The following is a 105680-nucleotide window of genomic DNA, read 5'->3' on the forward strand; positions in this document are numbered from 1 at the left end:
CTGCCGCCCGTCCCAAGCCCGTGGTCAGGCGGGCTTGGTGAACGCGAGGACCACGTTGTGACCGCCGAAACCGAAGGAGTTCGAGATGGCCGCGGTGACCCTGATGCGCTGCTGGGTTCCCGTGACGATTTCCACCTTCACCTCGGGATCCTTGTCGTCGAGGTTCCTGGTCGCGGGAATCACGTCGGTGAAGACGCTCAGGACCGTGAAGATGGCCTCGATCGCGCCGGCCCCGCCTATGAGATGGCCGGTGATCGACTTGGTCGCCGTCACAAGAGCATGCGGACCGAGCGATTCCAGCAATGCCGCCGCCTCGATACGGTCACCGACGGGCGTACCGGGAGCGTGGGCGTTGACGTGAACGATGTCCTGCGGGCCGAGACCGCCGGAGCGCAAGGCCTCGCGGATCGCACTGATCTGACCGTCCGCTGACGGAGATGTCATGGTGTGCGCGTCGGAGCTCATCCCTGTACCGGCGAGCGTGGCATACATCCGCGCGCCACGAGCTTTCGCGAACTGGGTCCGCTCCAGCACGACGGCGCCGCCGCCCTCGGACATGACGAAGCCGTCACGGGCACTGTCGAACGGCCGCGATGCGTTCTGAGGGTCCTCATGACGGCCGGACAGGGCTCCCATGCGGGCGAAAGCCGCCATGGACAGCCGGCCGATGCATGCCTCGGTGCCGCCGGCGACAACGACATCGGCCCGCCCGTCACGCAGTAAGGCGAGCCCCATGGCTATTGCCTCCGCTCCGGAGGCGCAGGCGCTGGTCGGCGCGTGGGCGCCGGCCCGGGCGCCGAGAGCCAGACTGACTGCGGCGGCCGAACCGTTGGGCATCAGCATCGTCACCGCGAACGGCGACACGCGGCCCGGCCCCTTGGCCAACGACAGGTCGTGCTGGTCGACCAGTGTCCCTCCGCCGCCGAGACCGGTGCCGATCACCACGGCCAGCCGCTCCGGCGCCACCTCGGGCGCGCCGGCGTCGGTCCATGCCTGCCGGGCGGCCACCATCGCGATCTGCTGGCAGCGGTCCATCCGTCGGGCCTCGACCCGGTCCAGTACCTCGGTCGGTTCCTGACTCAGCCGGCCTGCCAGTCGTACGGGCAGATCGCGAGACCACGGTTCGTCGAGCACGGTGATCGGGGATTCGCCGGCGAGCAGCGCCTTCCAGGTGGAGTGGACGTTGCCGCCCAGCGGCGTGGTCATTCCCAAACCGGTGACCACCACGCCGGTCGTACCCAGGACCTCCCCGTCCGGGTGACCGGGGAGTTCGGGGAGATCGGGGAGTTCGGGGAGCTTCGGATAACCCAAGAAGTAGTCGTCAGATGCGTCGTAGGACATCGAGGTTCCCTTTCTGAAGCCTTCTGGGGAATGTTCTCCCTTGGATACGGGCCATTCGTCGTCCACTGGCCGTCGTCATGACGGTATCCAGTACGAGGCACTTTCCGTAACGGCCGACGGACCGAACCGTGACGGCGACCGGAGGATGGCTTTCATCCGTCTTCCGGCCTACTCGAAGCTCGCCTCCGGTAGGGGGATGGGCCCATCCCGCGGCGGATACCCGATATTTCTCTGCCGACCTAGCATCTCTTCGAGTGGAACCACCAAGACGCACACGTACAGCAATGGCTGGATACGTGATCAAGTCCCGACGGGTCAGCGGGGAAATGGCAGGGGCAATGCCAATGGCCGAGTCGAACAGGAGGACCACGATGTCAGAGGATGCCGTCACAGAATCCCGACCGGAGCCGACGACCTTGGTCGAGCTCTGCAGGTATCGCGCGTCCAGGGAGCCGGATCGACGGATGTTCGCCTTCCTGGAGAACGGCCTCGAAGAGTCCGACTCGCTCACCCTCGCCCAACTGGACACCCGGGCAAGGGCAATCGCGGCGCATCTGAGCAGGCAAGCCCCGCAGGGCGCCCGCGCCGTGCTGAGTTACCCGCCAGGCCTGGACTTCGTGTCCGCCTTCTTCGGCTGCCTGTATGCCGGCCTGATCGCGGTGCCGGCTCCTCCGGTGCTGCGCGTCGGTGTCGACGACCGGTATACGCGCTTCCGGTCAATCGTCGACAGCTGCCAACCGGATGTGCTGCTGTCGAACGGGTCAAGGCTGAACCGTGTCGACGCGTTACTGAAGGACATCTCCACACCACGCCGGCCGACGTCTGTGGCGACCGACGAGATCAGTGAGACGGACGCGTACGGCTGGAATGCCCCCGACATCGGCGAGGACACGATCGCGTACCTGCAGTACACCTCGGGCACGACCGGTCCGCCCCGGGGTGTGGAGCTCACCCATGGCAACGTTCTGCACAACCTCTCGTTGATCTTGGCCAACGGTACCCGCGCCACGGACGACTTCGACCGGCTGCCGCCTGTTGTGTCCTGGCTGCCCGTGTTCCACGACATGGGACTGATCACCGGGGTCCTGCAGCCGATCTACGTCGGGTACGACGCCGTACTGATGCCGCCCTCGGCGTTCACCCAGCATCCGGTCAACTGGCTCCGCGCGATGTCGGACCGCGGGGCGGGCATCAGTTCAGCACCCGGTTTCGGGTACGAGTTGTGCCTGCGGCGCGTCTCCGAGGAGCAGTTGCGTTCCCTCGATCTCAGCGCCTGGCGGATCGCGGTGGTCGGCGACGAGCCGGTGCGTGCAGAGATGATTGACCAGTTCAGTGCCATGCTCGCCCCGTTCGGGTTCCGCCGCGAGGCGTTCTTCCCGAGTTACGGCATCGCCGAGTCCACTGTCATGCTCAGCGGCGGGCCGGTGGAGCCCGAACCGGTGATCCGCCGGTTCGACGCGGTGGCGCTGGCGAAAGGCAAGGTGCAGCGAGCCGGTCGCGAGGACGAGGTGCGCCGGCTGGTCGGCCTGGGCCAGGTGCACCCGTCCATGACCATCGCGGTGGTGGATCCGGCCACCGGCGATCCCTGCGCCCCGGACGAGACAGGGGAGATCCTGGCGTCCGGACCGAGTATCGGTGCCGCGTACTGGAACGCCCCGAAGGAGACAGCGCGTACGTTCAACGCCACCGTGCGCGGCCACGAGGGCCGCCGGTTCCTGCGCACCGGCAGCCTGGGCTTCCTGGACGGCGGTCAGCTCTTCGTCACCTGCCGTGTGGACGACCTCATCGTCGTGGAGGGCATGCAGCACTACCCGTACGACATCGAGGCGACCGCGGCAGCAAGCCATCCCGCCATACGGGAGGGCTGCTGCTGCGCCTTCACCGCCGAGGACGGCGGACGCACACGCCTCGTCGTCCTGGCTGAGATCAACAGCCGGTACCGCGTCATGACCGGCCCCGTCCCGGACACTCCGCCAGGTGCCCGCGCGACCCACGCGGCGGATGAGGTCGAAGAAGCCGTCCGGGAGGCCGTCTTCGCCGGGCACGGCCTCCGGGCCGACGACGTCCTCCTGGTCAAGGCCGGTGCGCTGCCGTTCACCACCAGCGGCAAGTTGCAGCGCGCACAGTGCCGGTCCAGGTACCGGGCGCGGGCATTCGCGACAGTCTGAACCTCGCTCCATGCAGGGGCGCGCGAACTGTCCGCCGCCTTCTTCCTCTTCCTCCGTTTGGAGTGGTCATATGCGAACCAATCCCGAGCACGGTGTTCGACTGCCCGAGGCGGTGGCCGGCGAGCACGGCGCACTGCCGACGCTGATCGACCTGTGCCGCACTCGTGCGGCAGCCGAGCCCGACCGGAAGAACTTTGTGTTCCTGGGCGACGGTGTCGAGGAATCAGAATCACTGACCCTGGCCGAACTCGACCGCCGGGCGCGGGCGGTCGCCGTGACGCTGCGACAGCAGGTTCCTGCCGCGCGCGCACGCGTGCTGCTGAGTTACCCGCCGGGACTGGACTTCCACGTCGCCTTCCTGGGCTGCATCTACGCCGGTCTGATCCCGGTGCCGGTGGCTCCGCTCGACGGGACGCGGAGCAATGCCAAATGGACTCGGGTGGAGTCGATTGCCGCGAGTTCCGAGCCCTCGCTGTTCCTGTCGACCGGCCCCGTGCTTGCCGCCGCGGAGCACGTCCTCACCGACACCGGCGGGCTCGCCCGGCTCAACCGGGTGGCGACCGACGAGGTACGCCTGGACCTGGCCCAGGAGTGGACCCCACCGGTGGCCGCCGCTGAGATGGTCGCCTATCTGCAGTACTCCTCGGGCTCGACCGGTGTGCCGAAAGGCGTCGCGATCACTCACGGCAATGTGCTGAACAACCTGTCGTTGATATACGACAATACGCGTCGGTCTGCCGACGACGCCGGGCTGCCCCGACCGTCGGCGGTGTCGTGGCTGCCGCCGCACCACAACATGGGCCTCATCTGCAATGTCCTCGACCCCCTCTTCTCCGGCCGGGATGTCACCCTGCTGCCGACGATGACTTTCGTGCAGCGTCCGCTCACGTGGCTGCGGGCCATCTCCCGGCTCGGACGCGCGGACAGCTGCGCACCGAACTTCGCCTACGACCTGTGCGTCCGCCGGGTGACGGACGCTCAGCGCCGGGAACTCGACCTCAGTCGCTGGGAGATGGCGCTGGTCGGAGGCGAGCCCGTCCGCTCCGACACGCTCGACCGCTTCAGCGCGGCATTCGCGGAGGCCGGCTTCCGGCGCGAGGCGCTGTCCCCCGCGTACGGCCTCGCCGAGGCGACAGTGATGGTCACGGCCGTACCGGTCGGCCAGGCCCCGGAAGTCCTGCGGCTGGACTCCGAGTCGCTCGCCGCCGGAAAGGTGCGCCCAGCCGCGTCGGCACAGGACAGCCGTGAGCTGGTCGGCTGCGGCCCGATCCATCCGTTGAGCACGGCTATCGCCGTCGACGTGGAGACAGGCAAGCCCTGCGGGGAGGACGAGGTGGGTGAGATCTTCGTGTCCGGCCCGAGCGTCGCAACGGGGTATCTGAACGCTCCCAAGGAGACTGCCGAGACCTTCATGGGATCCATTCCCGACCAGCCGGGGGAGCGGTTTCTCCGTACTGGTGACCTCGGATTCGTGCAGAACGGGGAGCTGTTCATCACCGGCCGGGCAAAGGATGTCATCATCATCGCCGGTGCCAACCACTACCCGCAGGACATCGAGGCCACCGTTGAGGCCAGCCACCCGGCAGTCCGCGAGTTCGGTACCTGCGCGGTGTCGGTCGACGACGGCGCACACGAACGGCTCATCGTGCTCGCCGAGACGACGATGGCAGCCGGAGGCGAGACCGGTGATCAAGTGACCGCCCAGGAGATCAAGCAGGAGATCAGGCGCGCGGTCCATGCCGGACACCGCATCCAGGTACACGATGTCGTCCTCCTCAAGCCGGGGACGCTGCCGCTCACGACGACCGGCAAGCTGCAACGGCGCGACAGCCGGGACCGGTACCTCGGGGGTTCCTTCGAGGCGGCCCTCATCGAATGACGGTGCGTCCTCTGCGCATCCGGTGCCCTGGCGGGCCTTGCCCGGCCAGGGCACCGTGCAGGTACGCCGACGCAGGAACCCGGCGCCGGGTAACCGGTGCCGGTCGGCACTCTGCTCTCAGGCCGCAGGCCCGTCCCTTCCTCCTTCAGCATGTGGTGATCGACATGCACCGGCGGTGTCGGTGTGTCTTGCAACGGCTAAACGCAGTGAGGTGAATCGGCGCTGCTGGTCATTCATGAGCCCCGTAAGCGGTAGCAGTCTCGGCAAGCCGTCGGCCGTGGGTTCGAGTCCCACCCACCCCACTAGTAATGCGCCCTGACCTGCGGAAACGCGTCTTCGGCGGCTCTGAGTCACAACTCGAGCCCAACGGAGAGAATCCGCTGCTCACGTGTGCTGCTTGAGGTGTCGCGGTGGGTGCCTGGGTGCTCCTGAAGAGGCTCTGAACTGCGGCGATGCGGAACAAGCTCGGCTGCCGGAAGTTACGCGGTGAAGCCGAAAAGCAAGATTCAGTGGACGCTCAGTGGACACAAGGAAATGGAACGGGTCGCAGGAGGTCGGGCGACCTGACCGGAGGCGCCGCCGGGCGCCCGCCCCGTCGTACAACGTCGTCGGCTGTCGCCTGGTCTGGGTGATCCGCCACGGTGGACGTGGGCAGTTCGTGGCAGCGGGTCGCGTGCGTCGTGGCCGGTGGCCGTGACCCGGTCGGTGAGGCCGGACTTTCTTGCCGCGGCGCTGAGTTCGAGGACGGTGCGGGCGCCGGAGGGCCTGCCAGTGGGCGCGTTGGGTGTCGGCGACTGTCTCTTCGTCAGGTCGCGGTTGTTCGCGCATGATTGCCTCGTCGGCCCCTGCGCGTGGTGAGCGTCACTTCCTGCCGAGGTGCGCGGTAACGATGTCGTCGGCCCGGGTGGCGTCGGGGCCGTACTTGTCCTTGTTCTCCTCGGTGACGGTCATCTCCACGGCGCCCAACATGTCGTTGTCGTCCACCATTCCGGGCCTGCCGGAGTCGCCCGAGTGGTCCATGCCCGGCATCGAGGTTCTTGACCTGGGGTGACGAGGCTTGCTCTTGGGTGTCGTAGGCGTCGGTGCTCGCGGAAGCCGACCCACCAGATCCCAGCGAGCGCCCACGGGGCTTTACTGCTTGAGGCCGATCACCCGTACCGGCTGCCCCGTCGTCCGGGCGATGGTGTCGAAGTCGCGGTCGTAGTGGAGCAGGGTGAGTCCTGCCTCTTCGGCGGTGGCGGCGACGAGGAGGTCGACCGGGCCGGCGCTGCGGTGTTCGCCTTTCGCGGTGAGCTGCTCCTGGATCACGCGGGAGCGGCGGTAGATGCCGTCGGGCATCGGACACCACACGTAGTGGGCGTCGAGTGCCGCCTTCAGCCGTGCGCGGTCCCCGGCCGAGCGGGCGGAGTAGAGGACCTCGAGTTCCGTGATGTCGCAGATCGCGACGAGTCCACCGGTGATCCGATCCTCCCACTCGGTCGTGTTCTGGCCGAGCAGGACGCGGGCGAGGGCGGAGGTGTCGATGAGGTAGTCGGCGACTGTCACGGCCGGTACTGGCTCTTGTCCAGGAGGATGTCGATGTCCAGGGCGCGGTCACCCCGTACGCTCATCAGGGCGCCCGCACCCTTGTTGCTCGGTGCGCGCCGTCAGGAACGTCTGATCCACTCCTCGGGCGAAGAGGCGGAGCCGTTTTCACTTCATCTTTCACGCAGCGGAGGGTCGAGACGTCGCTCTCGGGTACGAGGAACGGGCGGCTTCCGGCCGTCCGCCGGACCATGTTGAGGGCTATGCTGCTGTACGGACGTCCCAGACCCCGGCGGCTTGTCGTTGCTCGATACAGATGGCTGCGGGGAGCGGAGCTTTCGTCCGTCACCCGGCGCATCCCTGGAGGGAACTGGGTGGGTCCGCTGTCCTGTCGCACAGGCTGCCGGGCCGGCCGTTGCTCCGTCTCCGTCGAACGTACGCCCCTGTCAGGAGCGCGCCTGGAGGCCCGGGAATGCCGGCGTCACCGCGTGCGCTGCCGGATGGTCTTCTGAACCGAGGCGTCATGCCCTTCCCACAGCTCACCATCTACCGCCGTGATCGACGGAACGGGGCGCTGATCACCCTGGCCGGTGAGATCGACCTGGAATCGGCCCCGCTGGTCCGCACGGCACTGGCGCGGTGCCTGAGCGACGGCATTCGCACCGTCGATGTCGACCTCACCCCCGTCACCTTCTGCGACGGCAGCGGCCTCAACGCCTTCCTGTACGCCGCGCAGAAGGCCGCCGAGGCCGGTGGGACCCTGCGACTGCACCACCCGCCACCGACCCTGGGCCGGATACTCGACCTCACCGGCTCCGGGTTCCTGCTCCTCGGCCCTCCGCCCGGGCATCTGGCACCTCCTCTCGGGGATGTCGCAGCCCCGACCACCCAAGCCCCGCCACATCGGCTCGTTCCGCTGGACTCCGTCCTCTCGGGTGATGCGCGGTGACGGCCCGGTCGGAGCGGGGGCAGCAACGAGAGCCCCGTGGCAGTGAGTCGGCCACCATGGACGCGGTCCTGTTGCGTCGGGTGAACCGCTGGCAGGCGCAGGCCGTGAGCGGGGAGCTCGCGGATCTGTACGTGGACTCCCGCGAGACGTCTCCCCGTGAGCCGTACCGCCCTCCCGGCCGCCAGGACTTTCTGAACCGTCTCACCACCGAGATCCGTCGGCCGAGGTTCGCCATGGTGATCGCGGAGACGGACGGCCTGGTGGGATGCGCTTTCGGATTTCCGGTGCGCGGCGACGGCTTCTGGTGGCTCGGGTACGACGGGGCGCTGCCGCGCGGCAGCGAGCAACTCACCGAGCCGGGCGGAGTCTTCGCGATCACCGACATCCTGGTCCGCCCGCACCCGCAGGACCAGGACGTGGCTCGCCGGTTGCAGGAGCGGCTGCTGACCGACCACCAGGCGTCACTCGGCGCCACCTTGGTGCACCGGGCCGATCACCTCGTCCTCGCTGCGCTCCGTTCCTGGGGATGGCTGGACGTGAGAGAGATCTGGAGGCCGATCAGCGCCACGCTGCTCCGGGTGCTGGTCCTTCCGGTCGGGGAGCGAACCGCAGCGCGGCTGGAGGGACTTGCGCACGATGCCTGGACACGGCTGCCCGGATGAGGTCCGACAGCCGCGCGGCCCGCATGCAGGTGCTGGTGGCCGAGCAGGCGGCCCGGCGCGGTGTTCGGGTCAGCGTGGTGGACGTGTGCACCGCGGCCGTGGCCGCGTTGCCGGTCGGCGGGGCCGGGCTGTCGGCGATGCCCAAGGCCGCGCCGAGCCATCCGCTGTGCAGCACCGACGACATCAGCGAGCAACTGGAAGAGCTCCAGCTCACGCTGGGTGAGGGACCGTCTGTGGACGCCTTCCTGCACGGCTCGGCTGTCCTGACACCCGATCTGCTCATCCGTGACCTGCAGGACCGTTGGATGGTGTTCGCGGATGCGGCCCCTGGAGGCCGGGGCACGCGCGGTGATCGCGCTCCCTCTGCAGATGGGGGCGATCAGCCCGGGAGTCCTGGACCTGTACGCCGACGTGCCGACCGTACTGGACGCCGAGGAACTGGCCGACGCGCTGGCCTTCGCCGATCTCGCGACGCTGTTCCTGCTCGATGCGCGGATCGAGGAGGCGGGCGCGCCGGCCGGCGGACCGTCGCCGGACCGCGGCTTCGAGGACCTGGGCGGATACCGGGCGGAGATCGACCAGGCAACCGGCATGCTCACCGTCCAGCTCGGCGTCGGCATCGACGAGGCCTTCGTCCGGCTGCGCGCCTACGCCTTCCTCCAGGGACGCCGGCTCGCCGACGTGGCCGCCGACGTGGTGGCCCGCCGGCTCCGCTTCTCCCCGGACACGGAACCCAGACGGACCGACGAGGAGCCCTGATGTACGGGTGCCATCCGACGAACGTGCCGCACTTCCCGCCCCTTCCCGGCGGGAATAGTCTCCATCGAGGGTGACACGATGAATCAGCAGCTCCTGGCCAAGACCTTCGTCGAGCTGGCGGACAACCTGGTCGCCGACTTCGACCTCATCGATTTCCTGCGCCTGCTCACTGACCGCTGCGTAGGGCTGCTCGGCGCGAGTGCCGCCGGGGTGCTGCTCGCGGACCGCGACGGCGAACTCCGCGTGATGGCCGCCTCTGACGAACAGGTACGGCTGCTGGAACTCTTCCAGCTCCTGAACGACGAGGGCCCCTGCCTGGAGTGCTTCCGCACCGACACCCCCGTGGTCGTCCCCGACCTGACCCGGGAGATCGACCGCTGGCCGCGCTTCGTCACGGCGGCCCACCGCAGCGGCTTCGGGGCGGTCCAGGCGCTGCCCATGCGCCTGCGGGAGGAGACCGTGGGCGCCCTGAACCTCTTCCGCGCCGCCCCCGGCCCCTTCGACCCGCTCGCCACGCACATCGCCCAGGCCCTGGCCGACATCGCCACCATCAGCCTCCTGCAACAACGCACCGCTCAGCGCAGCAGCGTCCTCAACGAGCAGTTGCAGACCGCGCTGAACAGCCGCGTACTGATCGAACAGGCCAAGGGCAAACTCGCCGAACGCCAGGGCATCGACATGGAGCAGGCGTTCACCGCGCTGCGTGGTTACGCCCGCGCGCACAACCGGCGCCTGTCCGACCTGGCCCGCGCCTTCATCGACGACTCCGAACCCCTCCCCGGTCTGGGATCCTGACCCACTCCGCGCCGCACGCGGCCGGTGCACCCGGGTTCGCGGTCCGTACGGCCGCCGCCGCACTGCGGCGGCGGCCGTACGTGGCGCGAGGATGGGAGGCCCCCCTCCACCGTGTCCTCGCGCGCTGTCCTCCGTGGCGGCGGGACTTGGTGGGAACACCCCGTCGGAAATGCCTGGAGGACGGAGGCTGGAGCCGCGCACTGCGGCGATGCGGCTCCGGCCGGGCCTGGTCCGACTCGGGGGCTGGGAGCCTGGATGGGGAGACATGCTGGTAACTGACACGGTCGCAGCCCCGTCTTCCCTGCGTGGAGCCTAGAGCAGATAGCGGCAAAGCGGAACAGGGCCGTTCGCAGGCGCCGCCCGTGCCCCCGGGACGTCGTCAGGCGGTCCTCCTCGGAACACGGGGGTCGGCCATCACCTGGTCGTGCGGGCGTACGGGGAAGGCGACGCGAGCGACGACACCCGGTCGGCACACTCACCGTCCAGCTGCCTGGGCCACAGTGGCCCCGTGCCCCCAACGGGCCCCGGCGCGGCGCCGATCCGGGGCTATGCTGGCGTACAGACGTCCCGGACCCAGGCGCCGCACCGCCCATCGGCCACGATGGCACTCCCGTACATCTCCCGGCCTTCTGAACCGAGGCGCCCCATGAGCAGCCCGCGGCACCCGCACGACCCCGAAGGCTCAGAGCCTCCCGTCCTGGACACGGTGCGGCTGCGCCGGCTGAACCGCTGGCAGGCCGAGGGCCTGCGGGAGGACCTGGCGGATCTGTACGTGGAGTCGTCCGTCACCCCGCCCGGCGAGGAGTTCCGCGGCCGGCAGGAGTTCCTGCGCCGGCTGGAGCACGATGTACAACTGCCGGGATTCGACATGCTGGTCGCCGAGGCAGTGGGCTTGACCGGCTGTGTCTCAGGGATCCCAGTGCCGCGCGACGGCTCCTGGTGGGAGGGGTTCGACGGGCCGATGCCGCAGAACCTGGAGCAACTGACCGCGTCCGGGCATGTCTTCGCGATTCTCGAAACCGTCGTCCATCCGCACCGGCACGCCCACGGGCTCGCCCGCCGGCTCCAGGAGCGGCTGCTCGCCGACCACCAGTCCTCGCTCGGTGTCACCTTGGTGGATCGGTCCGCCCGCTCGGCCTGTGCCGCCTTCAGGGACTGGGGCTGGCAGGAGGCGGGGCAGATACACCGCCCACCTGGCCCAACGGCTTTGAGCGTACTGGTTCTTCCTCTTGGCGAGCGCACGGAGGACCATCCGGACGGCCTCGCCCACAACGACCGGACCCAACGGCCCGAATAGCCGCCCGGGGATCGGATGCGGAAGGTGTCGGTGCAGACCGAGGTGCTCGGCATCCCGCCGCAGGGGTCCATCACCGCCGACAACGTGACGCTCACCGTCGACGCGGTCGTCTACTTCCGGGTCATCGACCCGGTCAAGGCCCTGGTGAACGTGCGGGACTACCGTGGCGCCGTCTCCCAGATCGCCCGGACCTCGCTGCGCGCGGTCATCGGCAGGGCGGATCTGGACACGCTCCTGTCGGACCGCGACCACATCAACGCGGAGCTCAAGAAGGTGATGGACGCGCCCACCGAGGAACCCTGGGGACTTCGCATCGAGCGGGTGGAGATCAAAGACATCGCCCTTCCGGAGTCGATGATGCGCTCCATGTCCAAGCAGGCCGGGGCCGAACGCGAGCGCCGTGCCCGGGTCATCGCCGCCGACGGTGAGTTCCAGGCGTCCCAGCGGCTGAGTGACGCCGCGGCGACCATGGCCGACACTCCGGGCGCGCTCCAACTGCGTCTGCTGCAGACCGTGGTGGACGTCTCGGCGGAGAAGAACAGCACGCTGGTCATGCCGTTCCCGGTGGAGATGCTCCGCTTCTTCGAGCACCAGAGCAGGGAAACCGACGGCGAGTTCGCGCGCCGGAGCGGCCCGCGTCCCGCGCTCCCCGAACCGGCCACCCCTGCCCTGCCCACCGCGCCCGCCTTCCCTCTGAGTGGAGAACGCGTCGGCTCCGACGGTGACCGGATCGGCAGTCGCGCGGCAGTGGCGCGGGACCGGCGGGACAACTGGCCGACACACGCGGACTCCGACTCCGACGCGTCACATGCCCACGGCTGATCCCCGCCCGCTCTCCCGGGTAGCAGGCGGGTGAGCGCGAAGCTCCATGGCGGCGAGTCGTCCACCGGTCATCCGTGTGTCAAGGCCGCTGTCCGGAGCCCTGGAGCGGGCGCTCGCGCGGCAAGGCACAGGCAGCCGCTGGAGAGGTGGACCTGCGTGCCGCGGTGACGAGCAGCCCCAGGCGCTGGGTGTCGCAGGAGGTGACGCCCGACAGGTCGAGGGGCAACTGCACTCCGGGACTGTGACAGGCGCCCAGAAGACCTCGCGCAGTCCGGAACGGTGGCGCGAGTGAGACGGAAGAGTGTGACGAGCCATGCGCGGCCCGATCCACCCTCGTCCGAGTGGACGGTGAACAGATGGTGCGACAGCCCGAGAGCCGGTTCGCCGTGTCGTTGACCCAGGACACCGTGCTGTTGGCGGTGTTGGCGGTGTTGGCGGTGTTGGCGGTGTTGGCGTCGAGCAGGTGGAGGACGATCCACAGGATCAGGATCAGTCGTCCGTGGCTGGCGAGTGGTGGAGCCAGGCCGGCGTTTGAGTTCCACTACGTGGGCTGCACGACGAGGGCATCCGACGGCCGTCCGGGACGAAGTCGTCGGAGAGTTGAGCGCACAGCTTCCGGTGCCGTCCGCTGGGCGCGTGCGCCGTCATCTCCGGTCCGCCGTGTGGAGGCGCCTCAGTGCTCGGCACAGCTCCCGCTGTATCGGTTCCGGGAGCGTCCGTTCCTTCGTCGTGGCGACCAGAGCCTCAGCCACGTCACGGAGCTTGATGTTGCAGTGCTGCGACACGTCCCCGAGCAGGTCCCAGGCCCGGTCGCTGGGACAGGGTGCCAGGGCCATCACCATGCCGCGCGCCTGGTCGATCACCGCACGGCTGGCCGCTGCCCGCCCCAACTGCTCGTTCGTGGCGCGTAGTTCGAGGACCTCGGCCAGCAAAGCCGCGTCCCCCGCTGGAGGCACAGTTCTCAGCGGTCGCTGTTCTTCATGGGGCGTGGTCACCTGGTGCATGGTGCGTACCTCACAGGGCAGTCATCCTGTCCGTAGGTGGTCAGCGGCGCGCCAGTTGCCGTTCGCCGGCCGCACCGGGCTGGTAGGGCAGTCCGTAGTGTTTGAAGATCGCTTCCTCCTGTTCGGCGGGCAGGACGTCGTCGGTACCGATCGAAGGGGCCTGCTTCACCAGCGTTCTGACATAGCCGACCTTGAGATAGTCGGGTCCGGCGATCGCGTCCTCGAGGGGGACGAAGACCAGGCGGTGCCGGGTGGGCAGGCCGGTCCGTACCGTGGCCATGGCCGGCTCGTCGGTGGTGGTGTCCACATAGACGGCCTCCAGGACGCCGATCTTGTGCGACTCGGTGTCGAGCACATCGCGGTTGCGCCATTCTCGGACATCGGCTGCGTGAATCATGGCCTCTCCCTACCTGGGCGACTGGCCTGAGGCGCGAGTCGCACCCCTGGTTTTCTGCGTGAAATCGCCGCAGCGTACGTCACATTGCCCGCTGCATGTGCTCCGGGAGCGGCTTGCCTTCCCAGGCAGCGACCAGGGCCGCGGCCACCTCCGGAAGTCCGGCGTCGCACTGCCGTGAGACATCCACCAGAAGCATCCTGGCCCGCCCCGCGGCGGCAGAGGGTCAGGACCATCAGCATGCCGCGGTCCTGGTCGATGACCGCGCGCCCGGCCAGCGCCCGCCGCAACTGATCGTTCTCGGCGCGCAGTGCGACGACGTCCTCTCCCACGGGTGCGTTCCCCCACGTGGCCTCGGCCCGCAGTACCCACCACTCCTGTTGGATCACGGTCGTGCGTTGCAGGGCATGAACTCCTTGGCGATCGCGGCGTGTCCGGCCTGGCGTGAGCCGTCCCGGAAGCCATGGCTGCCGGTCCACTTCACGGTCACCTGTGGTGTTCGTGGTCTCGACGGTCCTCGCGCCGCCAGCGCGCCCGGTTCTCGCGGCTGTAGCGACGGTCCCGGCGCTCGCGGTAGTCCCGGTAGTCCCCGAGGTCGGAAGCGCCGCTACGGCTCCGGCCTCCGCCACGATCACGGCCGTAGCGGGTGGCGCCGTAGACCAGTACCGCCGCGGCCACCCACCAGATGGGCTGGAGGAAGCCGAAGCCGAACAAGACCGCGATGAGGATGAGGAGCAGGACGAACACGGCGGGCCTCCCCGGGAGCGGGACACAGCTTCGATACCGGGGACTGGGGCCTCACCCCACAGCGTAGTCCTGCCCAGAGTTTGCGGATACCGCGCGACGTCAGCGCGTCCTGCCTGCCCGGCATGGATGGCTGCTTGACACCTGTCGGGGAACTGCTGCGAGGGCTAGCGTGCGCCATGCCGCCCCTGCCCCCGGCAGCATCGCACCGCCAGCGCGCTCCCCAGGGGGCGCACTGCGCATCGGTGCCGGAACCTGCCGCGTCACGAGCGAGGCCGTTCCCGCGCGCGCCCATCATCACGATCCCGACGCACCCCGACGCACCCCGAGCGGGCGTCGATCTGCTGCCTGCCGCGTCGCACGTCCCACACCAGGCGGTACACATGTATGCGCTGATCATTCCCGCTTCGACCCCCTTCGTCCTGCTCGCCACCGTGCTGGGCCTGTCCTGGTGGGAGGACCACATCCTGCCGACACCACCGGCCGGGCCGGTCGAAGCCCTTGCCGAGGCTCCGTTCACCCCGGTGGCCCCAGTGCAGCTCCCAGAACCCGTCAGTGTCGACGCTGCGTTGACAAGGGAGGATGCCGGGCGTTGACTGGCAACACGGCGTAGGGCTATGCCACTCCGGACCATTCGGGCGCAGCATTCCACCTTCCCGCTTCGCCCGGACCCCGCGGAACCAGGAAATCCCCGCGATCTGGAGGCCCGGCAATGATCTGGATTCTTCTCCTTCTGCTGATCCTGGTGGTCTTCGGGTTCGGCTTCACGATGCAGATCCTGTGGTGGGTCGCGGCCGTTCTGCTGGTCGTCTGGATCGTCGGCTTCGCCAAGCGCGGGCGCAGCGGTGGCCGCCGCCGCTACAGCCGAGGTCGCAGGTAATCCGCACCACGCCCGATCTCACCCCGCGGGAACGACGGCCTGTACGGCGATCACGCGGGAGCCCTTCTTGTCGACATGCAGAGGACCGTCATGAGCGTCGGACAGACGATCAAGCACAAAACACAGGAATTCAAGGGCCGGATCACCGCACGCATCGGCCGTACCACCCGCAATCGGCGACTGCAGCGCGAAGGCAGGACCGACCGGGTGTCCGGGAGCCTGAAGCAGGCCGGAGACAAGGTCAAGGACGCCTTCAGGCATTGACCAGCGAGCCCCTGGGTGGAGCCCGGTTCGCGTGCGCCACCCGGCAGGCCACCGCGGAATTGGTCCGACGGGATCACCGGATGAGCGGCGTGGCGGCCAGCGTGACTTGTGACGACTGACGGCCAGTCGACCCGGCCGTCACACTCCTTGACGAACAGCTACAGACCGCACTGAGCAGCCGCGTACTGATCGAACGAACCAAGGGGGCAGCACTCGTGAGCTGACGGCAACCGCGGCAGGAACCGGGGAACCCCTGCTGTCCGCTTGTGGGTTGGTCCGCTGTGAGTCGGCGGGCAAGGCCGAGCGGCAATGGTGGAATCCCGGTGGAGTACTAGCACGCCCTGTTCGGAGCATCTGCGGGCTACGCTGTGATCAGGTGGCTGTCCCGCGAAAAGGTCGCTCGGCTGCACCCTCGGGCGAAGAGGGTGGAAACCCTTTCGCCGGTAAGGAAGTCCGCTGCGCATGAGTTCAAGCCCCATACGGCGACCTGCACGGATCTTCCCGAGGCGAGCTGGAAAGGTCCGCGTGTGGACTCCCAGTGGACACGTAGTGGACGGAAGGGCCGGGAAGGATCAGGAAGGCCAGGGCGAGGCGCGGCCACGTCTAGCCTTCTGAGCTGCGAAAACGTGAAAATCAAGGAAGGGTCAGGGGCTGATCGGAAGATCACGAAAGGACTCATAATCCGTCGGCCGTGGGTTCGAGTCCCACCCGCCCCACCAGTAACGTTCCCTGACCTGCGAAAACGTCTCTTCAGTGGCCCTGAGTAACGGGTCGGGCCCAACGGGGGAGAATCCGCTGCTCGCGAGCGGTGTTCGGGGTGTTGCAGCAGGTGTGCATCTGCCCCTTCCAGGATTCTGACCTGCAGTAATGCAAAACCGCTCGCCTGCTGGAGGTTACGCAGCGGAGTCGAGAAGCAAGATGCAGGGGCCCTACAGGGGCCCGGAGGGTGTAGCCCGGGTCCCTCAGGGGCCTGGTCCTGTCTGATGGGTCGTGTGCCTCTTCCGTCACCGGACCGGTATCCCGTGGCGGGATCTCCCGGCGCGGTTCGGAAAGCGGCAGACGAGGCGTTGGACCGTTCCTGGATTCAGGTAGGTCAGGAGCGGCCAAGGGATCCGTCAGATCTGGCCCGAAGCCGGATCAGGCGACCCCATTCTCCGTGGCATCAACAGGTGCCGCCAACCAGGGCATCCGCCCTCAAGGAACAGACGATCATCCGTCTGAACCAGCGGCACCTCTTCTACCAGGAGATGTACGAGCCCCTGCAACTGCTGTCGAAGGAGGGCGGCGCGAGCACCGCCACCAACGCTTCCACGACGGCTCGCCGAGCGATCGAAGCGATCACCCTGCTCCTGGTGGCGTACGCGAAGGCAGAGTCGATGCACGAGACGCCGGTCGACCAGTACAAGGAGCTGCGGAAGTGGTGGGGCAGCTTCACTGAGCAGTACCTGACGAAGATCAAGGACGTCCTCTGAGGTTAGCTGATCCCCTGTGGAGAACGTGAGGGGCTGGCGGCGACACGTATGTGTCGCCGCCAGCCCCTTGTCCGCGCTTAGTGGTCGGCTCCGGAAGTGTTTCGGGGGTTGACCGAGGTATGGGCGGGCTGTCCCCCCAGCAGGCAGGCCCTCCCGTCTGGCGGCTCTGTGATCATGTGTCAGGGGAAAGGGATGGTCGGACTGATGATCGTTCTGATAGCTTCCCGTTGGCCGTGATCCAGTCCAAGGAGGTGAGACCCATGACCGCAGTACTCGTATGGGTGCTCCCTCTTGCCACCGCGGTCGGGCGATCTGCGTAAGTGTCGCCGGGAGCGCCTCGAAACCCAGGCACTCCCGAAAGGCAACATGCCATGAACACTCTGCACTTCACCGCCGAAGCGACCGCCGGCGGCATCGTCGAGCGCGACTTCACCGTCAACGGGATCCCCGGTGTCCTCTGGTCCCCCGAATCCGGTGCGGACCGTGCGCCCCTGGTCCTGATGGGCCACGGCGGCGGCAACCACAAGAAGCACCCTGCGATGGCAGGCCGCGCCCGATTGCTCGTGAACGGTTGCGGCTTCCACGTCGCGGTCATCGATGCGCCCGGTCACGGTGACCGGCCGCGCAGGGAGCATGACGAGGCGGAGATCGCCGCGCTGTTCGCGGCGCGGGCAGCCGGCGAACCGGAAGGCCCGATCGTCGTCCGCTACAACGACCACCTGGCGAAGCTCGCCGTGCCCGAGTACCGGGCGCTCCTGGACACCCTTCAAGAGCTCCCAGCGATCGGCATCGACGGCCCGGTCGGATTCTGGGGCATCAACATGGGTACCGCGATCGGCGTGCCGTTCGTGGCGGCCGAACCAAGGATCACGGCTGCGGTCTTCGGCCAGCACTGGCCCGATCTCCTGGCCGAGAAGGCGAAGCAGATCACCGTCCCGATCGAGTTCGACCTGCAGTGGGACGACGAGCACATCTCTCGTGAGGAAGGCCTCGCGCTCTTCGACGCCTTCGCCTCGAAGGAGAAGTCCCTGCACGTGAACTCGGGCAAGCACAAGGAACTGCCCCGGTTCGAGGCCGACAGCGCGGTCCGGTTCTTCGCCCGGCACCTCGGCAGTGCGGTCACCTCGTCGGCCTGACGCGCATGGTTGCGGTGTCCGGCCGGACAGCCGGCCGGACACCGCAACCGGATCAGGTTGAAGATGACCGCGCTGATCACGACTCCGTCCATGCTGTGTCGCGGCGCTCGGGGGACGGGGCTGATGCCGCGTGCGGCCGCCCCCCTCGCAGCGTGGCGCAGGTCACATCGGTCCCACGTCACGAACGGAAGGGCAGCTTGCGTCTGGTGGTCGTCCGCACGGCGGGAACGACCCACACGAAAGAGGCAGCAGAGCGATGAACGCGACAACGCAGCAGCACGAGGTCCTGGTCCTGGGCGCCGGTTACGCCGGGCTCTCGGCCGCGATCCAGCTCGCGGCCCGCACCAGGAAGCGCGGTGACCTGGGGGTGACGCTGGTCAACCCCTACGACACCTTCACCGAGCGGCTCCGGCTGCACATGACCGCCACCGGCCAGGAGACGGCCGAGATGAACATCCCGGAGCTGCTGGAGGGCACCGGCGCCGCCTTCGTCCGTGGCTGGGTCACCGCCGTGGACGCCGAGGCGAAGACCGTTCGGATCGACGACGACCGGGTCCTGCGCTACGACACCCTGGTCTACGGCCTGGGCAGCATCGCGGACACCGTCGCCGTCCCCGGCGTGGAAGACCACGCCTACACCCTCAACGGCCCGCAGGACGCCGCTCTCCTCGCCGACCGGCTGACCCGGCTCGACGGCGGGACCGTCGTGGTCGGCGGCAGCGGTCTCACCGGCGTCGAGGCCGCCGCGGAGATCGCCGAACGGCACCCGGAGCTCCAGGTGGTGCTGCTGGGCCGGGGGGAGCCGGGCGCGAGCATGCACCCGAAGGCCAGGGCCTACCTGGACGCGGCGCTCGCCCGGCTCGGCGTGCGGGTGCGCAGCGGCGTCGAGGTGGTCAAGGTGCTGCCGGACAGCGTCGAGCTCGCGGACGGTTCCAGCATCCCGGCGGCCGCGGTGCTGTGGACCAGCGGCACGCGTGTCTCACCGTTGGCTGCCGCGGCGGGTCTGACCGTCGACGAGCGCGGCCGTGTGGTGACCGACGGTGCGCTGCGCTCGGTCTCCCACCCGGACGTCTACGCGGTGGGCGACGCGGCGGCGATCCGTCAGGGCTACGGCGTGATGCACGGGACCTGCCAGGGCGGTATGCCCACCGGCGTGCACGCGGCCCTCTCGATCCTGCGGGTCCTGGCCGGCAAGGAGCCCAAGCCCTTCCGTTTCGGCTACTACCACACACCTGTCAGCCTGGGCCGCAGCGACGCCGTCGTGCAGTTCACCCACCCCGACGACAGCCCGCGCCGGATCGTGCTGACCGGCAAGCGGGCCGCGAAGTACAAGGAGACGGTCACCGCCGCGCCGTGGCCGACCTTCGCCCGCATGAAGAAGATGCCCGTCTCGGGCGCCCTCTGGCCGCACGGCGGCCGCTACACCCGGATCCGGAGCGCCAAGTGACCCAGCCGCAGTATGCCGGCCCCGACCAGTTCGCCTTCCAGCAGTACCGCACCCTGCTCTTCTCCGTCGCCTACCGCATCCTCGGCTCCGCCGCCGACGCCGAGGAGGTGGTCCAGGACGCTTGGCTCAAGTGGTCGGCGGCCGATCGTTCCCAGGTCGCCGACCCCAAGGCCTACCTGACCCGGATCATCTCCAACCTGGCGATGGAGCGGCTTCGGTCGACCCGCCACCAGCGCGAGACCTACGTCGGACCATGGCTCCCCGAGCCGATCCTCACGGGCCCGGACACCGCCGACGGCGTCGCCACGGCGGACTCGGTCTCCATGGCCCTGCTCGTTGTCCTGGAGACGCTGAGCCCCCTGGAACGCGCGGTCTTCGTACTGAAGGAGGTCTTCGCCTTCAGCTATGCGGAGATCGCGGAGGCGGTGGAACGTTCGGAGCCGGCGGTCCGGCAGGCCGCGCACCGCGCCCGCGAGCACGTCCAGGCCCGCCGGCCCCGTTTCACCGCGGACCGCGCCCGCCAACGCGACGTCACCGAGCGGTTCTTCGCGGCTGCGACGGGCGGCGACATCAACACCCTCATGGAACTGCTCTCCCCGGACGTGACGCTGTGGACCGATGGCGGCGGCAAGGTCCGCCAGGCCCTCAAGCCGGTCGTCGGCCTGGACACCGTGGCCGGTTGGTTCGCCGCGCTTGGCACCGCGACCTACCAGGGCATCGAGCCCGGGCAGATGCGGGCAGAGCTCACCTGGATCAACGGCGGCCCGGGCATGGTCTTCCGCGGTCCGGACCGCGTGATCGCCACGATGACCTTCGACTTCGACCCGGAAGGCCGCATCTCGGCCATCCACAACGTGGCCAACCCGGACAAGCTCCACGCCGTCGCTGACGGCACTCGACACGAACTCCCCTGAAGCAGAACCTCGTTGTGGACCCCATCCGAATCCTTGGCCCGAACGTGAGGACTGCTGTGAGCGACCCGATCATTGTCGTAGGTGCGGGCCCCGTGGGGCTGACCGCCGCGTTGGAACTGGCCAGGCGCGGGTGCCGGTGCGGATCGTGGACCGGTTGGCCGAGCCGACCACGGAGTCGCGCGCCATCATCGTGCACGCCCGCAGCCTGGAGATGTTCGAGCGGCTGGGGTTGGTGGACCAGGTGATCCGGGCCGGGGTCCGGACCACTGCGATGGAGATGCACTCGGACGGCGACGTGGTGGCCAGGATCCCCCTCGACCTGGTGGACAGCCCGTTCCCGTACTCGGTGACCATCGCGCAGACCGAGACCGAGCGCATCCTCACCGAGGCGCTCGCCGAGTACGGCGTCACCGTCGAGCGCGGGGTGACCCTCGCCGGCCTGACGCAGGACGAGCACGGTGTCCGGGTGGTGCTGGAGCACGCCGACGGGAGCCACGAGACCGCCGAAACCGGCTGGTTGGTGGGCGCCGACGGCGGGCACAGCCGGACACGTCAGCTGGTCGGCAGCGCACTGGCCGGGAAGTTCAAGGGCGAGAAGTTCCTGATGGGCGACGTGAACGCCGACCACGATCTCGACGGGCACAGCATGTACACCTTCTTCTCGGCGCACGACGGCCCGCTGCTGGTCTTTCCCATGGAGGGCGATCGGCTGCGGCTGATCGCGAGCATATCCGCGGGCGAGCAACGCACCGCCACCCAGGAGTGGCTGCAGCAGGTGGTGGACGAGCGCGCCGAGCGCCCGATCCGGATCCGCGGTTCGCACTGGCTCACCGTCTTCGAGGTGCACCACGCACAGGTGCCCGAGTACCGGGTCGGCCGGGTCCTGCTGGCCGGTGACGCGGCGCACGTGCACAGCCCCGCCGGCGGCCAGGGCATGAACACCGGCATCCAGGACGCCCACAACCTCGCCTGGAAGCTCGCCCTGGTCACTACCGGTCAGGCCGGCCCGGCCATGCTGGACAGCTACCACGCGGAGCGCCACCCGGTCGGCGCCCAGGTGATCCGGTTCGCCAGCACGCTCACCCGGGTCGGCACCCTCGCCAACCCGGTCGCGCAGAAGCTGCGCAACACGGGGATGCACCTGCTCACCGGCCTCGCCCCGGTCCGCCAGGCGCTGGCCGACCGCACCGAGGAGACCGCGGTCGCGTACCGGAAGAGCCCGATCGTGGTCCAGGGCCGGGGCAGCGGCGACCTGCACGCCGGCGACTTCCTCCCCGCAGCCGGCCCGGAGCTGCGCGCAGCACTCGCTGAAGCACACGAGCACGTGCTGCTCACCGTCATCGTCAACGGCCCCGCACCGACACCGGCGGACGGCGTGACGGCACGTCAGCTGCTGGTCGGTGGGACCGCAAAGGCCCCCATCGGCTACGACGCCGTGTTCCAGGACCCCGACGGCCTGGCGGCCGCCCGCTACGGCCTGGCGAACGGCGGTCGGATCATGGTCCGCCCGGACGGCTACGTCGCCGCGATCGCCCCGCTGGACGAGGACGCGCCCCTGCACAGGTACCAAGCGTTGCTGCAGGCATAGCATCACTACCGGGGCGGGCGCTCCGATCGCCCGGGCCACGCAGGACCGAGCACTTTCCCTGAGCTGAACCGACACGCGAAGCACCAGCCCACATGGCGATCTCCTCGGTGCCTGTCTGTGTGTACATGCGGCGAGACAGACACCGAGGGGCGCGACGGGACGCTTACCCCATCTCGGCATACGCACAGCCGCCGACCGACACCGAGAATCCTCCATCGCCCTGGCAGCCTGATCAACCCCCGAAGGACTTCCAGCGTCGACCACTTAAGCCACAGCGAGCGAAAACGGAGTCGCTGATACTCCTCAGATCGCGCCGCCCGTGGAGAAAGCGTGTATGTCGTGGACGGCGGCCGTGACCCGGTCGGCGAGGCCGGACTTTCTTGCCACGGCGCCGAGTTGGCCGAGTGTGGTGATGCTGAAGTCGGTGACGTGCACGGTGAATCCGTTACCGGCGAAGAACAGCGCGTGCCAGCTGTGTCCGGCACCGAGTTCGAGGACTGTGTGGGCGTCGGCGGCGCGGAAGGTGTTCGCTGCGTACCACGCCGCTCCCGAGGGGGCTCTGCTACTTGAGATCGATCGCGCGTACCGGCTGCCCCGTCGTCCGGGCGATGGTGTCGAAGTCACGGTCGTAGTGGAGCAGGGTGAGTCCTGCCTCTTCGGCGGTGGCGGCGACGAGGAGGTCGACCGGGCCGGCGCTGCGGTGTTCGCCTTTCGCGGTGAGCTGCTCCTGGATCACGCGGGAGCGGCGGTAGATGCCGTCGGGCATCGGACACCACACGTAGTGGGCGTCGAGTGCCGCCTTCAGCCGTGCGCGGTCCCCGGCCGAGCGGGCGGAGTAGAGGACCTCGAGTTCCGTGATGTCGCAGATCGCGACGAGTCCACCGGTGATCCGATCCTCCCACTCGGTCGTGTTCTGGCCGAGCAGGACGCGGGCGAGGGCGGAGGTGTCGATGAGGTAGTCGGCGACTGTCACGGCCGGTACTGGCTCTTGTCCAGGAGGATGTCGATGTCCAGGGCGCCTTCGGCCACCAACTGCCGGGCGTCTTCGAGTGCGCGCAGGCGCCGGTAGCGGGCGGTGATCTCGCGCAGGGCGGTGTTGATCGTGTCTCGCTTGGTGGTGGTGCCGAGTTCCTTGGCGGCGGCTTCCAGTGCCTCGTCGTCCAGGTCGATGACAGTGCGGCTCAAGATGACCTCCTCATGCACACGGTGGCGTATATCAATATACATGATCGATTGTATATCGCCCGCCGCCGTGACTCCTGGGTGGTCTGCGCCGATCTGGGTGGGGTGTGCGGCGTCGGGCCCGGACGAGGTCGGCTGGCTCCAGCCTGGTACGTGTGTGCACCGCCTCGCCGAGTTGCGGAAGCGGCAGCACACCACGCAGGTTCAGGTCGCCGAAGCCATGGGCGTCACCCAGGCTCGCGTCTCCCGTATCGAGAAGGGGCAACTGGAGCGCAGCGAGGTCGACACCCTCGCTGCCTATGTCAAGGCACTCGGCGGCAAGTTGAAGATCGTCGCTGACTTCGGTGATGAGACCTACGTCCTCGGCTGACCCGATCGGCAAGCTGCGACACGGGTTCATGGACAGTCCGGTGGGCAAGCTCGCCTCTTGACGTCAGGGGCAGATGCTCCGCCCCCGGGCCAGGGGTGGAGTACCGGCGCACCGGTAAGGCACTCCGCTGCGCTCAAGATCACCCCGGCCTGCCCCTCGCGGCGTTGACCGGCGCCTTCGTGAATGGGGCGATGCCGCAGCCCTCTCACCGCCTGCTCAGGGCGCCCGGCGTAGGGGCCTTCCAGGGGTCCGAACGGGGTCCAGGGGTCCGCAAGGGGCCGGAAGGGCCCGGAAGGGCCCGGAAGAATCAGGAGAGGTGCGGGGCTCGGACGTGCAACAACGTGGTCCTGACCTGCGAAAACGGGAAGCGTCAGGCGGGATCGGGAAGATCACGGACGATCCTCAAAGGACTCATAATCCGTCGGCCGTGGGTTCGAGTCCCACCCGCCCCACCGCTCGCTGCGCGAGCAGAAGCATTTCTTCCTGCGGAGGCGTAGGGATGGGGCCGTCGCGCCAGCGTGGCGGCTCCGCTTCACTCCCTCAGACCAAGATCCAGGGACCCGTTCAGGGGCCTGCGTCGAGTCCGAAATGCCGGATTGTCTGGTCACCTCACAGGGCTCGCTGCCGGGCCGGCGTCACCGTGCTGCGACCGTCGGGCGTGCAGTCTGCAGAGTCGGCCGGGGAGCGGTCGCCGCCGGAGTCGACGGCTTCCCGCTCTCGGGGGCAACCGCCCGGGACTGACGCGCACTTCGCTATCCATCTGCGGGCGTCCCTCGGCCGGTGATCTGTCGGGGCACCTCGGCATCGTCCCGCCGTCGCCGGGGTCCCGCTTGCGGACCATGTAGCGCAAACAGTCTCGCGAATATAACGCTGCCGGTGTATGCTGCTCATGTCATAAATTGCGCTCAGAGGGCGGGCGTGTGACTTGGAAGATCGTCGTGGTCGAACCGGCGCTCTCGTGGCTTCACGCGCTGCGTCGCACCGACCGTGACACGCTCGTCCAGGTCAGCCAAGCCATCACTGCTCTCGCAGAAGAGGGGCCGGCACTCGGTCGGCCGCTGGTGGACACGATCAAGGGTTCCGTGCTGCCCAACCTCAAGGAGCTGCGTCCCGGGTCCGCCGGGGCCACTGAAGTGCGGTTGCTCTTTGTATTCGATCCTGGTCGTCAGGCCGTGATCCTGGTCGGTGGTGACAAGGCAGGGAACTGGTCAGGCTGGTATCGCGTTGCCGTGCCCCAGGCGGAACAGGCGTACGCGGAACACCTGAAGCGAATGGAAGGGGAGAACGGGTGATGACTGACCATCTGAGGGACCCGCAGGCCGTCTCCTGGGATGATCTGGCCGAAGATTTCGCCTTCACCGACGCCGAGAAGGAGCAGATCGCGCAGGGAGCCCAGGCGATGATCACCGCTTCTCGGGCGCACCGTCTCGCGGAGTTGCGTAAGCGACAGCACACCACGCAGGTGCAGGTGGCGAAGGCGATGGGCGTCAGCCAGGCTCGGGTTTCCCGTATCGAGAAGGGGCAGTTGGAACGTAGCGAGGTCGATACGCTCGCTGCGTACGTCAAGGCTCTCGGCGGCAAACTCAAGATCGTCGCTGACTTCGGTGACGAAACCTACGTCCTCGGCTGACCCAGCCGCAGGCGGCGCCACACCGCCGCCGACGCGTCGGCGTTCCCGCAGGCGGGCGGACAGGAAGCGAAGGGCAGAGCTGGACACGTCGACGCCGGACGGGTAGACAAGCATACGAAGCCTCTGGTGGAGCGGGTTCTCTTGGTCGAAAACCCGTCTACCAGGGGCTTTCCTCGTCCGTCAGGCCAACTGTCCAGCTTCATCGGCAGGTTGGAAAAGGCTCAGTGCAGACAGTGCATGGGCAGTGCTGCTCTGCAGAAACCGGGGGAACCAGCGGACCAAGCGGTACAGGGCATGATCGAAGTCTTGCCGCCTGTTCGACGTCAGCACCATGACGGCCCCTGTCCCCAGATGCGTGGCCTCAGTGGACCGCTCCTCATAGCCCATGGCGGCGACATAGAGGTCTCCCACAAGATCAGTCAGAACCGTGACCAACTGAGGTAGGCCTTCGGCGAGCCATGGCAGGTCGTTATAGGCACGCTCCTCCATTTGCTCAGGCTCAAGAGCACGGCGCAATAGAATCTCGGTGGCGGCCGGGTCACTGGCCAGCATGGCGATAACAGCGCGGATCGCAACGACCGAGTGGAGCGAGGGCGGGAGCGTCCACACGTACTCAAGCAGGCGTCGCGCAGCGACACCGCAGTTCTCCAAGTCCGTGGCAGACAGCGCGTCCGAGCGTCCAGCAAGTTCGTCGACGAGGACACCGAACGCCGGCTGACTGGCGGCGGGGGTGCGCGACAGGCGCTCTGCCACAGCGGACCACATCTGGGTGTCGACATGGTCGGTCTGCTTCGCTGTGGTAATTGCTGCGATGGCAATCCCCAAGAGCCTCCGCGATTCTTCTCCGAAGTCGCTTGTTCCGAGTCGGGAGATCAGCGGCGCGAGATCTTCCGCCTGCTTACAACAAGGCACGACAACCTCGGCGACAGCCGTGGATAGGTTGCGTGGCAACCCGGGCGCCATGAGGGCGAGTGCAGCGTCAAAGAAGCGTTCCAGCCCCGCAGCCCAAAGCCTTTCCAGATGCATGTCGATGCTCGGTCGCGCGAATAGCGCAGCGTCAGGGTCGGCCTGCAAGCGATCGACCAGTGCCTCGTCGGATGAGCCGAACAGAGAGACAGCCACCGCGTAATCGAACAGAACATGGTGAGCAAACTCCACGGGCCCTGTCTCCGGGCCCACTGGGAGACCGGGGCGACGCCTCAGAACGGCTCGTGACAACAAGGTATCCAGGACCGAAGCGGCGGCCGTATCGCTACCTACGATGGCCTGGGTGCTGAGCGCAAGACGGCGTACCTCGACCGCCACCTCACAGAAACGCGTCAGCACCGCCACGCGTGACAGACCGCCTGCCCCATCGCCAACTCTGTGCGGCCAATGGCGATAGAGGAGGTCCAGACGACGTCCCACTCGCCCGAGCTCCGTCACGCTCACGCCTTCCAGCAAGAGTTCGGCGGCAAGGCGGAGGCGGAAGGGATTACGCAACAGCGTCGCCACGTCTAATGCCGACTGCGCGAGTAGAGGACTTCCAGTTCGGTGATGTCGCGGAGGGCGACGAGTCCCGCGCTGATCCTGTCGTCCCAGACGGCGCGGCGTTTCCCGGGCAGGCGGCATGGAGCCAGCCAGCTACACCGGACCGTACGCGCTTGCGCCGCACCGTATCCGCAACCCTCCGGCAGGACTACGCTGTGGAGCAAGGCCCCAGTCCCCGGCATCGACGCAGTTTCCCACATCCCGGGGGCCCACCGTGTCCGTCCTGCTTTTCATCCTCATCATGGTCATCTTCGGCCTCGGCTTCCTCAGCCCCATCTGGTGGGTGGCCGCCGCGGTGTTGGTCTTCGGCGCCATCCGCTACGGACGCGATGGTGGCGCGGGCCGTGGCGGCAGATCCGATGTCGGGGAGTACCGGGACTACCGGGAGCGCCGGGATCGTGAGGACCGCTGGGATCGTCGCTACAGCCGTCAGAACCGAGCGCGCTGGAGGCGCGAGGACCGACGGGACCGCGAACACCGCAGGTGAGACGTGAAGAGCCCGGTAGCCAGAGGATCCGGGACGGCTTGGCCAGGCCCGGCATGCCGAGATCTCAGGCGGCTGCAGAGCGCCTTGCGGCGTGCACGGCGGCGGCTTCATGCGGAAGTCCGGGGTGCCGCCCACCACCGGCAGAAGAGCCATCAAGGAGGAGAAGTTCATGATTCATGCAGCCGATGTACGAGAGTGGCGCGACCGTGATGTCGTCGACACCGAGTCGCACAAGATCGGTGTGCTGGAAGCGGTCTATGTGGACACCACCACCGACGAGCCGGCCATGGCCACGGTACGGACCGGCCTGCCCACTCGGCGCCGGCTGCTCTTCGTCCCCCTCGAGGAAGCGGTCGCAGGGCCGGACTACATCAAGCTCGGCTATGTCAAAAAGCTGGTGAAGCTGGCGCCTTCGATCGGCACCGACGACGTGCTGCCCGCCGAGCAGGAAGAAGCGATCTTCAAGCACTACGGACTGGCCTACCACCCCGGTGCGGCCGGCGAACGCCAACTGGCGCGCCGCTGACCACCATGGACAGGATGACCGCCCTGTGAGGCACCCGTCAGGCACCAGGTGACCACGCCCCCTGAAGCCGCAGCCGCCAACGGCGGCTGCGGCTTCAGCGAGGGATGCGGCTTTGTCGGCCGAAGCCGTCGAACTGCGGCTCCAGACCTGAGCAGTTGGGGCAGGCGACGGCGAGCCGTATGGTGATCGACCAGGTTCGCAGCATGGTGATGGCCCTGGCGCCGTGTTCCAGCGAGAGGGCCTGGGACCTGTTAATGGGCGTGTCGCCCAGACCCGAACTCCGGTGGCATGGAGCCTGGATTCGACCAGGCAGTCCGTCGTCCGGGTGGTCATTGAGGCATGGCGGCGGCGGGTGGTGGCCCGACCTTGCCAGGGCGTGGGTCAGGGCCCCAGACCGGCGAGGGGTTCGGAGTCGTTGATGAAGGCGCGAGCCACATCGGCCAGGCGCCGGTTGTGAGCGCGGGCGTCCTGCGAAGAGGCCATGCGGCTCCACCCTCGGGCGAAGAGGGCGGGGCCCTTTTCATTGGTAAGGCACTCCGCTGCGCTCTATTTCGGCAGGCCCCTCACATACGGCGGTGACCAGCGCCCTCGCTTGCGGGACAGAGCCCAGAGACCTCATCGAGTCTTCAGAGGACCGGCTCAGGGACCTTCCAGGTGCCCGAAAGGGCCCCAGGGGCCCGCAAGGTGCCGGAAGGACCCGAACGAATCAGGAAGGGCAAGGGGCTCCGCCGTACAGAAGCAACGCCCTGACCTGCGAAGATAGGAAGCTCAGGGCAGGAACAGGAAGATCACGGACGATCCTCAAAGGACTCATAATCCGTCGGCCGTGGGTTCGAGTCCCACCCGCCCCACCTGTGCAGGTCTCTGACCTGCGGAAACGTTCATTTTTGGTGTCGGGGCGTCAACTGTCGCTCAACGGACCGAATCCGCTGCTCGTGGCTTCGGAGCGCGGTGAGGTTCTTGCTACCCCGCCGGGCACCGGGCAGGCATTGTGCTGACCTGCGGTAATGCTGATGATCAGGGGTTCGGGCCGACGAGCCGACAGCAGCTGCTCGGCTTCGTTTCGTGATCCTGGGGACGTGCCGGGGACACAGGGTTTCGGCGAGGTCTGCGGAGCACTGCCCGCGGGCTCCCTGTCCGGCCGGCCGAGAGGCTTCCGTGCGGGACTGCTGACCGGGTTCGACCTCGCCTTGGAGGAGCCCGATCGCATCGGCACCGGGGAGTGAGGGGCTGGTGCGGCGCAGGCGCAGGGCGGTAGAGCTGGAGCATGGAGGTGCGGTCGGCCTGGTTGGCTTCGGCGGTGTACGACTTCCAGTCCGCGGGCTGGGGAAGCCAGGGGGTGGCCCTGGGCGTGCTGAAGCCGAAGGGCGGGGTGTCCCCGGTCAGGGGAGGGCGGACGCGGCAGCCGTCGCGGCCTCTGGGCGCTGCAGTAGAGACCATCCACCCCGATCTGCGAGCCGTCAGGTCAGTTGCCGGCCTTCTTGTCGAACCATCCGAGCGACTGGGCGACGAACGCGCCGAAGAAGAGGATGCCGGGAGGAACGATCCTGAACCAGACGGCATCGGCTTTCATGGCCGCGAGCAGGGCGATGGCGCCGATGGCCAGCGCCAGGAGCACGAGCATGCCCAGAAGGACACGAATCTTGGAAACCAACGGAGGACTCTCCAATGTTCAGCTGGGCTCTAGTGACTAGACAGCGCGCTTCTCCTGCACGTCGGCCTCCTTCCTCGGCAGGAAGGTGTGTTCGAGTAGGCCGAAGTTTTCACGGGAAGCCAGTCCGGCGACTTCAGGGGGGGGAACCCGGCACGCTCATGCAGGGGCCTCGGTTTCGTATCGGAGCGGCCTCGTCAAGGCTGCTTCAGCCGGTCGCGTGTTCAATCGGTCGTGTGCTCGATGAGCCGAGCGAGCAGACGGGCGCGAGGAACCATCCGCGCAACCTCGACGTACTCGCTGTCGGCGTGCGCGCCTGCGCCCACGGCACCCAGGCCGTCCAGCGTCGGACAGCCCACCGCCGCGGTGTAGTTGCCGTCCGAGGCGCCGCCGACGGCGATCCCCCGCAGCGGTTCCTGGCCCGACTCCGTGGCGAGCCGGGAGGCGAGGGCGAACAGTTCCGCGGACGATTCCGATGTCATGGGCGGCCGTTGCCTGCCGCCCAGCACCTCGAGCCGGGCTCCGGGAGTCCGGGCGGTGAGTCCCCGCATGAGCTCGTCGACCCGGTCCTGCGCCGCAGTCGTCGGCACGCGCACGTCCACCGACACTCGGGCCAGCGCGGGCACCGTGTTGCGGGCAGTGCCGGCGGACAGCAGGGTGGGCGTGACGGTCGCGAGGCCCAGAACGGGGTGGGCGCCGCCGTCGGCACCCGACGAGGCTCCGAGTAACGAGGCTCCGAGGTCGGCGATGGACAGCACCTGATGGGCGGCCTCGACCGCCGCGTTGACTCCTTTCTGCGGTTCCAGACCCGCGTGCGCGGCCCGGCCGTGCACCACGACCTCGTACCGCGAGGTGCCCTTGCGGGCGGTCTTGAGCGCACCCTGCTCGTCTGCGGACGCCTCCAGTACGAAAGCGGCCCTGCACCCCCGCGCGGCTTCCTCGATCAGTTCCCGCGATGTCGCGGAGCCGATCTCCTCGTCCCCGCTGACCAGTACGCACACCCCGTCCGGGGAGGGCAGGGAGGCCAGCGCGTGGAGCATCTGCACCAGGCCCGCCTTCATGTCCAGGACCCCGGGGCCGCGGGCGATTCCGTCGGTCACCGACCAGGGGTGGTTCTGGAGCGAGCCCATGGGCCACACCGTGTCGTGGTGACCCACCAGGAGGACCCGCGGGGTGCCGAAGGTCCACCGCAGATGGGTCACACCATCGATCACGATGGTCTCCGGCTCGATCCCCAGCAGCGCCGTCCCGACGGCGCCGACCACCTCGGCGCTGCGCGCCACCGCCGCGTGGTCGGCTGAGAAGGACTCGCAGACCACGAGTGTCTCCAGATCGGCCAGCATCGTCGGCAAGGAGAGCGCGGCCCCCCGGGTCACCGGTCCCACCCCGTCCGGACTTCCTGTCGCAGCGACACATCTCCCCCTCGGATCTCCAGGGCCACGGGTGCGGCGGGGCGCATCCCCCTGCAGAGCCCCGCCGCGTGAACGACGTTATGGCCGGACAGGGCATTCCACCAGCGACTGGATTGCATGGGATCTATGCGCTGAAGGAATGTGTCGTGAGAGGATGGCGATACGGGGAGGCGGATCTCGGAGGGAGGAACGTGTTCGAGATCGACGCGCTGCGGCTGCTGGTGGCCGTGGCCGAGACCGGGTCGTTCACGAAAGCGGCGGTCCGGCTCAGCTACACACAGTCCGCGGTGTCCCGGCGGATCGCCGTGCTGGAACAGCAGGCCGGCGGGCCGCTGTTCGAGCGCCTCCCCCGGGGCGTACGGCTCAATCCCGCCGGCCGCACGCTGCACCGGCACGCCATGGAGGTGCTCGACCGGTTGTCGCGGGCGGAGCGGGAGCTCGCCGTGCTGCACGCGGGGCTCGGCGGACTGCTGCACGTAGGCGCGTTCGCCACCGCCAACATCTCGCTGGTGCCCACCGCCCTGCGGGCGCTCCGGGACGCCAGGCCGGATGTCGAGGTCGTCGCGGTGGAGGGCTGGACCGACACGCTGATGCAGCGTCTTGCGGACGGGGCGCTGGACCTGGCCGTCGTCAGCGACTACCCGTCCGGTCTGCCGTCGACCGACGGTGTCATGACGACCGTGCTGTGCGAGGACGAGTTGTTCGTGGCTCTCCCACGCGGGCACCGCCTGGCCGGAGCCGGGGCGGTCGACCTGCGTGAACTGCACGACGAGGCATGGCTTCACAGCGCGTACGGCGACCGTCCCACGATGCTCGCCGACGCCTGCGCACGGGCGGGCTTCACGCCCAGGAAGATCATCCGGATCGCGGAGTGGACGGCGAAGTTCGGTTACGCGGCCGCCGGGCTGGGAGTGGCGCTGGTGCCCTCGCTGGCCGCACGGGCGGTTCCCGACGAACTCGTCCTGCGCCGCCTCACCGACTCGACCCTGCGCCGGACCGTCCATGTGGCGCTGCCTGTCGCCCCGCTACCGGCGGCACTGAAACTGCGGGATCTGCTGCGCGACGCCGTCGGCTGAACCGTCTCCAGAGCGATCAGCCACGGTGGAGGGGTCCTGACTCTCCTGCCGAACGCCCTGCGGTTCCTCCCCGCCGGCTGTCTCGGCGAGGCGGATACGAGGACTTGACGGAGACCGACGAACCTCACCGGATCTCCCGCTCGCCGCAGCGTGCCAGCGCCTCCGCGGCCTCGCGTGTACGCGGGTGGCCGCTGCCCTGGACACGGATCATGTCGGCCAGCAGCGAGGTGAGCAGGGTGGCGGCCCCGCCCCTGTCGCCCGAGCGTTCCAGGAGCTCGGCGCGTTGCTGGCGGGTCCGCAGCGCACGTGGGTGGTCGGCGCCGAGCACCCTGTCGACCCTGGGCTGCAGCTCGGCCAACTCTGCGAGCGCCATGGCCGGCTCGCCGGCGAGGCCGCGCCAGAAGCTCAGGTTGACGCGGTAGGTGAGAGTGGTCGGATGGTCGGCGCCGAGCGCGCGCTCGGCGTCCTCGGCCGCGGCGGTGAACTCCTCGACCGCCCGCTCGTGTTGGCCCGCCAGTCCCCGCCAGTACGCGAGGTTGTGCCGGGCGATGAGGGTGTCCCGGTGAAAGCGGCCGACGGCGGACTCCAACCGTGCCACCGCCCGCAGGTAGATGTCGACCGCCGCATGGGTGTCGCCCGCCTCGCCGGCCCACCTGCCCAGATCGGTGAGGGCGCTCAGCGTGAGCAGATGGCCGGGGCCGTGCCGCTGTTCCAGCATCTCGACGAGGGCGGCGCAGGCGTCCCGCGCGCCGACGGCGTCGCCGGCCAGGCCACGGCAGAGCGCAGCGTGGCTTCGCGCGTCGAGTACCAGGGGATGGCCCGTGCCAAGGGCTTCGGCTGCCTGGTCGGCGAGTTCGGTGAAGTCGTTCAGAGCGGCGGCCACCGCGCCCTCTTCCATCCGGAAGCGGGCCTCGTGCAGCCGTACCGTCAGGGTGTCCGGGTCCCTCGGGCCCAGGATCCGCTCGGCGTCCCGCCCGATGTTCTCCAGCGATGCGCGGGTCGACGCCGCGTCCCCCAGCTCGCCGGCGGCCAGGGCGACCCGGCAGCGCAGGTACAGGACATCGCGGTGCCCGTCCCCGAGGCGGGGCAGCACCAAGTCCAGCAGCTCCTGGCAGACGTCCCGCGCCGCCGCGTCGCGGCCGAGTCCGGCCAGATAGGGGCCCGTACGGCGCAGGACAGGGTGCATGCGGCCGTCCCACAGCCGGTCGCCGCCCGTCGTCCGGCGCAGGACTTCGACGCTGCGGTACAGGGCTGCCTCCGTCTCGGGCTCGTATGCGCTCTCCGCCGTGGACGACCAGAGCTCCTCGACGGCGTCGGCCGCTGCCACGGCGAGGCGCGGCAGGACCTGCTCCGGTACGCTCTCGCGGGCGGCGCGCTGCACGAGGGCGTGCACCTCGACCGACGCGGGCGTGCGGGACGGGTCGTGCGTCACCAGGCTGAGCCGGTGCAGAGCGCGCAGCGAGAGGAGCACGGCCCGTTCGCCGGGCTGTGCCGGTCCGCGGCCGGTGTCGTTGTGGTCGTCCGCTCCTTGGACGATCCACCGGCGGGCCGCCGTTGTGTGCAACACCGCCTCCGTGATGCCGTCCGGTGCGAGCATCGACAGAAGTTCCAGGGTGGCCTTGGCGCTTCCGGCGGGCGCGAGAGTCTGCGCCCGGTCCAGGGCGAGCTGCCAGGCGGTGGCCACGGTTTCGCCGTGTTCGTCGGCCGGGGAGGTTGCCGGCAGCAGATCGGAGAGCGTCTGCCGTTGGTCCTCCAGGAGTTGACGGTACGTGGTCAGGGGCATGCCGGTGTCGATGAGGAACGCCGCCGCCTGGGAGAGCGCGAGCGGGAAGTGGCCGAGTCTTTCCGCGAGAGCGTGTAGCTCCCCTTCGTCGTCCCCGTCTTCGCCGGCCGCGAGCCGTGAGCGGAGATAGTCGACGGCCTCGTCGGGCGCGAAGGTTGCGACCTGCACGATCCGGGACGACGAACGGATCACCGCCGCGTCCCGCCGACGGGTTGTCACCATGCTCTTGCCGTTTTCCCCAACCGGCCGGAGGCCCCGCAGGTCCACCGGTTCGTCGACATCGTCCAGTACGACAAGCCATGGCCGCGTCGTCGTACGCAGCCATGCGACGAAGAGGTCGGCCTGCGTCTCGTCGTCCCACCCATTTCCGCCTTCCCCGCCCGAGACCACCCGCCACGCGCGCGCGTACGCCGTGAGCACGGACTGGCGGGATGAGGCGGGCACCCACACCCGTACCCCGCCGGGCTGCCGGAACCGGTGGAAGGCGGCTGCGGCCAGTTGCGACTTCCCCACTCCGCCCGCTCCCGTGAGGATGACCTCCCGGACCGCGTCGTCCCGCAGCGCCGCGTCGACCGCACTCGACAGGGCCGCCCGCTTCCGCAACGAGGCCGCGTCGCTCGGCGGCCGACCGATGACCATCTCGTCCGCAGTGCCCCCGGGCCGGTCGGCGGCGACACGCGGCGCGGGCACCGCAGGGGCGCGGTCCTCGTGCGCCGCGTGCCACAGGCGCTCCCAACCGGCGATCGAGGACCGCGGATCAGCGGTGCCTGGCGGCGACTCGACGGCGCGCACGAGGGCGACCACGGCATGGAAGTCACGGGGCACCGACCGCCCGCTCAGCCACTCACCGAGGCGGCGCGCGTTGACGCTGACGCGGCGCCCGGACGGCAGCGGCGTACGGCTCGCTCGCCGCGCCAGCATCTCGTCCGACAGATCCGGCACTTGGCGCCGAAGTCGCGTCAGCGCAGCAGCGAACGCCGCTCTCGGCGACTCCTCCGACTCCGTGGGCTCCGGCTCTTCCATCTCAGCAACTCTAGGCGGAACGCCCGGATTGCGGGACCGGTTCCGTCCCCCGGTCCGGCCCGGTCCGGGGACTTCCCGTACCGCTCTCCCGCCCGGTCCGACCTGCCCTGATGCCACCTGGGGGCGGTCTGCGCGCAGCGGGGCGGGTCGGTGGCGAAGTACGTTGCCGCTCCATCGGATCCGGCAAGGCGGAGGAAGCGACATGGCGCATGAGCAGACAGGCGGCAACCTCGCCGGATGGAGGGCACTGGTCCTCATCGGGGTCCTCGGCAACGCCGTCGGCCTCATCGGCGGGGCACCGGTCATCACCCTCGTCGCGGCCCCTCTCGCGATCGTCGGAGTGATCGGTCTGATGTCGGCACGGCGCAAGCAGCGGTCGTAGTGAGCAACAGCCGTAGCGGAGAACCGAGCGGGCGATTCTGGTTGATCACCACGCAGGTGTCCCGCACATCCGGCCTGAAGGGGGATGACGATGCTTGCGTACTCGGGTCTGGGATGTCTGCCCATCGTGCTGCTGGGCACCTTGTTGGCCATCTGGTTCCGTATCATCGACGCGCGAGGGGGCGACTGGGCGACTGCCTGTCTCACCGCCGTTCCGATCGCGCTGGCGTTCGGTCTGGTCAACCTGGTGGCGGCCGTCTCCCTCAACCGCGCACCGGCCCCGGGCCGGCTGCCGGGGGGCGATGACACCGTATGGACCTCCCGGCATCGGACAGGCGGAACACCTCTGCAGTGCTTCTCGCCGTACTTCTTGGCGGCGGCAGGTCTCTTCTGCGCCGGCTGGACGCTGGAATGGGTGCACTGGCTGGTCGCCGTGGCCGAATACGGCGCTCTGACCGCCGTCTACTACGCCGTGCCGGGCTTCCGGCGACGCCCGGCCAAGGCCATCACCTCGCCGAGCGTGGCACGTTCGCGCGTGCTCGTGGCTGGGCCTTCCGAGACCGTCTGCCGGCTCTCGCCGGGCGCTGGAAGCCCGGGCCCCTGCAACGGTTGTCCACCACCCCGGCCGAGGTCTTGAACAGCCCGCCCCAGGCCGGACTCCGCGACTACTTCGCCGTGATGTCCGGCACCCATGGAGGCGTGAGATTCACGATCGCGGACGCCTTCGAGCCCGAACCTTTCGCGCCCTTCCGAGCCTGGCAGCAGCACCATGTGACCGTCTGTGCCGTGCACCTGGACACCGCCTTCCCGTCCATTCGGGTCGCGCTGCGCGGCAGGCGTGGCCGACGCACTCGATACGCCCTCGAAGTCGAAACGCTGCGGCCGGACTTCGCCCACGCACTGGTCACCGAGAAGACCATCGAGGCGATGCTGGCCGCAGAAGTGATGGAGTGGTCGATCCAGGGACGGGACGTCCTCACTGTGCTCAGGGACCAGCCGGCCGACACACAGGACGGCGGAACCGGGGGGCAGCCGGACTACGACCTCGATGCCGTCCGCGTGATCGAGCGGCTCACCGCCCTCATCGCCGGGCTGCCCACCGATCTCGCCCCGTGGGCTGACGACGCCCTGTCGGGCCTGCCCCTGGAGTGGGAAAAGGAATCCGCTGCGGGTGGGTTCGAGCCCCGCTCCTGAGCCGGCGCAATGACCGTCCAGTGTCTCCGGCCCCGTCCTGTGGGGACGCGTTGAGGACGCAAGGATGGGAACAGACTGACAAGGGCCGAGAAGCACGGACACCGCTCACCTCATCTGACCTGGTAAAACGCCGAGGATCGGCATTGATCGGCAAGGTTCGCCAAGATCCTCAAAGGACTCATAATCCGTCGGCCGTGGGTTCGAGTCCCACCCGCCCCACCAGGAACCGTAGGTGCAGAAACGATGTGACCTGCGAAGGAAAAGCATCGTCGAGCGCGGGCCGGGAGTGATCCCGGCCCGCGCTCCGCTGTATCCGGCGGCCGTCGGCCGGCCGAGGTGACCGCGTGGCATCCGCCCGCTGCGCAGGGTGGCCACGTGTCGGGCCCGAGCCATACCCTGGACGCAGGGCGGCGAAGCCCGGACGACCCCGCTTCGATGAGGAGTTGGGGAGGCCGCGGCCGAGACGGGGGGACGCTTGTACGGCGAAGGAAATGGCGGTCGTACGCCAGGACTCGAGCGTGAGCTGGTTGATCAGATGTGCGCGGTGACGGGACTCGATGCACCGGAGGGGCGCGATCTCTTGATCAGTATGCTGGCGAGCCGGTTACCCGAGTTGGGCGACATCCGGCGACACGGCCGGACCCGGCTCGAGATGCTGGAGATCGTCCGCGCGTGCCTGCAGGACCCTCGCGGACTGCCCGAGCTGGTCGCCACCCTGCACGACTACGCACCCCATTCCACTCCCGTGCTCAGGATCCGGGAACTCGTCGTCGCCTCGCCGGTGCTGGCGGTCCTGTCCGAGGCCGAGTTACGGGAGGTCCACTCGCTGCTGGCCGGTGTCCGTCATCTCGACGCGCGCGGTGTGCTGTACGCGGCGGCCGGTGACCTGACGCTCCAGGACCAGCGGGTGTCCACCCTCCGGGAGGCCTTCGACCTCCTCGCCGGGGTCAACGCCCGCGCCGACGGTCTGCTCCCCGTGATGGCACTGGTCGAGCACGTGGTCGCCGCGCTCGAGGAATCCGACGTCCACCGGCCCGTCGCCGACGGCCTGCGGGAATGGAACGACGCCCAGGCCGCCAGGCTCGGCCTGGGCGCGCAGCTCAAGGCGCTGCGCGCGGAGATCGCCCAGGGCCCGGCGGCACAACCAGCGCCCGCCTGCCTCGTTATCCAGCTCAGCAAACACGGGATGAGCCCGGACCGGTATCTGCTGTCCCACTGGCGGCAGATACGCCCGGGCCCCTGGCGGCCGGAGCGTGGAGAGGACCAGATCGTGGCCCTGAGCGACGTGGAGGCCACCGTGGAGCGGCTGGTCGTCCGCGCCGAGAAGGAGTGGGCCGGCCGGCCCGGCAGGCCGGTGCTGGAGTTCGTGCTGCCCATCCATCTGCTGAACCACCCGATGGAGTGGCTCCCGATGGCCTCGCAGTCCTCCTCCGCGACCGCCCTGTGCCTGAGTTATCCGGTGGTGCTCCGCAGCCTCGAGCGCATGCGGGCCCGAGAGTTCCACCGGCGGTGGCACAACCGCTGGCAGCAGATGATGGAAGACGCCGGCATCCTCTGCCACTGGGACACGACGGGCCGGCGCGGCCACGACCCGGTCCAGTGGACCAGCAGGCTGACCGCCGACGAGCGGCTGGTCTCCGTCGCGCTCAACGCGCCTCCGCTGCCGGGACCCGGCGGCAGTCAGGCCTCGCTGGAGGCCGCCCTGCGCGCTGGGGTGCCGCTGGCGGTCTGGGACCGCCGGCCGACGCCACCGGGTGAGTTCCGCAGAAGGATCAAAAAGCTGATCAGAGGAAAAGCCATCGAACTGCCGCAGCGGGTCCAGCAGTTACGGAACGAAGCGGCCACCGCCGCCGCGTCGCAACGGGACGCGCACGCAGGCCGCCATCTCGCGGTCCTCTTCGACGACCCCAACCGCATCGTCGATTGGTCGTCCCCAGGGACGGATCCCGGGAGCGCGCGCGGCGGACACAACGCCGAGGGGGATTCATGAGCGGTGTCCATCACCCGGTCCACAGCTCCGGGAACGGGGGATCCGTCAGCAGCCGCAGCTGGTGGATCTACCGAGGCACCGGGCAGCCGTTGACCGACATCCGCCTCGCCGACATACTCCCCCCGCCGCCCGCCTGGAGGAACTTCGACGGCGGCCCGGTCCTGCCGCCCGTGCCCGCCGAGAGCGCCGAGACCGACCGTCGGCTCGGCGCGGTGGGCCGCGCCACCCCCCGGCAGAACCCGCACGACATCGACATGATCAACACCGCCCTGCTGCTGCGCCGTCCGCTGCTCGTGACCGGCCGGCCCGGCATCGGCAAGTCGACGCTGGCCTACCTCGTCGCACGCGAGCTGGGCCTGGGCCGCGTACTGCACTGGGGAATCACCTCCCGGAGCACCCTGCGCTCCGGTCTGTACGAGTACGACGCCATCGGCCGGGCCCAGGCCTCCCTCGGACGCGGCCCGGCCGGTGCCCTGGGGCCGTCCCGCGCACCGGGCACCCCGGACGGCGCGGCCGAGCCGGCCTCGGACGGCGGCAGCGGGGGAGGGCCACGGATCGGGGACTTCGTGCGGCTGGGCCCGCTGGGCACCGCGCTCCTGCCGTACGAGCTGCCCCGCGTCCTGCTCATCGACGAGCTGGACAAGAGCGACATCGACCTGCCCAGTGACCTCCTGCATGTGCTGGAGAACGGCTCGTACGACATTCCGGAGCTGGTGCGTGCCCGGCAGCAGGAGCGGCACGCGCAGGTGTTCACCGACGACCCGGACGGCACGGTCACGGTGACCGAGGGCCGGGTGCGGTGCCGGGCCTTTCCGTTCGTCGTCATCACCAGCAACGGGGAGCGGCAGTTCCCGCCGGCCTTCCTGCGCCGCTGCGTCCGGCTGAATGTCTCACCGCCGCGCGAGGACCAGCTCGCCGCGATGATCGCGGCGCACTTCCGGGACCACGACGGCCGGCACGACGCCCTGGTCCGCGCGTTCGTGGAGCGCAGCCAGGAGAACGGTGGACTGGCCACGGACCAGTTGCTGAACGCCGTCTTCCTGCGGACGGCCGGCGTCCGCGAGGAGGACGAGTCCTGGGGCGAGCTGCTGGACGCACTCTGGCGTGAGCTGTCGGGGGCGCCCTGATGGGTGAGGACCCACGCCGGTACCCGGAGCCCTTCGAGCTCGCGGAGGCGCTGTGGCTGTACGCGTACCAGACGACGGCGGCGCGGCTGCCGCCGTCCGACCGCCCGCCACAGCCCCGGCCGCCGGCGCTGTCCGGGCTGTCCGGGCTGCCTGAACCGCCCGGGCGGGTTCCGGCGGACCCGGCGGTGCCCGACGGTGCGCCCGGCACGGCTCCGGACCACGCGGGGGCCGGCCGTACGGGAGCCGGCCGTGCGGCGGCCGGAACGGCGGATCGCGCGACGGACGAGACGGGCGGTGCCGCGTGGCCGGAGCCGTCACCGCCGGACGGCCCGCCCCGGGTGCCGTTGCGGCTGGTGTCCACGGGACCGGCGGTGTCCGTGCCCGGGTCCGGCCAGGAGTTCGAGGTCGCGTACGCCCGGGCCGAGGCGGCCGCGCCGGGGCCGGATCTGCGGGACGCGCCGGAGATCAGCCGCCGGCTGCGGCCACTGAAGCAGACGGTGCCGTCGGCGTTCGACATCGAGCTGGACGAGGAGGCCACCGCCGAGCACGCCGCCGAGGACGGCCTGTGGCTGCCCTACACCCGGTCGGCGGGCGAACGCCGCTTCGATCTGGTGCTGGTGGTGGACGATCACCCGACCATGGTGATCTGGCAGCAGACGATCACGGAGTTCACCGCCGTGGCGGAGCAGCTGGGGGCGTTCCGTGATGTGCGGGTGCGCCGGCTGGGCATGCGCGAGGGCCGCGGGGGCGAGGAAGCGGTGCTGCTCGGCCCGAACGCGGACGACGGCCGCGTCGGTGTCCCCGGCGAGCTGGTGGACCGGACGGGACGCCGGATCATCCTGGTACTGACCGACGGCCTGGGGCCGTTGTGGCGGACCGAGGCCGGCCGGAAGGCGCTGGAGCTCTGGTCGGCGGTAGGCCCGGTGGCGGTGGTGCACCTGCTGTCCCAGCGGGACTGGCACCGCACCGCTCTGGTGCCCCGGCAGGTGCGGCTGCACAGCCCGCGCGTGGGCGCCCGCAACACCGAACTGTCCGTGGACTTCCCGGCGGAGCAGCGCGACCCGTTCGACCCGCCACCCGACAAGTGGACGGTGGCCGTCCCCCTGCTGGAGCTGGACGCCGACTGGCTGGGCCGGTGGGCCGGTCTGGTGGCCGGGGAGGAGTCCGGCTGGGTCGACGCCTCCGTGCTGCTGCTGGGCGTCGCGGACCGGCCCGGACCGGATGTCTCCGAGCCCTCGTTCGCACCCCCTGCGCCGTCGGTGCGGGAGCGGATCCGGCGCTTCCGCAGCCACGCCACGCCCACCGCCTTCCGGCTGGCCACCCATCTGGCCGCCGCGATCCTCGAACCCCGCCTGGTGCGGGACGTACAGCGCAAGTTGGTGCCGGAAGCCCAACCGGTTCATCTGGCCGAGCTGTTCCTGAGCGGTCTGCTCGAGCAGACCCCGCCCGGCGAACCACAGGGTGACGACTCCCGCATTCCACTGGACTTCGTCGACGGCGCGCGCGAGGAGCTGCTGTCCGCCGCGATGCGTGCGGACACCGCGCGGGTGGTGAGTTCGGTGTCCGATTTCTACGGTGACCGTTTCGAGGCGGCCCGCCGGTTGCACGGCGCCCTGCTCGCCCCGGAAGAGGTGCCCGATCCGCCGGTGACGGCGGAGAGCCTGCCGTTCGTGCGCGTGGAACTGGCCGTTCTCCGTGCCCTCTCCGGGCCTTACCTGCTCCGCGCCCGACGGATCAGCGCAGCCCTGGAAGGGGCTCTGCCTGGAGCGTCGATCACGCAGAACACGGAGCGGATAGTCCACGATGTCAGTAATGAACACATAAATTCCGACACGGACGGCCTGATCATGACCGACACCACTGCCAATCAGCACCAGCGTGAAGACGGGGGTACCGCGAACAGCACCCCGGTCAAGGGGCTTCCGGTCCCGAGTTCCGACGGGCGGCCGGGCGCTGAGTCCTCGGCACATGGCAAACAGGTCTCGGGCCCGACCGCACAGCAGCCGCCCCAGCTCCACCCCCGTACCTCCGTGCCTGCCGTCTGGGGCAACGTCCCCCCGAACAACCCCAATTTCGTCGGCCGTGAGGATCTGCTCGCACAGGTGCGGGAACAGCTGGTGACCGGCGACACCTCCGCCGTGCTGCCGCACGCCCTGCACGGCATGGGCGGTGTCGGAAAGTCACAGATCGCCATCGAGTACGTCTACCGGTACGCGTCCGACTACGACGTCGTGTGGTGGATCCCGTCCGAACAGCCGACGATGATCCTGACCGCGCTCACCGAACTCGCCCACCGGCTCGACCTGAACGTGAGCAGCGAAGCCAACCGGGCCGTCCCCGCGGTCCGCGAGGCGCTGCGCCGCGGCCACCCGTACGACCGTTGGCTCCTGGTCTTCGACAACGCCGAGAACGTCGAGGCCGTACGCCCCTACTTCCCGACCGGCGGCACCGGGAAGATCCTCATCACCTCCCGGAACCAGGAGTGGGACCGGGTGGCCCGGACGCTGTCCGTCGACGTCTTCACCCGGGAGGAGAGCAAGGCACTGCTGCGCCGCCGTGCCCGCGACCTGAGCGACAGTGACGCCGACCGGCTCGCCGAGGCCCTGGGCGACCTGCCGCTCGCCATCGAGCAGGCGGCGGCCTGGCAGGCGGTCACGGGGATGTCCGTGCCCGAGTACCTGGGGCTGATCAAAGAGAAGATCGCCGAGCTGATGCTCGAACTCGTCCCGTCGCCGGACTATCCCATGTCGGTGGCCGCGGCCTGGGACGTCTCGCTGCGCCAGCTGGAGCAACGCAATCCCGCGGCGCTCCAACTCCTCCAGGTCTGCTCCTTCTTCGCGCCCGAGCCGATCTCCCGCAGTCTGTTCAACAACTCGCGGAGCACCACCATCGCCCCCGAGCTGGACGACGCCCTGCGCCACCCGATCAAGCTGGGACGGGCCATCCGCGAGATCAACGTGTACGCCCTCGCCCGGATCGAGCACCGGCACGACACCATCCAGCTGCACCGTCTGGTCCAGGCGGTGCTGGTCAACCGCATGTCCCCGCAGCAGCAGGCGGACATGCGGCACGGTGCCCACCTCCTCCTCGCCGACGCCAACCCCAACGGCCCCGGTTCGCGCGAACTCTGGCCGCGCTACCAGGCGCTGCTGCCGCACGTGGTGGTGTCGGAGGCGGTGAAATGCGACTCCCCCTGGGTGCGCGGCCTGGTACGCGGCATCGTGGAGTTCCTCTACATCTGGGGCGACCACGACGGCGCGGCGGCGATGGCCCGTGAGGCGGTGGAGATCTGGACCGAGAAGTTCGGCGCCGAGGACCAGCAGACGCTGGAGATGGCGAAGTGGCTGGCCTTCATCCTGCGCGTAGTCGGCGAGTACCGGGAAGCCGCCGAGATGATGCAGCGCACCGCGGACATCTACATCCGGGTCGCGGGCGAGGACGACGAGGGCACCCTCGACGCCCTGATCCAGCTGTGCAGCGGCCTGCGGCTGAGGGCGGAGATCGCGCGGGCGCTGGAGATCAACCGGTCGGTCTACGAACGCTCACTGCGGGCCTTCGGCGAGGACGACCCGGCCACGCTCCGCGCGGCCCACAGCCTGGGCGTCGGTCTGCGGCTGATGGGCCTGTACAAAGAGGCGCGTGAACACGACACGGAGACGGCCGGGCTGCGCGCGCTCACGCTCGGCGAGAACCACCTCGACACCCTCAGCACCCTCAGCGGCCTGTCCATCGACATGCGCGAGACCGGCGACTACCTGGGCGCCGTCGCCCACCAGGAGGACGTCTACGCCCGCTATGTCGACAACTACGGCGAGGACAACCCCGCCAGCGTCAGCTGCGCCCGTGTGCTGGCGGTGTGCCGTCGGCGCGCGGGCGACCACGACGGGGCGCTGCGGCTCGGGGAGCTGGCGCTGTCGAAGTTCGAGAGCCGCTACGGAGCCGCTCACCCGGACGCCGTCGCCTGTGCGGCCAACCTGGTCGTCGACCTCCGGCAGGACGGCCAGCTGCGGCGCTCCAGGGAACTCGGTGAAGCGACCATCGACCGCTACACCGCGAAGCTCGGCGGCTCCCACCCCTACACCTTGTCGGCCCGTACGAACGTGGCCATCACCCTGCGCCATCTGGGGGACCTCGACGCCGCCGGGGAGCATCTCGCCGCGGCACTGCCGGGCCTGCGCGAGTCGCTGGGCGACGAGCACATCCTCACCCTGACCACGGTCATCGGTATGGCCAACCAGCACAGCGCCGACGAGCGTCATGCGCAAGCCCTGGAACTGGACCAGCAGGCCCTCGAGATCCTGACCCGGAACCAGGGCGAGGACCACCCGACCACTCTGGCCTGTGCCAACAACGTGGTCCTCGACCTGCGCGCGCTGGGCCGCGTGGACGAGGCCACCGCGCTGCACACCGAAACGCTGACGCGCTTCCGCCGTACGCTCGGCGAGAGCCACCCCGCGACCGTGGCCGCCGCCAGCAGCCGGCGGGCCGAGGTCGACATCGCCCCGGTGCCGTTCTAGTGCCGCGGCAGGCAACGTTTGCCCGTCAAGGAGCGGCGTCCGGTGCGTGCTCTGGGGGTCCCCCCGGCCGGAGGCTGGGGGAGTGCCGGCCGGAAGTCCTCGTACTGGATGTACTTGGGCTTTCGGCCGGTGCGGCGAGTGGAGGGTCCCCCCTGCTCGAAGAGCTTGGGGGAGCGTGCCGGGCGTCGCGACGGGGCGAACGTTGCCTGCCGCGGCACTAGTTCCTCCGCGCGCCCGGCCGGCCGGGGAAGCGCGAGCCGGTCAGGCCCAGGGCCTGACCGGCTCGGCAGACGATGGCACTACGGCCGTGGCGCCGGTTCGGCGTCGGCGGCGGGGGACTGACCCGGATCCGGTCCGGGCCGGGTGTCCGGCGCCTTCTCGCCACCGGTGCGGGTCCCGGTGGGTCCGGCCGGCGGTGTGCCGGCCGAACGGCGCAGCAGCGCGAGCAGCGGCCCGGAGGCAGCCGTGGTGAGCAGCGCCATCACGACCAGCAGCGCGTACAGCCGTGGGCCGATCACCCCGGCCTGCAGGCCGACGTTGAGGACGATGAGTTCGGTCAGCCCGCGGGTGTTGAGCAGCACGCCGATCACCAGCGAATCGTGCCAGGGCATGCGGGCGACGCGGGCCGACAGCGAGCCGGCGGCCACCTTGCCCACAACGGCAGCGGCGCATATCACCACCAGGAGCAGCAGGTCGGACGCGTGCAGCCCGCCGAGCCTGACCGCCATCCCGGAGATCGTGAAGAACACCGGCAGCAGCAGGCCGCCGGTCTCCTGGAGCGGGCGCAGCAACTGGTTGTCCGGAACACCGTCCGGCTGGCGGGGCATGACGATCCCGGCCAGCAGCGCGCCGAAGATCACGTGCAGCCCGAGCGCGCTGGTGACACCGGCCGATCCCAGCGCCACGGCGACGGCGACGGGGACATGATTGGTCATCAGGGCGCCGGGTCTGCGCATCCACCACACCAGCAGGGGCCGTACGGCGAAGATCATCACCAGCACGTACACGGCCAGCAGGGCCACCCTGACGGTCCAGGTCTGCGCCGAGCCGTGCGCGCCCCCCACCAGGACCACGGCCAGCACCGGCCAGCTCAGCGCGTCGATGACACCGGCGGCGGCCATGGCGATCGCGCCCGGCCTGCTGCCGGCCAGCCCCTGGTCCCTGATGATGCCGGCCAGCACCGGGACCGCCGTGATGGACAGGGCGACCGCCATATAGAGAGTGAACCTGGCGTCGACGGGATGCCCGCCATTGGCGGAGGCGAATCCTCCGGGGAAAAGCAGGACGGCTCCGGCACCCATCGACATGGGAATCACGAATCCGCCCAGAGAGACGGCTGTCACCGCGCCCTGACCGCGCAGCAGACGCAGGTCCAGTTCATAACCGACGGCGAAGAGGAAAAGCACCAGCGCCACTTGCGCCAGAGCGGTCAGAATGGGCTGGATCTGCTGCGGGAAGAGGGTTTCGTAAACCCGCCCGGGTGCCAGACCCAGCAGGCTGGGGCCGAGCGCGATGCCCGCGAACAACTCCCCGATGACCGACGGCTGACCGAGTTTGCGCGCGGCCGCGCCCAGGGCGTAGGAGGTGGCGATCACCACCGCGAGAGCGGCGGCGACGTGGGTGACGATGGAGTCGGGACTCACCGGCATCCCCCTTCCGGCACGTGCCGCCCGCTGTGGCACAGTCGGTACGGAGTGTAGCCGGGTCACGGCTGGACAGCCTATTGTTGAGTGCACTTGGTATATGCCGTCATGAGCGGGGGGCAGCGGTGACGACGGTGTTATTCGTACACGGCACGGGTGTGCGCGAGCCAGGATTGAGCGAAACTCTGGAACGCATACAGGAGGGCTTGCGGCCGTTACGGCCTGAAATCCGCATAACTTCCTGCTATTGGGGGGGAAGCGCGGGATCGGTGCTGCACTCGAACGGTATCTCCGTGCCGGGGTACGCGACCCGGCGTGGTGTGCCGGAAGCGGGCGCCCTCGAGGCGGGGGACGCAGGCCTCGACACGGACGTCGAGTTCTGGGGGCTTCTCTATCTCGACCCGCTGCTCGAACTGCGCCTGCTCACCACGGAGACCACCACCCGGGCGGAGCTGGCGCCGGGCGCGCGGCCACCGGGCGAGGCCCTTTCGGCGGCGGCCCTGACGCTCACCGGGGACGCCCGGCTGCGCCGGCTGCTGGAAAGCGCGGGCATCGGGGAGGACTTCCCCGCCGCCGTGGCCGCCGTACTCACCGCGCCCGACTGCCGCCGCTTCCTGCGCGCCCCCGCCGCGGAGGACCAGGAGGCCGCGCTGGCAAGGGCGTTCGTGGCGGAATCGGTACGCCGGCGGGCAGGGAGGGAAGGACCGGCACCGGCCTTCGACGGCACCGCCCGCGACGAGGCGGTCGCACGGATCGTCGCGCTGCTCCCCGGGACACCCACCGGTGCGGACGAGTCCGGAACGCACCGCGGCCCGGTGACCCAGCGGGTCAAACGGCTGGCCGGACGGCTGGCGCTCGGGCTGGCCTCCGCCCAGGCGGTGAAACGGCGTTCGGCGCTCACCGACGCGGCCCACCCGGCGGCCGGTGACGTACTGCTCTACCTGTCCCGGGGTGCGGCGATCCGCGAGGCCGTCGCGGAGGCGGTACGCACGGCCGAGCCGCCGGTCGTCCTGCTCGCGCACAGCCTCGGCGGCATAGCCTCCCTCGACCTGCTCGTCCTGCGGCCACTGCCGGAGGTCGCGCTGCTGGTCACCGTCGGCTCCCAGGCACCGTTCCTGTACGAGCTGGGCGCCCTGCCCAGCCTGGAGCACGGCAGCCCGCTGCCCGCGCACGTACCGCGCTGGCTGAACGTGTACGACCGGCGGGACCTGCTCAGTTATGTGGGCGCCGGTCTCTTCCCCGGCCGGGTCCAGGACATCACCGTCGACAGCCGGCAGCCCTTCCCGCTCTCCCACAGCGCCTACTGGAGCAACCCGGAGCTGTACCGGCTCCTCGCGGAGGAGCTGCCGTGACCGCCGCCGCCCGCCCGGACCGTACGTACGCCGTCGTCGTCGGCGTGGAACGCTATGCCGCCGGTCCGTCCTGGGACCTGCCGGGCCCCGCCGCCGATGCCCGCCGCTTCACCGTCTGGCTGCGCGGACGCGGGGTGCCCGCGTCCCACATCTTCCTGCTGCTCGGTCCGCTGCCCGGAGCCGGCGGACCGGGGACCGACGTCACGGCGGGCGGCGCCGGGCGGGAGGCGGTGCAGGAGGTGCTGACGCGCCGGCTGCCCGCGCTGGACGGCGATCTGCTCTGGGTGTTCTGGGGCGGCCATGGCGTCACCGACCCGCAGGGCCACCGCAGGCTCTTCTACGCCGACGCCGCCGACGACGACAAACGGAACCTGGACCTGGACGCCTGGCTGAACGCCTTCACCACCGACCTGCTGCCCGGATTCCGGCGCCAGGCCTGGCTGGTGGACTCCTGCCAGACCTTTGTCGAGGACCTCGGTTTCGCCCGCTCGCTGCCCGCCGAACTCCCCCCGGGCGGCGACCGGCTGCCCGGCCGGGAGCAGTTCGTCCTGCTGGCCTCGGGCCCGGGGCAGCGGGCGGTCAACGACCCCGCGCGGCAGACCGGGGCGTTCTCCCGGGCCACGCTCGCCGCCCTGGCCGCGTCGGACGGTGCGGACTGGCCACCCGACCTGAGCGCGGTCGCACAGACCGTGATCGGACAGTTCACCGAGGGGGCACAGCGGCCCACCTCGCTCTGGTACCGGTCCTGGACCAGCGACGTACGCCACCTCACCTTCCCCACTGCCCGGCGGCAGGAGGAACCGGTGCCGGACGCGGCCCTGAGCGAACTCGTCAACCTGCTCGCGGCATGGCCCGGCATGACCGACCGGGACCAGCGCCAGCTCGTGCTCGGCATGCTGCCGGCCGACCTGTCCGGCGCCATCCCGCGGCTCGGGGCGCCGCGTCCCGACATCATCAGCATCGTCCGTACCTGCCGCCGCCATCCGGGAGGACTGGCCGCCCTGGTCGAGGCGGTCGCCCTGGTCGAGCCGGGCTCGCTGGAGCAGCGCGGGCTGACGGACTGGGCGGCCCGCTGGCTGCCGCCGGAACCGGGCGCCTGACCCGCTGATCACGGTCTTCCCGAACACTTCCGCCATGCGTCATCATGAAGTCATCGGGATGCAGGGCGTTGTCAGGGGGAGCCGCATGAATACGTCCGCGGAGTTCATGGGATCCGAACTGGTCGACCTCAGCGACATCCCGCTTTCCGTCCTGCGGACGCAGCAGCCGGACGCCTACGCGCCCTCGCTGGAGCGGTTGCTGCGGCAGGTCGAGCGGCCCCGGGTCAATTTCGCCGGTGAGCCCACACCCGGACGGGCTGACTGACGGTCCGGAGCAGACGAGTGCAGACCGACGGACGTTCCGAACCCGCCCGGGCCGCGCACCATCTCATTCCCTCGGTGTACTTCCACGACCTGGCCGCGGGCCGGGGCGGTCCCGAGATGATCCGTTTCCTGCGGACCACCGAATACAGCAGACGGCTGCTGCTGCTGCGCCTCCTGCTCGACACCATCGCCGCGACCCCCGGCGCGCTGGGCCCGCTGCCCCCCGTGGACAGCGCCTGGGACATCCTCACGGCCGTCCAGGAGCACGCTCCGGAGGACTTTCAGGAACTGCTGCTCCACCCGCAGATCGGCATCTGGCTGGGGCACAGCCTGCGGCGGCTGTCCAGCACGGCCTGGGGCGACGGTCCGCTCTGGACCGACCTCGGCCATCTGTACGCCCTGTGCTCCGTCGCCGCGCTGCGTGCGGGGCTGCCGTGGCGCACCACCGTGCCGTTGCGCGACGGCGCCGCGATGTTCCCCGCCCTCGGCCTGGCCCGCTTACCGGGCCGCCCGCACTGGGGAACGGCGGAGGTGGTGGTGCAGGCGGGCCGGCTGAGGGTCGATCCCTACGGCGCGTGCGTGGGCCCGCCCGAGCCGCCCGGGGCGCCCGACGGCGACGCTCCGGGATGGCAGGGACTGCGCAGACTGCGGGCGAACGTGGCGGGGCGGCCGGTGGACGTCTGGCTGGACGACATCGACCCCTACCGGGACCTCAGCGAACCGCTGCCCCCGGAGCGCCTCGACAAGGCCGGGATCGTCCGCTGGCAGGAACGGTTCGGCCGCGCGATGACCCTGCTCACGCACAGCGACCCGACCATGGCCGCCGCCCTCGCGCAGGGACTGCGCACCGTCACAGCGGTACGGCCGGCGAAGACCGGGGTGGTCGTCAGCGCCTCCTCCGGCGACGCCTTCGGCGGTGTGCTGACCTCGCTGCCGCCGGATCCGGCCACCTTCGCGGTCACCCTGGTCCATGAGTTCCAGCACACCAAACTGGGCGCGCTGCTGCATCTGCTGACGCTGGAACAGGACAGCGGAGCCGAACGGCACTACGCCCCCTGGCGAGACGATCCCCGTCCGCTGAGCGGCCTGCTGCAGGGCGCGTACGCGTTCCTGGGCATCACCGACTTCTGGTCCAGGTACCTGGACCGGGCGCCGCGGACCGAACAGCCGCTGACCCAGTTCGAGTTCGCCTTACGCAGGCGGCAGACTCAGGACGCCCTCCGGGTTCTCGGTGCCGATCCCGCGCTGACCGCCCACGGACGCCGCTTTCTGCAGGGCATGGCCGCCCGGCTGCCCTCCTGGTGGGCGGACGGCCGGATCCGGCCGGATGTCGCCGCCCTCGCCGAATTCGCCGCCACCGACCACCGCACCGGCTGGCGGATCCGGCACCTGAGCCCCGCCCCGGACGACGTCCGTGCCCTGGCCAGGGCCTTTGCCGCCGGCGCTCCGGCCGACTGCCGCATCGCCGCGTCCTCCGTCGTCCCGGACCTCGCCGCGTCCTGGTCCCACGCCCGCATCGGCATGATCCGGCAGAGCCTCACCGGACCGGCCGACGCCGCCCGGCCCGAGCCGTCCGTTGGCGACCGGCACGGTCTCACCGGACCGGTCGACGCCGCCCAGTCCGAGCCGTCCGTTGGCGACCGGCACGGTCTCACCGGACCGGCCGACGCCGCCCGGCCCGAGCCGTCCGCCGCCGACCGTGCTCTCGTCGCCCGGGACCCCGCCGCCACCGACGCCTACGCCCGCCTCCTGGCCGACGACCCGGAGGCCCCCGAACCCTGGACCGGCCTCATCCTCGCCCTCGCCGCCGGCGATCCCGCCGCCGGCCCGCTGCTCCGGCGCCCCGAGCTGCCCCGCGCGATCCACCGCGAACTGCGCATCACCGGCACGGCCGCCGACCCCCGGCACGTCGCCCGCTGGCTCGCCGCGGGCACGGCCTGGCGCAGCCGCGGCAACTGATCGCGCCGCCCCGGCCACCGCCGGCGTACGCGCTTCGCCCAAATCGCCTCTATAGCAGGCCAGTTCCGGGCACAGGCGCAGAAACACGCCCACAGGGGCCTGTCATCACGGCCCGTCATCGATCTTTCACAGGTTCCGGGCCGAGAGCGTCGAACACACTACTGGTTTGCCGATAAGCTCGGGCGAGACCGGAAACGGCCACCGGGCGTCGCGGATGTGACGCAGGACGACAGGACCGCGTACCCGGAGGACACTGTGCCCGCCGCCCTCCCTGCCTTAGCCGGCAGGCCCGTTCACCTCGGCCGTACCCCCGCCGTGGTGGCCGCCGGCCTCGCAGCCGGCCCGTGGGTACACCGCCCCCTTCAGCACCGCCGGTCAGATCCTCGCCGCGTGCTCATCCCCCAGCGCCATCCGCGAGGTTTCCGGCTTTTCGCCTGTCATGCCCGCATCCAGAACGGTGCCGTCGCGGCAGCCGGTGGCACCACCTCGCCCGGTCCCGGCGTCCAGCGCCGGCCGGTTCGCGAGCCGGACACCTTGGAGAGGACTTGATGACCGATCTGATACAGGCCGTCAGTACCGCGGTCGCTCTGGCGGCCGCGGGGACCACCTGGCACTTCCACCGCTCGTACCGACGCGAGCGAAGCCGGGCCGACCAGTTCCAGGGCCGCACGGAGCAGCTCACCCAGCAGCTGCGCGCCGCCGAGTACACCCTGGGGCAACTGGCCGCGAGCGTACCCGCGCTGGGCACCGCCGCCCGGCCCGGCGAGCAGCGCGGCGGCGACCTCCCCCTGCCCCCACCGCTGGCGCACACGGCCCTCGCCGACCGGCTCCGCGACCTCACCGGTCAGGTGACCGCCACCGTGACGCGGGTGCGGGAGACCACCCAGGCCTCGGCCGACCAGCACGTCGCCGGGATCCGGTCCGCGGCCGACCAGGAGATCGCGAAGGCGCGCCGGGAGTCCCAGGAGGCCACCCGGGCGGCCGTGCGCAGTTTCGCGTCCAACGTGGTGGCCCGGGCCTCCAGGCTCAGCCGGGAGATCAGCCAGGGCGTGCGCTCCCACCAGGACGACGAGGCGTACGCGACCCTGGTGCACATCGACCACATCGCGCAGCAGATGCTGCTCACCGCGCAGGGCTACGCGGTGCTGGCCGGCGACAAGCTCTCCCGGCGCTGGCCACGGACCTCGCTGACCGATGTCATCCGCGCGGCGATGGGCCGCATCGAGGGCTACCAGCGGGTGGAACACCACGAGCTGGACACCGTCGCGGTGCAGAGCCGGGCGGTCGAAGCCGTCGTGCACACCCTGGCGTTGCTGCTGGACAACGCCCTGCGGTACTCACCGCCGGCCGCGCGGGTGCATGTCTCCGTGGAGGAAGGCCACCACGCCTGCTTCCTGATCGTGGACGACGCCGGTCTGCGAATGGACGACGAGCGGCTGCTGTGGGCCAGCGACATCATGTCCGGCAAGCAGCGCGACGACATCACCCGACTCGGCGCCCACCCGCAGACGGGCCTGCGGGTCGCCTCGCTGCTCGCCGAGAACTACGGCTTCCGGGTCGAGCTGACCGCGCCGAACATCTACCAGGGCACCCGGGCCGTACTCGTGCTCCCGAAGAACCTTCTGGTCTTCCCCGCCGCCGCGCCCGCGCCCGTCGCTGTGCCCCGGCACGCCGCCGCGCCCGCGCCCGCCGCCCTGCCGGCCCCGCGGGAAACCCCCGCCCCGGCGCCCCCCGTGACCACCGCGAGCGGCCTGACCGTCCGGCAACGCACGGCCACACCACGCAGCGCGCCCCCGGCGTCGCCCGAGGGGCCGGTCGTGCCGGGCCGGCCGAGCGTCGCCGCCGCCTGGGCGGCGGGCACCCGCCGGGGCCGCCAGACCCAGGAAAACAACGGACCCATCGAAGGACACTGACCATGCGCGACACGCACAGCAACAGCCTGGGGTGGCTGCTCGACCAGGAACTCGGCTCCGTCGAGGGCGTCGAGTACGCGGTGCTGATGAGCAGCGACGGCCTCCTGCAGGCCCGGACGCGGACGATCGGCCAGGAGGACGCGGAGAAACTCGCCGCCGTGACCGCGTCGCTGCGCGCCGCCGGCAAGGCGTGGGACGAGCACGTCGGCGGCAAGGGGATGTGCCAGCTGCTGATCGAGTCGCAGGGCCGCATCGGGCTGACGACGGCGGCGGCGAAGAACTCCATGCTCTCGGTGGTCACCACCGGCCCCGAGGCCGATGTCGGCCTGATCACCCACCACATGGTGCGGCTGGCGGCACGGCTCGGCCACGAGCTGGAAGTCGGGGACCGCCGCCCGGCCGCGGAAGGCGGCATCGCGACGTGACGGGTCCGCGGCACGATCCGGACCTGATCAGGCCCTACGTCCGCACCGGCGGACGGAACCGCCCCAGCCGGGATGTCCGCCTGGAGACAGTGGTCATCGCCGCGTCCGGCACCACCCAGGCGCTGGGGCCGGACGCCCGCAGGGTGATGCGGCTGTTCGCCGGCGGACGCGGCGGTCTGGCCGTGGCGGACATCGCCGCCGCGCTGGAACTGCCCCCCTCCACCGTGCGGATCCTCGTCTCCGCGCTCATGGACAGCGGCCATCTGGCCAGCCCGGCCCCCGTCGAGGAGGGCCGGCCCGGACTCGACCTGCTACAGGAGGTGTTGCGTGGACTCCGCGAACTGGTCTGACCAGCCCGCCCCCCACTACCTGGCCCCCGCCGTCACCCGGTCGGCGAAGATCGTCGTCGCCGGGGCGTTCGGGGTCGGCAAGACCACCTTCGTCGGCAGCGTCTCCGAGGTGACACCGCTGCGCATGGAGGAGCCGATCACCGAGGCGAGCGTCGGCGTGGACGATCTGCGCGGCACGCCGCACAAGACGACCACCACGGTCGCCATGGACTTCGGCCGGATCCATCTGCTCGGTGACCGCCTGGTGCTCTACCTGTTCGGCACCCCGGGCCAGACCCGGTTCCGCCCGCTGTGGGAAGGGCTGACCGAAGGCGCGCTGGGTGCCCTGGTCCTGGTCGACACCCGGGACCTCGACGGCTGCCACGAGGTGCTCAGCCTGCTCGAGGAGCAGCAGACACCGTACGCCGTCGTCATCAACGTCTTCCCCGACGCGCCCCGCTACCCCCTGCACGAGATCCGGCAGGCGCTCGCGCTGGATCCCGACACACCGCTGACCGAGTGCGACGCGCGTGACCGCCGGTCCTGCGTGTACGCGCTGATCACCCTCACCGAGTTCCTGACCACCCGGCACACCCCCGCCGCTCTTGTGGAGCCCCGCCCATGACCACCCCCGCCCCCGGCACCGCGAGTCCCCCGACGCGCATCGCGCTCTACGACGCCGAGTTCGCCGACGATCCGCACACGGCGTACGAGCGCATGCGCCGTGTCTTCGGCCCACTGGTCCCCGTGGATCTGGCCCCCGGCGTCCCCGCGACCCTCGTCATCGGCTTCCACCAGGCCCGGCGCGTCCTCAACGACCCGCTGCACTTTCCCGCCGACCCGCGGATCTGGCAGCAGGCCGTACCCGAGACCTGCCCGGTGCGGCCGATGATGGAATGGCGCCCCAACGCGCTGCGCTCGGCCGGCGCCGAGCACACCCGCTACCGGGCGGCCAACACCGCGAGCCTGCAGGCGGTCGACCAGCACGAGCTGCGGGCCCTGGTGGAGAAGGTCGCCTCCGCAGCCATCGGCGACTTCCGCGCCCTGGGCCACGCCGACCTGCTCATCCAGTACGCGTGGCCCATCGCCTTCCGCGTCCTGAGCGCGCTGCTGGGCTGCCCGGACGAGATCGGCCGGCGCATCGCCGACGGCATGGCCAAGATCTTCGAGGCGGAGGCCGCGACGGCCGCCCAGGGCAACGAGATCCTCGGCCAGGCGGTGGCCGAACTCGTCGCCCTGCGGCGGCAGCAGCCCGGGGACGACGTCACCTCACGGCTGATCGCCCACTCCGCCCGCCTGGACGACATCGAGATGTCCCACCAACTCGTCACGCTGTACGGCGCGGGCATCGAGCCGCTGACCAACCTGATCAGCAACACCGTGCTGAGGATCCTCACCGACGAGCAGTTCTCCGCCGGCCTGCACGCCGGGCAGCCCGTCCGGGACGCCCTCGACACCGTCCTGTACACCGACCCGCCACTGGCCAACTACTGCATCACCTACCCGCCGTACCCGATCGACATCGAGGGCGTACTGCTCCCCGCCCACCAGCCCGTCGTCATCTCCATGGCCGCCTGCAACAACGACCCGGCCATCACCGGGGGCGTCACCACCGCCGAACTCACCGGCAACCGCGCCCACCTGTCCTGGAGCATCGGCCCGCACACCTGCCCGGCGAGGACCCACGCCTACCTCATCGCCGAGACCGCCATCACCTGCCTCCTGGACGCGCTGCCCGAGCTGGACCTGGCCTGCCCCGAGTCCGAACTGGCCTGGCGGCCCGGCCCGTTCCACCGCGCCCTGGAAGCCCTGCCCGTCCGTTTCCCCGCTGTCGTCTGAAGGAGACCGGCCATGTCCCAGCACACCCCGCTCGTCCTCGACCCGACCGGCGCCGCCGCGCACCTGGAGCATCGGACCCTGCGCGCCCACGGCCCGGCCGCGCGCGTGGACATCCTCGGCGTCCAGGCCTGGGCCGTCACCGACCCCGCCCTGCTCAAACAACTGCTGACCAGCCCCTCCGTGTCCAAGGACGCACGCGCGCACTGGCCCGACTTCGAGCAGCGGGCCGCTACCTGGCCGCTCGCCCTGTGGATCGCGGTGAAGAACATGTTCACCGCCTACGGCTCCGACCACCGCAGGCTGCGGCGGATGGTCGCCCCCGCCTTCAGCGCCCGGCGCATCGCCGAACTGCGCCCGGCCGTCGAGGCCATGGTCACCACCCTGATCGACGACCTCGCCGCCCGGCCCGCCGGACAGGTCGTGGACCTGCGCGAGCACCTGGCCTACCCGCTGCCCATCTCCGTGATCGGCCACCTGATGGGCGTACCGGAGGAGCGGCGGGCCGGCTTCCGGCAGCTCGTGGACGGTGTCTTCGACACCACGCTCACCCCGGAGGAGTCCCAGGCCAACACCGTCCGCCTCTACGGCATCCTCGACGAGCTGATCGCCACGAAGTCCGCCGCCCCCGGTGACGACATGACGTCCCTGCTCATCGCCGCCCGTGACGAGGAGTCGGACGGCACCGGCTTCACCGGCGAGGAACTGCGCGACACGCTCCTGCTGATGATCAGCGCCGGGTACGAGACCACCGTCAACGTCATCGACCAGGCCATCGTCGCCCTGCTGACCTCCCCCGACCAGCTCGACCTGGTCCGCGCCGGCAAGGCCGGCTGGGACGACGTCGTGGAGGAGACCCTGCGGCACGAACCCGCCGTCAAACACCTGCCGCTGCGCTACGCCGTCACCGACATCGAACTGCCCGGCGGACAGACCATCGCCCGGGGCGAGGCCATCCTCGCCTCGTACGCCGCCGCCAACCGCCATCCGGAATGGCACGGTGACAGTGCCGACACCTTCGACGTCACCCGCACCGTCAAGGAACACCTGGCCTTCGGCCACGGTGTGCACTTCTGCCTGGGCGCCCCCCTGGCCCGCCTCGAGGTCGTGGAGGCCCTCCGGCAGCTCTTCGGCCGCTTCCCCGACCTGGCGCTCGCGGTCCCGGCCGGGGAACTGCGGCCGGTGGCCTCCCTCATCAGCAACGGCCACCAGGAACTCCCGGTCCGCCTGACCTCCGCGTAGCGCCGGCCTGGCCGGGGACTTCACCCAACGTCCGGGTTCGAACGAGCACTTGACCGCGTTCGTGCTTGAACGGGCCGTGTCCTGGGCACGCACCCCCTACCGGCGTCCACCGCCGGGCCGTACCGGCAGAAGGAGGGCGTCATGGACCGTCGGATCCGGGTGCGTGTCAGCCGGCGTCCAGCCGCCCCGCGCGGACAGGAGATCGACCGCAGGACCCCCTCGGGGCGCATCCTGCCGTACTGACCGCTGCCGTGGCGGTGGTGAGCGTGGTGGTGCGTCAACGGGCGTGGCGGGCCGCAGCCGCGCGCAGTGCCGTACGCAGCGGCTCCGGCGGGGCGGGCCCGCCGGGCACCGCGCTCGCGGTGACCGCCGCCGCCACCTGCCGCAGCTTGGTGTTGGTCCGCTGGGAGGCCTCCCGCAGGATGTCCCACGCCTGGTCCGGGGTGCAGGTGTGGGCGGCCATCAGGATGCCGCGGGCCTGGTCGATCACCGGGCGCGAGTCGATCGCGTGGCGGAGCTGTTCGATCTCCAGGCGCAGCGCCTCGAGTTGCTCGGCGCGCTCCCGGGCCACCGCGGAGGCGGTGCGGGCGGCGGAACAGGCGGGCAGCGGGGCGCGCAGTGGATCCATGGGGTCCATGCCCACCAGCTCCAGCACGCGGCGCGGCTGCCCCCGCCAGCCGGTCGCCGAGACCGGCACGCCGTGCCGGTGGCCGTACTCGCTCAGCCGGTGCAGGAACGTCAGACCCGCCGTGTCCATGAAGGACACCTCCGTGACGTCCAGCTCGATCCGGGCGACACCCGCCGGCAGTGCGGCCAGCGTCCCGGCCAGGGTGTCCGCACAGCCCAGGATCAGCTCACCCCGTGCCCGCAGGAGCACCCGGCCCCCCTCCGCCCGGCCGGCAACGGTCAGGGTGTCGGGCCACCCGCTGTCCGTCGGGCGTGCCGCTGAGGTCATCTCTCCCCCCTGGTCGGTCCTCGGGGTCCTGTGCCCGTCGCCTGCCCCCTGCGCCCCGGGCTACACCCCGCCCGTCCCGGACCCGGACCCGGGTGGGAGAGTCAAGGCGCATACTGGGAAACCGTGTTTCTGTGTAGCTGGGAGAAGGCGTGAGCGGACCTGAGCCGGTGCGGCCCACGCGGGCCGCTGCCGAGCCGATGCCCGCGGTGCCGCGGCTCGACGTGTTCCCGCTGACCGGGCGGACCGGAATCCGGGCGGCGGGCGAGGTGACCCTGCCCACGCGCGGCATCTGGGAGCGTGCGCTGGAGCGGGCCGTTCGCGAGGGCGAGGACGTGTACTACTTGGAACTTTCCGCGCTGACCTTCGTCGATGTCGCGGGCGCCGGCGCGCTCGTGGACGCGGCCCGGCGCCTCGGCGAGCGGCGGCGGCTGGTGCTGGACCGCCCGCCACCCGGGCTGCCGCGCATGTTGGAGCTGCTGTGGCCCGGACTTTCGGCGGTCGAGGTGGCGGCGTCATGACGACGACGGCCGAACCCTTCATCCATCCGGCGCTCTTCTACGCGGACCCGCAGGAGTACCTGGCCGGGACCGTCCCCTTCGTGCGGGAGGGGCTGGCGGCGGGCGAACCCGTCGCGATCGCCGTCCCCGGCGAGAACCTGCGGCTCATCCAGGACGAGCTGGGCGCCGACGGCGACGCCGTACGGTTCCTCGACATGCGGGAGGCCGGACGCAACCCCGGCCGGATCATCCCCGGCGTGCTGCGTGCCTTCGCCGACGCGCAGCCGCCCGGCCGCCGGGTACGGATCATCGGCGAGCCGATCTGGGCGGGCCGCAGCCCGGCCGAGTACCCGGCCTGCGCCCAGCACGAGGCGCTGATCAACGCCGCGTTCCAGGGCCGCGAGGTCAGCATCCTGTGTCCGTACGACACCGTCCGGCTGGACGAGCGGGTGCTCGCCGACGCCCACGCCACCCACCCGGTCGTCATTCCGGCCGGTCCGGGCGGGGAACGGCTCAGCGCGGCCTACGACCCCGACGGCGTGGTCGCCCGCTACAACGCGCCGCTGCCGCCCGCCCCCGATGCGCTGCCGGACGTCCTCTCCGTCACGTTCGACGAGGACGCGCTCTCCGCCGTGCGGCACCTGGCCACCGAACACGGCGCCCGGCTGGGCCTGGCCGGGCTGGCCCTCGAGAACCTGGCCCTGATCACCGCCGAACTGACCACCAACAGTGTGCTCCACGGCGGCGGCACGGGCGCGCTCACGGTGTGGCCCGAGAGCGGGTACGTGCTGTGCGAGGTCCGGGACAAGGGCCGCCTCGTCGACCCGCTGGCCGGCCGCCGGCCCGCCTCCCGTGACCAGCGCGGCGGACGCGGCCTGCTGCTGGTCAACCTGGTGGCGGATCTGGTGCGGATACACGCCGGACAGGACGGGACGACGATCCGCTGCTACCTGGCGCTGTGAGGCGACCCAGGCCGTACGCCCCGCTGTCACCCGGCGCGGTGCGGTGGCGCCCCCTGCAGCGCTCAGGAAGCGGGTGCGGTGCGGGGGACCTCCGGCTCACCACGTCCGGGTGCGTGCCCGGGTGCGTACGCGGTGCTGCTGGGGGCGGGGACCGGGCGCCGAGGAGCACAGCGGCGCCTGCGACGTCACCGCCGTGCCCTCCGTGCCGCCCAACTCGGCGTCCCCGTCGCCGCACAGCGTCAGCGGCACGGCGGCCCGCCCCGGAGACGGCTTCCGGCAGCGGTGGCAGACGGGGGCCGGACCGTCGGCCGTACGGCGTGCGCGGTGCGGATCAGGCGGCCAGCGGGTTCAGTACCAGCGGCTCGATCCGGCCCTCCAGCATGGCGCCCAGGCCCTGGGCCGCGCAGATGTCGGGCCGCTCGGCGATGTGCACCGGCATGCCGGTGGCCCGCCGCAGCATCTGGTCGAACCCGGGCAGCAGGGCCGAGCCGCCGACCATCACGAGCCCGCGGTCGGCAAGGTCGGCCACCAGGTCGGGCGGGCAGTCGCGCAGCACCTTGCCGATCCCGTCCAGGACGGACGTCAGCGGGGTCTGGATCGCATCGCGGACGGCGGCGGTGTCGACCCGCACGCTGCGGGCCAGCCCTGTGGACACGTCCAGCCCGTGGATCTCCGTCGAGACCGGTCCGTGCGGGCTGAGCCCGTTGCCGGAGAGCGCCAGCTGCAGCGGCCGTACGGCCTGGCTGGGCAGCATCAGCTCGTGCGCGTGCCGCAGGTGCTGCACGATCGCGTGATCCACGGCCTCGCCGCCCACCGGGACCCGCGCGGCGGTCACGATGGACCCGAGCGAGAGCACCGCGACCTCCGTGGTCGTCGCCCCGCACACCATGATCATGGTGGCCTCGGCGCGCTCCACGGGCATCCCGCAGCCCACGGCCGCCGCGATCAGCGTGTCCACCAGCTCGACCCGGCGCGCCCCCAGCCCCACCAGTGTCTCGATCGTCGCCCGCTGAGCCAGCGGATCGGCGTCGTGCGGGGTGCAGGCCGCCGCGCGCAGCCGGGGCTTGCGGCGCAGGGCACGGCGCATCTTGTCGCCGAGCAGGTGCCGCAGCATGCGCTGGGCCATCTCGATGTCGACCACCGTGCCACCGGAGATGGGCCGTACGACCCTGATGTAGCTCGGCGTCCGCCCCGTCATCTTCTCCGCGAAGTCGCCCACCGCGATGAGCGCGCCGGTACGGGTGTTCACGGCCGCGACCGAGGGCTGGTCGACGACGAGACCGGCGCCCTTCACATACATCCGGGTACGGGCCGCACCCAGGTCGACGGCGAAGTGGCAGCGGCGCAGCTGCTCCAGACTGACGGTCACGGCGGAACCTCCCGAGTGCACGGGCCTTGGGCGCCCGGCCGGTTGGCGGGCCTCTTTCTCTGACTGCATCCTGCGCGGGGGCGGCAGCGGGCGCCTGCTGGGGGCGGCCGGGCGGGGCGCCGCTGAACGGGGGTATTTCTCCGGCCCTTACGGTGTGTCGGCTGTGTCAGAGGGAGCGGGCGGTCTCCAGCAGCGGCCGCAGGGTCGTGCTGCGGAACTCGGAGGTGACCGACAGCGGGCTGTCGTCGCCGTTCAGCCAGACGTATGCGACGCCCGCGGCGCCGGCCGCCTCCGCCTCCGCCCTGGTGGAACCGATCATGACGCAGCTGTCGAGGAGAACCCCGAGCCGTCCGACGGCCCGGAGCACGACGTCGGGGTCGGGCAGCAAGGGGGAGGCCGCGTCGTCGCGCCCGTGCACGCCACCGGACAGGCAGTCCAGCAGACCGCGCCTTTCCAGGTACGCGGTCGCCGCCTCCGTCGCACAGTCGGTGACGACCGCCAGGGCCCGCCCCTTGTCGGTCAGGGTGCGCACCAGCAGGTCGGCATGGGGGACGGGCGTCGATCCCCGGGCGGCAGCCACCTCCAGCGAGGTCAGGCGGGCGCGCAGGTCCCGGGCCGCGGGATGCCCCTCGCAAGCGCGCAGCAGATCGACCGGGTGGGCGTACGGGGCAGCGTCGAGGACGGCGAGCGCCTGGGCGAGGTCCTGGACGGCCTCGGTCGCGTCACGGCCCGGGTGCAGCCGGGTCAGCACGCCGTCGAAGCCGAGAAGTACGGCGTCGGCCCGCAGGAAGGCGCCCAGCAGGCCGTCGTCGGCGCGGAGTCGTCGCGGCCGACGCCTCCTGGGGGGCCGCGCACTGAGCGTGACCTGCCAGCGGACGGAGTATCCGGGCAGGCCGGACGGCACGGGGCCGTCATCCAGGACGGCCTGTGCCTGGGCGGTCCGGCTGGGCGGATAGTTCAGGGTCACGTGGCGCAGCCGGGCGCGCAGCAGGTCGTTGACGCGTGTGGGCAGCGGAGTGCGGCTGGTGTGGACGACGGCCTCGACGGGGTCGGTGACCCGCCAGGTGGCCTCTCCGCGCACGAGGAACGCGGCTTCGTGGCCGACGGCGATCCCGGACATGCCGACCGGCACCCGGTGCTCGGTGACATCGACCTCGTAGTAGCCGGTGGCCCGCGGGGACCGGGTCAGGCCGAGTGCGCCCTCCGGGTCGGTGTAGACGAGGGTCCTGCTCTCTTCGCCGGGTCCCGGCCGGGGAGCCGTGCGGGACAGGGGGAAGGGCCCGAGGACCGGATGACCGGGCGGGGGCTCGCGGTGACGGCAGAGGTGGTAGAAGCCGTCCTCCGCGTCGCGGGTCAACGGACGGAACCACTCGCCTGCGCCCCTCGCGGGCATCTCGTCCCGGAGGGTCTGTGGAACGACGACGACACCGGGGGCGGGCCTGCGCAGGAGAAGGTGCCGCACCGCCTGCTCGTCGGGCTGCTCCTGCCTCCCGGAGGCCCACTGACACGAGAAGACCACGTCCAGCCGCAGGCCGCCCAGCTCCACGATCCGAGCCGGAAGGCCGGCCACGGTGGCCACGACCAGCGGCAGCGCGGACACCCCCGCCTCGACGACCACCCGGTAGCCGAAGTCGCTCGCGATCCGCTCGTAGTCGCCCCGGCCCAGCCCGCTCGCCGTCAGGAGCCGCGCCACCGCCCGCCCCAGCGCGGCCTGGGTGTCGCGGCTCTGCGGGCCGTCGGCGAAGTCGAAACGGGCCGTGGTGCGGTGGGGCCCGGCCGCCCCGGGCGGCTCGCCGGCAGCGTCCTGCGAGGTGACCAGGGTCTCCGGCACGTCGTCCCGCGGCAGCGCGGTCTCCTCGGGCCGGTCCACCGGGCCGTGGCGGAGGGCCGGTGGGGCGTCCTCGGTGGGGTGGGGGTCCTCCGGCAGCCCGTCCGGGGCGGCCACGGGGACGCGGTCCGGCCCTGTGCCGTGCTCCGGAGCCAGCGGCCCCGGGCCCTCGTGGTCGGCGTACTCGGCCCGCAGTTCATGGCCCAGAGCCAGCAGCGCGGGGTCGTCGCCGCCCGACCACTCGTACTCCTCGTACACCTCCAGCGCCTCTTCGACGCGACCTTCCTGTTGCAGGGCGAGGAGCAGCAGGCGGCGGTAGTCCGCGCGCGAGGGATGTGCGCGGAGCAGCCCGGCGAGATCGGTGGCCGCGCGCTCGTACTCGCCCATCTCCAGGTCGAGTTCGGCCCGCTTGCGGTACAGGGCGAGGCGCAGCTGGAGGAGGTCGGCGCGTGCGGTGCGGGCGGCGGGGCCGGGGACGCCGGCGAGCGGGCCGGCGCCACGCCAGAGGCCCAGCGCCGCCTCCAGGCGCTCCCGTGCCGCCCGGAGGGATCCCCGCTCGGCCAGGGCGGTGGCCGAGCGCTCCAGCTCCTTGCAGTGGACCAGGTCCACGAAGTCGGCGCTGGTGTGCAGCGCGTAGCCGTCGGTGAGCGTCGCCAGCGCGCCGGGGCCCAGGGCCTCGCGCAGCCGTGCGGCGATCCCGCCCAGGACGGCCACGGCGTCCTCCGGCTCCTCCTCCCGGCTCCACAGGCCGGCCCTGAGCTGGTCGTGGCTCACCGGACGGCCGTTGCGGAGCAGCAGCAGGGCGAGAGCCGCCTGCTCGAGCGGGGCCAACCGCGGTGAGCTGTCCCGGAGTTCCATGCCGAGCGGACCGAGGAGGTAGTAGAACCGCTGGTCGTACGCCTCCCGGGCGCGCAGCAGCGGAACCTCGTCCGTGAGCAGTTCCGCGCCCTGCCGCTGGGCGATGAGCGACGGCGACATCAGCAGGTTGAACGCCCGGGCGAACGCGCCCCGCGAAGCGTGCGGCAAACGGGCCAGCACCTGAGGCCCGATGGGCAGCGTCAGCCGGGACGTCCCCGCGGCCGGCCGCAGCATCACCTCGCACAGCGCCCGCAGATCCTCGGCCTGTCCGGCCGGCCCCGAGGTGCGGCCCGGCTCGGCGAGGCAGAGCTTGGCCGTGCCGTCGGGCAGGAGCACGACGCGGGACATGCCGAGCCCACCGTGGGTGACGCCGGCCCCGTGGACGGCCGTGACGGCGCGGGCCAGCTGGATGCCGACCGACGCCACCAGCGGCGGCGGCAGCAGGTAACCGGTGAGCGCGGCCAGCGCCTTCAGCGGGACGCCGTCCAGGTACTCCATGACCAGATACGGAACGTCGCCCTCGATCCCGAAGGCGCGGACGGCCACGACGTTCGGGTGCGTCAGTTCCCTCAACCGCGCCGCGTCCCGCAGGAACGCTTCCCGCCGCGCCGGCTCGGTGACCGGCCGCAGCAGTCGCAACGCCACTGTGCCCGGGTGCGCCGCGCCCTCGGCCAGCCACACGGATCCGCCCTGAGTGAGCCGCCGCACCGGCCGGTACCCGCCGAAGGAGCCCGCCGGTGCGGCCTCCTGCCCGGACAGCCGTCGCGCACTCTCGGCCCGGACCGTCGCGAACGCCTCAGCGTCCGCCTCCGCCGCCGACGCGCCGCCCGCCGCGGGTGTCATCGCGCGGAACTCCCCGGGCGCCGCCCCCGCCCGCTCCTCGATCAACCCGCCCACCCGGGCCAGCAGTTCCGTAGTCCGCCCCCTCGACGAACGCGGCAGGCCGCGCTGCAGCAGGGGCCGTACCCCCGGCCGGAAGGCGTAGGAGCCCGGCGGTCCCGCGGCCGTGGTCAGCAGGCCGCTGAGGATGACCTCGGCGAGGTGCTGCGGGCGCGGGTCGGGTTCCACCGCCCGCTGGACCAGGCGCATGACCGGCAGCGAGGGCAGGCCCAGGGACAGATGGCCGGCCAGGCGGAACGCCTCCGGAGAGGAGGTCGCCCGAAAGCGCAGGACCAGTTCCTCGGGGGAGAGGCGGGCGAGGTCCGTGCGGCCGGCCGGATCGACGGGCCGGCCCAGCACCGCCGCCGAGCCGGGGAACGCGGCACCGCCCGCCGACGTCACCAGCCCGGCCCAGTTGGCCAGCCACCGCGGGTCGGGTTCCAGCACCGGCAGTGGCACACCGCCGGTGGACGCGTCGCGGTCCCCGCCGTCGTCCGCGGTGTCGTCCGAGTCGTACGGCGCGAAGGTCAGGGCGGCCGTCGGAGCGGCCGGCCGCGGTGCCGACAGCAGGCCGGGGGCGGCCGGCAGCGCCGTGTCGCGCCACAGGTGTTCCGGGAGGGGCTGGACCACGGCGACGGGCAGCTGCCGCGCCCAGCGGCGCAGGGTGTCGTACCACCGCCGGCCCGCCGTGCCCGGCCGCCACTGCGGGCCCATGCAGTCGCTGACGACCAGGGTGACCGTGCGGCCGTCGGCGGGGGCCTGCGCGCCGTGGCCGTGGACCGCGCCGTCGGGGGTGGCGCGGACCGGTGTCACGGTGCGGAAGATGCCCGACTGGGCCAGCGCCGTGTGCAGTTCGCCGATCAGAGGGCGCCAGACGGGCATCGTCGGGCCGGTGTCGTACACCAGGTTCAGACGCAACCAGCGTTCCCGGGCGGGGCGCAGCACCGGCAGCCACCACTCGGGAGCCGCGCCGAGCCGGGCGATGCGGTCGGCCGTCGCCTGCTCGTCCAGGCGGTGACCGCAGGGGGCGTCGGTACGGCGCTTGAGCGGGCGCAGGGCGCGCTGCAGGCCCAGGGGATGGCGCAGCATCGGAGGGGCCGGCGCCAGGAGGCTCGCGTACGGGCCGCCCGACCCGGTCCGCGTGGGGGACGGCAGGTGGAGGGGGGCGCGGGACGCCTCCCGGGGCGCGGCGGGTGTGTCGTCCGGCGCCACCGGTGGGGCGAGCGGTGCCTTCCGGGGCGGCTGCCCGGGCGGGTCCTCGGACGTGTCCGTCGTACGCGGGCCTGGCTCAGCGGGTGCCGTGCTGCCCGGTTCACCGCTCCCCGGCTCCAGCTGCCGTGCCAGCCACAGCACTTCCGCCAGCTCCAGCGGGGTCGGACGCGTGCCGCCCGCCGCCTCGGCCAGTACGTCGGCCAGCCGGGCGAGCGGGTCCGGGGAGCCGGTGGGGTCAGAAGGCATCGGGGCGCTGGGCCTCGCCGAGGTACGGCATGAGCTGTTCCGCCAGTTCGTCCAGGGAGTCCGCGGACAGGTCGGAGGAGCGGGCCAGGTAAATCGCGTTGAGGAGCTGGTCGGTGGCCAGGTCGCCGCCGCCGATCCGGGACAGGAAGCGGCTGATCAGGGTCTGCGCGTACGGGTCGGGTTCGCCGTCGAAGTGGGCGCGGACGATGTCGGCCAACTGGGTGTCGTCGGGCTGGCGCAGCCGCAGGGTGACGCAGCGGCGCAGGAAGGCGGGCGGGAACTCCCGCTCACCGTTGCTGGTCAGCACGACGAAGGGGAAGGCACGGCAGCGCACCCGGCCGCGTTCGACGCACACCCGTTCGTGGGTGCCGTCGACCATGACCTCGGCCATCGGGCTCTCGGCACTGGACGAGCGCACCAGCTCGGGGATCTCGTACTGGCCCTCTTCCAGCACGTTCAGCAGGTCGTTGGGCAGGTCCAGGTCGCCCTTGTCGATCTCGTCGATGAGCAGGGCGCGAGGGCGGGCGTAGGGCAGGAGGGCGGTGCCGAGAGGGCCGAGGCGCAGATGGTCCTCGATGCCGGAGCCGGGCACCGGGGAGCCCGGCTCGGTCGCCGCCGCCTGGCGGGCCGCGTACAGGCGGGAGAGGGGGTCGTACTGGTAGAGGCCGTCGTGCAGGGTGCTGCGACTGGTGATGTTCCAGCGCAGGACCGGACCGAGCCTCAGCTCGCGGGCCACCGCGTACGCCAGGGAGGACTTGCCGGTGCCGGGCGGCCCCGTGACCAGGAGCGGACGGCGCAGGTAGAGGGCGGCGTTGACCAGTTGGACCGTCTGCGCGGTGGCCCGGTAGGCCGCGGCGCGGTGCGTGCGGTCGGGGGAGGAGGCCGCGGTGTCGGCGGTGTCGGAGGGCGTGTCAAGGGCGGGGCCGCCGTCGAAGGCCCGCCAGGGCGGCGGAGGGGGCAGCTCGGTGATGCCGTCGTGCGGCTCCTCGGTGCCGGTGTACACGGGCCACAGGGGCATGGGGGGCGGTCCTCGATCTCTCGCTGGTCTCAGGCGACGGGGGAGTGCAGGCCGGCAGTGGCCTCGGGGAAGCAGCGGGGGTCGTCCCAGAGCAGCTGGACGTCTCTCGCCCAGTGCCGCTCGGGTTCCTCGTCCGCCTCCGCCTCCTCGCGCAGGGCCTGGACGTGACGCGGGAGTTCGGCCGGGGGAACGCCCTCGACGTGCGGGGAGAGGGCGTCCAGGAAGGCGGTGCCGGCGCAGGGGATGTCGTGTTCGACGGCGCCGCCGGGGCACCCCGAGCGCGGCCACAGCAGAACCGGAACGGGCATGTTCAGGCCCACCTCGAAGTGACCGGGTACGGCGCCGGGCGGGGCGGCGAAGCCCGCGAGGCCGGCGTCCGTCTCGCGCAGGCGTCTGCGCAGGCCGAGCGGGCGTTCCGGGGTGCCGCAGTCGATGCGGTGCAGCGCGGTGCCGGAACCGGTCGCCAGTTTCTGCCACTTCTTGCCGAGCTGGTGGCGCAGCCGCGCGCTGTGGTGCCGGGAACGGTCGGTCACGACCACGGGGTGGGCGCAGCCCAGCGGGGTGGAGTCGTCCGCGCTGCACGCCCACTGTGCCACCGGCGTGTTCAGCCAGTCCCGGGGCAGTACGAAGGTCAGCAACTCGTCCGCGTCCGGCGCCAGATGGCTGAAGGCCTGGTCGATGCCCCGCTGGACGTACTCCTGCACCTCGGCGCGGGCCAGGCGGTGGGTGCCCACCGGCCGGCGCCTGCCCCCGCGGTACGCCGACACCGAGACCGTGACCTGGTCGGGGCCCGCGCCGCTGCGGTCGATCTCGACGAGGATGGGTGCCCAGCCGGCCCAGGAAGCGGCCGGTGCGGCGGGGGCCTCGGCGGGCCCGTCCAGCAGGTCCGCCAGCCGGTCGGTCAACCGGCCCAGCGCCTCGGCCGGCTCCTCGACCTCCCACTGCACATAGGAGACCGCCGCCCGCAGGGAAGGGAACCCGCCCGGCGGCAGGGCGGGGCCGAAGTCGCCGACGGCGTCCACGAACAACTGGTCCGGTGAGCACGCGAGGCCGGTGGCCTCGGCCCGCCGCACCAGCGCGTACAAGCGCTTCACCGGGTCCCCGCCGCCGTCGCGGACCGGGACCAGCTCGCTCAGCCCGGGCCAGTAGTGGGCCATCACCTCGGTGGGCAGCATGCGCGCGACGAGAACGCCCTGCTCGCCGGCCCGTTGCGCGACCATGCCGACCACTCGGCCGTCCGGGCGGGTCACCGCGGCGCCGCTGAAGCCGTGGGTCAGCGGCTGGCCGTGGCCGCTGACGGCCTCCAACTGCACCCACTGGCCGGCGATCAGGGTCGTGGACACGGCACGGTACCGGGCGAGCTGGCCCTCGTCGTACCCGTCCGGAAAGCCGTACGCCACCAACGCGGGTACCGAGGCGTCCGGTTCGGCACTCGGCGGCGCGAACCCCGCCGGGTCCAACGGCACTTCCTGGGCCAGTTCCAGCACGGCCAGGTCACCGGGGTCGGTGTCACCGCCGGCCCAGCCGCCGTGCACGGCCACCGTCGCGGGCACCTCACCGAGGTCCCGGCGGCCCGGGAACGACACGGTCACCGGCGCCAGTTCGCTGTCCTGCACCACATGGGCGCAGGTCAGAACCTTGCGAGGGGTCACCAGGAAGCCCGCCCCGGCCACCGCGCCCCCGCACTCGATCCGGGCGTGCCAGGAAGCGCGCCTCATGAGCGGGGGCTCAGCTCCGGGGTGGCCCTCGCCGGGTCGGGCAGCGGCGGAGTACCGGACACGGGCGGCGCGTCCGTCCCCCGCACCGCCGGCTCTTCGGCGGTGGCCGGGCCCCGCACCGCCGAGACGCCCGGGTCCGGCACCACCGCCGAGGCAGCGGCGCCCTCCGGTACCACCGCCGAGGCAGCGGCGCCCTCCGGTACCACCGCCGAGGCAGCGGCGCCCTCCGGTACCACCGCCGAGGCAGCGGCGGCCGACGGCTCCGGGGCAGGACGCTGCAACGTCCATCCCAGCCGCACCACCAGCTGACCCTCGGCCGCGCCCTTGGCGATGACCGCACCGGCCTCCGCGCTCAGCTTCACGCCGAACTCCAGCTCGACGGAGTCGGGCCGCAGGGCGCCGTCGCGGAAGACCCGCAGCGCGGAGTGGGCCGCCGCGCGCACCCCGTCCAGGGCGCCCTCGAAGGTACGGGCGGCCTGGGCCGCCGGGCCGCCCTCGCCGCGGGAGACGAGCCGGGTACCGCTCGCGCTGTCCGCGGCCTCCACCACGACAACGGCGCCGTCCTCCGTGGTGAACTCCATCAGCTTGTTCATGGCGCTGCCCGCCCCCCGTGTTCCCGATCCACAACCGACTCCATTGTTGCGGAAGGCAGCTGACGGTGTCCGCCGTTCCGCCCGCCCCTGCCGACGCCCCTGGCGGAAAACCGCCAGGACGCCTTTCCGCCACCCACGGTCAACACCCGTGAACCGTCAGGGGCATGACACTCTGCCAGCACTCGGCGCGCTCGACACGAGAAGAGGCGTGGATGACCAGAGGACCAGTCAGACGCGGCGCGGCCCTGATGTCGGCGGGGCTGGTGATCGCCCTGCTGCCGACGGCCCCAGCGGCCGCGCGGCAGGCCGCCGGAACCCGGACCCCGGACACCGCCACCACCGTCACCCTCGTCACCGGCGACACGGTGACCGTCACCGACCTCGGACAGGGCAGGAAGACGGTCACCGTGCAGCGGCCCCGCGGGGCCGCCGGTGCCGTACGGACGCAACAGAGCGACGGCGACCTCACCGTCGTACCGGACGAGGCGCTGCCGTACCTGCGGGCCGGGACCCTGGACCGGCGGCTGTTCGACGTGAGCGAGCTGATCCGGCAGGGGCTCACCGACGCCAGGACCGGCGCGCTGCCGCTGATCGTGACCTACGGCACCGGCGCCCGGGCCGCGACCCCGGCCGGCGCCGAGCGGACCCGCGGCCTGCCCAGCCTGCACGGGGCGGCCGTGCGGGCGGCCAAGGGGCGCACCTTCTGGCGGTCCTTCACCCGAGCCTCCGGCATCGGCAAGGTGTGGCTGGACGGGCGGGTGACAGCGGACCTGGCCGAGAGCAACGCCCAGATCGGCACGCCGGCCGCCTGGGACGCCGGGCTGACCGGCAAGGGCGTCACGGTCGCCGTCCTCGACACCGGCGTGGACCTGACCCACCCCGACCTGAAGGACCGGGTGAGCCGCACCCAGAGCTTCGTCGACGGACAGGAGGTCGCCGACCGCAACGGTCACGGCACCCACGTCACCTCCACGGTCGGCGGCAGCGCAGCCGCCTCCGACGGCAAGGAGAAGGGGGTGGCGCCGGGCGCGACGCTCGCCGTCGGCAAGGTGCTCAGCGACCAGGGCTCGGGCAGCGAGTCCCAGATCATCGCCGGGATGGAGTGGGCGGCACGGGACGTGCACGCGAGGATCGTCTCCATGAGCCTGGGCTCCACCGAGCCGAGCGACGGCACCGACCCGATGGCCCAGGCGGTGGACACCCTCTCCCGGGAGACCGGCGCGCTCTTCGTCGTCGCCGCCGGGAACACCGGCGCCCCGTCCTCCATCGGCTCGCCCGGCGCCGCCGACTCCGCCCTCACCGTGGGCGCGGTGGACCCGGACGACCAGGCGGCCTACTTCACCAGCGCCGGCCCCCGCCACGGTGACAACGCCCTCAAGCCCGACCTCTCGGCCCCCGGCGTCGACATCCTCGCCGCCCGCTCCCAGCTCGTCCCCGGCAGCGGCTACTACACCTCCATGAGCGGTACGTCCATGGCGACCCCGCACGTCGCCGGCGTGGCGGCCCTGCTCGCCGAGGAACACCCCGACTGGACCGGCGCCCGGCTGAAGGACGCCCTGCTGTCCACCTCCGCACCACTGGACGCCTCCGCCTACACGGTGGGCGCGGGACGGGTCAGCGTCCCCGACGCGGTGCACGCGCAGGTCACCGCGACCGGCGGCGCCGACCTCGGCTTCCACCGCTGGCCGTACGAGACCGACAAGCCCGTCACCCGGACCGTCACCTACACCAACTCCTCCGCAGAGCCCGTCGAGTTGAAGCTGTCCGTGCGGGGTGCCCCGGACGGCGTCGCCACCCTCGCCGACACCTCCCTCACGATCCCCGCCCACGGCACCGCCGCCACCACCGTCACCGGTGACGCGGCCAAGGCGCCGGCCGGTGAGACCAGCGGGCAGATCGTGGCCTCCGACCCGGCCGGCACCCCGGTCGCGCACACCGTGTTCGCACTGGTCAAGGAGGAGGAGCGGTACACGCTCACCGTGCACGTCAAGGACCGGTCCGGCGCGCCCGTCGCCGCCGGCCTCACCGTGCAGCGGCTCGCCGAGGGCGAGGACGCCCAGCCGGCGCGGGTGGGCGACTCCGGCACCCTCGAGCTGCGCCTGAAGCCCGGCACCTACTCGCTCACCTCCTTCCTCGACGTGCGCGGCAGCCACGGCGCCGACTCCCTCGGTCTCGGCTTCCTCGCCGCCCCCGAGATCACCCTCGACCGGGACCGGGACGTCACCCTGGACGGTCGGAAACTGCGGGAGATCAGCGCGGACGTGAACCGGCGCACCGAGACCCGTCAGCTCCTCATGGAATACGACCGGAAGGCGAACGGCGCCGACCTGTTCGGCGCGGTCCAGGTGCCCCTCACCTACGACAGCGTCTTCGCCGCCCCCACCCAGCGGGTCACCCGGGGTGACTTCGAGTACCGGACCGTGTGGCGGCTGGCCAAGCCGATGCTGGAGGCCAGGGGCATCGGCGAGGCGACCGTCCAGGCGGGCGGCACCCTGCTCGAGGGCCGTACCCGGCTGCCGCTCGTGGACGTCGGTGACGGGCCCGTCACCGGGGTGTCCGGCAAGGCGGTGCTCGCCCGCCTCGCCGACGGCGCCGATCCGGCCGCGCTCGCCCGGGCCGCCCAGGACGCGGGCGCCAAGGCACTGTTCGTGACGGACGACGCCCCCGGCCGGCTGATGGCCTGGTGGGGCACGGACGACAACGCCGACCGGCCCCTGCAGATCGCCACGGTGAACACGGCCGACGCGGCACGCCTGCGGGCGGCCGGACGGGTCGACATGACCGGCACGGCCGACTCCCCGTACGTGTACGACCTCTCCGAGGGCCACCGGGGAGCGATCCCCCACCGGCGCCTCACCTTCGCACCCTCGCGGCGCGAACTCGCCGCCGTGCACGTCCGGTTCCATGCCCCGCGGCCGATGAGCGGCGGCGAGTTCCGGTACTCGGTCACCGATGCCTTCCCGATCGGCCTCGGCTTCCAGGAGCGCGTCGACCTGCCCGCCGAGCGCACCGACTACGTCTCCACCGGCCCCGGCCAGCTGTGGCACGAGTCCGTGACGGCCGCCGACGGCGCGCTGGAGGAGCGCAGCGGAACGGTCCGCTACGACGGCGGAACCCGGCCGGCGCTGAACTGGTTCCGGCCGGTGTGGCACCCGTGGCTGGGCACCGGGCTCGGCTGGGGCCAGCAACGTGCCGGGAACCAGATCCAGTTGAACACCCCCGGCTGGGGCGACTCCGGGCCCGACCACACCGGCTCCGGCGACGTGTGGAGCGAGGACAGCGGGATGAGCCAGACCACCGCCGTCCACCTGGACGGCACGCTGGTCGACCGGAGTACCGGCTCCGCCGCCTACGTGTGGGACGCGCCCGCCGACGAGCACACCTACACGGTCGTCACCGACACCGCCCTCGACCCGGGCCGCTGGAAACTCGCCACGAAGGGCCACGCCGAGTGGACCTTCCGCTCGGCGGCCACCCCGGAGGACCGCTGGACCTACCTGCCGCTGATCAACCTCACCTACGACCTCGACACCGACCTCGCCGGTGCCGTGCACCGCGGACGGCGCATCCCGGTCACGCTCGGCGCCGAGTACGTGGCCCACGCCGCCGGCACCGGGACCCTGGGCGGTGGCCGGCTGGCGGTGTCGTACGACGACGGCACGACGTGGCGGCCGGTCCCGCTGAAGGGCGTGGACGCCACCTGGCGCGGCACGCTGAGTGTGCCGCGCACCGCCGCCTCCGTCTCGCTGCGGGCCTCGGCCCACGACGACAGGGGTGGCTCGGTCACCCAGGAGATCATCCGGGCGGTCGGGGTGAGGTGACCTGTGGCCTTTCGTTTGGATCATGCCGGATCAGGCCCCGCGAGCCCGGCATGATCCGAACGAGAGGCCCTACGACTGGGGGCGGTCCGCCTGGCCAACGATGCCCCGGACCACCCCCAGTTCCACCAGGTCCTGCGGCCGGATCCGCAGCTGACCGGCGGTCGCCTCCACCTCCCGGGGCGGCCGCTTCAGAATGGCCGCCGCGAGTTCCGGGGCTATCACCGAGAAGTAACTGTCCGGCGTGACCCAGGTGTTGCCGGGCGCGGCCAGCGCGAGCGCCCCGCCGGAACCGCCCTCGCCGACGACGAGCGTGGTGACCGGCACCCGGGCGGCGGCCACCGCCCCGAACACCTCGGCGATCGCCGCCCCGGCGCCCTGCCGTTCCGCCTCCGCGTCGTTCGCGGCACCCGGGGTGTCCACCACCGTCAGCACCGGGACGCCGAGCCGGTCCGCCAGCCGGATCAGCCGGGCCGCGGTGCGATATCCGGCGGGCCGGGTCGCCGTACCGGTCTGCGCCGCGTAGGCCACGGTACGGCCGTCCCGCTCACCGAACCCGCACAGCATGCCGTCGGGGTCCCTGCCGCCGCACCGGTCACCGCTGATGGCGACGCGGTGCGTGAAGTAGGCGTCCAGGTAGGCGTGGGCGCGGAGGCGTTCGGGGCAGCGCGCCCGACGGACGGCCTCCCAGCCGGTGGCGGGCAGTACGGCGCTGCCGAGAGCGGCCGGGACGGGAGCGGGCTCGATGTACCGCGCACGCGCACGGGCCGCCATGGGCTCTTCCATGCCCTCGCGAACACCGGCGGGAGGTGCGGCCGCCGGCGGGGTGCCGGAAGCGCCGGCCGGGCGGGCGGATGTCGGCGCGCTGTCGAGGGGGGTGCTGGGGTGTGCGCCTGCCGGCGGGGTGCCGGAAGCGCCGCCGGGCCGTTCGGCCGCCCCGTGGGACAGCAGCCGCAGCCACACGGCCAGCACCCCCTTCAGCTCCGCCGGAGCCACCACCGCGTCCGCCGAGCCCGCCGCCACCTGGGCCTCCGCCGTGTACGCGGCCGGGTCGGCGTCCGGTGGCCGGACCCGGGAGCCGGCGAAGCCCACCTGGGCGCCGGGCAGGGCCAGGACGACGTCCGCGCCCGCGCCGAGCGTGGCCCAGCCGCCACCCGTCGCCGGGTCCCGCAGGACCGCGATCTGTGCCAGCCCCGCCTCCCGGGTGAGCGCCGACTCCCGGGCCACGCGCTGGAGCTGGGCCAGCGCGAGCATGCCCTCCTGCATCCGGCTGCCCCCGGTCGCGATCAACGGCACGACCGGCAACCGGTGTTCCCGCGCGTACGTGTACGCCGCCACCAGCCGGTCGCCGGTGCGCTCGCCCAGCGAGCCGCCCAGGAAGCCGAACTCGAAGGCGATCAGTACGGCCCGGGTGCCGTCGACGTCCGCGGTGCCGCAGACGACCGACTCCTCCTCGCCGGTGCGCTCGGCGGCACGGGCGCGCGAGGCGTCGTAGCCCTGCCAGCCGAGGGGTCCGTCCGGCTTCGGCTCCCCTGTGCCGCACGGGATGTCCGTGAAGCTCCCGGGGTCCGTGAGGAGCGCCAGGATCTCCCGTGCCGACCGTCGGTCAGGCATCGGCCAGGGCCCGCTTCATGATCTTCCCCATGTCGTTGCGGGGCAGCGCGTCCAGGTAGCGGACGACCCGCGGCCGCTTGTGCGGGGCCAGTCGCCGGGCCACATGGTCCGCCAACTCCTCGGCCGCGGGCGGTGCTTGGGCGTCCGCCGGGACGATCCAGGCCACGATCCGCTCGCCCAGGTCCTCGTCCGGCTCCCCGGTGACCGCTGCCTCGCGCACTGCCGGGTGCTCCAGCAGCGCGTTCTCGATCTCACCCGCCCCGATCTTGTACCCGCCGCTCTTGATCAGGTCGGTGGCCTTGCGCCCGACGATCCGGACGTACCCGTCGGGCTCGCGCACCGCCATGTCCCCGGTGCGGAACCAGCCGTCCTCGGTGAACGCGGCGGCCGTGGCGTCGGGCCGGTTCAGGTACTCGGTGAACAGGTTCGGGCCGCGCACCTGGATCTCACCGACACTCTCCCCGTCGTACGCGGCGATCCGCGTACCGTCCTCCTCCACCAGCCGCAGCTCCACGCCCGGCAGCGGCACCCCGACCGTGCCGGCCCGGGCCTCCCCGTCGGCCCGCACACTGGTGTTCATCAGCGTCTCGGTCATGCCGTACCGTTCGATCACCCGTCGCCCGGTCGCGGCCAGGATCCGCTCGTGGTCGTGCACGGGCAGCGCGGCCGAGCCGGAGACCAGCAGCCGGGCGCGCCCGAGCGCCTTGGCCAGCTCCGGGTCGTCCGGCAGGGCCTCGGCGATGCGGTGGTACATCGTCGGCACCCCGAACAGCATGGTCGCGCCGTCGTTCAGCTCCCGTGCCACACCCTCGGGGCTGAACCGCCCCAGGTGCCGCACCGAGCCGCCGCGCCGGAGCGGGCCGAGGGTGCCCAGCACGAGCCCGTGCACATGGAACAGCGGCAGCCCGTGCACCAGCACGTCCTGATCGGTCCACTGCCAGGCGTCGGCGAGGGCGTCCAGGGTCGTGGCGAGCGCCCGGCGCGGGAGCACTGCGCCCTTGGGCGGGCCGGTGGTGCCGGAGGTGTAGACGATCAGCGCCGGATCACCGTCGGAGGCCCGCTCCTCCGGGACGGTTCCGGTGGCCGAGGCGTCCACCTCCAGCCGCTCCGATCCGCCGAAGACAGACGGGAGTTCGGTGCCGGGCGTGGTGAGGACGAGCGACGGCGCACTGTCGCTGAGGATGTGCGCCAGCTCCTTCTCGCCCGACTTGGGGTTCAGCGGCACCGCGGCCACCCCGGCGAGCAGCGCGCCCGTCACGGCGACGGCCGTCTCCAGCTCCGGGGTGGCCCACACGGCGACCCTTCCCCCTGCTGCGGACTCCATGGTCCCCCGCAGCCGCGCGGCCAGCGCACCGGCGGCCCCCGCGAGCCGGCCGTACGTCAACGACCGTTCGCCGAACCGCAGGGCGATCCGTTCGCCCGGACCGTCCGCCAGGGCGGGGAAGAGGGAGGACACGGGGCGCACTCCTTACTGCCGACTCACGATCGGCCGTCGGGGACGACAGCACCCTTCCTACACCAGGCGCCTCGTGCCCACGACCGTGCTCAGGCCGGGGGCGAGCCGCAGTTCGGCCGACCGCAGCGCGGGATGTTCCAGCCAGTGCAGCCGGGCCCGGTCGACCTGGCCGTCGTGGAGCGGCGGCCAGCCGGTCGCCGGGGTGAAGTCGTCCGCGACGACCGTCCCGCCCGGCACGAGCAGCCGCTCGACATCGGCCGGCCGCTCCCCGGGCGCCTTGCCCTGCCCGCCCCCGTCGAGGACGAGCAGGTCGAAAGGGCCGTACTCCTCGATCCGGCGCCAGTCACCGGTGAGCACGGTGACGTCCGGCCGGCCGGCGAAGACCCCGGCGGCCGCCCGCGCCCGCTCCGGATCCCGCTCCACGCTGTACAGCCGCACGCCCGGGGCCGCCCCCGATGCCAGCCAGGCCAGCCCCACCCCGAGCCCGGTACCGGTCTCCCCGACACGGAGCCGCGCCCCACCGGCCAGCGCATGCAGCAGACGGCCTTGTCCCGGGCGGCAGGAGCAGGTGAAGCCGGCGGCGCGGGCGGCGGCCAGGGCATCCCGTACCAGGGGCGGGAGCCCGCCCACCCCGGTGTACGCGTCGGTGCCGCCGGTCGTCATGGCTCTTTCCTACCGGAACGGCGAGCTCCCGTGGACCGCTTTTCAGCCGACGGCCTGCCGCAGCCGCGTGACGGTGTCGGTGAAGCCCCGGCATCGGCGGCGGACGAGAAGGAGCGCGGGATGCACATCGAGTTCCTGACGATCGGGGTGTTCGCCAAGGCCAGCCGGCTCTCCCCGAAGGCGCTGCGGCTGTACGACGAGAAGGCGAAGGTCACATGCCCTGTCCCGGTTCCCGCGCAGATTGTTAGCCTCACCGGTGATCGAACCGTCGTACGACAGGGAGTCCGCCGTGCCCCGCATCGCCCTCGCCACCTACGACCCCGGAGCCCGGCCCAGCCACGACAGGGACCTGCCGGTGCTGGTGCGGGCGCTGACGGACGCGGGCGCCGAGACCGAGGCCCGGTACTGGGACGACCCGGACGCGGACTGGGCCGGCTACGACCTCGTCGTCATCCGCTCCACCTGGGACTACAGCTGGCGGGCCGAGGAGTTCACGGCCTGGGTGGAACGGGCCGGCGCGCTGACCCGGCTCGCCAATCCGGCCCCGGTGGTGCGCTGGAACACCGACAAGCGGTACCTGGGCGAACTGGCGGCGGCCGGTGTGCCCACCGTCCCCACGCGCTACATCGCCCCGGGCGAGCCGGCCGACCTGCCCGCCGGCCACGAGTACGTCGTCAAGCCGACCTCGGGCGCGGGCGCCCGGTTCGCCGCCCGCTACACACCCGCCGAGCACGACACGGCACTGCGGCAGCTGGCGCGGATGCACGCGGAGGGCCTCACCGCGATGGTGCAGCCGTACGTGCGGGGCATCGACGTCAGCGGGGAGCGCGCGCTGCAGTTCTTCGGCGGCGGCCTGCTGCACGCCAGCCGCAAGGGAGCCGTCCTCGCGCCCGGCACCCCCTACGACGCCGACAAGGTGGCCCACCCCGCCCTGGAGCCCTGGCAGCCCACGGACGCGGAACTCGCCGTCGCCGAGAAGGCGTTGGCGGCCGTACCGGACGGGCCCGGGCTGCTGTACGCGCGCGTGGACCTCGTCGACGGCGAGGACGGCGAACCCCGCCTGATGGAACTGGAACTGGTCGAACCGAACCTGTTCCTGTGGCTCCACCCGGACTCCCTGCCCCGGGTGACGGAGGCGATCCTGGCAGCGGCCGGGCGGGAGTGACGCCCTCACGGGGGTCGGCCGGCGGGGGCATGCGGTGGGCGGCCGGCGCGTCCGCACCGGGGTGGGTCCGCAGCGGGGTGGCTAACGCACCCCCACCGTGGCCCGGCACGCCTCGGCGTATGCCCGTACCAGTGGTCGTCGGCCGTCCTCGCGGCGCCAGGCCAGCGCGTACCGGCTGGGGCCGATGCCCCCCCCGGGCGGGTGGTGACGCCGCCCAGGCTGATCAGCGGGGCGTTGCCCACGGCGACCAGGCAGACCCCGAGACCCGCGACCAGCGCCTCGTACGTCTCCTCCGCGCCCGCGATCTCCGCGCCGATCCGGGGCGGCCGGCCCGCCCGGGCGTCCACGGCCAGCCAGTGGTCGCGCAACGCGCCCGCGCTCTCCGGCAGGGCCAGGAACGGCTCCTCCAGCAGGTCCGCGAAGTCGACCTCGGCGCGGGGCGGCGAGCGGATGCGTCTCGGGCAGGGCGACGAGGCGCGGTTCCTCGGCGACCACCGTCCAGGCATAGCGCTCCGCGTCGGGCGGCGATCACCGTCCGGTGCGGCAGCCCCACCGGGGGTCTAGGGCCTCTCGTTTGGATCATGCCGGGCTCGCGGGGCCTGGCACCGCACATCGCCGCGTTGTCGTCGGTTGCCATGGCTCCGCCATGACGCCCTCCTCCGCCTTGCGATGCACGGCGCCAGGCCCCGCTCCCTGATCCGGCATGATCCAAACGAAAGGCCCTAGGCGACGACCGCCGTCCGCTGCAGCAGCCCCCAGGTGAACTCGGCGACCACCTCGTGCCGTACGCCGTTCCGGTCGGGCGCCGTGAAGGCGAGGCCCCACCGGGTGGGTGCCGTGCCCTCCAGCGGGCGGGCCGGGGCGAAGGCGCGGGCGGCCTCGTCCACCGTGCAGGACCACGGGACGAGGTCGTCGAGCGAGGCCAACGAGGGCGCCGGAGCACCCGGTGCCCGCACCAGCCACTCGTTCCACACCGCCCCGTCCGGACCGACCAGCACCTCGAAGCGCAGGTCGGGCCAGAGGGGCAGGGTCCACCGCCGGGCCTCGCAGTCCACGTCACCGAGGCGGCGCGGGACGACGGACTCCGGCTGGCCGAGGACCGAACGGTACCGGGCGGCGGCGGACCGCGATCTCGGTGAACGGACCATGGCCTGCCAGCGCTTGTTGGTCTCCCGCATGTCCGCGATCGACACCCCGAGCCGTCGGCGGGCCTCCTCCACCAGGTCCGGATTGTGGTCGGCCATGCGGCGCAGCAGCACCAACTGGAAGTCGAGTGGCATGCCCCCATGGTGCCCGTGCGCACGGGCGTGGCTCCCGACCATTGCCCGGGCAACGCCTCATGGCTAGCCTGTGTTCGTCATGCCGATCGCTTGTTGATATCTCGAACATTCTTGGACGCGATATCTCCGGACAGGCGCTTAGACCCAAAGGGAGGGGGCCGGACGTGGGACGCCTCGTGCCTGCCGTGACCCGGGCTCTCGACATTCTTGAGCTGTTCCTCGACGGGGACGGGACGCTCTCCGCCCCCGACATCGTGCGCAGGCTGCAGTTGCCGCGCACCACCGTCCACGAGCTGGTCACCACGCTCGCCGCACGGTCGTACATCGTGCAGGTGCCCGGACAGCCCGGACGCTACCGGCTCGGCGTACGCCCGTACCAGCTCGGCAGCCGCTACGCCGAGCAGCTCGACCTCGCCGCCGAGGGCCAGCAGGTGGCCCGCTCGGTCGCCGAGACCTGCGACGAGACGGTGCACGTGGCCATCCTCGAGGGCACCGACGTCATCTACATCGCCAAGGTCGACTCCACGCACGCCGTGCGCATGGTCTCGGCGGCCGGTCGCCGGCTCCCCGCCCACTGCACCTCCGTCGGCAAGATGCTGCTGGCCTCGCTGCCGGAGCAGGAGCTGGCGGCGCGGATCCCGGACAGCGCCGAGCTGACGGCGATGACCCCGAACAGCATCACCGATCCCGCCGCGCTGCGCGAGGTTCTGGCGGAGATCCGGCAGCGGGGCATGGCGGTGGAGAACCGCGAGTCCAACCCGGACGTGTCCTGCGTGGCCGCGCCGGTCCGGGACCGCACCGGCCGGGTCGTCGCCGCGCTGTCCATCTCCGTGCCCATGATCCGCTGGAGCGACGAGCGCCGGGCGGAGCTGGAACAGCTCGCCGCGAAGGGCGCGGCCGAGCTGTCGGAGCGGCTGGGCCACCGGAGCGCCGCATGACGGCGTACGAGGTCGCGGTACGGGCCGAGGCGACGCTGGGGGAAGGCCCGACCTGGGACCCGGCGTCCGGCCGGCTGGTCTGGCTGGACATCCTGGGCATGCGCGTCCACACCTACGACCCCGCGACGGGCCGCCGTACGCTGCGTACGACCGAGCAGCACATCGGCGCGGCCAAGCCCCGGGCGGGCGGCGGCCTGGTGCTCAACCTCCGGGACGGGGTCGGCCTGCTGGACCCCGACGGCACGTTCCGCTGGCTGCACCACGAGCCGGTCCCGGGCCGCCGCGCGAACGACGCCGCGGTGGCCCCCGACGGCTCCCTCTGGGCGGGCACGATGCGGTACGACGAGGCGACGGGCGGTGGCACGCTGTCCCGGCTGACCGGGGACGGCACCGTGCGGACGGTCCTGCCCGACGTCACCGTCAGCAACGGCACCGGCTGGAGTCCGGACGGCCGTCTGATGTATTACGTCGACACCCCGACGCGCAGCGTGGACGTCTTCGACCACGACGGTGAGGGCGTGCGCAACCGCCGCCCGCTGACGCGGATCGAAGAGGGCGCGGGCTTCCCGGACGGGCTCACGGTCGACGCGGACGGGTGCGTGTGGGTGGCGCTCTGGGACGGGGGAGCGGTGCGCCGCTACACGCCTGCCGGCGAGCTGGACCGGGTGATCACCCTGCCGACACCGCGTATCACGGCCTGCGCTTTCGGCGGCGCCGATCTGACCGACCTGTACGTGACGACGGCCCGTACGGGTCTGCCGGCGCCGCATCCCACCGCAGGCTCGCTGCTGGTGGTACCCGGCGCGGGGAAGGGCCTGCCCCAACCGGCCTTCGCGGGCTGACCGCACGGCCGCCGACCGGCCCCAGCCCCCCGCCTACACAACCCCCGCAGCCCTGCCCTCCTCCACGGTTGCTCGGGTTCGGATCTGCTCGATGTGCTCGGGATGCCGTAGGGCGCGGGAGATCGGGACGATCTCGCGGAGGAGGCTCGTGGGGTCGGGGCCCGCTGTCGGGTCGGGCGGCTCCGGCCCGCGGGCGGCCCTGCTCTCGACCGCGGCCAGGATGCCCACCGCCGCGGCCAGCGCCCGTGCCCGCTCCGGTGGATGGCCGACGGCGAGCGCGGCGTCGTACGAGCGTCTGCCGAGGTCCGCGTCGATGTGCCGGGCCAGCGTCAGCAGCACGTCCCGGATGAACGTCTCACGCCGGGTCAGCCGCAGCTCCGGCGTGGCCCGCAGTACGAACGGCACGCCCTCGCCGCTCGCGGTCCGCGTCAGCCGGTACAGCGGCCGCAGTTCGCGGCAGGCCAGCCGGATCCGCCAGCGGTCGTGCAGATACTGGCCCATATGCGGCAGGATGAAGCCGGCCGCGACCAGGATCGCGGACGACGCGGCCACCGGCGGGGCCAGATTCGTGCTCAGCCAGTCCAGGTCCCGCCCGCACCAGCGCGCGAAGACGGCGGTCAGCTTGGCCCCGTCGAAGACCAGGTCCAGCGCGTACCCGGCGCCCAGCAGCCTCAGCCCCCAGCGCAGCCAGGCGTCCAGGCCCTCGGCGTGGGCCCAGTTCCAGATGAGCCGGAAGGTGATCAGGCAGGCCACGCCGTGTGCGACGAGGTAGAGCAGGATCTCCTCGCGCATGAAGGGTGTGCCGGCGTAGTACGTGTCCAGGTCCCGGATGCGTTCCACGGGCGCGTCGGCGAGCAGGAACAGCGCCCACAGCGCGACGATCACCCCGCAGTACACCGCGACCACCCGGCGCAGCACGTGCCGGGTGACCACCGAGCGGTCGGACAGGCTGTTGCGCCAGGTGATGATCAGCAACAGGCAGGAGCCGGACATCGCGGTGATCAGCGAATAGCACCAGGGCGCCGAGAAGTTGGGCACGCCGGTGACCCGGTTCATCCGGGCGATCATGGACGGCGTGCAGAACACGAACACCGCGCATGCGAGCAGCAGCAGTCCGCCGACGGCGCGCAGCAGCGGGTCCCGCCACAGCCGGATGATCGTGGGCAGCTTGATCACCAGGGCGACGGTGAGCACCGCGGTGGGGACCCAGAAGGAGATGTAGAACTCGTCCAGAAGTGCGGAGGGATCGAGTGCCAGTCGGGTCACCGCGCGGCTCCTCCCCGTCCGCGGTAGCCGAGGGTGCGCTGTGCGGGGCCCGGCGGGGCATCGCCCGGCCCGGTCACATGGGAGCGGAACAGGGTGGCCAGGCGGTGCCCGAAGTCGTCGGCCTCGGCCTCGTCGGCCTCCCGGGAGCCGTTGCGGGCGGCCACCGTGAGGGCCATGTCCCGCCAGCCGGGCGTCCCGGTGAACGCGCGGGCCGCCGCGGCCCCGGCCAGGTGGTGATGCCGGTGCCCGGCGTGCAGATGCCACAACTCGTGTCCGAGGATGACCAGTTGCTGCACGGCCTCGGCCCGCTCCTCGACGATGATCAGGTCGAAGTCGACGAACTCCATACAGAGTCCGGTGACCTCGATCTCGTCCGGGAACCGTTCGAAGCGCAGTTCCACCGGCCGCCCGCCGCGCAGCGCGCCCATCTCCTCGCACAGCGCCCGGCCCAACTCCCGTACGCCGTCGGGTGTCCCGGGCCGGGCGTGGACGGCGGCGGCGAGATCGCCGGCCAGGGAGCGCATCGCCGGGCCGGGGCGGGAGCGCCGCAGTCGTGCGGTCAGGCGTGCCGCCCGTTCTCGCGCGCCCCCGAAGTTCATCGGTCTCCCTTCTCACCGCGGTGTGCGGCCGGACCGAGCGTACGCGCCCGGATGTGCCCGCGTCATGCGATCCGGCGACCATCGTTCAACGGGGAACCACCCATGAGCCTGTGTCCGAACCATTGACGCGGAAGCGCTTCGAATCTACGGCCGGGCGGCCCCGCCTGGCGGCAGACGACCTTCCACCCCTTCGCCCAGGCCTCCCGGTACGACCGCGGCCAGGTCCTCGACGTCCGCGTGGACTCACCGACGTACGAGACGGAGAAGTACGGCGAGACGGACCTGCTGCACGCCACCGCCGTCCGCGCGCCCGACGGCACGGTCACCGTGTTCGCCGTCAACCGCGGCCGCCGGCCGCTGCCCCTCGAAGTCGCCCTGAACGGACTGGATCTGGGAACGGTCACCGAGCACAGCGCCCTCACGGACGCCGACCACGACGCCCGGAACACCCTCGACGACCCCGAGCGGGTCTCCCCGCACACCGTCGAGGGCACCGCACTGAAGGACGGCACCCTCACCGCCGTACTCGAGCCGCTGTCCTGGAACGTGATCCGGCTGGCGTGACCCGGCCGGCGCGGCTCAGCGGCCGGGGGAGAGCACCGGGGTCACCGGTACTCCGCCGGCCGCCCTGCCCAGCAGGGTCAGCCTCACCTCGCCCGGCCCGGACAGTGTGGTGAACTCGGAAAGAACCGCCAGCGCGAGGGTGTTGGCGCCCCGGGTGCGCAGGATGCCGTTCGGCAGCACGAAGGTGTGCTGCGGGCCGACGTTGTTGATGTACTGGCCCATGTTCCAGCCGTTGAGGAAGATCTGCGCCCGGTAGGCCCGGTACGGGTCGTCGTCCAGGACCAGGCCGACCGAGGCGTCGACGTCGGCCGGCACCGACAGCCGGAACGCGGTCCGGTACCAGGTCACGCCCTGGTACCGCGCGGCCCGCGGGAAGGTCACCGCCTCCCAGTCCCGGTCCGGGAAGCCGGGCAGATGCCAGCCCTCCCGCTCCCCGTACAGTCCGCCGTTGTTCATGGGTCCGCGCACCGGGTCCGCGCCCGTCTCGCCCTGGATCCGCCAGGTGATGTCCGGGACGGCCCCCTTGAAGGAGGCGGCGGTCAGGCCGCGGGCCACCTTGTGGGTGTCGAGCGCCTTTCCGTCCTGGTCGTGCTGCATGCGCCGGACGAGCACCGACAGCACGTGCCGGCCAGGGGAGCGCAACTGCTCGCGGACCGGGAAGACGGCCGTGTCCGCCCAGCTGCCCTTGCGGATGGTGGTGGACTTGTCCGGCACCGGCATCCGGTGCGTGCCCAGCGGTTCCCCGTCCAGCCACGCCATCAACAGGCCCTGGGTACCGGTGCTGTAGGCGAGCGAGATCTCCTCCAGGCCGCTGGAGCCGGTGAAGGAGCCCCGGTACCAGACGTCCCCGTAGTGGAAGCCGTAGTCGTCGGCGAACAACACCGGACCGCCGTCCGGCACCGCCGTCGTGCTGTACGACGACGTCTTGCCGGCGACCTGCCACGCCGAGTCGTCGAAGCTCGGGCTCACCTCCGGGTTCTCCCTGCGCATCCGCCAGCCCCCCAGCTCGGGCAGCCGCACCTCGGGGGCCGCGGGCAGCAGGCCGGTGGTCATCAGGCTGCCGGAGAGGGTGACCCGGGTGGGCAGCGTCCGCCCGTTCCACACCAGGGTGTCGATTCCGCGCGGGCCCCACACCTCCACGCTCGTCGTCTCGATGACGTCACCCGTCAGGTGGACCTCCGAGCCGCGCAGTTCGGCGTGGCGCAGCAGCTTCGGGCCGTACACCAGCAGGGTCCCGGACGGGGTGTCGTACGGGAACAGGCGGGCGGCGGTGGTGTCGTCGGTGAAGAGCAGCAGCAGCGGGGTCTCGCTCTCGCCCTTCTGCACCAGCACCCGTGTCAGGCCGCCCTCGCCGAGGGGCGCGTTCACGCGCAGTTCGTCCCGGTCGTAGACCCAGGCGGCCTCCGGGTCCAGCCGCTGGACGTTCGGCTCGGCCGGGCACTTCAGCACCAGGTCGGCCATCTCGCCCTGCCGGCCCGAGAACAGGGCGATGTCCTGCCGGCCCGTCGTCAGGCACAGCACGGGCTGGGCGGTGGAGTACTTCAGCGTCCGCCTGCCCAGCGACAGCCCGGTGGTCAGCAGCCTGGCGTCCTTGCCGGGCACGGTGATCCGCAGGTCGCCGGCGTCGGTCGGCAGGTCGGTGGTGACGGGCTCCGTGCCGTCGTTGCGGGCGATGTACACCTGGGCGCCGGTGTCCGGGTTGGCCAGGTGGTACACCTTCAGGCCCTCGGCCTCCACCTCCGCCGCCCTGTCCAGCTTGGCGAAGTCGGGCACGCGTTGCAGCAGGTGCCCGAGCTGATGCATCGGTACGATCTTGTCGGTGACGTTGCGGCCCTCGTCGATCGCGGCGCCGTAGTCGTACGACGTGTAGACGACCGGCGCGGGCAGCCAGCCCCACGACGTGCCGCCGAAGGTCATGTACACGTTGTGCAGGGTGAGCCCGTTGGCGAGGTTGGTCAGGTAGAAGCGGCGCTCGTAGGCCGCGTCCCGGGTGCGCCGGGACTCCGCGTACCCCTTGCCGTCGAACCAGGCGCCGCCCCAGGGGTCGAACCAGCCGCCCCCGAACTCGGGCACGAACCCGGGCGTAGCCGGTGAGGCGGTGGCCCCGCCCTTGAGCCCGCCCGGCCCGTAGTGCCCCCAGTCCGGTGGCGTCTGGGAGGGCGACGGATACCCGTCGAACCCGTACAGCCAGCCGCCCCTCTCCCCGCCGGTGTCCAGGGCCCCGGGGATCCAGTAGCCGTTCCGCCCCTTGTCGTTGTGGAACAGCGGTACGTCGATGCCGTCGGACCGCACCTTCTCGTACAGGTGGGACATGTAGTCCCGGCCGGTGGCCTCGGTGACGTGGGAGTCGTACTCGTTCTCGATCTGGTAGAGCAGGATCGTGCCGGTGCCCTGCGTGAACAGATGCCTGCGCGCGATCCGGTTCACCTGTGACAGCCACTCGTCCGCGTGCGCGAGGTAGGCCGGGTCGTCGGTGCGTGCCGTGCCCTTCGCCGCCGTCAGCCAGCCCGGGAAACCGCCGCCGTCGACCTCGGCGTTGATGTACGGACCGGGCCGCAGGATGACGTACAGGCCGGTCTCGGCGGCCATGCGCAGAAACAGGTCCAGGTCCCGGACGCCGGTGAAGTCGTACCGGCCGGGCGCGGGGGAGTGGTAGTTCCAGGCCACATAGATACTGACCGTGTTGTAGCCGTGGGCCCGCATCTTCTGCAGCACGTCCCGCCACAGGGAAGGGCTCGGCAGCCGGAACGGATGCAGCTCACCGGACCACACGACCAGACGCCTGCCGTCGACGAGCAGGGAGTAACGGTCGTACCCGATGGTGTGCCGCACGCCGTCGGCGCTCGGCGGGGCGGGCGCCGGGCCGGTCGGCACGCTGCGCGCCGCGTACGCCGAGGGTGCCCCGGGGCCGCCGCTGCCGCCCAGGGCGAGACCGAGCGCGGCCGAGCCGGCCAGGGCACTGAAAGTACGTCTGCTGAGCGCCAAGGTGGATCCTCCCGGGCGATCTTACGGGGCGCGGGTCCGGCCATTCTCCATGGACGCACGCCCCACAATGGACCCATGAGGATCTCGGCACGGGCGGATTACGCGGTACGGGCGGTTCTGGAGCTGGCCGTACGGCAGGGTGACGGCCCGGTGAAGGCGGAGGAGATCGCCGCCGTTCAGGACATTCCCCACAAGTTCCTGGAAGGGATCCTGGGGGACCTCCGGCGCGCGGGAATCGTCGACAGCCGGCGCGGTGGTGGCGGCGGCTACCGGCTGGCCCGGGACGCGGCGGCGATCACGGTGGCGGACGTCATCCGGAGTGTCGACGGCCCCATCGTCTCCGTACGCGGCGAACGCCCGACCGGCCTCGCCTACACCGGCACCGCCCAGCCCCTGCTCCCCCTGTGGATCGCCCTGCGCGCCAATGTGCGCCGGATCCTGGAGGGCGTCACCCTCGCCGACCTCGCGGCGGACGCGCTGCCCGAGCCGGTCCGGGCGCTGGCGGCGGAACCGGGGGCCTGGGAGAACCCCTGAGGGTTGTCCGCCGGACCGCTGGTCGACCGCCTGCCACCAGGGCCGGCGCATTACCTGCCAGGTCATCGACCCCGGCCCGCCCCCGGGACAGGATCGTGCACAACGAAAGCCGATCCGGCCGGAAGGATGCCATGTCCGCCTACGCGATAGCCCACCTGCAGGAAGCCGCCCCGCACCCGGAGACCGCCGAGTACATGGCGCGCATCACCGCGACCTTCGAACCGTTCGGCGGCCGGTTCCTCGTGCACGGCGCCCCGCACGAGGTGAAGGAGGGCACCTGGCCCGGACATGTCGTCGTGATCGGCTTCCCGTCGATCACCCAGGCCCGGGCCTGGTGGGAGTCGGAGGCGTACCAGGAGATCGCGCCGCTGCGCTCGCGGCACATCGACGGCGACATCATCCTGGTGCCCGGCGTCGCCGAGGACTACGACGCGGCCCTTACCGCGAAGGCGATGCTGGAGGCGTTCTCCGCCGATCACGGCGTCGCCGAGAACGGGAAGTGAAAACTCCGTTGTGAATGGCCGGAGTTCACGCTCCCCGGCGCGGGCGGGGCTCTCTACGCTACCCACGCCTCCCTTTCTCCTTCACAGATGACGCACAGTTTCTTCAAGGTGAACGGGTGGATCGGAGGCGTACCCCCCACCCCTACAACAGGGAGAAATCATGGCTGGTGGACTCCTCCTGAGCGGTGCCGTAGCCGCTCTTCTCACCACCGCGCTTCCCGCCCAGTCCTCGTCCCCCGTGTTCGACGACCCGCCCCCGGACAAGATCGTCATCGACGTGGCGACGGTCAACGGCTCGGGATGTCCCGCCGGTACGGCCGCCGTGGCCGTGTCACCGGACAACACGGCCTTCACGGTGACGTACAGCAGCTACCTGGCCCAGGTCGGCGGCAACTCCGACCCCACGGCCTTCCGCAAGAACTGCCAGCTCAACCTGGTGGTCCACGTGCCCCAGGGCTTCACCTACGCCGTCGCCAGCGCGGACTACCGGGGCTTCCTCTCGCTCCAGCCCGGTGCGAGCGCTACGCAGAAGGCCTCGTACTACTTCCAGGGCTCCTCGAACACCGTGCCCCGGAGCCACCCCTTCAACGGGCCCGCCAACGACGACTGGCAGGCCACCGACAGTACGGACTGGGCCCAACTGGTCTGGGCGCCCTGCGGGGCCCTGCGCAACTTCAACATCAACACCGAACTGAGAGTCAGCGCCGGGACGTCGGCCCCGGCCAAGGTCAGCTTCATGACGATGGACTCGACGGACGGCGACATCAGCACCATCTACCACCTGGCCTGGAAGGAGTGCCCGAAGCCCTAGAAGGGCGGCGGTGATCGGCACGGACGTTCCGCACTCCAGGCCCCCACCACGCCCCGCACCCGCGGGTTCGCCGTAGCCGGCCTGGTACGGCTCTGCCGATCACCGCCCGGCTGCGCCGGGACAGCACACCTAGCCCGTTTGGCTCATTCCCGCGGCGTCGGGCCAGCTCCGGGTGTTGGGCCAGCCTGTTGCCGGGGCCGGGGCCAAGCCCGTGGCGGGGGCCGGGGCCGTCATGCCCCGTACCTGGGCCGCGGTGAGGCCGCCGCGGGCCGGAACACCGGGCGGGGTGGGCGCGACGGTGGCCGCGGGCGCCGGGACCGGTGCCGGTACCGGTGGCGGTGCCGGGATGGGGGCGGGCGCCGGGAGTGGTGCGGGCGCCGGCAGCGGGGCCGGCCGCGGTGCGGGTGCCGGTGGCATCGGCTGCTGGACCGGCAGCGGTGCGGGTACCGGTGCCGGTATGGGCGCCTGCATCGGCGTGGGCAGTGGGGTCGGCGTGGGAAGTGGGGTCGGCGTGGGGAGTGGGGTCGGCGTGGGAAGTGGGGTCGGCTGGGCTGCCGCCGGCATCGGCATCCCGGCGCCGGGAGACACGGCGGCGGGGAGCGGCATGCCGGTGCCGGCGGCCGGGGCGGGAGCGGAAGCGGCGGTGGCCTGGGCGGCAAGTCCCCGCATACCGGACCCGTTGGTCTCGCTCATCAGCCGGTCCACGGCCGCCGTACCCGAGCTGTAGCTGGTCCCGGTGCTCAGCTCGGGTACGGCGGTTCCCCTCCTGGTCCCGTAGAGCACCTGCTCCAGGCCGGACACCAGGCGACGGACGTCGACCTGGGGGCGCACCACGAGTCTCAGGAAGCGACTGGACGAACCGATCTTGTTGCCGCACTCGCGGACCAGGATCCGGTGCTCGGTGAGCATCCGGTCCCGGACCACCGTGCCCTCGGCACCGACGGGAAGCCGGATGAAGAGGAAGTTGCCCTGGGAGGGGTAGACCGTGAGCCCGGGGAGTGCGGAGAGGTGGCTGGCCATCTCCAGCCGGTCGCGGCGGACCTGCTGGAGGCTCTGCGCGTACGCGGCGCCGTGCTCCTTCAGCATGAACACCACGTGCTCGGCGAAGGAGTTGAGGTTCCACTTGGGCAGCATCGAGCGGATCCGGCCCGCGAGCGCCGGGTTCGCGACCAGGTAGCCGAAGCGTATGCCGTGCAGGCCGAAGTTCTTCCCGAGGCTGCGCAGCACGACCACGTTGGGGCGGAGCATCGCCTCCTGGACGACGCTCGGTTCGGCCTCCGCGTCGGCGAACTCGAGGAAGGACTCGTCCACCACCACCAGGTCGAGGTCGGCCATGGCGTCCATGAACTGCACCACCGACTGCCTGCGCGTATAGCCGCCGTCGGGGTTGTTGGGGTTGCAGATCACCACGACCCGAGTGCCCCGGGAGCGGATGAACTCGGCGTACCGGGCCAGGTCCAGGGCGAAGCCGTTCGCCTCCTGGAGCGGGAACATGTCGACCCGCTTGCCCGTCTCCATCGGCTGGTCGGTCCAGCGGCCGAAGGTGGGTACCGGGACCGCCAGCGACTCACGGACGAGGAGATGATCGATCCAGGTGATCAGCTCCGTGGAGCCGTTGCCCATCGCCACGCACTGCGGGGGCAGTCGCAGCAGGCCGCACAGCTCCGCCGTGATCGTCTCGGCGCTGCTGGGGTAGTACGTGACGATCTCGCGCAACCGGGCCGACATCTCGTCGAACATGGCCGGAGTGGGGAAGTACGGGTTGCACGGGATGCAGAAGTCCACCGGGCCGGTCCCGTCGCCACCCTCCCGCGTCAGCGCCGCCATCGAAGGGCTGTGCGCGGCGGCGCCGCGGAACAACGAGGTGACGTTGCCGGCCAAGGGAACCTCCGTTCAGGGTGGCCCGTGCGGGGGAGCACGGGCCGCCCTTGGGTACGGAAGGGACGGCAGTGGCGTTCAACTCACCAGTGGTGTGAGCCTCTTCACGCCTCGAACGTGTGGATCGTCGTCGTCCGGTATGTCTGTCCGGGCCGGAGCACGGTCGACGGGAAGTGCGCGTGGTTGGGCGAGTCCGGGAAGTGCTGTGTCTCCAGGCAGAGCGCGTCGCCCTGGCGGTAGGTGCGGCCGCCGGTGCCGGTGAGGGTGCCGTCGAGGAAGTTGCCGGAGTAGAACTGCAGGCCCGGCTGGTCGGTGGCGATCCTCAGGGTGCGGCCGGAGCGGGGGTCGCGCAGGGTGGCGATGTGTTCGGGATCCGCCGTGACGCCCTTGTCCAGGACCCAGTTGTGGTCGTAGCCCTTGGCCTGCACCTGCTGCTCGTGACCGGCCCGGATGTCCCGGCCGATCGGCTTGGCATGGCGGAAGTCGAAGGGGGTGCCGGAGACCTTGGCCAGCTCGCCGGTGGGGATCAGACCCGGGTCGGTGGGGGTGTATTGGGAGGCGGCGATGCGGAGTTCGTGGTCCTCGACCGTGCCGCTGCCCTCGCCGGCCAGGTTCCAGTAGACGTGGCTGGTGAGGTTGACGACGGTCGCCCTGTCGGTGGTGGCCTCGTAGTCGATGCGCCACTCGCCGTGCTTGGTGAGGGTGTACGTCACCTTCGCCTTGACCGTGCCCGGGTAGCCCATCTCGCCGTCGACGCTCGTGTAGTGCAGGTGCAGGCCGACGTCGGAGCCCCGGGTGAACGGCTCGACGTCCCACACGTGCTTGTCGAAGCCCTTGGTGCCGCCGTGCAGGCTGTTCGCGCCGTCGTTGACGGAGAGCTGGTAGCTCTTGCCGTCGAGGGTGAACCGACCCTTGGCGATGCGGTTGCCGTAGCGGCCGATCAGGGCACCGAAGTACGGGCTCGCGGCGACGTAGTCGTCGATGTTGTCGAAGCCCGCGACGATGTTGGCGTGGTGGCCGTGCCGGTCGGGGATCTCCAGGGTCTGGACGATGCCGCCGTAGGAGAGGACCTTGAGGCGGGTCCCGCCGTTCTCCAGTGACCAGCGGTACACCTTGGTGCCGTCGGCCAGCTTGCCGAAGAGTTCCTTCACCGGCTTCCTGCCTCCCGAGGCTGCCTGTGCGGTACCCGTGCCGAGGGTGGTCGCGGTGATGCCCGCGGCCGCGGCTCCCGCGATGACCGTGCGTCTGTTCAGTTCCATGTGCGGCTCCTGTACGAGGAAGGGCCCCGCCGGTGACCGGCGGGGCCCGAGCTGACCTACGAACCGGACTTGCGCTTGTTCCACACGTCGAATCCGACCGCCACCAGCAGGGCCAGGCCCTTGATGACCTGCTGCCAGTCGGTGCCGACGCTGAGGAGGTTCATGCCGTTGTTCAGCACGCCGAGGACCAGACCGCCGATGATGGCACCGAGGACGGTGCCGACGCCGCCGCTCATGGACGCACCGCCGATGAACGACGAGGCGATGGCCTCGAGTTCGAAGTTGAGGCCCGCCTTCGGCGAGGCCGCGTTCAGGCGGGCGGCGACCACCAGACCCGCCAGGGCCGCGAGCACGCCCATGTTCAGGAAGACGTAGAAGGTGACCTTCTTGTCCTTGACGCCGGACAGCTTCGCCGCCGGCAGGTTGCCGCCGATCGCGTAGATGTGACGGCCGAAGACGGCGTTGCGCATGACGTAGCCGTAGCCGACCACCAGCGCGCCGAGGATGAGCAGCACGATCGGCGCGCCCTTGTAGCTGGCGAGCAGCATCGTGACGACGAGGATCGCGGCCGTGATGGCGACGAGCTTGAGCAGGAAGAGGTTCCTGGGTGCCACGTCCAGCGAGAACTCCTGCTGGCGCTTGCGGTCGCGGAACTCCTGCAGGACGGAGAAGACGATCAGCGCGATGCCCAGCAGCAGCGTGATGTTGTGGTAGTTGGTGTGGGGACCGGCCTCCGGCAGGAAGCCGTTGCCCATCTTCTGCAGCCCGTCCGGGAACGGGCCGAGGGTCTGGCCCTCCAGGAAGATCTCCGTCAGACCGCGGAAGATCAGCATGCCGGCGAGGGTGACGATGAACGAGGGTATGCCGAAGTAGGCGATCATGAACCCCTGGACCGCGCCGGCGACCGCGCCCACCAGCAGGCACAGCACCAGGGCGACCGGCCAGGACACCCCGTGTTCCACCGTCAGGACGGCGGCGAACGCGCCGATGAACGCCGTCAGCGAGCCGACCGACAGGTCGATGTGGCCCGCGATGATCACCAGCATCATGCCGATCGCGAGGATCAGGATGTGGCTGTTCTGCAGCACCAGGTTGGAGACGTTGCGCGGCAGCAGCAGGTCGCCGTCGGTCCACACCGAGAACAGGGCCACGATCAGGCCGAGCGCGATCAGCATGCCGTACTGCCGCATGTTGTTGCGCAGGCCGTCCAGCATCAGCTGCAGCAGGCCGCCGGAGGCCGGGGCGCCGCTCTTCCCGGGCGGCGCGGGGGCCGGGGTCTTGGCGGTCACGTCCGTGCTCATCGGGTTACCTCCTTGTCCTTCGTCATCTGGCGCATCAGCGATTCCTGAGACGCCTCGGCCCGTGAGAACTCGCCGGTCAGCCGCCCCGCGGCCATCGTGTAGATGCGGTCGCACATGCCGAGCAGCTCCGGCAGCTCGGAGGAGATGAAGACGACCGCCCTGCCCTCGGCCGCCAGCTTGTCGATGACCGTGTAGATCTCGAACTTGGCGCCGACGTCGATGCCGCGCGTCGGCTCGTCCAGGATCAGCACGTCCGGACCCGCGAAGATCCACTTGCTGAGGACGACCTTCTGCTGGTTGCCGCCGGAGAGCTTGCCCACCGGCTCGAAGACGGTCGGCGCCTTGATGTTCATGGACGTGCGGAACCGCTCGGCGACCTGCCGTTCCTCGTGCTCGTCGACCACGCCCCGCTTGGCGACCTTCCTCAGGGAGGTCAGCGAGATGTTGCGGTTGATGGTGTCGATGAGGTTGAGGCCGTAGTGCTTGCGGTCCTCGGTGACGTACGCGATGCCGTGCCCGATCGCCTCGGCGACGGTCTTCGTACGGATCTCCTTGCCGTCCCTGAGGACCGTGCCGCCGGCATACCGGCCGTAGGACCGCCCGAAGACGCTCATGGCGAGTTCGGTGCGGCCGGCGCCCATGAGGCCCGCGATGCCGACGATCTCCCCGCGCCGCACCTCGAGCGACACGTCGTCGACCACCTTGCGCTGCTGGTCGATCGGGTGGTGCACGGTCCAGTCGCGGATCTCCAGGGCCGGGGCCGCGCCCTCCTCCGCCTGGTGCGGGGTGCGCTCGGGGAAGCGGTGGTCGAGGTCGCGGCCGACCATGCCGCTGATGATCCGGTCCTCGGTCGTCTCCGCGGCCTTCACATCGAGCGTCTCGATGGAGCGCCCGTCGCGGATGATCGTCACCGAGTCGGCGACCCGGCGGATCTCGTTGAGTTTGTGGGAGATGATGATCGAGGTGATGCCCTGCTTCTTCAACTCCAGGATGAGATCGAGGAGTTTGCCGCTGTCCTCGTCGTTCAGCGCCGCCGTCGGCTCGTCCAGGATGAGCAGCTTCACCTGCTTCGACAGCGCCTTCGCGATCTCCACGAGCTGCTGCTTGCCCACGCCGATGTCGGCGACGCGGGTCTCCGGGTGATCGGTCAGACCGACCCGGCGCAGCAGTTCGGTCGCGTGCTTGAGCGTGTCGTTCCAGTTGATGAAGCCGCGCCTGGCGTGCTCGTTGCCGAGGAAGATGTTCTCCGCGATGGAGAGGTACGGCACCAGCGCCAGCTCCTGGTGGATGATGACGATGCCGTGCTGCTCGCTCGCCCGGATGTCCTTGAACCGGCAGGGCTCTGACTCGAAGAGGACCTCGCCCTCGTAACTGCCGTGCGGATGGACGCCGGAGAGCACCTTCATCAAGGTGGACTTCCCGGCGCCGTTCTCGCCGCAGATGGCGTGGACCTCGCCCTGACGCACCGTCAGTGTGACGTCCGAGAGCGCTTTGACACCGGGAAAGGTCTTGACGATCGAGCGCATTTCCAGGACGGGTCCCGCCATGGTCGTGCCTTCCAATCAGTGTGGGGTCGGTCGGGCAGCGGGCTTACTTGAGCTGGCCGGCCGTGTAGTAACCGCCCTTGACCAGAACGTCCTCGTAGTTGGTCTTGTCGACGCTGACCGGCTGGAGCAGGTAGGCGGGGACGACCTTGCTGCCGTTGTCGTACGACTTGGTGTCGTTGACCTGCGGCTTCTTGCCGTTCAGGGCGTCGTCGACCATCGTCGAGGCGACCTCGGCCAGCTTGCGGAGGTCCTTGTAGACGGTCTGGGTCTGCTGACCGCTGATGATCGACTTCACGGAGGCGAGTTCGGCGTCCTGGCCGGTGATGACCGGCAGCGGCTTGCTTCCGGAGCCGTAGCCGTCCGACTTCAGCGCGGAGAGGACGCCGATGGAGATGCCGTCGTAGGGCGAGAGGACGGCGTCGACCCGCTCGCTCTTGTACGAGGAGGTGAGGATGTCGTCCATGCGCCGCTGGGCGGTGGCGCCGTCCCAGCGCAGCGTGACGACCTTGTTGAGCGCGGTCTGGCCGGACCGGACGACGAGCTGCTTCTTGTCCAGGTACGGCTTCAGGACGCTCATCGCGCCGTTGAAGAAGTACCGGGTGTTGTTGTCGTCGTTGGAGCCGGCGAACAGCTCGATGTTGAACGGGCCCTTCTTGCCGCTGTCCAGCCCCAGCTTGTGCACGATGTACGTGCCCTGCAGCCGGCCGACCTTCTCGTTGTCGAAGGAGGCGTAGTAGTCGACGTTCTTGGTGCCGAGGATCAGACGGTCGTAGGAGATGACCGGGATGCCGGCGTCCGCGGCCTGCTGGAGCACGCTGTTCAGGGACTTGTTGTCGATGGCCGCGATGATCAGGCCCTTGACGCCCTGCGTGATCAGGTTCTCGATCTGCGAGACCTGCTGCTCCGGGTCGTCCTCGCCGTAGACGAGCTTCGTCTTGTAGCCCTTGGCCTCGAGGTCCTTGACGACGTTCTTGCCGTCGGAGATCCAGCGCTCGGAGGACTTGGTCGGCATCGCGATGCCGATCGTGCCCCCCTTGGCGCTGCTCTTCTCCTCCTTGCTGCCGCCCTCACCGCTCTGCCCGCAGGCGGTCAGGGTGAGGGCGAGGGAGGCGGCTCCGGCTATCGCGGCGAGTGCGGCTCTGCGGTTGCGCATGGTGATCAGTCCTTGGTCGTCTCGTCGTTGAGAGGGGTCACGCGGTGCTGGGGAAGCGGTTCAGCGGGCCGGGCAGCCGGGAGCCGAGTGGCGCCATGTCGCCGTCCGCGCCGTGCCGGGCGAGCAGGTCCAGGGCGAGCCGGCCGCGCCGCACCCGCTCCCGGGCGGTGTCCAGGGTCAGGTCCCGAAGGTGGGTGCCCCACGGGTAGATGCCGGGAGCCTTGGACAGGCCGAACTTGAGGTAGAGCGGGGCGCCGCGCCGGATCAGCTCGGCGACCTCGTACATCCGTACATAGCCGCCGAGGTCGTCGGGGGCCTCGATGTACATGTCCATGGGGGCGCCGGACAGCCTGCGGATCTCGGTGAGGTGATCCAGTGTCAGATCGCTGGGCACGTTGACGGAGTCGGCGCCGAGCCGCTCGTAGACGGCGTAGGAGGCCGGGTTGACGGGGCCGATCAGCGCCGAGACCTTCAGCGTGGTGTCGGCCGGGATGATCCCGGTCTCACGCGCCCGGTGCAGGGTCCACAGCACGCCCTCGTCCGCGACCAGCAGGCACCTGACGCCCAACTCGGTGGCCCGCACGGCGTCCTCGACACAGCCCGCCATGGCGTCGTGACCCCGGGCACGCAGTCCGGCCCCCCGCGAGTCGGACCGCACCGAGCCCCCGATGTCCCAGGTGCCGCGCGGGCCGGTGAACAGGCACAGCTCGATGTCGCGTTCGGCGGTGGCCCCGACCATCTCGGTGATCTCGGCGTCGGTGAGCATCCACACGCCGCTGCCCTGGCTGATCCGGTGGATCGGCACATCGAGGCGGGAGGCCTCCTTGAGCACGACCGCCAGCGCTTCGGGGCCCTCGCACGAGGGGATCTCGGTGCGCCAGCGGCCGCCGCCCGGGAAGCTGTGGGCGGAGGTGTCGGCGGGGTCGAGGGCGGCCGCGCTCAGGCCGAGTGCGGCGAGCACCTGCTCGCCGGGCCTGCGGGCTGCCGGGGCGGAAGCGTCGGTCACAAGCTGTCCTTTGTGTTCGATATATCGGACAAGGTTCGCGGCTCGGGGCGCGGAAAGGCCTTGGTGGCACTGCCGAAAAGCCTTGGTGGTACGCCGGCCAGGGCGCCGTCAGGTCACGCCCCGACCGGCGTACGGCTGGGGGGAGACACCTCCTAGGGGCGGAGCAGCACCTTGCCCACCTTCGGGTCGCCGGCCCCGACCAGCTCGATGGCCTGCGAGAACTCGGTCAGCGGCAGCTCGTGCGAGACCAGCGGCAGCGGGTCCAGCAGCCCGGCGCCGAACACCCGCACGGTGTGCGCCCAGGCGTCCGGCGGCGCCCCGAAGACGGTGTGCACCTCCAGCTGCCGTACGACGAGGCCGGTCGGATCGAGCCCGTCCGCGCCCGGCGCCGGGATGCCGGTCAGGACCAGGCGTCCGCCGCGCCGGAGCAGCGAGGCGGCGGTGCGCGCGGCGGACGCGGACCCGGCGGTCTCGATCACCACGTCGAAGTCGTCGGGGAGTTCCCCGTCCCTGAGCCGGAAGTCGGTGGCCCCGAACCGCCGGGACAGCGCCTCACGGTCGTTCCGCGTGCCCACCACCAGCAGCTCCACCGGCGAAACGGCCTTCAGGAACTGCACGGCGAACATCCCGAGCGTGCCCGTGCCGACCACCGCGACCCGCTCGCCCGGCCGTGCTCCCGTCTTGAGCGCGGCGGCCGCGATGCAGGCGGCCGGCTCCAGCAGCGCGGCGGCGGTGAGGTCGGCGTCGTCCGCCAGGACGTGCAGCAGCCGCGCGGGCAGGGTGAGCGTGCCGGCCATGGCGCCCGGCTGGGTGAAGCCGGTCTCCTCGTAGCCGTCCGTGCACAGCGTGGTCTCGCCCGCGTGACAGCGGTCGCAGACCTGGCAGTTGCGGAAGCCCTCGCCGACGACCTTGCGCCCGACGAGCGAGGCGGGCACCCCGGCCCCCACCGCCGTGACCGTCCCCGACCACTCGTGGCCGGGAGTGAGCGGGTAACGGACGTACCCCTTCGGCCGGTTGCCCTGGTACACCTCGCGGTCGCTGCCGCAGATGCCGGCCGCGTGCACGGCCACCAGGGCCTCACCGGGACCGGGGTCGCGAGGCGTGTGGGCCTCGACCCGGTGCACGCCCGGCGCCTCGATCAGCACCTGGGAACTCACTTGGTGCCCTTCGGCCTGCGCTGCTCCCAGCCGTCGGCCCACAGGTCGAACCGGGCCTGCTGCTGCGGGAACTCGGCCGCCGCGTCGACGTCCAGCTCGACCCCGAGACCCGGCGCGTCGGACAGGTGGAAGTACCCGTCGACGACCTGCGGTGCCCCCCTGACGACCTTCTTGATCTCCGCGTCCGCGAAGTCGTTGAAGTGCTCGAGGATCTTGAAGTTCGGGGAGGTGAAGCCGACCTGGAGAGAGGCGGCGGTCAGCACCGACCCGCCCACGTTGTGCGGCGCGACGAGCATGTAGTGGGTCTCGGCGGTCGCGGCCAGCTTCCGCGTCTCCCAGATGCCGCCGATGTGGCCGACGTCGGGCTGGATGATGTCCACGGACTGGTTCTCGAACAGCTCGCGGAACTCGATGCGGTCGTGGATGCGCTCACCGGTGGCGACCGGGATGTCGACCTTGGCCGCGACCTTCTCCAGCGCCTTGAGGTTCTCCGGCGGCACGGGCTCCTCCAGCCAGGCGGGCTTGAAGGGGGCCAGCTCACGCGCGAGCCGTACCGCGGTGGCGGGGGAGAAGCGGCCGTGCATCTCCAGCATCAGCTCGGCGTCCGGGCCGATCGCATCGCGCACGGCCTCGATGAGCGAGACGGCGTACAGCGTCTGCGCGTGGTCGAGTTCGAAGTGACCGGTGCCGAACGGGTCGATCTTCAGCGCCCGGTACCCGCGCTCGACGACCCCCTGGGCCGCCTTGTGGTAGGCCTCCGGGGTCCGCTCGGTCGTGTACCACCCGTTGGCGTAGGCCTTCACCTTGTCGGTGACCTTGCCGCCGAGCAACTGCCAGACCGGCACCCCCAGGGCCTTGCCCTTGATGTCCCAGCACGCCATCTCGACGACCGCGATGCCGGACATCACGATCTCACCGGCGCGGCCGTAGTCGCCGTACTTCATGCGCCGTACGAGATCCTCGGCGGCGAACGGGTCCGATCCGAGGATGTGATTGGCCTCGGCCTCCCGCAGATAGCCGATCAGCGCGTCGGTGTGACCGAGCATCCGGGTCTCGCCGACTCCGGTGATCCCCTCGTCGGTGTGCACCTGGACGTAGGTCAGGTTGCGCCACGGCGTGCCGACCACGTGTGTGCTGATTCCGGTGATGCGCACGGCAGTTGCCCCTCAGCTGTTCGAGATTTCGTCACACGTTCGAAATGCTGGCGTGACAGTAAGGACGGGGTGGCGGGAGTGTCAATGGGTCGAACGGGTAACGGTTTCGGCACGGCTTTCGAGAATTCTTTCGCTCTCCTACCAAACCTTCACAGGCGTGGCTAGGAACGTGACCCGCGTGGACCTTAGTCTTCCCGCGTCATGGACTACTGCCACCCGTGCCAACGGCACCTCAACGGCGCTCTGGCCTGCCCGGGGTGCGGCGCACCGGCCGAGCGGCTCGACGTGTCCACACAGGCGCCGGTCGCACACGCGTACGCGGGTACGGGTGAGACGTACGGCGGCCAGGTTCCGGCGCAGGCGTACGGCGGCCAGGTCCCCGCCGGTGGGTACGGCGAGCAGGTCGTCCCCGAGGGGTACGGCGGGCACATCCCTTCCCAGGGGTACGGCGGGCAGGACCCTTCCGCGGGCTTCGACGAGCGCGTCCCCGCGCAGCGGTACGGCGGTGACGCGCCTGCCGAGGGCCACGGCGTCACCCGGGACCACGACGTCACCGCTGCGTACGAGTCGGACGGACCGGACGAGCGGGAAGAGCCGGACGGGCCGGAGGAGGAGCGCGAGCAACGGGGTGAGGCCGGGGCCGGTGGCCGGGCCGCCCGGCGCAGGGGGCGCGGCACCGCCACCGCGAGCCCCGCCGAGACCGACTCCAGCCGGCGGGACCGCAAGGCCGCCGCGCACCGGCGCCGCCGTCGCCGTACCGTGCTGGTCGCCGCGGGCTTCGTCCTGGCCGCGGGGGGACTCAGCCTCGCCGAACTGGGCACGGACGCGCCCTTCTCGCCGTTCTCCGGTGACACGCCGGCCACGGGCGGGGACACCTCGGCCGACGGCGGCGCCTCCTCCGCGGCGCCGGACCGCACGGCCGACCCGCTCGACGGCACCGCCGCCGTCTCCCCGGGTACGTCGGCCTCCCCGGACGCCTCCGGCTCCGCGTCCGCCTCCGCGTCCGCCTCCGCGTCCGCCAAGGACAAGGACTCCGTCTCCCCGTCCGCCACCGACACCGCCACGGCGCAGCGGTCGGCCACGGCGCGCGCCGGTGCGTCGACCACCGCCCCCGCCGCCTCGTCGGCCACGACCGGGCCCGCCGCCACCCCCACCGCGGCTCCGACGACCGCCGACCCGACCCCGGAACCGTCGCCCACCAGGACCTGCGACCGCTTCCTGTGGTGGTGCACCTGAGTCGCGCCCGAGGCGTGCCCCGCACCACCCCTTCCCTGCGCCATCCGGGGTACCGGTCACACCCTCCGGCTCGGTGGGCGGTTGAGTCGAACAGGTAGGTCTCGCCGTATCGGTCTCGGGAACGCCCGGAGCGCGAGCGGACGTTGTCGGGAGAGGGTGCAGCGAGCAGCGGCTCGGTCGAGGAGAGCGGATGACGCAGCAGAACACCGTCCACGGGACGGTCGCCGACGGCTTCGAGGCGGTGCGCGAGGAGTTCGCCGCCTTCGTCGCCGGGGAACGGGACGACTACGAGGGTCAGTTGTGCGCCTACGTGCGCGGACGCCGCGTCGTGGACCTGTGGGCGGGCGAGGGCGTGGCGGGCGAGTCGCTCTACGGCGTGTACTCGGCCACGAAGGGCGCGGCCCACCTGGTCGCGGCGCTGCTCGTGCAGGACGGCACGCTGGAGCTGGACCGAAAAGTCACCTACTACTGGCCGGAGTTCGCCGCCGAGGGCAAGGGCGCGCTGACCCTGCGGGACCTGCTGGCGCACCGCGCGGGGCTCATCGGCACCGACACCGGCTTCACCCGCGCGGAGCTGGCCGACGACCGGGCGATCGCCGAACGCCTCGCCGACCAGCGGCCGTTCTGGCGGCCGGGCACGGCCTTCGGCTTCCACGCCCTGGTCATCGGCGCGCTGACCGGCGAGGTCGTCCGGCGGGCCACGGGCCGGACCATCCAGGAGCTGTACGAGGAGCGGATCCGCACGCCCTACGGTCTCGACTTCCACCTGGGCCTGCCGGCCGGCCGGGAACCCCGGTTCCGTACCGTCCAGCCGATGCTCCCGACCGCCGAGCAGCAGGCCCTCCTCGACGCGCTGCCGACGGGGCCGCACACCCTCGCCGCGATCGCCTCCAACCGGCACGGCGCGGAGCCGACCGACCTGGAGGGGCTGGCGAACGAGCGGCTGATCCGCGCCAAGGGCCCGGCGTCGGTGGGCGGGGTGGCCTCGGCGCGCGGTCTCGCGGGGATGTACGCGGCGGCCGTCAGCGAGGTCGACGGCAAGGCCCCGCTGCTCAAGGAGGACACGGTCGCGGAGTTCGGGCAGATCCACTCCGCGGGGTACGACCTGGTGGCCCGCGCCCACAAGTCCTTCGGCCTCGGCTTCCAGGCGACCGCCGACACCTGGCACCCCTTCCTCGGCGCCGGCACGATCGGCCACAGCGGCGCGAACGGCGTCCAGTCCTTCGCCGACCCCCGCAGCGGCCTGGCCTACGGCTACACCCGCCGCCGTTTCGCCTTCCCGGGGGGAGCGGCACCGGAGAACAGCCGACTGGCGGCCGCCGTACACCGGGCGGCGCTGGCGAGCACCTGACGCCCGCTCGCCACTTCGGGGCCGGGGCGGACGTACAGCAGCCGCACCCCACGTCCAAGGATGCGGCTGCCGTCTACGCAACGACCGACGTCAGGCCAGCGTCACGGTGATGTTCCCCCGCGTCGCCTTCGAGTACGGGCACACCTGGTGAGCCTTTTCGATCAGAGCTCGCGCGGTGGCCTCGTCGGCGCCCGGAATGTCCGCCGTGATCTCCACGATGAGGCCGAAACCGTCCTCGTTCTTGCCGATGCCGACCTTCGCGGTGACGGTCGAGCCGGAGACGTCGGCGCCCTCCTGGCGGGCGACCACGGCGAGCGCGCCCTGGAAGCAGGCGCTGTACCCGGCGGCGAACAGCTGCTCCGGGTTGGTGCCGGCGCCGCTGCCCCCCATCTCCTTGGGCGGGTTCACGACGACGTCGAGCTTGCCGTCGTCGGTGGCGACGCGGCCGTCCCGGCCGTTCTCGGCGGTGGCGACAGCCGTGTACAGGACGTCGGACTGCTGAATGGGCATGCGGTTGTCTTCCTCCTCGGTCCGCCGTGACTCGCGCCCACGATCGACGGCGGATTTTGGAAAGAAACTACCGCATGCCGGAAAGTCCAGGCCAGGGGTCAGAGCTTGACGATCATCTTGCCGGTGTTGTCGCCGCGCAGGACCCCGAGGAACGCCTCCAGGTTGTTCTCGATGCCCTCGACGACCGTCTCGCGGTACTTCAGCGCGCCCGAGGCGACCCAGGGGCCGACCTCCTGGACGAACTGCGGCTGCAGGTCGTAGTGGTCGCCGACCAGGAAGCCCTCGATGCGGCCGCGGGTCTGGATGAGCCGGGCGAGGTTCCGCGGGCCGGGGGCGGGCTCGGTGTTGTTGTAGACGGAGATCATGCCGCAGACAGCGATCCGGCCGCCCTCGTTCAGTGCTCCGATGGCGGCCTCCAGGTGCTCGCCGCCGACGTTGTCGAAGTACACGTCGATGCCGTCGGGGGCGGCCTCGCGCAGCCGCTCGCCCACCGGGCCGTTCTTGTAGTTGAACGCGGCGTCGAAGCCGTACTCCTCGACGAGCAGCTTGACCTTCTCGTCGGAGCCGGCCGAGCCGATGACCCGTGAGGCGCCCTTGAGCTTGGCGATCTGCCCGACCTGGCTGCCGACGGCACCGGCCGCGCCGGAGACGAAGACGACGTCGCCCTCCTTGAAGGAGGCGGTGCGCAGCAGGCCGGCGTAGGCGGTCAGGCCGGTCATGCCGAGGACGCCCAGGTACGTCGACAGCGGCGCGGCATCGGAGTCGACCCGCACGGCGTTCTTCGCGTCCACGGCCGCGTACTCGCGCCAGCCGAAGAAGTGCAGGACGTGGTCGCCGACCGCGATGCCCTCGGCGTTGGAGGCGACGACCTCGCCGACCGCGCCGCCCTGCATGACCTTGCCCAGCTCGAAGGGGGCGACGTACGACTTGGCGGCGCTCATCCGGCCGCGCATGTACGGGTCGACGGAGAGGTACTTGTTCCGCACCAGCACCTGGCCCTCACCGGGGGTCGGGACCGGCACCTCGACCAGGGCGAAGTCCTCGGGCTTCGGCCAGCCGACCGGGCGGCTGAGCAGGTGCCACTCGCGGCTTACGGCGGGGAGTGCGGGGGACTCGGACATGAGGGGGCCTTCCTTGGGTGACTCAGATGCTTCAGTACCTGAAACAACCCTGCACCTGAATATTTCAGCATGTCAAGTAACCGGGTATCCTGGTGGGCATGTCCACCCCACCGAAGCCCCACCGCGTCGACGCCCTCACCATGGAGGTCGTCGAGCTGATCGGTGACGTCGTGGCCCGCTTCTACGCGGACTACGAGGAGGCGGCGGGCGAGCACAGGCTGACCGGCCCGCAGGCCCGGCTCCTCAGCCTGCTGGCGCTGGAACCCCTGCCCATGCGCAAGCTCGCCCAGAAGCTCAAGTGCGAGCCCTCGAACGTCACCGGGATAGTGGACCGCCTGGAGTCCCGCGGCCTGGTGGAGCGGCGCCCCGACCCGACCGACCGCCGGGTGAAGGTGGCCGCCGCCACCGAGGACGGCCTGCGGGTCGCCCGGGACCTGCGCGAAGGCCTGCGCTTCGCCCGCGAACCCCTCGCCGGCCTCTCCGCGGACGAACGGCGCTCCCTGCGCGACCTGCTGCGCCGCATGCTCGACGCGTGAGGCCTTGGGTAAAGTTTCCGCCATGCGCGATCTCGGGGTGGGGTTCGGTTATCTGCTGAAGGGCCAGCGCTGGGTGGCCCGGCACGGCCGTAGTTACGGCCTCGGCCTGCTGCCCGGCCTGATCACGCTGGTCCTCTACGTGGCGGCGCTGGTCGCGCTCGCCGTGTGGGGCGAGGACGCGGTCGCCTGGGCGACCCCGTTCGCGGACCACTGGTCCAGTCCCTGGCAGGGCCTGTTCCGCGGCTTCCTGACGGCCGTCCTGTTCGCCCTCGGGCTGCTGCTGGCGGTGCTCACCTTCACCGCCGTCACCCTGCTGGTCGGCCAGCCGTTCTACGAGAACCTGTCGGAGCAGGTCGACGCCGACGTCTCACCCGACGGCACCGCCCCGCGGTCCGGCCTCCCGCTCTGGCGCGAGCTGTGGATCTCGGCCCGCGACAGCCTGCGCGTCCTGGTCCGGGCCGTGCTGTGGGGTGTGCTGCTCTTCGCCCTCGGCTTCCTGCCGTTCGTCGGCCAGACCGTCGTACCCGTGCTCGGCTTCTTCGTCACGGGCTTCTTCCTCACCGAGGAACTGACCGCCGTGGCCCTGCAGCGCCGGGGCGTGGAACTGCGCACCCGGCTCACCCTGCTCCGCTCCCGCAAGACCCTGGTCTGGGGTTTCGGCACACCCCTGGGCCTGGCCTTCCTGGTGCCGTTCGTCGCGGTGTTCCTGATGCCGGGCGCGGTCGCCGGCGCCACGCTCCTCGCCCGTGACCTGCTGGACGAGGAGAGCACCGGCGACGACTCCGCTCGCGACGGGGAGCCCGAGACGGAGGACGTCACCCCGTGACCCGGGCCGGAAGGCTCTCGGCACGGTGATCGGCCCGGTCCTGACCGCTCTCGGTGTCAGTCGCGCGCTCGCTCCGTCGCACCGAGCGCGACCGTCACGATCGACCGCACCTGGTCGATGATGTCCAGCCGGTTGTGCACGAACTCCGGGTCGGTGACCGTGCCGGTCGCCGGGTCGGTGTTGCCGGAGCCGAACTGGAGAACGGGCGTGTGCACATGTCCGCCCGGCAGGCTGTCGTGCAGGCCGAGGCGGTCCCGCAGCAGCGTGGCCCGGTAGGCGATCTCGTTGGACAGGTAGTCGCCGCCGCCCCCGGCACGCGCCGTCGAGCCGGGGCTCGGGCCGTCCGGCCGTACGACGGGGCCGGTGCCGCCCACCGGGATCTCGGTCACCTCCGTGTGGTCGCGGACGGGGAAGCGTCCCGTGTCCGCGGCCGTGATGGCGGAGTACGGCAGGGTCGTCGTCGTCCACTGGGGCTGCGAGGCCGGATCGGCGACCGGGACGGTCTCCGTCCGTGAGACGTTGTCGTTGTCCGGGAAGCCACCCCGCCAGGCGCCGTTGGTGCGCTCGATGTCGAACCGGCCGACGCGGCCCTGGCTCACGGTCGTGAACAGATCCACCTTCGGCAGATACGGCCGCAGCGTCCGCTCCACGGCCCCTTCCACCGCCCCTTCCCCTGAGCCGAACGCCTGGGAGGTGCCCCCGGTGAAGTCGTGCCAGCGCACCGGGAACATGGCGGTCTCGATGCGCGCCGGGCCCTGGGCCGTCTCGATCACCGTGCCGTCGAGCGCGAGCGCGGTGGCCCCGGACGGGTTGGAGATGCGGATGTCCCGGTCGAGGGTGAAGGGGTCGAAGCCGGTGAGCAGGACCCGCCGCACCCGCCCCTTGTCCGGGTAGCGGAGGTCGGTCCGGCCGCGCGAGGTCTGCTCCAACTGGTCCAGCAGCGAGGACCTCTGCCGGTCGCTGATGCCGAACTCCGGCTCCCAGCTCCGTACTTCCCGCGTCAGCGCCAGCCGAGCCCAGTACAGCGGACGGTCGTCGTCCCGGCTCAGGTCACCGCCCGGCGCACCCCGCCCCTGCGCCCGGTCCACGGCCCGCCGCCACAGCGCGGATCCCTCCCGTACGACGACGCGCCGGGCCCGCGCATAGGAGGGCGCCCGCTCCAGCTCGCGGCTGAACCGCGGTGCCACGTCGTCGAATCCGGAGCGGCGGAGGATCTCCCGCGGTACGGCGTTGTCGAGCCGCTGCTCCTCGACGGTGGCGGAGGGGGGCGTCGCCGGCGCGGCGGCGGAGGCCGTGGCGGTGGGGGCGGACAGGCCGGCCAGCAGGGCCAGGCCGAGCACCCCGACGTGAATTCGGGTGGATGACAAGGGAGTTCGGGTCCTTCCGTCGCTGTGGGCGCGTGCCGCGGTGGACGGCGGCAGTATCGCGTGACGGAAGTGACCGGCGCCATGGTGCCCCCGGTCCCCGGCGCGAAAGAGCCACGCGGCCGGGGCATGGCGGCCATGCGGGACATTCGCTTGTCGCATGTCCGGGCCGGTCCTGGCGTCAAGGGCATGCGGATCACCCTCGGGAACCCGCCGGCGCGCCGCAGCCACTGAGCCCGTACTACTCGCAGGTCGCCCGCGTCGAACACACCGACGGCAGATCGAAGTCGTGGCGGCGGTGCCGGCCGGCAGGTGATACCGCCGTGCCCGGTCGGCTTTTGTGAAGGGTTCGTACGAGATCGCAGCCGGAGGCTCGATCGCCGACCGCGGGCCGACCGCGCCGATTAACGTCTGATCCGGGACAAGCCCCCCAAGAGCAGCCCCGGTCCGGGACCTGACCCCTGGACCGGGGCTCGTGGCGTCCGGGGACGCGCGGCGCGGACCCGGACCGCGCCCGTCCGCCAGACAGGCGAAAGCACCATTCGGTTGGGTGCCACCGGCCCCTGACCGGTTGCGGCCGTCCACGTTTGGCTGATTGCTGAGGGTGTCGTCATGAACGGCGCAACTCCCGGGAGACCCCATGAGCTATCAGCAGGACCTGATAATTTGCCGCGAACTGGGCGAACGTCATGGCGAGAGCCGGGCGCTGAACAGCCTCGGCATCGCCCTCCAGCAGGTGCAGCGGTTCGACGAGGCCATCGCGGCCCACCAGCAGGACCTCGTCGCGTGCCGCGAGCTGGTGGAGCGCCATGGCGAAGGCCAGGCCCTGAACAACCTCGGCACGGCCCTGCAGCAGGTGCAGCGGTTCGACGAGGCGATCGACGCCCACCAGCAGGCCGCCACCTGTTTCACCGAGCTGGGTGACCATCACCGCGAGGGGCAGGCCCTGAACAACCTGGGTACGGCCCTGCAGCAGGTGCGGCGGTTCGATGAGGCGATCGACGCCCACCAGCAGGCCGCCGCCCGGTTCGCCGAGCTGGGTGACCATCACCGCGAGGGGCAGGCCCTGAACAACCTGGGTACGGCCCTGCAGCAGGTGCGGCGGTTCGATGAGGCGATCGACGCCC

Annotated in this window: 91 protein-coding genes and 4 pseudogenes (1 of these 95 cut by a window edge); 55 read left to right on the forward strand and 40 right to left on the reverse strand. The window is 71.3% G+C overall.

Annotation, left to right across the window (positions count from 1 at the left end; all coding sequences use genetic code 11):
- Nucleotides 1-61 carry the 3' end of a LuxR C-terminal-related transcriptional regulator gene (locus AC07C1_RS06910; RefSeq protein WP_478937416.1) on the forward strand. Its footprint begins 716 nt before the window's first position, so 61 of the gene's 777 nt are visible here — the last part of the coding sequence; the start codon falls outside the window, past its left edge; it ends in the stop codon at nt 59-61.
- Here AC07C1_RS06910 and AC07C1_RS06915 read toward each other — a convergent pair.
- The gene (locus AC07C1_RS06915; protein ID WP_478937417.1) at nt 25-1407 is read right to left on the reverse strand and encodes a beta-ketoacyl-[acyl-carrier-protein] synthase family protein; all 1383 of its coding nucleotides are present in this window, start codon (nt 1405-1407) and stop codon (nt 25-27) included. The genes AC07C1_RS06910 and AC07C1_RS06915 overlap by 37 nt on opposite strands.
- Nucleotides 1408-1712: 305 nt before the next feature.
- On the opposite strand from AC07C1_RS06915, the gene AC07C1_RS06920 reads away from it, so the two are divergent.
- Entirely contained in the window at nt 1713-3509 is a 1797-nt protein-coding gene (locus AC07C1_RS06920) for a fatty acyl-AMP ligase (RefSeq protein ID WP_478937418.1), read from the forward strand.
- Between the two features lie 70 nt (nt 3510-3579).
- Entirely contained in the window at nt 3580-5388 is a 1809-nt protein-coding gene (locus AC07C1_RS06925; protein ID WP_478937419.1) for a fatty acyl-AMP ligase, read from the forward strand.
- A gap of 861 nt (nt 5389-6249) precedes the next feature.
- On the opposite strand, the gene AC07C1_RS06930 is transcribed toward AC07C1_RS06925, so the two are convergent.
- Nucleotides 6250-6408, reverse strand: coding sequence for a hypothetical protein (locus AC07C1_RS06930; protein WP_478937420.1), 159 nt, complete (start codon nt 6406-6408; stop codon nt 6250-6252).
- 111 nt (nt 6409-6519) lie between these two features.
- A complete protein-coding gene (locus AC07C1_RS06935; protein WP_478937421.1) occupies nt 6520-6933 on the reverse strand; it encodes a PIN domain-containing protein in 414 nt (137 codons plus the stop codon).
- Nucleotides 6934-7435: 502 nt separating this feature from the next.
- Between AC07C1_RS06935 and AC07C1_RS06940 the strand changes: the two genes are divergently transcribed.
- The 6 genes and pseudogenes from AC07C1_RS06940 to AC07C1_RS06965 form a co-directional block, all read left to right on the forward strand.
- The gene (locus tag AC07C1_RS06940; RefSeq protein WP_478937422.1) at nt 7436-7861 is read left to right on the forward strand and encodes an STAS domain-containing protein; all 426 of its coding nucleotides are present in this window, start codon (nt 7436-7438) and stop codon (nt 7859-7861) included.
- A 56-nt stretch (nt 7862-7917) separates the two neighbouring features.
- A complete protein-coding gene (locus AC07C1_RS06945) occupies nt 7918-8523 on the forward strand; it encodes a hypothetical protein (protein WP_478937423.1) in 606 nt (201 codons plus the stop codon).
- A 318-nt stretch (nt 8524-8841) separates the two neighbouring features.
- Complete coding sequence (locus AC07C1_RS06950) at nt 8842-9282, forward strand: ANTAR domain-containing protein (protein WP_478937424.1); 441 nt, start codon at nt 8842-8844, stop codon at nt 9280-9282.
- 78 nt (nt 9283-9360) lie between these two features.
- Nucleotides 9361-10077, forward strand: coding sequence for an ANTAR domain-containing protein (locus AC07C1_RS06955; protein ID WP_478937425.1), 717 nt, complete (start codon nt 9361-9363; stop codon nt 10075-10077).
- A gap of 646 nt (nt 10078-10723) precedes the next feature.
- Nucleotides 10724-11374 (forward strand): hypothetical protein, encoded by a 651-nt coding sequence (locus AC07C1_RS06960; protein ID WP_478937426.1) that lies wholly within the window; start codon nt 10724-10726, stop codon nt 11372-11374.
- 12 nt (nt 11375-11386) lie between these two features.
- A pseudogene (locus AC07C1_RS06965) lies at nt 11387-12196 on the forward strand (slipin family protein); the annotation flags it as partial.
- 644 nt (nt 12197-12840) lie between these two features.
- Here AC07C1_RS06965 and AC07C1_RS06970 read toward each other — a convergent pair.
- The 3 genes from AC07C1_RS06970 to AC07C1_RS06980 form a co-directional block, all read right to left on the reverse strand.
- Nucleotides 12841-13200, reverse strand: coding sequence for an ANTAR domain-containing protein (locus AC07C1_RS06970; RefSeq protein WP_478937427.1), 360 nt, complete (start codon nt 13198-13200; stop codon nt 12841-12843).
- 40 nt (nt 13201-13240) lie between these two features.
- Nucleotides 13241-13597, reverse strand: coding sequence for a PRC-barrel domain-containing protein (locus AC07C1_RS06975; RefSeq protein WP_100824858.1), 357 nt, complete (start codon nt 13595-13597; stop codon nt 13241-13243).
- A gap of 483 nt (nt 13598-14080) precedes the next feature.
- Entirely contained in the window at nt 14081-14341 is a 261-nt protein-coding gene (locus AC07C1_RS06980; RefSeq protein ID WP_478937429.1) for a hypothetical protein, read from the reverse strand.
- Nucleotides 14342-14721: 380 nt separating this feature from the next.
- Between AC07C1_RS06980 and AC07C1_RS06985 the strand changes: the two genes are divergently transcribed.
- The 8 genes from AC07C1_RS06985 to AC07C1_RS07020 all read left to right on the forward strand — a co-directional run bounded on the left by AC07C1_RS06985 (nt 14722) and on the right by AC07C1_RS07020 (nt 22039).
- A complete protein-coding gene (locus AC07C1_RS06985; RefSeq protein ID WP_100824856.1) occupies nt 14722-14934 on the forward strand; it encodes a hypothetical protein in 213 nt (70 codons plus the stop codon).
- Nucleotides 14935-15050: 116 nt separating this feature from the next.
- Complete coding sequence (locus AC07C1_RS06990) at nt 15051-15218, forward strand: hydrophobic protein (RefSeq protein ID WP_100824855.1); 168 nt, start codon at nt 15051-15053, stop codon at nt 15216-15218.
- 90 nt (nt 15219-15308) lie between these two features.
- Nucleotides 15309-15482, forward strand: a complete 174-nt coding sequence (locus tag AC07C1_RS06995) for a CsbD family protein (protein ID WP_478937431.1) — start codon at nt 15309-15311, stop codon at nt 15480-15482.
- 1169 nt (nt 15483-16651) lie between these two features.
- Entirely contained in the window at nt 16652-16954 is a 303-nt protein-coding gene (locus AC07C1_RS07000; RefSeq protein WP_478937432.1) for a hypothetical protein, read from the forward strand.
- Between the two features lie 371 nt (nt 16955-17325).
- Nucleotides 17326-18090, forward strand: coding sequence for an alpha/beta hydrolase family protein (locus tag AC07C1_RS07005; RefSeq protein WP_478937433.1), 765 nt, complete (start codon nt 17326-17328; stop codon nt 18088-18090).
- Between the two features lie 256 nt (nt 18091-18346).
- Nucleotides 18347-19537: an NAD(P)/FAD-dependent oxidoreductase gene (locus AC07C1_RS07010; RefSeq protein WP_478937434.1), complete on the forward strand. Its 1191-nt coding sequence runs from the start codon at nt 18347-18349 to the stop codon at nt 19535-19537.
- The gene (locus tag AC07C1_RS07015; protein ID WP_478937435.1) at nt 19534-20451 is read left to right on the forward strand and encodes an RNA polymerase sigma-70 factor; all 918 of its coding nucleotides are present in this window, start codon (nt 19534-19536) and stop codon (nt 20449-20451) included. The genes AC07C1_RS07010 and AC07C1_RS07015 overlap by 4 nt, the downstream gene beginning before the upstream one ends.
- Before the next feature lie 136 nt (nt 20452-20587).
- Nucleotides 20588-22039, forward strand: a complete 1452-nt coding sequence (locus AC07C1_RS07020) for an FAD-dependent monooxygenase (protein ID WP_478937436.1) — start codon at nt 20588-20590, stop codon at nt 22037-22039.
- 303 nt (nt 22040-22342) lie between these two features.
- On the opposite strand, the gene AC07C1_RS07025 is transcribed toward AC07C1_RS07020, so the two are convergent.
- The 3 genes from AC07C1_RS07025 to AC07C1_RS07035 form a co-directional block, all read right to left on the reverse strand.
- Entirely contained in the window at nt 22343-22474 is a 132-nt protein-coding gene (locus tag AC07C1_RS07025) for a hypothetical protein (RefSeq protein ID WP_478937437.1), read from the reverse strand.
- Nucleotides 22475-22601: 127 nt separating this feature from the next.
- Nucleotides 22602-23012 carry a PIN domain-containing protein gene (locus AC07C1_RS07030; protein WP_478937439.1) on the reverse strand — a complete coding sequence of 137 codons (411 nt, stop codon included), beginning with the start codon at nt 23010-23012 and terminating at the stop codon, nt 22602-22604.
- On the reverse strand, nt 23009-23224 hold the full coding sequence (locus AC07C1_RS07035; RefSeq protein WP_030606272.1) for a type II toxin-antitoxin system VapB family antitoxin: 216 nt from the start codon (nt 23222-23224) through the stop codon (nt 23009-23011). Before AC07C1_RS07035 ends, AC07C1_RS07030 begins: the two co-directional genes overlap by 4 nt.
- A gap of 40 nt (nt 23225-23264) precedes the next feature.
- On the opposite strand from AC07C1_RS07035, the gene AC07C1_RS07040 reads away from it, so the two are divergent.
- The 3 genes from AC07C1_RS07040 to AC07C1_RS07050 all read left to right on the forward strand — a co-directional run bounded on the left by AC07C1_RS07040 (nt 23265) and on the right by AC07C1_RS07050 (nt 25221).
- Entirely contained in the window at nt 23265-23591 is a 327-nt protein-coding gene (locus AC07C1_RS07040; protein WP_478937440.1) for a helix-turn-helix domain-containing protein, read from the forward strand.
- A gap of 920 nt (nt 23592-24511) precedes the next feature.
- Nucleotides 24512-24883 (forward strand): type II toxin-antitoxin system RelE/ParE family toxin, encoded by a 372-nt coding sequence (locus AC07C1_RS07045; RefSeq protein WP_478937441.1) that lies wholly within the window; start codon nt 24512-24514, stop codon nt 24881-24883.
- Nucleotides 24883-25221, forward strand: coding sequence for a helix-turn-helix domain-containing protein (locus tag AC07C1_RS07050; RefSeq protein ID WP_478937442.1), 339 nt, complete (start codon nt 24883-24885; stop codon nt 25219-25221). Before AC07C1_RS07045 ends, AC07C1_RS07050 begins: the two co-directional genes overlap by 1 nt.
- A 24-nt stretch (nt 25222-25245) precedes the next feature.
- On the opposite strand, the pseudogene AC07C1_RS07055 reads toward AC07C1_RS07050, so the two are convergent.
- Both AC07C1_RS07055 and AC07C1_RS07060 read right to left on the reverse strand, forming a co-directional pair.
- Nucleotides 25246-25335: pseudogene (locus AC07C1_RS07055) on the reverse strand (IS5/IS1182 family transposase); the annotation flags it as partial.
- Between the two features lie 66 nt (nt 25336-25401).
- The gene (locus AC07C1_RS07060) at nt 25402-26715 is read right to left on the reverse strand and encodes a hypothetical protein (protein WP_478937443.1); all 1314 of its coding nucleotides are present in this window, start codon (nt 26713-26715) and stop codon (nt 25402-25404) included.
- Between the two features lie 250 nt (nt 26716-26965).
- On the opposite strand from AC07C1_RS07060, the gene AC07C1_RS07065 reads away from it, so the two are divergent.
- The 3 genes from AC07C1_RS07065 to AC07C1_RS07075 all read left to right on the forward strand — a co-directional run bounded on the left by AC07C1_RS07065 (nt 26966) and on the right by AC07C1_RS07075 (nt 28990).
- Entirely contained in the window at nt 26966-27238 is a 273-nt protein-coding gene (locus AC07C1_RS07065; protein WP_478937445.1) for a hypothetical protein, read from the forward strand.
- Between the two features lie 169 nt (nt 27239-27407).
- A complete protein-coding gene (locus AC07C1_RS07070) occupies nt 27408-27764 on the forward strand; it encodes a PRC-barrel domain-containing protein (protein WP_478937446.1) in 357 nt (118 codons plus the stop codon).
- Between the two features lie 1079 nt (nt 27765-28843).
- Nucleotides 28844-28990 carry a hypothetical protein gene (locus AC07C1_RS07075; protein ID WP_478937448.1) on the forward strand — a complete coding sequence of 49 codons (147 nt, stop codon included), beginning with the start codon at nt 28844-28846 and terminating at the stop codon, nt 28988-28990.
- Nucleotides 28991-29229: 239 nt separating this feature from the next.
- Here AC07C1_RS07075 and AC07C1_RS07080 read toward each other — a convergent pair whose 3' ends face one another.
- Nucleotides 29230-29388, reverse strand: coding sequence for a hypothetical protein (locus tag AC07C1_RS07080; protein WP_478937449.1), 159 nt, complete (start codon nt 29386-29388; stop codon nt 29230-29232).
- A gap of 251 nt (nt 29389-29639) precedes the next feature.
- Complete coding sequence (locus tag AC07C1_RS07085; protein ID WP_478937823.1) at nt 29640-30758, reverse strand: M20 family metallopeptidase; 1119 nt, start codon at nt 30756-30758, stop codon at nt 29640-29642.
- 260 nt (nt 30759-31018) lie between these two features.
- On the opposite strand from AC07C1_RS07085, the gene AC07C1_RS07090 reads away from it, so the two are divergent.
- Nucleotides 31019-31903, forward strand: coding sequence for a LysR family transcriptional regulator (locus AC07C1_RS07090; RefSeq protein WP_478937450.1), 885 nt, complete (start codon nt 31019-31021; stop codon nt 31901-31903).
- Nucleotides 31904-32027: 124 nt separating this feature from the next.
- Here AC07C1_RS07090 and AC07C1_RS07095 read toward each other — a convergent pair whose 3' ends face one another.
- Complete coding sequence (locus AC07C1_RS07095; protein ID WP_478937451.1) at nt 32028-34709, reverse strand: tetratricopeptide repeat protein; 2682 nt, start codon at nt 34707-34709, stop codon at nt 32028-32030.
- A 202-nt stretch (nt 34710-34911) separates the two neighbouring features.
- Here AC07C1_RS07095 and AC07C1_RS07100 point away from each other — a divergent pair, with 202 nt between their 5' ends.
- The 6 genes from AC07C1_RS07100 to fxsT all read left to right on the forward strand — a co-directional run bounded on the left by AC07C1_RS07100 (nt 34912) and on the right by fxsT (nt 43918).
- Nucleotides 34912-35091: a hypothetical protein gene (locus AC07C1_RS07100; protein ID WP_478937452.1), complete on the forward strand. Its 180-nt coding sequence runs from the start codon at nt 34912-34914 to the stop codon at nt 35089-35091.
- Between the two features lie 90 nt (nt 35092-35181).
- Nucleotides 35182-35727: a hypothetical protein gene (locus AC07C1_RS07105; protein ID WP_478937453.1), complete on the forward strand. Its 546-nt coding sequence runs from the start codon at nt 35182-35184 to the stop codon at nt 35725-35727.
- A gap of 62 nt (nt 35728-35789) precedes the next feature.
- Nucleotides 35790-36284, forward strand: a complete 495-nt coding sequence (locus AC07C1_RS07110) for a hypothetical protein (RefSeq protein ID WP_478937455.1) — start codon at nt 35790-35792, stop codon at nt 36282-36284.
- 535 nt (nt 36285-36819) lie between these two features.
- Nucleotides 36820-38274, forward strand: a complete 1455-nt coding sequence (locus tag AC07C1_RS07115) for a VMAP-C domain-containing protein (RefSeq protein ID WP_478937456.1) — start codon at nt 36820-36822, stop codon at nt 38272-38274.
- The gene (locus tag AC07C1_RS07120; protein ID WP_478937458.1) at nt 38271-39401 is read left to right on the forward strand and encodes an AAA family ATPase; all 1131 of its coding nucleotides are present in this window, start codon (nt 38271-38273) and stop codon (nt 39399-39401) included. Before AC07C1_RS07115 ends, AC07C1_RS07120 begins: the two co-directional genes overlap by 4 nt.
- A complete protein-coding gene (gene fxsT / locus AC07C1_RS07125) occupies nt 39401-43918 on the forward strand; it encodes an FxSxx-COOH system tetratricopeptide repeat protein (RefSeq protein WP_478937459.1) in 4518 nt (1505 codons plus the stop codon). Before AC07C1_RS07120 ends, fxsT begins: the two co-directional genes overlap by 1 nt.
- Nucleotides 43919-44217: 299 nt before the next feature.
- Here the strand turns inward: fxsT and AC07C1_RS07130 are convergent, their stop codons facing one another.
- Complete coding sequence (locus AC07C1_RS07130) at nt 44218-45561, reverse strand: cation:proton antiporter (protein ID WP_478937461.1); 1344 nt, start codon at nt 45559-45561, stop codon at nt 44218-44220.
- Nucleotides 45562-45830: 269 nt separating this feature from the next.
- Between AC07C1_RS07130 and AC07C1_RS07135 the strand changes: the two genes are divergently transcribed.
- The 10 genes from AC07C1_RS07135 (at nt 45831) to AC07C1_RS07180 (ending at nt 55981) form a co-directional block, all read left to right on the forward strand.
- Nucleotides 45831-46913: an RBBP9/YdeN family alpha/beta hydrolase gene (locus AC07C1_RS07135; protein WP_478937462.1), complete on the forward strand. Its 1083-nt coding sequence runs from the start codon at nt 45831-45833 to the stop codon at nt 46911-46913.
- Nucleotides 46910-48013, forward strand: coding sequence for an effector-associated domain 2-containing protein (locus tag AC07C1_RS07140; RefSeq protein ID WP_478937463.1), 1104 nt, complete (start codon nt 46910-46912; stop codon nt 48011-48013). The genes AC07C1_RS07135 and AC07C1_RS07140 overlap by 4 nt, the downstream gene beginning before the upstream one ends.
- An 85-nt stretch (nt 48014-48098) precedes the next feature.
- Nucleotides 48099-48278, forward strand: coding sequence for a hypothetical protein (locus AC07C1_RS07145; RefSeq protein ID WP_478937465.1), 180 nt, complete (start codon nt 48099-48101; stop codon nt 48276-48278).
- 17 nt (nt 48279-48295) lie between these two features.
- The gene (locus AC07C1_RS07150; protein ID WP_478937466.1) at nt 48296-50236 is read left to right on the forward strand and encodes an HEXXH motif domain-containing protein; all 1941 of its coding nucleotides are present in this window, start codon (nt 48296-48298) and stop codon (nt 50234-50236) included.
- A 548-nt stretch (nt 50237-50784) separates the two neighbouring features.
- Nucleotides 50785-52149: an ATP-binding protein gene (locus AC07C1_RS07155; RefSeq protein ID WP_478937468.1), complete on the forward strand. Its 1365-nt coding sequence runs from the start codon at nt 50785-50787 to the stop codon at nt 52147-52149.
- Between the two features lie 2 nt (nt 52150-52151).
- Entirely contained in the window at nt 52152-52574 is a 423-nt protein-coding gene (locus tag AC07C1_RS07160; protein WP_478937469.1) for a roadblock/LC7 domain-containing protein, read from the forward strand.
- Nucleotides 52571-52924 carry a DUF742 domain-containing protein gene (locus AC07C1_RS07165; RefSeq protein WP_478937471.1) on the forward strand — a complete coding sequence of 118 codons (354 nt, stop codon included), beginning with the start codon at nt 52571-52573 and terminating at the stop codon, nt 52922-52924. The genes AC07C1_RS07160 and AC07C1_RS07165 overlap by 4 nt, the downstream gene beginning before the upstream one ends.
- Complete coding sequence (locus AC07C1_RS07170; RefSeq protein ID WP_478937472.1) at nt 52902-53528, forward strand: GTP-binding protein; 627 nt, start codon at nt 52902-52904, stop codon at nt 53526-53528. The genes AC07C1_RS07165 and AC07C1_RS07170 overlap by 23 nt, the downstream gene beginning before the upstream one ends.
- Nucleotides 53525-54742, forward strand: coding sequence for a cytochrome P450 (locus tag AC07C1_RS07175; protein WP_478937474.1), 1218 nt, complete (start codon nt 53525-53527; stop codon nt 54740-54742). The genes AC07C1_RS07170 and AC07C1_RS07175 overlap by 4 nt, the downstream gene beginning before the upstream one ends.
- Nucleotides 54743-54754: 12 nt before the next feature.
- Nucleotides 54755-55981 carry a cytochrome P450 family protein gene (locus tag AC07C1_RS07180; RefSeq protein WP_478937476.1) on the forward strand — a complete coding sequence of 409 codons (1227 nt, stop codon included), beginning with the start codon at nt 54755-54757 and terminating at the stop codon, nt 55979-55981.
- Between the two features lie 277 nt (nt 55982-56258).
- Here the strand turns inward: AC07C1_RS07180 and AC07C1_RS07185 are convergent, their stop codons facing one another.
- Nucleotides 56259-56936 (reverse strand): ANTAR domain-containing response regulator, encoded by a 678-nt coding sequence (locus AC07C1_RS07185; RefSeq protein WP_478937477.1) that lies wholly within the window; start codon nt 56934-56936, stop codon nt 56259-56261.
- Between the two features lie 149 nt (nt 56937-57085).
- Between AC07C1_RS07185 and AC07C1_RS07190 the strand changes: the two genes are divergently transcribed.
- Complete coding sequence (locus AC07C1_RS07190; protein ID WP_478937478.1) at nt 57086-57454, forward strand: STAS domain-containing protein; 369 nt, start codon at nt 57086-57088, stop codon at nt 57452-57454.
- Entirely contained in the window at nt 57451-58395 is a 945-nt protein-coding gene (locus AC07C1_RS07195; RefSeq protein WP_478937479.1) for an anti-sigma factor RsbA family regulatory protein, read from the forward strand. The genes AC07C1_RS07190 and AC07C1_RS07195 overlap by 4 nt, the downstream gene beginning before the upstream one ends.
- Before the next feature lie 331 nt (nt 58396-58726).
- Here AC07C1_RS07195 and AC07C1_RS07200 read toward each other — a convergent pair whose 3' ends face one another.
- The 5 genes from AC07C1_RS07200 to AC07C1_RS07220 all read right to left on the reverse strand — a co-directional run bounded on the left by AC07C1_RS07200 (nt 58727) and on the right by AC07C1_RS07220 (nt 68116).
- Entirely contained in the window at nt 58727-59764 is a 1038-nt protein-coding gene (locus tag AC07C1_RS07200) for a rod shape-determining protein (protein WP_478937480.1), read from the reverse strand.
- Nucleotides 59765-59930: 166 nt separating this feature from the next.
- Nucleotides 59931-64787 (reverse strand): SAV_2336 N-terminal domain-related protein, encoded by a 4857-nt coding sequence (locus tag AC07C1_RS07205; RefSeq protein WP_478937481.1) that lies wholly within the window; start codon nt 64785-64787, stop codon nt 59931-59933.
- The gene (locus AC07C1_RS07210; protein WP_478937483.1) at nt 64777-65805 is read right to left on the reverse strand and encodes an AAA family ATPase; all 1029 of its coding nucleotides are present in this window, start codon (nt 65803-65805) and stop codon (nt 64777-64779) included. The genes AC07C1_RS07205 and AC07C1_RS07210 overlap by 11 nt, the downstream gene beginning before the upstream one ends.
- Before the next feature lie 29 nt (nt 65806-65834).
- On the reverse strand, nt 65835-67523 hold the full coding sequence (locus tag AC07C1_RS07215; protein ID WP_478937485.1) for a VMAP-C domain-containing protein: 1689 nt from the start codon (nt 67521-67523) through the stop codon (nt 65835-65837).
- A complete protein-coding gene (locus AC07C1_RS07220) occupies nt 67520-68116 on the reverse strand; it encodes a CU044_2847 family protein (protein WP_478937487.1) in 597 nt (198 codons plus the stop codon). Before AC07C1_RS07220 ends, AC07C1_RS07215 begins: the two co-directional genes overlap by 4 nt.
- A gap of 212 nt (nt 68117-68328) precedes the next feature.
- Here AC07C1_RS07220 and AC07C1_RS07225 point away from each other — a divergent pair, with 212 nt between their 5' ends.
- The gene (locus AC07C1_RS07225; protein ID WP_478937488.1) at nt 68329-71937 is read left to right on the forward strand and encodes a S8 family serine peptidase; all 3609 of its coding nucleotides are present in this window, start codon (nt 68329-68331) and stop codon (nt 71935-71937) included.
- Nucleotides 71938-72006: 69 nt separating this feature from the next.
- On the opposite strand, the gene AC07C1_RS07230 is transcribed toward AC07C1_RS07225, so the two are convergent.
- The 3 genes from AC07C1_RS07230 to AC07C1_RS07240 are packed head-to-tail and all read right to left on the reverse strand — an operon-like array spanning nt 72007 to nt 75667.
- Nucleotides 72007-73548 carry a carboxyl transferase domain-containing protein gene (locus AC07C1_RS07230; protein ID WP_478937489.1) on the reverse strand — a complete coding sequence of 514 codons (1542 nt, stop codon included), beginning with the start codon at nt 73546-73548 and terminating at the stop codon, nt 72007-72009.
- Nucleotides 73541-75004 (reverse strand): acyl-CoA synthetase, encoded by a 1464-nt coding sequence (locus AC07C1_RS07235; protein ID WP_478937490.1) that lies wholly within the window; start codon nt 75002-75004, stop codon nt 73541-73543. Before AC07C1_RS07235 ends, AC07C1_RS07230 begins: the two co-directional genes overlap by 8 nt.
- A gap of 57 nt (nt 75005-75061) precedes the next feature.
- On the reverse strand, nt 75062-75667 hold the full coding sequence (locus AC07C1_RS07240; RefSeq protein ID WP_478937491.1) for an O-methyltransferase: 606 nt from the start codon (nt 75665-75667) through the stop codon (nt 75062-75064).
- A 289-nt stretch (nt 75668-75956) separates the two neighbouring features.
- Between AC07C1_RS07240 and AC07C1_RS07245 the strand changes: the two genes are divergently transcribed.
- Nucleotides 75957-76832 carry an ATP-grasp domain-containing protein gene (locus tag AC07C1_RS07245; RefSeq protein WP_478937493.1) on the forward strand — a complete coding sequence of 292 codons (876 nt, stop codon included), beginning with the start codon at nt 75957-75959 and terminating at the stop codon, nt 76830-76832.
- 81 nt (nt 76833-76913) lie between these two features.
- Here the strand turns inward: AC07C1_RS07245 and AC07C1_RS07250 are convergent.
- Together AC07C1_RS07250 and AC07C1_RS07255 are read right to left on the reverse strand one after the other, a co-directional pair.
- Nucleotides 76914-77354: pseudogene (locus tag AC07C1_RS07250) on the reverse strand (LysR substrate-binding domain-containing protein); the annotation flags it as partial.
- A 200-nt stretch (nt 77355-77554) separates the two neighbouring features.
- Nucleotides 77555-78112 carry a hypothetical protein gene (locus tag AC07C1_RS07255; RefSeq protein WP_478937494.1) on the reverse strand — a complete coding sequence of 186 codons (558 nt, stop codon included), beginning with the start codon at nt 78110-78112 and terminating at the stop codon, nt 77555-77557.
- Nucleotides 78113-78276: 164 nt separating this feature from the next.
- Here AC07C1_RS07255 and AC07C1_RS07260 point away from each other — a divergent pair, with 164 nt between their 5' ends.
- Together AC07C1_RS07260 and AC07C1_RS07265 are read left to right on the forward strand one after the other, a co-directional pair.
- Complete coding sequence (locus tag AC07C1_RS07260) at nt 78277-79050, forward strand: IclR family transcriptional regulator (RefSeq protein ID WP_478937495.1); 774 nt, start codon at nt 78277-78279, stop codon at nt 79048-79050.
- On the forward strand, nt 79047-79892 hold the full coding sequence (locus AC07C1_RS07265; protein ID WP_478937496.1) for an SMP-30/gluconolactonase/LRE family protein: 846 nt from the start codon (nt 79047-79049) through the stop codon (nt 79890-79892). Before AC07C1_RS07260 ends, AC07C1_RS07265 begins: the two co-directional genes overlap by 4 nt.
- A gap of 33 nt (nt 79893-79925) precedes the next feature.
- On the opposite strand, the gene AC07C1_RS07270 is transcribed toward AC07C1_RS07265, so the two are convergent.
- Together AC07C1_RS07270 and AC07C1_RS07275 are read right to left on the reverse strand one after the other, a co-directional pair.
- Entirely contained in the window at nt 79926-81158 is a 1233-nt protein-coding gene (locus tag AC07C1_RS07270; RefSeq protein ID WP_478937498.1) for an MAB_1171c family putative transporter, read from the reverse strand.
- The gene (locus AC07C1_RS07275) at nt 81155-81757 is read right to left on the reverse strand and encodes a toxin-antitoxin system, toxin component family protein (RefSeq protein WP_478937499.1); all 603 of its coding nucleotides are present in this window, start codon (nt 81755-81757) and stop codon (nt 81155-81157) included. The genes AC07C1_RS07270 and AC07C1_RS07275 overlap by 4 nt, the downstream gene beginning before the upstream one ends.
- A 150-nt stretch (nt 81758-81907) precedes the next feature.
- On the opposite strand from AC07C1_RS07275, the pseudogene AC07C1_RS07280 reads away from it, so the two are divergent.
- Nucleotides 81908-82321, forward strand: a pseudogene (locus AC07C1_RS07280) (alpha-L-arabinofuranosidase C-terminal domain-containing protein); the annotation flags it as partial.
- A 15-nt stretch (nt 82322-82336) separates the two neighbouring features.
- Here AC07C1_RS07280 and AC07C1_RS07285 read toward each other — a convergent pair.
- Nucleotides 82337-85306: a glycoside hydrolase family 35 protein gene (locus AC07C1_RS07285; protein WP_478937500.1), complete on the reverse strand. Its 2970-nt coding sequence runs from the start codon at nt 85304-85306 to the stop codon at nt 82337-82339.
- A 75-nt stretch (nt 85307-85381) separates the two neighbouring features.
- Between AC07C1_RS07285 and AC07C1_RS07290 the strand changes: the two genes are divergently transcribed.
- The 3 genes from AC07C1_RS07290 to AC07C1_RS07300 all read left to right on the forward strand — a co-directional run bounded on the left by AC07C1_RS07290 (nt 85382) and on the right by AC07C1_RS07300 (nt 87154).
- On the forward strand, nt 85382-85840 hold the full coding sequence (locus AC07C1_RS07290; RefSeq protein WP_478937501.1) for an RrF2 family transcriptional regulator: 459 nt from the start codon (nt 85382-85384) through the stop codon (nt 85838-85840).
- A gap of 131 nt (nt 85841-85971) precedes the next feature.
- Entirely contained in the window at nt 85972-86343 is a 372-nt protein-coding gene (locus AC07C1_RS07295; RefSeq protein ID WP_478937502.1) for a DUF1330 domain-containing protein, read from the forward strand.
- A gap of 160 nt (nt 86344-86503) precedes the next feature.
- Nucleotides 86504-87154: a DUF4360 domain-containing protein gene (locus tag AC07C1_RS07300; protein WP_478937503.1), complete on the forward strand. Its 651-nt coding sequence runs from the start codon at nt 86504-86506 to the stop codon at nt 87152-87154.
- A gap of 129 nt (nt 87155-87283) precedes the next feature.
- Here the strand turns inward: AC07C1_RS07300 and AC07C1_RS07305 are convergent, their stop codons facing one another.
- The 8 genes from AC07C1_RS07305 to AC07C1_RS07340 all read right to left on the reverse strand — a co-directional run bounded on the left by AC07C1_RS07305 (nt 87284) and on the right by AC07C1_RS07340 (nt 97609).
- The gene (locus tag AC07C1_RS07305; protein ID WP_478937505.1) at nt 87284-89035 is read right to left on the reverse strand and encodes a pyridoxal phosphate-dependent aminotransferase; all 1752 of its coding nucleotides are present in this window, start codon (nt 89033-89035) and stop codon (nt 87284-87286) included.
- Nucleotides 89036-89136: 101 nt separating this feature from the next.
- Nucleotides 89137-90291, reverse strand: coding sequence for an aldose epimerase family protein (locus AC07C1_RS07310; protein ID WP_478937506.1), 1155 nt, complete (start codon nt 90289-90291; stop codon nt 89137-89139).
- Nucleotides 90292-90347: 56 nt separating this feature from the next.
- Complete coding sequence (gene mmsB, locus AC07C1_RS07315) at nt 90348-91592, reverse strand: multiple monosaccharide ABC transporter permease (protein WP_478937508.1); 1245 nt, start codon at nt 91590-91592, stop codon at nt 90348-90350.
- Nucleotides 91589-93139 carry a multiple monosaccharide ABC transporter ATP-binding protein gene (mmsA, locus tag AC07C1_RS07320; protein WP_478937510.1) on the reverse strand — a complete coding sequence of 517 codons (1551 nt, stop codon included), beginning with the start codon at nt 93137-93139 and terminating at the stop codon, nt 91589-91591. The genes mmsB and mmsA overlap by 4 nt, the downstream gene beginning before the upstream one ends.
- A gap of 43 nt (nt 93140-93182) precedes the next feature.
- Complete coding sequence (gene chvE / locus AC07C1_RS07325) at nt 93183-94292, reverse strand: multiple monosaccharide ABC transporter substrate-binding protein (RefSeq protein WP_478937511.1); 1110 nt, start codon at nt 94290-94292, stop codon at nt 93183-93185.
- 37 nt (nt 94293-94329) lie between these two features.
- Nucleotides 94330-95298: a hypothetical protein gene (locus AC07C1_RS07330; RefSeq protein ID WP_478937513.1), complete on the reverse strand. Its 969-nt coding sequence runs from the start codon at nt 95296-95298 to the stop codon at nt 94330-94332.
- A gap of 152 nt (nt 95299-95450) precedes the next feature.
- Nucleotides 95451-96455 (reverse strand): zinc-dependent alcohol dehydrogenase, encoded by a 1005-nt coding sequence (locus tag AC07C1_RS07335; protein WP_478937514.1) that lies wholly within the window; start codon nt 96453-96455, stop codon nt 95451-95453.
- Nucleotides 96452-97609 (reverse strand): mandelate racemase/muconate lactonizing enzyme family protein, encoded by a 1158-nt coding sequence (locus AC07C1_RS07340; protein ID WP_478937515.1) that lies wholly within the window; start codon nt 97607-97609, stop codon nt 96452-96454. The genes AC07C1_RS07335 and AC07C1_RS07340 overlap by 4 nt, the downstream gene beginning before the upstream one ends.
- A 201-nt stretch (nt 97610-97810) precedes the next feature.
- Between AC07C1_RS07340 and AC07C1_RS07345 the strand changes: the two genes are divergently transcribed.
- The gene (locus AC07C1_RS07345) at nt 97811-98845 is read left to right on the forward strand and encodes an SCO2400 family protein (RefSeq protein ID WP_478937516.1); all 1035 of its coding nucleotides are present in this window, start codon (nt 97811-97813) and stop codon (nt 98843-98845) included.
- A gap of 190 nt (nt 98846-99035) precedes the next feature.
- A complete protein-coding gene (locus tag AC07C1_RS07350; RefSeq protein ID WP_478937517.1) occupies nt 99036-100196 on the forward strand; it encodes a serine hydrolase domain-containing protein in 1161 nt (386 codons plus the stop codon).
- A 90-nt stretch (nt 100197-100286) separates the two neighbouring features.
- Here the strand turns inward: AC07C1_RS07350 and AC07C1_RS07355 are convergent, their stop codons facing one another.
- Together AC07C1_RS07355 and AC07C1_RS07360 are read right to left on the reverse strand one after the other, a co-directional pair.
- Nucleotides 100287-100706 (reverse strand): organic hydroperoxide resistance protein, encoded by a 420-nt coding sequence (locus tag AC07C1_RS07355; protein ID WP_478937518.1) that lies wholly within the window; start codon nt 100704-100706, stop codon nt 100287-100289.
- Nucleotides 100707-100804: 98 nt separating this feature from the next.
- On the reverse strand, nt 100805-101827 hold the full coding sequence (locus tag AC07C1_RS07360; protein WP_478937519.1) for an NADP-dependent oxidoreductase: 1023 nt from the start codon (nt 101825-101827) through the stop codon (nt 100805-100807).
- A gap of 98 nt (nt 101828-101925) precedes the next feature.
- Here AC07C1_RS07360 and AC07C1_RS07365 point away from each other — a divergent pair, with 98 nt between their 5' ends.
- Nucleotides 101926-102363 (forward strand): MarR family winged helix-turn-helix transcriptional regulator, encoded by a 438-nt coding sequence (locus AC07C1_RS07365; protein ID WP_478937521.1) that lies wholly within the window; start codon nt 101926-101928, stop codon nt 102361-102363.
- A gap of 22 nt (nt 102364-102385) precedes the next feature.
- A complete protein-coding gene (locus AC07C1_RS07370; protein ID WP_478937522.1) occupies nt 102386-103189 on the forward strand; it encodes an EI24 domain-containing protein in 804 nt (267 codons plus the stop codon).
- 56 nt (nt 103190-103245) lie between these two features.
- On the opposite strand, the gene AC07C1_RS07375 is transcribed toward AC07C1_RS07370, so the two are convergent.
- Nucleotides 103246-104556, reverse strand: a complete 1311-nt coding sequence (locus AC07C1_RS07375) for a pyroglutamyl-peptidase I (RefSeq protein WP_478937523.1) — start codon at nt 104554-104556, stop codon at nt 103246-103248.
- 637 nt (nt 104557-105193) lie between these two features.
- On the opposite strand from AC07C1_RS07375, the gene AC07C1_RS07380 reads away from it, so the two are divergent.
- Nucleotides 105194-105680, forward strand: a 487-nt coding sequence (locus AC07C1_RS07380; protein WP_478937524.1) for a tetratricopeptide repeat protein, incomplete at its 3' end; no start/stop codon positions are given.

This window comes from Streptomyces sp. NPDC045022 (genome assembly GCF_056432605.1).

What these genes read in the sequence shown, in the direction of transcription:
- mmsB (WP_478937508.1), bottom strand. Translation starts at nt 91,592, where the DNA reads ATGAGCACGGACGTGACCGCCAAGACCCCGGCCCCCGCGCCGCCCGGG.
- AC07C1_RS07230 (WP_478937489.1), bottom strand. Translation starts at nt 73,548, where the DNA reads ATGCCTGACCGACGGTCGGCACGGGAGATCCTGGCGCTCCTCACGGAC.
- AC07C1_RS07155 (WP_478937468.1), top strand. Translation starts at nt 50,785, where the DNA reads ATGACCGATCTGATACAGGCCGTCAGTACCGCGGTCGCTCTGGCGGCC.
- AC07C1_RS07205 (WP_478937481.1), bottom strand. Translation starts at nt 64,787, where the DNA reads ATGCCTTCTGACCCCACCGGCTCCCCGGACCCGCTCGCCCGGCTGGCC.
- AC07C1_RS07215 (WP_478937485.1), bottom strand. Translation starts at nt 67,523, where the DNA reads ATGAGGCGCGCTTCCTGGCACGCCCGGATCGAGTGCGGGGGCGCGGTG.
- AC07C1_RS06990 (WP_100824855.1), top strand. Translation starts at nt 15,051, where the DNA reads ATGATCTGGATTCTTCTCCTTCTGCTGATCCTGGTGGTCTTCGGGTTC.
- AC07C1_RS07175 (WP_478937474.1), top strand. Translation starts at nt 53,525, where the DNA reads ATGACCACCCCCGCCCCCGGCACCGCGAGTCCCCCGACGCGCATCGCG.
- AC07C1_RS07010 (WP_478937434.1), top strand. Translation starts at nt 18,347, where the DNA reads ATGAACGCGACAACGCAGCAGCACGAGGTCCTGGTCCTGGGCGCCGGT.
- AC07C1_RS07210 (WP_478937483.1), bottom strand. Translation starts at nt 65,805, where the DNA reads ATGCCCCTGTGGCCCGTGTACACCGGCACCGAGGAGCCGCACGACGGC.
- AC07C1_RS06975 (WP_100824858.1), bottom strand. Translation starts at nt 13,597, where the DNA reads ATGATTCACGCAGCCGATGTCCGAGAATGGCGCAACCGCGATGTGCTC.
- AC07C1_RS07275 (WP_478937499.1), bottom strand. Translation starts at nt 81,757, where the DNA reads ATGAACTTCGGGGGCGCGCGAGAACGGGCGGCACGCCTGACCGCACGA.
- AC07C1_RS06920 (WP_478937418.1), top strand. Translation starts at nt 1,713, where the DNA reads ATGTCAGAGGATGCCGTCACAGAATCCCGACCGGAGCCGACGACCTTG.
- AC07C1_RS06950 (WP_478937424.1), top strand. Translation starts at nt 8,842, where the DNA reads ATGCGGCCCCTGGAGGCCGGGGCACGCGCGGTGATCGCGCTCCCTCTG.
- AC07C1_RS07225 (WP_478937488.1), top strand. Translation starts at nt 68,329, where the DNA reads ATGACCAGAGGACCAGTCAGACGCGGCGCGGCCCTGATGTCGGCGGGG.
- AC07C1_RS07240 (WP_478937491.1), bottom strand. Translation starts at nt 75,667, where the DNA reads ATGACGACCGGCGGCACCGACGCGTACACCGGGGTGGGCGGGCTCCCG.
- AC07C1_RS06930 (WP_478937420.1), bottom strand. Translation starts at nt 6,408, where the DNA reads ATGGACCACTCGGGCGACTCCGGCAGGCCCGGAATGGTGGACGACAAC.
- AC07C1_RS06985 (WP_100824856.1), top strand. Translation starts at nt 14,722, where the DNA reads ATGTATGCGCTGATCATTCCCGCTTCGACCCCCTTCGTCCTGCTCGCC.
- AC07C1_RS07050 (WP_478937442.1), top strand. Translation starts at nt 24,883, where the DNA reads ATGACTGACCATCTGAGGGACCCGCAGGCCGTCTCCTGGGATGATCTG.
- AC07C1_RS06955 (WP_478937425.1), top strand. Translation starts at nt 9,361, where the DNA reads ATGAATCAGCAGCTCCTGGCCAAGACCTTCGTCGAGCTGGCGGACAAC.
- AC07C1_RS07365 (WP_478937521.1), top strand. Translation starts at nt 101,926, where the DNA reads ATGTCCACCCCACCGAAGCCCCACCGCGTCGACGCCCTCACCATGGAG.
- AC07C1_RS06970 (WP_478937427.1), bottom strand. Translation starts at nt 13,200, where the DNA reads ATGCACCAGGTGACCACGCCCCATGAAGAACAGCGACCGCTGAGAACT.
- AC07C1_RS07360 (WP_478937519.1), bottom strand. Translation starts at nt 101,827, where the DNA reads ATGTCCGAGTCCCCCGCACTCCCCGCCGTAAGCCGCGAGTGGCACCTG.
- AC07C1_RS06940 (WP_478937422.1), top strand. Translation starts at nt 7,436, where the DNA reads ATGCCCTTCCCACAGCTCACCATCTACCGCCGTGATCGACGGAACGGG.
- AC07C1_RS07295 (WP_478937502.1), top strand. Translation starts at nt 85,972, where the DNA reads ATGTCCGCCTACGCGATAGCCCACCTGCAGGAAGCCGCCCCGCACCCG.
- AC07C1_RS07350 (WP_478937517.1), top strand. Translation starts at nt 99,036, where the DNA reads ATGACGCAGCAGAACACCGTCCACGGGACGGTCGCCGACGGCTTCGAG.
- AC07C1_RS07120 (WP_478937458.1), top strand. Translation starts at nt 38,271, where the DNA reads ATGAGCGGTGTCCATCACCCGGTCCACAGCTCCGGGAACGGGGGATCC.
- AC07C1_RS06995 (WP_478937431.1), top strand. Translation starts at nt 15,309, where the DNA reads ATGAGCGTCGGACAGACGATCAAGCACAAAACACAGGAATTCAAGGGC.
- AC07C1_RS07160 (WP_478937469.1), top strand. Translation starts at nt 52,152, where the DNA reads ATGCGCGACACGCACAGCAACAGCCTGGGGTGGCTGCTCGACCAGGAA.
- AC07C1_RS07290 (WP_478937501.1), top strand. Translation starts at nt 85,382, where the DNA reads ATGAGGATCTCGGCACGGGCGGATTACGCGGTACGGGCGGTTCTGGAG.
- AC07C1_RS06925 (WP_478937419.1), top strand. Translation starts at nt 3,580, where the DNA reads ATGCGAACCAATCCCGAGCACGGTGTTCGACTGCCCGAGGCGGTGGCC.
- AC07C1_RS07370 (WP_478937522.1), top strand. Translation starts at nt 102,386, where the DNA reads ATGCGCGATCTCGGGGTGGGGTTCGGTTATCTGCTGAAGGGCCAGCGC.
- mmsA (WP_478937510.1), bottom strand. Translation starts at nt 93,139, where the DNA reads ATGGCGGGACCCGTCCTGGAAATGCGCTCGATCGTCAAGACCTTTCCC.
- AC07C1_RS06960 (WP_478937426.1), top strand. Translation starts at nt 10,724, where the DNA reads ATGAGCAGCCCGCGGCACCCGCACGACCCCGAAGGCTCAGAGCCTCCC.
- fxsT (WP_478937459.1), top strand. Translation starts at nt 39,401, where the DNA reads ATGGGTGAGGACCCACGCCGGTACCCGGAGCCCTTCGAGCTCGCGGAG.
- AC07C1_RS07355 (WP_478937518.1), bottom strand. Translation starts at nt 100,706, where the DNA reads ATGCCCATTCAGCAGTCCGACGTCCTGTACACGGCTGTCGCCACCGCC.
- AC07C1_RS07115 (WP_478937456.1), top strand. Translation starts at nt 36,820, where the DNA reads ATGTGCGCGGTGACGGGACTCGATGCACCGGAGGGGCGCGATCTCTTG.
- AC07C1_RS06945 (WP_478937423.1), top strand. Translation starts at nt 7,918, where the DNA reads ATGGACGCGGTCCTGTTGCGTCGGGTGAACCGCTGGCAGGCGCAGGCC.
- AC07C1_RS07105 (WP_478937453.1), top strand. Translation starts at nt 35,182, where the DNA reads ATGCTTGCGTACTCGGGTCTGGGATGTCTGCCCATCGTGCTGCTGGGC.
- AC07C1_RS07195 (WP_478937479.1), top strand. Translation starts at nt 57,451, where the DNA reads ATGACGACGACGGCCGAACCCTTCATCCATCCGGCGCTCTTCTACGCG.
- AC07C1_RS07300 (WP_478937503.1), top strand. Translation starts at nt 86,504, where the DNA reads ATGGCTGGTGGACTCCTCCTGAGCGGTGCCGTAGCCGCTCTTCTCACC.
- AC07C1_RS07185 (WP_478937477.1), bottom strand. Translation starts at nt 56,936, where the DNA reads ATGACCTCAGCGGCACGCCCGACGGACAGCGGGTGGCCCGACACCCTG.
- AC07C1_RS07070 (WP_478937446.1), top strand. Translation starts at nt 27,408, where the DNA reads ATGATTCATGCAGCCGATGTACGAGAGTGGCGCGACCGTGATGTCGTC.
- AC07C1_RS07265 (WP_478937496.1), top strand. Translation starts at nt 79,047, where the DNA reads ATGACGGCGTACGAGGTCGCGGTACGGGCCGAGGCGACGCTGGGGGAA.
- AC07C1_RS07345 (WP_478937516.1), top strand. Translation starts at nt 97,811, where the DNA reads ATGGACTACTGCCACCCGTGCCAACGGCACCTCAACGGCGCTCTGGCC.
- AC07C1_RS07145 (WP_478937465.1), top strand. Translation starts at nt 48,099, where the DNA reads ATGAATACGTCCGCGGAGTTCATGGGATCCGAACTGGTCGACCTCAGC.
- AC07C1_RS07095 (WP_478937451.1), bottom strand. Translation starts at nt 34,709, where the DNA reads ATGGAAGAGCCGGAGCCCACGGAGTCGGAGGAGTCGCCGAGAGCGGCG.
- AC07C1_RS07005 (WP_478937433.1), top strand. Translation starts at nt 17,326, where the DNA reads ATGAACACTCTGCACTTCACCGCCGAAGCGACCGCCGGCGGCATCGTC.
- chvE (WP_478937511.1), bottom strand. Translation starts at nt 94,292, where the DNA reads ATGCGCAACCGCAGAGCCGCACTCGCCGCGATAGCCGGAGCCGCCTCC.
- AC07C1_RS07080 (WP_478937449.1), bottom strand. Translation starts at nt 29,388, where the DNA reads ATGCTCGTGCTCCTGGCGCTGGCCATCGGCGCCATCGCCCTGCTCGCG.
- AC07C1_RS07040 (WP_478937440.1), top strand. Translation starts at nt 23,265, where the DNA reads ATGATCGATTGTATATCGCCCGCCGCCGTGACTCCTGGGTGGTCTGCG.
- AC07C1_RS07220 (WP_478937487.1), bottom strand. Translation starts at nt 68,116, where the DNA reads ATGAACAAGCTGATGGAGTTCACCACGGAGGACGGCGCCGTTGTCGTG.
- AC07C1_RS07310 (WP_478937506.1), bottom strand. Translation starts at nt 90,291, where the DNA reads ATGGAACTGAACAGACGCACGGTCATCGCGGGAGCCGCGGCCGCGGGC.
- AC07C1_RS07085 (WP_478937823.1), bottom strand. Translation starts at nt 30,758, where the DNA reads ATGCTGGCCGATCTGGAGACACTCGTGGTCTGCGAGTCCTTCTCAGCC.
- AC07C1_RS07100 (WP_478937452.1), top strand. Translation starts at nt 34,912, where the DNA reads ATGGCGCATGAGCAGACAGGCGGCAACCTCGCCGGATGGAGGGCACTG.
- AC07C1_RS07255 (WP_478937494.1), bottom strand. Translation starts at nt 78,112, where the DNA reads ATGCCACTCGACTTCCAGTTGGTGCTGCTGCGCCGCATGGCCGACCAC.
- AC07C1_RS07180 (WP_478937476.1), top strand. Translation starts at nt 54,755, where the DNA reads ATGTCCCAGCACACCCCGCTCGTCCTCGACCCGACCGGCGCCGCCGCG.